The 115,343-nt window shown below is 33.6% G+C and carries 65 protein-coding genes, 2 tRNA genes, 3 rRNA genes and 1 pseudogene (2 of these 71 cut by a window edge); 13 read left to right on the top strand and 58 right to left on the bottom strand.

Going from position 1 to position 115,343, the window contains the following annotated elements:
• Positions 1-641: the beginning of a DNA gyrase subunit A gene (locus tag EHE19_RS06990; RefSeq protein WP_137696675.1), read on the bottom strand. Its footprint begins 1,552 nt before the window's first position; the window shows 641 of its 2,193 coding nt (coding positions 1-641); it begins with the start codon at positions 639-641; its stop codon lies beyond the left edge, outside the window.
• Between the two features lie 295 nt (positions 642-936).
• Positions 937-2,919, bottom strand: coding sequence for a DNA gyrase/topoisomerase IV subunit B (locus tag EHE19_RS06985; protein ID WP_137696616.1), 1,983 nt, complete (start codon positions 2,917-2,919; stop codon positions 937-939).
• A 662-nt stretch (positions 2,920-3,581) separates the two neighbouring features.
• Here EHE19_RS06985 and EHE19_RS06980 point away from each other — a divergent pair.
• Complete coding sequence (locus tag EHE19_RS06980; RefSeq protein WP_137696617.1) at positions 3,582-4,229, top strand: hypothetical protein; 648 nt, start codon at positions 3,582-3,584, stop codon at positions 4,227-4,229.
• A 239-nt stretch (positions 4,230-4,468) separates the two neighbouring features.
• Here EHE19_RS06980 and EHE19_RS06975 read toward each other — a convergent pair whose 3' ends face one another.
• From EHE19_RS06975 to EHE19_RS06935, 9 genes are all read right to left on the bottom strand, one after another.
• Positions 4,469-5,347, bottom strand: a complete 879-nt coding sequence (locus tag EHE19_RS06975) for a DUF4097 family beta strand repeat-containing protein (RefSeq protein WP_137696618.1) — start codon at positions 5,345-5,347, stop codon at positions 4,469-4,471.
• 663 nt (positions 5,348-6,010) lie between these two features.
• A complete protein-coding gene (locus EHE19_RS06970; RefSeq protein ID WP_137696619.1) occupies positions 6,011-7,987 on the bottom strand; it encodes an S-layer homology domain-containing protein in 1,977 nt (658 codons plus the stop codon).
• A 174-nt stretch (positions 7,988-8,161) separates the two neighbouring features.
• Entirely contained in the window at positions 8,162-9,340 is a 1,179-nt protein-coding gene (locus EHE19_RS06965; RefSeq protein ID WP_137696620.1) for an ABC transporter permease, read from the bottom strand.
• Entirely contained in the window at positions 9,341-10,018 is a 678-nt protein-coding gene (locus tag EHE19_RS06960; protein WP_137696676.1) for an ABC transporter ATP-binding protein, read from the bottom strand. It abuts the gene before it with no gap.
• Between the two features lie 171 nt (positions 10,019-10,189).
• Positions 10,190-12,847 (bottom strand): RND family efflux transporter, encoded by a 2,658-nt coding sequence (locus EHE19_RS19710; RefSeq protein WP_244648353.1) that lies wholly within the window; start codon positions 12,845-12,847, stop codon positions 10,190-10,192.
• 350 nt (positions 12,848-13,197) lie between these two features.
• Positions 13,198-14,439 (bottom strand): phenylacetate--CoA ligase family protein, encoded by a 1,242-nt coding sequence (locus EHE19_RS06950; RefSeq protein ID WP_137696621.1) that lies wholly within the window; start codon positions 14,437-14,439, stop codon positions 13,198-13,200.
• A 409-nt stretch (positions 14,440-14,848) separates the two neighbouring features.
• Positions 14,849-15,457, bottom strand: coding sequence for an indolepyruvate oxidoreductase subunit beta (locus tag EHE19_RS06945; RefSeq protein WP_137696622.1), 609 nt, complete (start codon positions 15,455-15,457; stop codon positions 14,849-14,851).
• Positions 15,454-17,241, bottom strand: coding sequence for an indolepyruvate ferredoxin oxidoreductase subunit alpha (iorA, locus tag EHE19_RS06940; RefSeq protein ID WP_137696623.1), 1,788 nt, complete (start codon positions 17,239-17,241; stop codon positions 15,454-15,456). Before iorA ends, EHE19_RS06945 begins: the two co-directional genes overlap by 4 nt.
• Before the next feature lie 698 nt (positions 17,242-17,939).
• Positions 17,940-19,496: an ABC-F family ATP-binding cassette domain-containing protein gene (locus EHE19_RS06935; RefSeq protein ID WP_137696624.1), complete on the bottom strand. Its 1,557-nt coding sequence runs from the start codon at positions 19,494-19,496 to the stop codon at positions 17,940-17,942.
• A 445-nt stretch (positions 19,497-19,941) separates the two neighbouring features.
• Here EHE19_RS06935 and EHE19_RS06930 point away from each other — a divergent pair, with 445 nt between their 5' ends.
• From EHE19_RS06930 to EHE19_RS06915, 4 genes are all read left to right on the top strand, one after another.
• Positions 19,942-20,124: a hypothetical protein gene (locus tag EHE19_RS06930; protein WP_137696625.1), complete on the top strand. Its 183-nt coding sequence runs from the start codon at positions 19,942-19,944 to the stop codon at positions 20,122-20,124.
• Positions 20,125-20,369: 245 nt separating this feature from the next.
• Positions 20,370-21,092, top strand: coding sequence for an ABC transporter ATP-binding protein (locus tag EHE19_RS06925; RefSeq protein ID WP_137696626.1), 723 nt, complete (start codon positions 20,370-20,372; stop codon positions 21,090-21,092).
• Positions 21,093-21,343: 251 nt separating this feature from the next.
• The gene (locus EHE19_RS06920; protein WP_137696627.1) at positions 21,344-23,731 is read left to right on the top strand and encodes a COG1361 S-layer family protein; all 2,388 of its coding nucleotides are present in this window, start codon (positions 21,344-21,346) and stop codon (positions 23,729-23,731) included.
• On the top strand, positions 23,718-25,094 hold the full coding sequence (locus tag EHE19_RS06915) for an ABC transporter permease (protein ID WP_137696628.1): 1,377 nt from the start codon (positions 23,718-23,720) through the stop codon (positions 25,092-25,094). Before EHE19_RS06920 ends, EHE19_RS06915 begins: the two co-directional genes overlap by 14 nt.
• A 307-nt stretch (positions 25,095-25,401) precedes the next feature.
• On the opposite strand, the gene EHE19_RS06910 is transcribed toward EHE19_RS06915, so the two are convergent.
• The 4 genes from EHE19_RS06910 to EHE19_RS06895 all read right to left on the bottom strand — a co-directional run bounded on the left by EHE19_RS06910 (position 25,402) and on the right by EHE19_RS06895 (position 35,997).
• Complete coding sequence (locus EHE19_RS06910) at positions 25,402-26,853, bottom strand: flotillin family protein (RefSeq protein WP_425314299.1); 1,452 nt, start codon at positions 26,851-26,853, stop codon at positions 25,402-25,404.
• Between the two features lie 74 nt (positions 26,854-26,927).
• A complete protein-coding gene (locus EHE19_RS06905) occupies positions 26,928-27,611 on the bottom strand; it encodes an NfeD family protein (RefSeq protein ID WP_137696629.1) in 684 nt (227 codons plus the stop codon).
• A 1,019-nt stretch (positions 27,612-28,630) separates the two neighbouring features.
• Positions 28,631-30,664, bottom strand: coding sequence for a methyl-accepting chemotaxis protein (locus EHE19_RS06900; RefSeq protein ID WP_137696630.1), 2,034 nt, complete (start codon positions 30,662-30,664; stop codon positions 28,631-28,633).
• Positions 30,665-31,701: 1,037 nt separating this feature from the next.
• Entirely contained in the window at positions 31,702-35,997 is a 4,296-nt protein-coding gene (locus EHE19_RS06895; protein ID WP_137696678.1) for a 2-hydroxyacyl-CoA dehydratase, read from the bottom strand.
• A 1,421-nt stretch (positions 35,998-37,418) separates the two neighbouring features.
• On the opposite strand from EHE19_RS06895, the gene EHE19_RS06890 reads away from it, so the two are divergent.
• Entirely contained in the window at positions 37,419-37,631 is a 213-nt protein-coding gene (locus EHE19_RS06890) for a hypothetical protein (protein WP_137696631.1), read from the top strand.
• Between the two features lie 70 nt (positions 37,632-37,701).
• Here the strand turns inward: EHE19_RS06890 and EHE19_RS06885 are convergent, their stop codons facing one another.
• Positions 37,702-38,379, bottom strand: a complete 678-nt coding sequence (locus EHE19_RS06885; protein ID WP_137696679.1) for a SanA/YdcF family protein — start codon at positions 38,377-38,379, stop codon at positions 37,702-37,704.
• Positions 38,380-38,667: 288 nt separating this feature from the next.
• On the opposite strand from EHE19_RS06885, the gene metF reads away from it, so the two are divergent.
• Positions 38,668-39,531: a methylenetetrahydrofolate reductase [NAD(P)H] gene (gene metF / locus EHE19_RS06880; protein ID WP_137696632.1), complete on the top strand. Its 864-nt coding sequence runs from the start codon at positions 38,668-38,670 to the stop codon at positions 39,529-39,531.
• A 710-nt stretch (positions 39,532-40,241) separates the two neighbouring features.
• Here metF and EHE19_RS06875 read toward each other — a convergent pair.
• The 7 genes from EHE19_RS06875 to EHE19_RS06845 all read right to left on the bottom strand — a co-directional run bounded on the left by EHE19_RS06875 (position 40,242) and on the right by EHE19_RS06845 (position 51,507).
• A complete protein-coding gene (locus tag EHE19_RS06875) occupies positions 40,242-42,176 on the bottom strand; it encodes a right-handed parallel beta-helix repeat-containing protein (protein WP_137696633.1) in 1,935 nt (644 codons plus the stop codon).
• 285 nt (positions 42,177-42,461) lie between these two features.
• Positions 42,462-43,658, bottom strand: a complete 1,197-nt coding sequence (locus tag EHE19_RS06870; RefSeq protein WP_137696634.1) for a hypothetical protein — start codon at positions 43,656-43,658, stop codon at positions 42,462-42,464.
• On the bottom strand, positions 43,636-46,170 hold the full coding sequence (locus EHE19_RS06865; protein WP_137696635.1) for a DUF2339 domain-containing protein: 2,535 nt from the start codon (positions 46,168-46,170) through the stop codon (positions 43,636-43,638). Before EHE19_RS06865 ends, EHE19_RS06870 begins: the two co-directional genes overlap by 23 nt.
• 318 nt (positions 46,171-46,488) lie before the next feature.
• Positions 46,489-47,997 carry a C2 domain-containing protein gene (locus tag EHE19_RS06860; RefSeq protein WP_137696636.1) on the bottom strand — a complete coding sequence of 503 codons (1,509 nt, stop codon included), beginning with the start codon at positions 47,995-47,997 and terminating at the stop codon, positions 46,489-46,491.
• A gap of 76 nt (positions 47,998-48,073) precedes the next feature.
• Complete coding sequence (locus EHE19_RS06855; RefSeq protein WP_190530496.1) at positions 48,074-50,188, bottom strand: S-layer homology domain-containing protein; 2,115 nt, start codon at positions 50,186-50,188, stop codon at positions 48,074-48,076.
• A 497-nt stretch (positions 50,189-50,685) separates the two neighbouring features.
• Positions 50,686-51,048 (bottom strand): YccF domain-containing protein, encoded by a 363-nt coding sequence (locus tag EHE19_RS06850; RefSeq protein WP_137698855.1) that lies wholly within the window; start codon positions 51,046-51,048, stop codon positions 50,686-50,688.
• A 162-nt stretch (positions 51,049-51,210) separates the two neighbouring features.
• A complete protein-coding gene (locus tag EHE19_RS06845; protein WP_137698856.1) occupies positions 51,211-51,507 on the bottom strand; it encodes a hypothetical protein in 297 nt (98 codons plus the stop codon).
• Between the two features lie 795 nt (positions 51,508-52,302).
• On the opposite strand from EHE19_RS06845, the gene EHE19_RS06840 reads away from it, so the two are divergent.
• Positions 52,303-53,934, top strand: a complete 1,632-nt coding sequence (locus EHE19_RS06840) for an S-layer homology domain-containing protein (protein WP_137698857.1) — start codon at positions 52,303-52,305, stop codon at positions 53,932-53,934.
• Between the two features lie 328 nt (positions 53,935-54,262).
• Here EHE19_RS06840 and EHE19_RS06835 read toward each other — a convergent pair whose 3' ends face one another.
• The 6 genes from EHE19_RS06835 to EHE19_RS06810 all read right to left on the bottom strand — a co-directional run bounded on the left by EHE19_RS06835 (position 54,263) and on the right by EHE19_RS06810 (position 67,460).
• Positions 54,263-55,270, bottom strand: a complete 1,008-nt coding sequence (locus EHE19_RS06835) for an aldo/keto reductase (protein WP_137698858.1) — start codon at positions 55,268-55,270, stop codon at positions 54,263-54,265.
• 144 nt (positions 55,271-55,414) lie between these two features.
• Complete coding sequence (locus tag EHE19_RS06830) at positions 55,415-56,071, bottom strand: hypothetical protein (RefSeq protein ID WP_137698859.1); 657 nt, start codon at positions 56,069-56,071, stop codon at positions 55,415-55,417.
• Positions 56,072-56,510: 439 nt separating this feature from the next.
• Entirely contained in the window at positions 56,511-59,414 is a 2,904-nt protein-coding gene (locus EHE19_RS06825) for a glycoside hydrolase family 9 protein (protein ID WP_171003636.1), read from the bottom strand.
• A 523-nt stretch (positions 59,415-59,937) separates the two neighbouring features.
• Complete coding sequence (locus EHE19_RS06820; protein WP_137698860.1) at positions 59,938-62,808, bottom strand: glycoside hydrolase family 9 protein; 2,871 nt, start codon at positions 62,806-62,808, stop codon at positions 59,938-59,940.
• 195 nt (positions 62,809-63,003) lie between these two features.
• Positions 63,004-65,106 (bottom strand): glycoside hydrolase family 9 protein, encoded by a 2,103-nt coding sequence (locus EHE19_RS06815; RefSeq protein ID WP_137698861.1) that lies wholly within the window; start codon positions 65,104-65,106, stop codon positions 63,004-63,006.
• Between the two features lie 320 nt (positions 65,107-65,426).
• Complete coding sequence (locus EHE19_RS06810) at positions 65,427-67,460, bottom strand: tetratricopeptide repeat protein (RefSeq protein WP_137698862.1); 2,034 nt, start codon at positions 67,458-67,460, stop codon at positions 65,427-65,429.
• Positions 67,461-67,935: 475 nt separating this feature from the next.
• Here EHE19_RS06810 and EHE19_RS06805 point away from each other — a divergent pair, with 475 nt between their 5' ends.
• Positions 67,936-68,550: a class I SAM-dependent methyltransferase gene (locus EHE19_RS06805; protein ID WP_137698863.1), complete on the top strand. Its 615-nt coding sequence runs from the start codon at positions 67,936-67,938 to the stop codon at positions 68,548-68,550.
• A gap of 249 nt (positions 68,551-68,799) precedes the next feature.
• Here the strand turns inward: EHE19_RS06805 and EHE19_RS06800 are convergent, their stop codons facing one another.
• The 4 genes from EHE19_RS06800 to EHE19_RS06785 all read right to left on the bottom strand — a co-directional run bounded on the left by EHE19_RS06800 (position 68,800) and on the right by EHE19_RS06785 (position 76,207).
• Positions 68,800-69,843 carry a zinc-dependent alcohol dehydrogenase gene (locus tag EHE19_RS06800; protein WP_137698864.1) on the bottom strand — a complete coding sequence of 348 codons (1,044 nt, stop codon included), beginning with the start codon at positions 69,841-69,843 and terminating at the stop codon, positions 68,800-68,802.
• Positions 69,844-70,268: 425 nt separating this feature from the next.
• Entirely contained in the window at positions 70,269-71,279 is a 1,011-nt protein-coding gene (locus EHE19_RS06795) for a 3-oxoacyl-ACP synthase III family protein (protein ID WP_171003637.1), read from the bottom strand.
• Positions 71,280-71,839: 560 nt separating this feature from the next.
• Positions 71,840-75,028 (bottom strand): EAL domain-containing protein, encoded by a 3,189-nt coding sequence (locus EHE19_RS06790; RefSeq protein WP_171003638.1) that lies wholly within the window; start codon positions 75,026-75,028, stop codon positions 71,840-71,842.
• Positions 75,029-75,607: 579 nt separating this feature from the next.
• Complete coding sequence (locus EHE19_RS06785; RefSeq protein WP_137698867.1) at positions 75,608-76,207, bottom strand: TetR/AcrR family transcriptional regulator; 600 nt, start codon at positions 76,205-76,207, stop codon at positions 75,608-75,610.
• Between the two features lie 392 nt (positions 76,208-76,599).
• Here EHE19_RS06785 and EHE19_RS06780 point away from each other — a divergent pair, with 392 nt between their 5' ends.
• The 3 genes from EHE19_RS06780 to EHE19_RS06770 all read left to right on the top strand — a co-directional run bounded on the left by EHE19_RS06780 (position 76,600) and on the right by EHE19_RS06770 (position 80,248).
• Complete coding sequence (locus EHE19_RS06780) at positions 76,600-78,672, top strand: efflux RND transporter permease subunit (protein WP_137698868.1); 2,073 nt, start codon at positions 76,600-76,602, stop codon at positions 78,670-78,672.
• A 5-nt stretch (positions 78,673-78,677) separates the two neighbouring features.
• Entirely contained in the window at positions 78,678-80,003 is a 1,326-nt protein-coding gene (locus tag EHE19_RS06775) for a hypothetical protein (protein WP_137698869.1), read from the top strand.
• Positions 80,004-80,092: 89 nt separating this feature from the next.
• Positions 80,093-80,248, top strand: coding sequence for a hypothetical protein (locus tag EHE19_RS06770; RefSeq protein WP_171003639.1), 156 nt, complete (start codon positions 80,093-80,095; stop codon positions 80,246-80,248).
• Between the two features lie 89 nt (positions 80,249-80,337).
• On the opposite strand, the gene putP is transcribed toward EHE19_RS06770, so the two are convergent.
• From putP to EHE19_RS06750, 4 genes and pseudogenes are all read right to left on the bottom strand, one after another.
• Positions 80,338-81,864 carry a sodium/proline symporter PutP gene (gene putP, locus EHE19_RS06765; protein WP_280513967.1) on the bottom strand — a complete coding sequence of 509 codons (1,527 nt, stop codon included), beginning with the start codon at positions 81,862-81,864 and terminating at the stop codon, positions 80,338-80,340.
• A gap of 770 nt (positions 81,865-82,634) precedes the next feature.
• The gene (locus EHE19_RS06760; RefSeq protein WP_137698870.1) at positions 82,635-83,624 is read right to left on the bottom strand and encodes a DUF4885 family protein; all 990 of its coding nucleotides are present in this window, start codon (positions 83,622-83,624) and stop codon (positions 82,635-82,637) included.
• A 20-nt stretch (positions 83,625-83,644) separates the two neighbouring features.
• Positions 83,645-84,547, bottom strand: a complete 903-nt coding sequence (locus EHE19_RS06755; RefSeq protein WP_244648351.1) for a hypothetical protein — start codon at positions 84,545-84,547, stop codon at positions 83,645-83,647.
• 453 nt (positions 84,548-85,000) lie between these two features.
• Positions 85,001-85,339, bottom strand: a pseudogene (locus EHE19_RS06750) (calcium-binding protein); the annotation flags it as partial.
• Positions 85,340-85,429: 90 nt separating this feature from the next.
• On the opposite strand from EHE19_RS06750, the gene EHE19_RS06740 reads away from it, so the two are divergent.
• On the top strand, positions 85,430-85,618 hold the full coding sequence (locus EHE19_RS06740; protein WP_137698872.1) for a hypothetical protein: 189 nt from the start codon (positions 85,430-85,432) through the stop codon (positions 85,616-85,618).
• A 52-nt stretch (positions 85,619-85,670) separates the two neighbouring features.
• On the opposite strand, the gene EHE19_RS06735 is transcribed toward EHE19_RS06740, so the two are convergent.
• The 21 genes from EHE19_RS06735 to EHE19_RS06635 form a co-directional block, all read right to left on the bottom strand.
• Entirely contained in the window at positions 85,671-86,894 is a 1,224-nt protein-coding gene (locus EHE19_RS06735) for an arginine deiminase (RefSeq protein WP_137698873.1), read from the bottom strand.
• Positions 86,895-87,093: 199 nt separating this feature from the next.
• Positions 87,094-87,384: a hypothetical protein gene (locus EHE19_RS06730; protein WP_137698874.1), complete on the bottom strand. Its 291-nt coding sequence runs from the start codon at positions 87,382-87,384 to the stop codon at positions 87,094-87,096.
• Positions 87,385-87,864: 480 nt separating this feature from the next.
• Positions 87,865-90,279: a vitamin B12-dependent ribonucleotide reductase gene (locus EHE19_RS06725; RefSeq protein WP_137698875.1), complete on the bottom strand. Its 2,415-nt coding sequence runs from the start codon at positions 90,277-90,279 to the stop codon at positions 87,865-87,867.
• Positions 90,280-90,820: 541 nt separating this feature from the next.
• Positions 90,821-92,164, bottom strand: coding sequence for a putative glycoside hydrolase (locus tag EHE19_RS06720; RefSeq protein WP_137698876.1), 1,344 nt, complete (start codon positions 92,162-92,164; stop codon positions 90,821-90,823).
• A gap of 559 nt (positions 92,165-92,723) precedes the next feature.
• Positions 92,724-95,447, bottom strand: coding sequence for a cellulose binding domain-containing protein (locus EHE19_RS06715; protein WP_137698877.1), 2,724 nt, complete (start codon positions 95,445-95,447; stop codon positions 92,724-92,726).
• Between the two features lie 484 nt (positions 95,448-95,931).
• Entirely contained in the window at positions 95,932-98,391 is a 2,460-nt protein-coding gene (locus EHE19_RS06710; protein ID WP_137698878.1) for a pilus assembly PilX family protein, read from the bottom strand.
• A 12-nt stretch (positions 98,392-98,403) separates the two neighbouring features.
• The gene (locus EHE19_RS06705; RefSeq protein ID WP_137698879.1) at positions 98,404-99,315 is read right to left on the bottom strand and encodes a type II secretion system protein; all 912 of its coding nucleotides are present in this window, start codon (positions 99,313-99,315) and stop codon (positions 98,404-98,406) included.
• Positions 99,305-100,675, bottom strand: a complete 1,371-nt coding sequence (locus EHE19_RS06700; protein WP_137698880.1) for a hypothetical protein — start codon at positions 100,673-100,675, stop codon at positions 99,305-99,307. The genes EHE19_RS06705 and EHE19_RS06700 overlap by 11 nt, the downstream gene beginning before the upstream one ends.
• A 19-nt stretch (positions 100,676-100,694) precedes the next feature.
• Complete coding sequence (locus tag EHE19_RS06695) at positions 100,695-101,684, bottom strand: PilN domain-containing protein (RefSeq protein WP_137698881.1); 990 nt, start codon at positions 101,682-101,684, stop codon at positions 100,695-100,697.
• 36 nt (positions 101,685-101,720) lie between these two features.
• Positions 101,721-102,329, bottom strand: coding sequence for a PilW family protein (locus EHE19_RS06690; RefSeq protein ID WP_137698882.1), 609 nt, complete (start codon positions 102,327-102,329; stop codon positions 101,721-101,723).
• A gap of 45 nt (positions 102,330-102,374) precedes the next feature.
• A complete protein-coding gene (gene pilM, locus EHE19_RS06685; protein WP_137698883.1) occupies positions 102,375-103,442 on the bottom strand; it encodes a type IV pilus assembly protein PilM in 1,068 nt (355 codons plus the stop codon).
• 476 nt (positions 103,443-103,918) lie between these two features.
• Positions 103,919-104,716, bottom strand: a complete 798-nt coding sequence (locus tag EHE19_RS06680) for a prepilin peptidase (protein ID WP_137698892.1) — start codon at positions 104,714-104,716, stop codon at positions 103,919-103,921.
• Between the two features lie 7 nt (positions 104,717-104,723).
• Entirely contained in the window at positions 104,724-105,167 is a 444-nt protein-coding gene (locus EHE19_RS06675) for a type II secretion system protein (protein WP_137698884.1), read from the bottom strand.
• Positions 105,168-105,198: 31 nt separating this feature from the next.
• On the bottom strand, positions 105,199-106,416 hold the full coding sequence (locus EHE19_RS06670; RefSeq protein ID WP_137698885.1) for a type II secretion system F family protein: 1,218 nt from the start codon (positions 106,414-106,416) through the stop codon (positions 105,199-105,201).
• Positions 106,417-106,421: 5 nt separating this feature from the next.
• Positions 106,422-107,474, bottom strand: a complete 1,053-nt coding sequence (locus EHE19_RS06665) for a type IV pilus twitching motility protein PilT (RefSeq protein ID WP_137698886.1) — start codon at positions 107,472-107,474, stop codon at positions 106,422-106,424.
• A 279-nt stretch (positions 107,475-107,753) separates the two neighbouring features.
• Positions 107,754-109,445, bottom strand: a complete 1,692-nt coding sequence (locus EHE19_RS06660) for a GspE/PulE family protein (RefSeq protein ID WP_137698887.1) — start codon at positions 109,443-109,445, stop codon at positions 107,754-107,756.
• Positions 109,446-110,933: 1,488 nt separating this feature from the next.
• Positions 110,934-111,009, bottom strand: a tRNA-Asn gene (locus tag EHE19_RS06655).
• Between the two features lie 6 nt (positions 111,010-111,015).
• Positions 111,016-111,132 (bottom strand): 5S ribosomal RNA (gene rrf / locus EHE19_RS06650).
• Between the two features lie 237 nt (positions 111,133-111,369).
• Positions 111,370-114,415, bottom strand: a 23S ribosomal RNA gene (locus EHE19_RS06645).
• Between the two features lie 440 nt (positions 114,416-114,855).
• Positions 114,856-114,931, bottom strand: a tRNA-Ala gene (locus tag EHE19_RS06640).
• Positions 114,932-115,257: 326 nt separating this feature from the next.
• A 16S ribosomal RNA gene (locus EHE19_RS06635) occupies positions 115,258-115,343 on the bottom strand (it continues 1,436 nt past the right edge of the window).
• Together the 16S, 23S and 5S rRNA genes with 2 tRNA genes alongside form the textbook arrangement of a ribosomal RNA operon.

Raw genomic sequence — 115,343 nt, 5'->3', positions numbered from 1 at the left:
AAATCAGGCGCCTTTAAATACTCTGTAATATCAATATTCTCATTATCAATAAGAGCAGAAGTTGTTTCGCATATTTCCTTCAAATTGAAGCTGCAAATATTACTAGCCATGCCAACTGCTATTCCTTGATTTGCGTTTACTAAAATATTGGGATATGTAGTTGGTAATAAAACTGGTTCCTTCATGGTACTATCATAATTATCCATAAAGTCAACAGGATTTTTATCTATATCTTTGAATATTTCTTCACATATCTTATCCAGCTTAGCCTCAGTATATCGAGGAGCGGCAAACTTCATATCTCTTGAAAACTGTTTTCCAAAATTTCCTTTTGAATCAATAAAGGGATGAAGCAGAGCATTATTCCCCCTTGTTAATCGCACCATAGTTTCATATATTGCCAAATCCCCGTGGGGATTTAGCTTCATAGTTTGACCTACAATATTTGAGGATTTAGTTCTTTGCCCAGTCAGCAGTGACATCTTGTACATGGTATAGAGAAGCTTTCTATGCGAAGGCTTAAATCCATCAATTTCAGGAATAGCTCTTGATACAATAACACTCATAGCATATGGCATATAGTTTGATTCAAGAGTCTCTATTATATTTTGTTCTTCAACTATTATTTTTTTAGGAGTCATGCTTGCCCTCTCTTCTTTCTTAATCAAGTTAATTACTCAACTTTCCATATAAAATCTACCGATATTTAACTGGAAAATCTGAGTTAACACTAAAAAGCTAAAATAATCTATATTTCTATATTTATAATACGCTTATTTCTAAACTTATTTTCTGTTAACATTTACCATATTACAATATACATCAAATACTTTGATAAATTAAAAACTATATATTTCCTTCCAGCTTGATACTAGGCAGTCTGGTTAAAATCACATAAGTTAAAATCATATAAATTAGCGGATAAAATTCTTTATGTCAGCTTACATCAATCATATCTAAATATTTGCTTCCATTTTCCTCAATAAATTGTTTTCTTCCAAGTAAATTATCACCCAACAATACATCAAACATTTGACTGGTAGCTTCAACATCTGCTGGCATAACCTTTATTAATCTCCTTGTTTCAGGGTTCATGGTTGTAAGCCACATCATCTCCGGCTCATTTTCACCAAGTCCTTTTGACCGCTGTATTGTATATTTATTTCCTTCAAGTTTGGCTAAAATATCAGCCTTTTCTTTTTCCGAATATGCAAAATATGATTTCCCCTTGCACGTAATTTCAAACAATGGAGATTCAGCAATATAGACCTTTCCCTCTTTTAATAGTGTAGGTGCCACTCTATATATCATAGTTAATATAAGTGTTCTTATCTGAAAACCATCAACATCTGCATCTGTACATATAATAATTTTGCTCCATCTAAGGTTGTCCATATCAAATGTATTTAAGTCCTTGTTATGCTTTGATTTTATTTCAACACCGCAGCCAAGAACCTTTAGCAAATCTGTGATAATTTCACTTTTAAATATTCCATCGTAATCGGCTTTCAAACAATTGAGAATTTTACCCCTAACAGGCATAATAGCTTGAAATTCTGCATCACGACCTAGCTTACAAGAGCCTAACGCAGAGTCTCCCTCTACTATATATATTTCACGTTTAGATACATCCTTTGTTCTGCAATCAACAAACTTCTTTACTCTATTTGATATATCTATATTGCCGCTAAGCTTCTTCTTAATGTTTATTCGAGTTTTTTCAGCTGTTTCACGGCTTCTTTTGTTTACAAGCACCTGTTCAATTATCTTATCACTTTCCACTCTATTTTCAATAAAATAAATCTCCAGCTGCTCTTTTAAGAAGCTTGTCATTGATTCTTGAATAAATTTATTTGTAATTGATTTTTTAGTTTGATTCTCATAGCTTGTAATTGTTGAAAATGAATTGACCACGAGAATTAAACTGTCTTCAATATCAGCAAAAATTATTTTCGCCTCATCTTTATTATATTTTCCTCTTTCTTTTATGCATTTATCAATGGCGTATACCAAAGCATTCTTCACAGCCTTATCGGGTGCACCGCCATATTCCAAAAAGCTTGAATTATGATAATATTCAAGAAGATTTGTTTTATTATTAAAGCAAAAAGCTATTTGCATTTTTACCTTATATTCTGGCTTATCTGCTCTATCTCTGCCTTTGGTAGCAGTTTCATAGAACTGAATTTCTGTGAAGCCATCTTCATTTGAAATCTCTTTAATATAATCAACAATACCATTTTCATAGCTATATACAAAGGACTCTCCCGATTCCTCATCCTTGAGAATAAAACGAAGTCCGGCATTAACAACAGCCTGCTTTTTCAATACTGTTTGAAAATACTCAAGAGGAATATCTATATCTGTAAAGACCTCTAAATCAGGCTTCCATTTCTGTATAGTGGTAGTTTGCTCATATTTGCATTTTTCTTTTTTGAGATCCCCTATATTCTGTCCCTTTTCAAAATGCAATTCATATTTGTATCCATCACGAAACACGGTAACATCAAAGTATTCTGAGCTGTATTGAGTAGCACATGCACCTAATCCATTTAGTCCCAAACTATATTCATAGTTCTCGCCTGAATTGTTTTTATATTTTCCACCTGCATAAAGCTCACAATAGACTAATTCCCAATTGTATCTTTCTTCATTTACATTATAATCCAGAGGGATACCTCTTCCCCAGTCCTGAACCATAATTGATTTATCAGCAAATCTAGTAACCTCTATAACCTTACCATGACCTTCTCGTGCTTCATCAATTGAGTTTGACAAAATTTCGAAGAAAGAATGCTGGCAGCCCTCAAGCCCATCTGATCCAAATATAACACCTGGGCGCAATCTAACTCTATCTGCTCCCTTAAGTGACGAAATACTTTCATTTCCATACTCAGTCTTTCTAGTATCTTTTGTCATTAATTACTCCTCCAAAAATTATTAAAACAAACAACATAATATTACCAAACTAATGTTCGGTTTACAAGACTTTTACCCAACTTTCCCAATGAAAAGTCTATAAATATCTGATTAATCAATAGTTTATTGCATGTATTCAACTTATTTTATTCAAATACTTAACCTATAACACATATATTTAAGTAAAAATAAAATAAAATTAACAACAAAAAATAAACAACATATGTGCTATTATAAGAAATCAATCAGTGCCATTCAATATATTACTACAAAAAGCGCAAATCAACCAGTACCCTTAAGTATTTTCTTTTAAAAAGCAAGTGCTTGACATTTGTAAGTATAATACTATTTCTATTTAAAATATTAGCAATATTTCATATTATGAACTGGCTGCACTAAAAAAACAGGCTGTTTTTAGCCTGCTTTTGATTAATTGGTTTATCATGTAATTAACATAATATTTTTAGGTTCATTGCTTTATCATTGGGTTGTTAATTTATTTCAAGGTGATAATCTGTTTTTCAATTTCCTACAGAATGACTCATCCTTATAGAAAAATCATATGACAACATGTGGAATTTATAATATAATATTTATGCAGCTGGACAACTTGAATTTTATTTATTATGTTCAGCGTAATAACAGTTATGGAGGGTAGCCACATGAAGTTAATGATAACTCAAAAGCAATTAGATGAATTGAGTTCAGAGCAAAAGCAAAACCTTTGTGATTTATGGATTCCAAATTTATACGATGTTGCAGTAGCAACTGTTTGTGTTGACGCTGCTGAAGAAAAGTATGGTCAGATAACTTTTGTAATTGGTGGAATTACAATTTTGAAAAACTATAATCTGCTTCTCCACGATTTAAAATATTTACCAGATCAAAAAATAAGAATATTACAAGATGATAACTCAGAAAGCGATGATTCAGAAAATATAGATGAAAATAGTAACGTTGAAAACGAAGAAAACGATGAAATAAATATAGGAATAAATGTGAATGAAGAAGAGGAAGAAGAGAATATTGACGAAGATTTCTCTTTTGATGAGGATTTTAGTTTTGAATTCCAAAGGCCAGAATCCTTTTTAAAGCATGACTGTTTACCTTTACTTAATATAGGACAAATGATAGACATTCTTTCAAGGAAAAATTATGGTCAATGTAACTTTTCTCTTTCTGTTGCTATTGATGAGGACTACATAGATATTGGGAAAGAGAATTTTGTACAGGACAGCACCTTACTAGAAAACAGCGAAAACGTTGAACTATGCGATGTTTTGTGGAAGGCAGTTAAGGCGTTACTATGACTAGGGTTCGTTTAGAATTTTGTGTAATTATGGTTAACAATAATTTAGCATAAACCACATGCTAACCAATGAATTAAAAAAACACAAATTTATCAAGGTGGGATTATATCAGTTATATATAACCTTGATGGATTTGTGTTTTTAAATTCTCTAAAAAAGTGGGTTATGTTAATTAAACACAGAAAATGAAACATTCTCTGAGCAACTTTTTTAACTAACTAATGCAATTAGTTCAATTTTTATCTTTCGTCAACTTCAACATTCCCAACTCCGCTTTTTAACTCTACTTTTGGGCCGCCACCATTGATATCTTCATCAAAACTTAATTTAATATTGCTGTTTTTCTTTATAAAGCTGCCAGATAAAACACCAATACCCGTATTGGCCTTAAGTGACATCCTAGTGTCCTCTGGAACCTTAAACTGTATATTTCCTGCACCTGTTGAAACCTTAAATGATTCTATATCATATATATTACCATCAAATCTTATATTTCCAGCACCTGTACTAATTTCATTTTTTCCAAGGCTAATAACTTCATCAATATCTATATTTCCAGCTCCCGTATTTAGCTTAAGTTCTGTTGATAAATCGTCGACTTCCACATTTCCTGCACCAGTACTTATATCAACAGCTTTTATTCCTTCTGGCAATGATATAGTATAGTCTATTGTAGCTTGAAATGCTTTATATTCATCCTTGAGCCAATCCCAGAAATCTTTTTTGTTATTTGTTTCAGCAACAATTTTAATCACATTGCCATCTCGTTCTATGACAATATTCATGTTTTCTAAAACTGTATTCTTATCATTTTGAGATGCTCCTCTTGCCTTTTTATCTGCTTCTATTTTTATCTGAGAATCTTCCGACTTTTTAACAATAATATTTCCAGCATCATTATGCAGTACTATTTTTTCTGCATTCTCCCTATCTACTGAAGCAGCAAATTCATCTGATGCTTGGCTGCCTATTTCACTAATAAGATTTGATTTATCTTTTCCTCCAGCAGAAAAAAATTCATACTCCCTTCCATTAATTCTCACACCGCAGCCAGCAGTAAGGCTCAGCATTGCTAAAAGCAACGTTATAGCTAAAATTGACCTATATAACTTTCTCAAAATATTCAACCTCCATTTTATTTTAATAACCTTTACATACATGCATACTTACTAAATGCACTGCAAATCTTTTGTTACTATTTATATACCTATATACTGTAAAAAGTGCATCTTAACTAATTATTCTACAATACTTTTATACGTAAATAATTATAAAATGTCTTACATAATGGAAGTTTATTTATAGAAGTTTTTTAATAATATAGAAGTCTCTTTATAATATAGAAGTATATATATAATTGTACTTATTAAAATCTCAAAAGTTAAAATGCCCAAGTAAACTGCTTAAATAGTACTCCCGAACAATTCATATTTACTGCTCGTCCACAAAATTGACGCTGAAATAATTACGGTGAAGAACAAGCACTTTCGCCGAAAGTATTACCAAAGAATCCTGTCTCAGGTTAATACTCACAGCTGCTAACTTCGGCTGTGTCGGCGGGAGTACTTATTCTTCACCTATTGTTTCTAGCATCAATTTCTAATCAATCTTTGCAATTAGATATATATTACTAATTAGTACTATATCTCGCCATAAGTCATTGGTATACAGAAAATGTTGTTTTAACAGTTCCTAATACACTATGAATCATGGATGTTGAATATGGAAAGTAAGCAATTAATGAACTCAAAAACTCATTTAAGAGATTTCAAGTTCTGTTTTTAATTATTCCCAATAACTATTATCTGTACCTTACCTCCATCGTTTATTGGTCTGTCAAAATACAACTTTATTGATGGATAGTCAGTATTTATTTCAATATCAGAATATTTTTTAGCTGTTAAGCTTCCCTTATAGTCCTTAACATATATTGCTACATTTGAATCAAACAAATATACCATGTTATTTATTTTAATACGCTTGCTGTCAATGGCTTGAACACGTATACCAGCTAAATCATGAGTTACGACATTTGAGAAGGTGCTTACCTTATTGTTGTACAGCTTCATTTTCAATACAGAACCAACAATTACTCCAGATATGGGAGTTGCGGTCTTAGATATATATGTATAATTATCAGAGCCAGATACAAGATTATATTGATAGTATGCTGAATTTTCATCAGCTAGATTTTTATTACTTGGCTCAATAATGCTTTTAACAACATAATTTCTATATTGCTTATTGAAAATATCATTTGTCAGAATAACACACACATCATCAAAGTCACCTGTAGTTGCTAGATATTTTACTTTGCCTGCTGCCTGTACTCCGTCAGGTATGTCGTTCCACTTAATTAAATTAACGGTTTCATCAGTATAATTAAATATTTTTACATTGTCTGTAATATAGTTATGTCCTATTTTTCGTTGATATCTGTCCACTAAAATTTCAGCATCATTCCTATAAGCTAACTTTAATAGTGCAACTGTTTCGTCATCTACATATGAATACTTAACTAATCTCCATTTATATCCACTTGCATTCTCTGCAATTTTATATGTTTTTGTTGTTCCGTCAACATGCATAAGACTTACTGTATAATATACTTTTCCATAATCAGCAGCCGCTTCAGATACCTTAGTAGCGCAGTCAACAACAAATGCATATTCCTTATTATTATCGTCTTCTACATAGTATGCATCAACTACCTTGCCGTCATAGCCTAATACAACAGACACATGGTCATCAACACCAAATGAACCATTTGAAGAATTGAATTTATCTATTTTTGCAGTTTCACCCAAATCATATTTTACATTGTTTATTTGAATTGCTGTTGGAGCATATTTATTTGGAAGAATGCTAGTAATTTTCCCTTCAATTTTATTGTCAATTACCAAATAATATATTAAAACATTCAGCTTGTTATACACTTCATATACAACATCTTTATCTTTTATATCGTCCAAAGTAATTTTTTCACCAATTACACTTGTAGCAGGTGATACACTATTATCAATTGTATTTCTCAAAATAGGGATATTAGCTTTAAATGCGATATTTCCAAGCTTTTTTGTATCAGGATTAAAATCAAACGCAACCTCCGGCTCACTATATACCCAATTAGCTTGATCATTTGTAAGTCCAGCTGATTCCTTAAGAGTTATGCCAGCATCCTGTGTATTATTTTTTTTAATATTAGTATTAAGCATTCTGCCAATCATAATAATAACGCTGCTGGTTGGCACCTCATCATTTGTATTGTAATTAAAACCAGTAGTAAGTCCCAAGCTTTTAGCTTTATCAATATGCCCCTTCGGCCATATTCCAACAATATCATTGCTAGTATATCCAAGAGCATTTACCATAGCAGTACATAATTGAGCAAAGGTAACATTATTTTTAGGCTTAAATTTTCCGTCTGCATATGCTGTTAAATACCCTTTATTTACAGCAGCATTTATGTATCCGCACAAATCAGATGTTTTAGCTACATCTGCAAAAGTAGTAACTTCTCTTAAGGACTGTGCTAATTCGTAATTTCCAGTTGAATTTATTATTATTTTAGAAAACACATCTCTAGTCATCTTACTAGTTGTGTTTAATTCTGATTCTTCTATAATACCCATGGTTTCAAGCTTTGTAAGTGTATCCCTCCAAGCAGCCTGAGTCTGTGTACCGTTAGCTGCATATGAAAATGTTGTTGAAATACACAAAATAGCAATCATTGTAAGGGTAATTATTTTCTTTAGCATTGTTTATCCTCCTCGTTAACTATTATTTATTTAACTTTCTCTAAACTGGCAAAAAGCACTTCATTCTTTTAACTAGTTAATGCACTTTGTTTGCATAATCTCTACACTTGCTAAAAACGCTTGCGTTTTTGCTACCCGAAAAGGCACCATGTATAAGCAAACTATCCTTTCGGGTTATTCAAATCTAAGTGCCTCAATAGGATTTAAGCGTGCTGCCTTATATGCAGGGAAAATTCCAAAAAGAATTCCTTCTGCTAAAGATATACTAAATGATAGTATCATCCAAAATGGCGAATACACCACTGTTGTTATTTTTAGTCCACCAATTACAAAGTGGATGATGCAAACTCCAACCAATATTCCAACAAGTCCTCCTAGACCAGTCAGCATTACAGCTTCAATTAAGAACTGAACCAAAATGCTTCTTCGTTTAGCTCCAATAGCCTTCCTTATTCCTATTTCCCTTGTTCTCTCTGTTACTGAAACCAACATTATATTCATTATACCTATACCGCCGACAACAAGCGAAATGGCTGAGATTCCTGCAAGCACAACTGTCAGAGTATCTGTTATGGAATTTAATGTATCTAATATTTCTGCCTGATTCATAACATTGTACAAGCTCTCATCACCATATACAGAATATAAATATGCTTTAATGCTGTTCATTGCAAGTTCAACTTTATTGGCATCGGCTGCTTGAGCGGTAAAGTTTCTTATAACTGCATTTCTGCTGATTCGCTGTGCAACTGTAACAGGTATAATGACCTGATCATCTTCACTGGAGTCCTGGCTGCCAGCTGTTTCCTGTAAAAGGCCAACTACCTTAAATTCATTTCCATTGATTTTAATTGTCTGTCCTACTGGATTTAAGCCTGCAAACAAATCATTTGCAACAGTGGTACCTATAACTGCTGTTTTTAGTTTATTTTCATTGTCAAAAGCTGTTATAAACCTTCCCTCAGAAACATGCTTGTTTTTTATGTATTCATATTCCTCACTTGTTCCTATAACTGTTGTATTTACACTTTGTGTTCCTGCTTTCAAAGTCATATTATTAGTTACAGTAGGTGCAAGCAAGCTAATAATATCACTGTTCTTGTCTGCATACTCCTTCAATTGCTCATATGTAATTTGCCTATTACTGCCTCTTCCCGTTATGCTTATATTAATCAGATTACTGCCCAGACCTTTAATTGAGTCGGTTATACTAGCTGTGCTTCCTTGTGCAAAGGCTACTGCTGTTATAACAGCACCAACACCTATAATTACACCAAGCATAGTAAGAAAGGAGCGACCTTTGTTACTTTTTATACTTTTTATTGCCATTTTGAAGGCTTGAAAAAAGCCCATCTACACCGCCTCCTTGTCCTCAATAATCTGACCATCCTGAATTTTGATAATTCGTTGAGCTTGGGCGGCTATACTATTATCATGTGTTATCAGCACAATTGTATTTCCTTTTTGGTGCAACAATTTTAAGGTTTTTATAACTTCCGCACCTGACTTAGTGTCAAGATTTCCTGTTGGCTCATCTGCCAATATTAACGGAGGATTGCTTACAAGCGCACGTGCTATCGCTACTCTCTGCTGCTGACCTCCTGATAATTCATTTGGAGTATGGTAAACTCTTTCTCCAAGCCCAACCATCTCAAGGGCTTCAATACTTCTTCGGATTCTTTCCTTATGTTTAACTCCCTGATAAATAAGCGGTAATTCAACATTTTCAACCGCTGTAAGTTTTTTTAGAAGATTAAAACCTTGAAAAATAAAGCCTATTTTATAGTTTCTAATTTCAGCAAGCTGATTGTCTCTCAGCTTGCTGACTTCCTTTCCATCCAAATAATATTTTCCTGATGTTGGTACATCCAAGCATCCCAGTATATTCATCAACGTAGATTTACCAGAGCCAGAAGGACCAATAATTGATACAAATTCGTGCTCTCTGACATGCAATGACACATTATTTAATGCATATACAGAGTTATCGCCCATATTATAAATCTTACACATATTTTCTATTCTTATCATAATCATATCCACACCCATATCTGGGCAAATAACATAGAAATGGCATGGACTTGGCACCTCCTTTGGTTAAATTAATAGCTTTGAATTAAGTTTTTCATCAAAACTAAGAAATCCGATAATTTAACATTAACCAGTTTTAATACATTCCATATACTTTGTTAATGCAATTAATTATCTATTTCTGTTGCCACCGAAAGTCATACCTCCGCCACTTGGCATTCTGCTGCCCATACCACCTGAAGGCATTCCTCCAGGCATTCCTCCGCCCATACCAGGCATTCCGCCTGTAGGCATTCTACCACTCATGCCGCCCATGCCTCCCATGTTAAAGCCGCCAGAAGTTCTCGCATTTCCTCTTTCTCCGTTGCTTGCCTCAGCAAGTGGTGGAAGTATAACTTCATCACCTTCCGATAATCCACTCTTTATTTCGATATATGTATCACTTGCTAAACCAACCTCAACAAATACCATAGTTGCATTCGCGTAATACTCTTGATTTTGTGTAAACACAGTTGGCATCCTTATATTTTTATTTGAAGCAGAAAATTCATCTTGCTCATTACCATTATTTCCCTGATTGTTATCAGATTTTTGAACATTTTCTGTTGTGTTAGCAGAAGACTCCATATTTTCAGGAGGGGTTTTCCCTTCTCCTCCAGTTTGAACTTGCTCATTTTCACCTTCTGATTTACCAGCAGAAGCATCCCTATTTGCAGGCGGGGTTCTTCCTTCTTTTCCAAATTCAGCTTGCTGATTGCCACCACCTGCTTTACCAGCTGAAGCATCCCAATTTGCAGGAAAAGTTCTTCCTTCTCTTCTAGGAATAGCTTGCTGATTTGCACCTTCTGTTTTACCAGCTGAAAAATCCCAATTTGCTGGTGGAGTTCTTCCTTCTTTTCCAGACTCAGTTTGCTGATTTGCACCTTCTGTTTTACCAGCTGAAAAATCCCAATTTGCTGGTGGAGTTTTTCCTTCTCTTTCAGGCATTGCTTGCTGATTGTCTCCTTCTAATTTACCAGCAGAAGCATCTTTATTTACAGAAGGAATTCTCTCAGGCTGAGTTTGCTTATTGTCTCCATCTGATGTGCTGGTAGAAACACCCCTGCTTACAGGAGCAGTTCTTCCTTCTCTTACAAGCGGAGTTCGCTGATTAACACCTTCTAGTTTACCAGCAGAAGCATCCCTATTTACAGGAGGGGTTCCTCCCTCTCTTCCTGGCTCTGCTTGCTGATTCTCACCTTCTGATTTATCAGCAGAAGCATCCCTATTTACAGGAGGAGTTCTTCCTTCTTTTCCTGGCTCAGTTTGCTTATTGTCACCTTCTGATTTACCAGCAGAAGCATCTCTATTTACAGGAGGAGTTCCTCCTTCTCTTCCTGGCTCGACTTGCTGATTGTCACCATCCGATGAACCTTTTACCCAGACAAAAGCTCTATTTCCTATTTTAGTTACCGCCTCAATAGGCAGCAATAAAGCATTCTCTGCTTTATCTATTATAATTCTCGCATTCGCATTCATTCCAGCAAGCAGATTTTCCGTCTCATTTATTTTAATAGTAACATCATATGTAGCTACACCATTAGAAGAAGTACCTTCCATAGCTTTGTATATAACTTTACCGCTGCGAGGCTTTGTTAATGTTTCCGATAATGCATCTACAGTTACCGAAACATCTTGTCCAACCTTTACCTTTGAAATATCAAGTTCATCAACTGATATTGTAAATTGCATTTGGTTAAAATCTCTTATACTAAGAAGAGCAGCACCTCTTTGTAAGCTGTCTCCCTGTTCAGCAGAAACAGAAGAAATTGTTCCGTCAAATGGAGCATATACTTTGTAGTCTTCTAGGTTCTTCTTAGCTGCAGCTAATTGATTTTGTAAATCCTGCATTTTTAACTCATTTGTTTTTGAGGTAATTTGCAAATCATCGTTGTTAATTGTAATTAACACATCACCTTTGTTAACATATTGGTTTTCTTTAATGTTAACAGCAGAAAACTCTCCAGATATTCCAGCTTGAACAGTCTTCTTATTTTCATATGCAAATTTTCCAATATCCTGACTTACTATTTCTGTCCCATTACTATTAATCAAACTTACGCTTGCTGTTGATGAATCAGTTAATGTACCCGGATTAGTTACCCTAACCACTACATTTTGAACCATTCCACCATTTGAAGAATTATATGTATTATCATCAATTTCAGTGATAACCCCATCAATTGTGTCATATTGCTCTTGCAAATTAACCTGTACCTTTTGACCAACTCTTATATTTTTTATATCCGCAATACTGAAAGGTACTGAAATTATCAAATTTGTTGTATCAGTTATTGTAAATAGGCTCTTACCATTGTTAACGCTTTCACCTTCTTCTGCTTGAACGCCCGTAACTTTTCCGCTAAAAGGTGCTGTAATCACGAGATTATCGTAATTTTTCTCACTAGAACTTGCATTTAACATTGCCTGACTTATTGAATTCTCTATTTTTTGGATGTTTAGCTGTGCATCATTATCATCTATTTCATACAGTAAGTCCCCTTCTTTTACTGTATCCCCCTCTTTAAAATAGGCTTTAATGATTTTGCCCTCAACATTTGACATTAAATCAGCTGTATTTGCTGATGTAATAGTTCCAGAACCTGTTATGCTAACCTCAATGTTTCCTCTTGTAACCTTAGCAGTTCTTTGAACTGTAGTTGAAGCGCTTTTTGAAGCATTGTTTTTTGCTAAAATAAATCCACCTGCAGCAATTGCAATAACTATTGCACCTACTATGGAACATATAATAACTTTTTTACGGCTCCATTTGATTTTCTTACTCCCCATATGCATGATTTCACCTCTTAAATTAGTTTTTCATTAACTTTTCTAATTCATATGAATTAATTTTATTATACAAATATTAAAAAAATATGATTAAAATGTGAATACTATGTGATTATTATCTGAACAAAATGAAAATAAAGTAGTATACAAAATTTGTTGTATTTTGTAAGTAAGTTTTTCTCATTAATTAATTGACCCGATTATTTTAAACATAACTTTAAAATTAAAAGAAGAGCAATAAATAAAAAAACAAGGCATACACATAGCATACGCCTATTTGCATCCTTGTTTTTTAATAAATAATTTCATTTAATTAATTTTTGGTAAGAAAATAATATTAATTTCCTGCATTAGCAGTGACGGTAGTCTATAATCCTTTTACTCTTCTTTTCACTTCTAGGAAGACTTCCAATTCCACTGGCCTCAGCAATAATTTGTATTCCAATTTTCTTTTTGAAAATATCTACAATACTATCTTCTAAATCTGAGCGGTCAGTATCACCGTCTGAATTATACTCAACCTTGAGTGTCATAACATCCTTGCCATTTATGTGGTCAATTATTATTTGATATTCACTGCTAACCCCTTCAACTTCTCGAAGAACTTCATCTATTTGACCAGGATAGATGTTTACACCTTTTACCTTTACCATGTCATCTGTTCTGCCGATTATTCTGTCTATACGAGGATATGTACGTCCACACTTACATTTTCCAGGAATTATTCTAGTTAAATCTCTGGTTCTGTATCTTAAAAGAGGTGCACCCTCTTTCCTCAATGTAGTAATAACAAGTTCACCTGTCTCACCTTCAGGAAGAACTTCTCCTGTTTGTGAATCAATAATCTCAAAGTATAGGTAATCGTCATAGTAATGCATTCCATCATGATAGTCACAATCAATTCCTATGCCAGGTCCATAAATCTCTGTAAGTCCATATATATCATAAATTTCGATATTTAACTCATTCCTAATACGCTGTCTCATTTTTTCTCCCCAGCGTTCAGAACCTATTACACCTTTTCTCAAATTAATCTGTGAACGGATTCCTCTTTTTGCAACCTCTTCAGCAAGCACTAATGCATATGACGAGGTTCCAATTATAACTGTTGACTTCAAATCCATCATCATTTGCAGCTGTTTATCAGTGTTTCCAGGGCCCATTGGCACAGCCATTGCACCTAGTTTTTCCACTCCAGCTTGAAAACCAATTCCTGCTGTCCACAAGCCGTATCCAGGTGTAATTTGAACTCTGTCTAAAGGAGTAACACCAGCAATCTCAAAACTCCTTGCCATCATTATAGCCCAATCCTCTACATCCTGCGCTGTATAAGGAATTATTATCGGCTTTCCTGTAGTTCCTGATGAAGAATGTATTCTAACAACCTTTTCATCGGGAACTGCCTGTAATCCAAGGGGATATACGTCTCTTAACTCTTCCTTTGTAGTAAATGGCAGTTTTTTAATATCTTCCAGACATTTTATTTCTTCAATATTAACTCCGCTCTTATTGAACTTTTCCTTATAGAATGGACTATTTTGACTTACATTAACAAGTAATTTTTTTAACAACTCGAACTGAACCGTACTCATCGTTACTCATCTCTTCTCTTCATATTATATTTTAATTATTAAATTTCGCACTAAAATCTGTCGTGCGAGGAATTTATCAACTAAAAGTTGAATTAATTTCTTTTATTATTATACAAAATACCACATAAAAAGTCTATCCTTATGCTGTTAATAGTTCTCATTAAAATACTGCTAAAATACTGCTTTTAGGTCACATTTCTAATTAATTATTCAACTTTCTCACCGCAAAAATCTTTCTGTGTTTAAGCTTATCAATGGCTTGTTGACGAAATAACCCGAAAGAACTAATTCATGCAATTATTTCTAATCCAACTTTCCATTGATAAGTTTAACGCCTACGATTTTCAACTGAGAAGGTTGAACTAATTAGTGTCTACGAAAAATTAACTGTACATGGCTAATTTACTAATTATTTTGACTGCGTTGTTGAAATGAAATCATACCCCATCACAAAAGCCTTCTCATTTAATTCTCTGAACTTCTGAGGTACATTTTCAACAATTGCTTCAAGCATAACTTCTTTGCTAAAGGGCATCTTACCTACAGCTGTTGCAGCACCTAAAAGCACAACGTTTACAGCTTTGACTGAACCTGCCTCTTTAGCTATATCATAGCCATCAATAAAATAAATTTCTTTTGAATTATCCTCTATGTATTTTGTAATTCCTTCAATGTCATACTGGGATGCTCCTAAAGAAGCAGATACAGGTTTTATCACCTGAGTATTAATTATGCAGCAGCCTTCCTTTGAAAGCCTTTGCATATTTCTCGCAACTTCTGCCAGTTCAAAGCCAATTAGCATGTCTGCAGTGTTAAAAGGTATTATTGAACCGGACTTTTCGCTATTTATTCTTACATGGCTAACTACACAACCGCCTCTTTGAGACATTCCAATAGTTTCAGAAGTTCTTGCAAAGCTTCCCTGTTTTATAGCAGCAGCTGCAATAAGTCTTGATGCAAGCACAGTTCCCTGTCCGCCAACACCAGCTATTAAGATGTCATATTTAGAATTAATCATTTTTCACACCTCCTAATGGCATTAAATGGACAGACATTTGTACACAAACCACAGCCATAACAAAGGGAAGGCTCTATTTTAACCTCTCCATCCATAATAGAAATTGCTGGACATCCAATGGTATTAATACACCTTTTACAGTTTTTACAATTTTCATTAACCTCGTATAATTCGGTGGGTTTAAACAATGCAATACAAGGAGCCTCAAATATAACTACAGAAGGGCCATTAAACTCTACCGCCTGCTTTATAAGTTCAACAGCATTTTTAAAATCTAATGGATTGCCCTTGGTTATATGTCCAACTCCACAGGCTTTTACAACACTATAAATATCAATTTTGTTTGAAATACTGTTCATCATAGTTTTACCAATGCCGGGATGAGGCTGATGCCCAGTCATTGCGGTAGTGCTGTTATCAAGTATAATTACTGTAATATCGGTATTATTGTAAACAGCATTTATTATGCCAGGTATTCCAGTGTGGAAAAAGGTTGAATCTCCAACAAAGGCAACATTCTTTGTATCAGGCTGTGTTCTATGAATTCCCTGCGCCACAGTAATACCTGCTCCCATACACAAGCAAGTGTCCACCATATCTAATGGCTTTGCATTTCCAAGGGTATAGCAGCCAATATCCCCTGAGAATACAGCTTTTTGTCCCTTTAAGGCCACTTTTGTTGCATAGAAAGATGCTCTGTGAGGACATCCAGCACAAAGTACAGGTGCTCTAGTTGGAAGTGCTGGTATTTCAGCTTTTTCACCTTCAGCTATTTCAACACCTATGAATTTTGCTAAAGCAGAATAAACCAATTCAAAGGTATATTCTCCTGCACATGGCAGATGATGAGTTTTCTTTCCTAATATATTTACATTTTTCTTGTTAGCTGCACAGTATAAAGTCAATTCTTCTTCAAGAACAGGGTCAAGTTCTTCAAATACAAGTACTTCGTCTAATCCAGAAAGGAACTCTTCTGCTTTATCCTTTGGCAGTGGATAAGGAGTTCCAGCCTTAAATACCTTTATATCAGCCTTTAATTTCTCAACTGCTTCGGTCACATATGTATAGGCTACTCCAGATACAGCAACTCCAAGCCTGCCTTTTCCATAAACTTGATTAAACTTGAGTTTTGAGAAAATATCGCTTAATTCATCTTGAAGCTTCTCAATATGAATATGTTTTCTATATGATAGATTTGGAAATATAACCCAATTAAGGTCTTTAACAAAACCTTCTGGCTTATTACTAATTCTTCCATCATCTACATCAATTGTAGCACATGCATGACATACTCTAGTTGTTGGTCTTAAAAACACTGGTAATTTAACCAGTTCCGATAGTTCAAAAGCATATTGAACCATTTCGTAAGCCTCTTCAGGGGTAGAAGGGTCTAATACAGGAAGATTTGAAAATTTAGCAAAATGTCTGGTATCCTGCTCTGTTTGCGATGAAAAAGGGCCTGGATCATCTGCAACTAATATTACCATTCCGCCCTTAACACCTATATAAGCTAAAGTCATTAGGGGGTCAGCTGCCACATTTAGTCCAACCTGTTTCATTGTAACCATTGTTCTAGCTCCGCTGTAAGCTGCTCCAGCTGCAATTTCCATTGCAGACTTTTCATTTACAGACCACTCTACATATAAATCTCCCGGATTATTATGCGCTATGGTCTCAAGTACTTCAGTAGAAGGCGTTCCGGGATAGCCTGTTACCACATTAACTCCGGCTCTTATAGCACCAAATGCTATTGCCTCGTTACCCATAAGTAATTTTTTACTCATTTTACCTCCAATTGCCCACTGAGCATAAAATATTAAATCTATCGGTTGGCAGCCTCTGCTTTGCAAAGGCTCATTACCCAAATTTGCCCAAAGGCTAAGTATCAAATTAATATAATAAATTCTTAAAAATCGCTCTCTTTTTATATTAAATCAAATATCAATATAAAGCAAATGTTGATGATAAAATGTGATGCTTTGAAGATAAAAAGTAAAAATAGAAAAGCAAATTATAGTAATGAGTTTTTTATTATTATCTTAAATTTATATCAAAAAAAGGCTTTTGCAATACAACAAATTCTGTATACCATTGACTTATTGCTAAAATAGTACGCGAGTGCAATATATATCTTATTGCGAAGCTCGGTTAGAAATTGATGATAGAAATAGTAGGTGAAGAACAAGTATTGTAGCCGACACAGCGGAAGTCAGTAGCTGTGAGTATTAACCCGAGACAAGGAGGTCGAGTGTAATACGGTCGGCGGAAGTGCTTGTTCTTCACCACAAATATTTCAGCATCAATTTCGTGAGCGAGCCATAGATATATATTGCATGGGAGTACTATTTAAGCAATTTACCATTGATATATCAAATTTTCTGTTCTGCAACAGTCCCTTTTTGTTTCATACTTTTATATAATGTCAATTAATTATTTCTTCAGCAAACTTATTATCTTAAAGTTGATTGTGAGTCTAATTTCGCTACACAATCTTCGTCGTCCAATTCTCTACGTTCCAAACATCAGTCACCCAATCTTCATAAAATTCAGGCTCATGGCAAACTAATAGTACAGAGCCCTTGAATTCTTTGATTGCTCTTTTGAGTTCATCCTTTGCATCTACATCTAAGTGGTTTGTAGGCTCGTCGAGAATCAAGCAATTAACATCCTTGAGCATAAGCTTGCATAGACGTACTTTTGCATTTTCACCACCACTAAGCACCATCATCTGGCTGGTAATATGCTCAGTAGTCAAACCACATTTAGCAAGAGCCCCTCTTACCTCTGCATTAGTCATTCCGGGGTAGTCGTTCCAAACCTCTTCTAGTGCTGTTTTGGTATTGTATCGCTCACCTTCCTGTTCAAAATAGCCGGGATATAAATAGTCATCCAAAATAACCTCTCCTGCAAATGGCTTTTGAATTCCCAGCAGGGTTTTAAGCAAGGTTGACTTACCTAATCCGTTAACACCTTTTATAGCTACCTTTTGCCCACGCTCCAATGCTATGTTCAAAGGACCTGTTAGGGCAGATTCGTATCCGATAATAAGGTTATTGGTTTTAAATATATATCTTCCTGGTGCACGTGCTTCTCTGAACTTAAATATTGGCTTAGCCTTTTCTTGCACTTTGTTGATAATTTCCATTTTGTCAAGCTTCTTTTGCCTGCTCTTAGCCATATTTGCAGTAGCTGCTCTGGCTTTGTTTCTGGCCACAAACTCTTCCAGCTTTTCAATTTCCTTTTGCTGCTTTTCATATGCCTGCTGAATTTGCTGCTTTGAAAGCTGGTACATCCTTTGAAATTCATCATAATTTCCTGCATATCTTGTCAGCACAGCATTTTCCACATGGTAAATTACATTAACAACATCATTTAAAAAAGGAATGTCATGTGAAACTAAAATAAAAGCATTTTCATAGTTCTTTAAATAATTTTTCAGCCATACAATATGGTTTTCATCAAGAAAGTTTGTAGGTTCGTCCAATATCAATATCATTGGACTTTGAAGCAAAAGCTTTGTAAGTAATACCTTTGTCCTCTGTCCTCCGCTCAAATTAGAAACGTCAGTATCTAGACCAATATCACCTAACCCCAAACCATTTGCAACTTCCTCTATTTTTGAATCTATAATGTAAAAGCCGCTAATCTCTAGTTCACTTTGAATTTCACCAACATCCTCCATCATTGCGGCTAATTCACTCTCTGTGGCATCTCCCATTTTTTCATATATAGAAAGCATTTCCTGTTCAAGGTCAAACATATGCTGGAAAGCCTCTCTCAAGGTTTCACGAATTGTTTTGCCTGGAGTTAAAACAGTATGCTGATCCAAATATCCGGTTGTTATTCTGTTGCACCATTCCACCTTGCCTTCATCTGGCATCAGTTTTCCGGTAATTATATTTAAAAATGTTGATTTTCCCTCTCCGTTTGCTCCTACAAGCCCAACATGCTCACCCTTAAGTAATCTGAATGAGGCGTTATCTAATATAGTTCTAGCACCAAAACCATGACTTACGTTTTCTACAGTTAATATACTCAACTTCATTTCCTCCGACTTTAAAATCAATATTACTACGTATAGGTTCAAACTAAAAATTTTACGATTTTAGAAGAATTTATACAACGTCAAAAACCAAATGTAATTTTTGTAGTTCAAAAATGAACCTTGTTCATACATACTTTTTTCGAACAATTACATAAGCGGCATTTCATCGAGGCTGGAGATATTTTCACGTCTTATAGCAAAAACCATACTGCGGGGCGCGTAGTAATAGTAGTACGGCCGTCGCATATATTCACGTCTTATAGCAAAACCATACCCACCATTTATAGTTGTGGGAGAGATTTTTATAGCCTCGATATAATTATACTAATAAATAAATTATAGTAAAGAAAAATTGTATAAAACACAGTATTAAATAAATGTTTGTAGTTGGATAATGCAGGTGAATTGTCAGTTCTGTGAAGAATGGATGGGAATTCTGATGTTGCTTTTGTCTTATCTTCCACATGCTGGACCATCAGCATCAAAAATAAAAGCTTATAATTCTGGATGTCATGATATAGTAGACCTTTTAAATGAAAAGTCAAATAATTTTCCCGTGTTAATAAGAAGGTGCAACATTTTCTTGGCCAAAATTGCTATTCCTGCACAACGTCTACATTGAATTTGTGAAAGTTGATTAAACATTCAGAGCGAGTAAAAAATTTAAATGAGCAAGAACATTTTAATTTATTATATTTATTTTATTCCTCACAAAGAAATTTTTGGAAAAGGTTACATTTTTGTTACTTTTAAATTGGCTAGAAGTTATATAATATCTTGTGAAAGTAATATTGTTTTTTTGGAACTATACATTTTAAATTGCGTCTAAATTTTTGATAAACTTTTTTTTACAAGGAGGTTAAATATTTGGGTAGTTTGATTGAACTTAAAGGAGTAAGAAAGGTATACAGGGTAGGCAACGAAAAAGTTGTTGCTCTGCAAAATATCGACCTTACTATCCAAAAGGGTGAAATATGTTGTCTCTTAGGAACTTCAGGCTCCGGCAAATCCACTCTTTTAAACCTTTTGGCTGGTCTTGAGAAACCCACCAGAGGTGAAATAATCATTAAAGATATACATATCGAAAAGCTTAATGAGCAGAAGCTTGTTTTGTTCCGCCAAAAATATATTGGTTTTGTTTTTCAGTCTTATAATCTACTGCCTAGCTTGACAGCTCTAGAAAATGTCGGCTTACCTTTAGCTTTCAAAGGCATACCCCGCAAAATAAGAGATAAGAAAGCTCAGCAAATGCTAAAAGCCGTCGGGCTCACCTCCCACAACAACAGAAAGCCATCCCAAATGAGTGGCGGTCAGCAGCAAAGAGTAGGTATTGCAAGGGCCTTCGTGGGAAATCCTCAAATTATTTTTGCAGACGAGCCCACTGGAAATCTAGATTCAAAAACAACCACTGATGTTATGAATCTCATTACAGGAATGGCAAGAAAGAACTCTCAAACCTTGATAATAGTTACGCATGACGTTAGTATCGCAAGTTATGCGGATAAAGTAATTCATATTCTCGATGGAAACATTGAAAAAATAGTAACTCAAACCCCGTCGGCTAATGTACTGGCGGAAGAAATACAATAATTTGATTTATCAACATAAATGCAAATTATTCAAACACCGCACATAAAATCTATTGGTACATTAAAATTATCAATGGTTTATTGCCAAAATAATTGCTAGAGTCATAAATGATTCATACAATTATTTTGAAGCCAGCTTTTGATTGAAAGTAGAGCAATTCTCAATATCATCATTGGCCTATTGTGCAAAGTTTGATTAAATTTAGTATAAAATTTTTATTTAGTCCAGAAAGGCTTTGGAGGTTAATACATATGAAAACTTTAAAGAAAATAGCAGCTATTAGTTTAATTTTTTTAATTTTATTATCACAATTATTTACAGTGACAGTACCAGTAACTGCCGCGCAAGAGGTAGATCTTGTAGGCTATTTCGTTAATAAGGCCACCATTAAACAAGGTGATACTTTTACTATGTCTTTTAAAGTAAAACATAGTGCCGATGCTTCGAATATATACATAGAAATTGATAGCAGTTCCTTTTCAATGAAAAATTCCAATCCATATTTTATTCCTGTAGATGAAGTTGTCGACGATTCTACAGTTATGACCAAGGGAAACGATTTCAGATATAATGGTGGTTCAAATAGACTCCAGGTAACTATTCAATACACAACACCTTCAGGAACTAAATCAATAACGGATTCTATCAATATATCTGAAGCTATAATTGAGGATAGAGATACTAATGACAATCCTCCAGCAGATACAGCAAAATATGCGCCTAAGATTCAAATAGTAGAGAATTCAGCCATACCCTCCGGAAAAGCTGGCGCTGAAATAACATATACTCTTCCGCTGAAAAACAACAGTTTATATTATGCAAGAAATATTGTGGTTTCTCCAGTGTTAGACGACTCTACGCCAATTACAATTGAAGCAATGAATCCATCTCAGACGATAGACTCTCTGCAGGCCAAAGAAAGCAAGAACGTTAAATTCACCTTTAAAATATCCAATGGCGCAACGCCTAAAACCTATCCAATAAAGTTTAACCTACAGTACTATAATTCTGCAGGAGATTATTTTAGCAATACGGAAACAGGTTATTTAAAAACCTTAGAAGGCAGCCAACTTCCAAGGCTAGATTTAAAAGCAGTCTCAACCAATCCTTCACCTGTTATCCCTGGAAAGAATTTTAAGCTAGATATAACTCTTGAAAATAACGGTGCTTTATCAGCAAAAAATATAAAAGTAACCTTACTTGGATTAAAAAATGACGGTGCTAGTATAATCGGCAATACAAACAAAAAAACTCAGTCACTTATTTATTCTGGTAGTTCGGCTGTATTTTCATTTGATCTGTTTGCTTCCTCCAAAATTGAAACAGGAGCAAACAGCCTTAAAGTAAAAGTTGATTATTTGGATAATTCAGGCTCAGAATATTCCGACGAGATAGAGTTTTTTTATAACGTAGTATCGGAAAATTCAAATACTAACATAGAAATAAAGAACATTGTATCACCTGAAAGCACTCTTTCACCTGGTGACAATGCACCAATATCTTTTGATATAGCAAATACAGGTTCAGCTGACGCTCGTAATATAAAAGTTACAATATCAGCCGACAAGGAATTGATACCAAGAACTCAAAATACAATATTAATTCCTCTGCTAAAAAAAGGCGAGTCAAAGAATGTACTATTTCAGCTTTACGTTTCAGATGAAGCAACATCAAAGAATTATGCCGTTTCACTGAATGTTGAATATGATGCCACTGTTGACGGAACTGTGAACAAACAAGCAGTCATGCAGTATGTTGGACTGAATATTGAAAATTCCACTGGTAAATCCGTTCCAAGACTCATTATTGACAAGTACAGTGTTAATCCAGAAATTGTTAATGCAGGACAGCCCTTTACGTTGAATCTATCAATAATGAATACCAGCAAAGCTTCCAACATTAGTAATGTAAAAGTGACCCTTTCCTCCGATGATGGAACCTTTACAACTGTTAATTCAAACTCCTTTTACATTGACAGCATTGCCCCTAAAGGAACGGTTCAAAAACAGGTCAGCTTCACTTCAAAATCAGATGCTGCTCCAAAGCAGTATATGATTAGTATAAATTATGAGTATGAGGATGAAAAAGGAAATCCTTATTCGACTAAGGACGTTGTAGGAGTTTCCCTTCAACAGACACCACGTTTGGTAGTGGGAGACCTCAACTTCCCTCCAGAAGCCTTTTTAGGTTCTCCAATGCCCATTAATGTAAGCTTCTATAATATGGGTAAATCAACATTATATAATTTGCTTGTAAAACTGGAAGGTGATTTCAGAGTTGAGGGAACGAGCTATTATGTTGGTAATTTTGAACCCGGAAAAACCGATTCCTTTGATGGTGTAGTTATTCCAGAAGCAGCAGGCCCTGTGAATGGTTTCCTTGTTTTTTCCTTTGAAGATGCTGATGGAAACAAGCAGGAGGTAAAAAAAGAGATATCTTTTAATGCCATAGAAATGCCTATGGAAGCTCCTATTGATAGTGAAGGAATGTTTCCTCCAGAGGAAACAGATAAAAAAATTCCACTATGGGCTTTTATTGCTGGAGGGGCAGTTCTCCTTGTAATAATAGTTATTACTGTATTATTTGTTCGTAAGAAAATAAAAGCTAGAAAGGAATTTATGATAGATGAGGAGCTTTGATATATTTTTAATGGGTTTAAAGAATCTATTCAGAAGAAAAACAAGAACCATTCTAACCGTTCTTGGCGTAGTCATAGGAACTGCAGCCATTGTTGTCATGGTTTCTCTTGGAATCGGTATGAATGAGAGTTTTGAAGCCCAATTAAAGCAAATGGGTAACCTTAATATAATTAATGTTACCAAATACAGAAATACTCCCGATAACTCTAGCGGTCCACCTAAGGAAATAGTTCTTGATGATGCTGCAATTGCAAAAATAAGCAAAATTGAAGGCATTCGAGGAGTAACTCCAGTTATTGAAGGAAGCATGAAGCTTATCTCAGGTAAGTATATGGCCTATGTTCAAGTTATGGGAATTGACGTGAAATCAATGCCAGATTTTGATTATCCAGTTGCCCAAGGCCGTTTACTTCAAGAAGGAGATACTGACAAAATAGTAGTGGGAGCTTATATCCCTCAATATTTTTACAATCCAAAGAACTACTATGGTTCAATAGACGGAAAACCACTTGTTGATGTGATGACAGATAAAATAGAGGCAACCTTCGACATGAGTTACGGAGAAAAACATCAGCAGGGCACAGGAGGTTCTGACACTTCCGCAAAAGCTCCTAAGCTCTACAAATTGAAACCTGTAGGTATCCTAGAAATAACAAATGATTGGCAAAAAGATGGTTACATTTTCATGGATTATCTCAATCTTCAAAAGCTGATGAAAGATGCTTCCAAAGGTCAAGGCGGGCAAAATATGATGTTTGATATTAGCAGTACCAGCAAAGGCTATGAACGCCTAATGGTTATGGTAGATAAAATCAAGGATGTTGACCGAATTCAGGCAGAAATTGATGATATGGGCTATGGAACTAACAGCCTTGCAGATATACGCAAGTCCATGCAAAAGCAGTCTCAGACTGTTCAGCTGGTGCTTGGGGCCATTGGAGCCATATCCCTAATCATTTCTGCCCTTGGTATAACAAATACTATGATTATGTCTATATATGAAAGAACTCGTGAGATAGGCGTAATGAAGGTTTTAGGCTGTAAAATGAAAAATATAAGGCAACTGTTTCTGTTAGAGGCTGGTATCATCGGATTATTAGGAGGGTGTATAGGTGTTATTTTGAGTTATCTTACTTCCTATGCAATAAACACCATTGGCAGAAGCTACTTAAATTCCGGAAGGGGCGGTATGTTCGGTATTGGAATGGGTATGGGCGATGCTGAAAGCAGAATATCCTCGATACCTCCTTGGCTGGCACTTCTCTCCATTGCTTTTGCTATTCTAATCGGACTTATTTCTGGCTTTTCACCTGCTAGAAGAGCTATGAAACTCAGTGCGCTGGAGGCAATTAAGACTGAGTAGTTTTACAGTATTTTAATATAAAAAGCAAGCATCTAGCTATCTGAAAAATGAATCACATAACAAAGTTAGACTTTAATAGCGAGACAGTTTTGACTGCCTCGCTATTTTAGTTGTTCATTATAATATTATTCTACTATTATGCAATTTATTTAAACTACTAAAAAGACCTCATAAATAATTTTAACAAAGAAAGCACGAAAAGCTTTACAACCACTACGGTGTAACTCTTTTCGTGCTAATGTACGAAACTTAACAAAAATTATTTAGTTTTAAAGAACAACTTAATTTAATTCTGTAAGCTACAAATTTATTTTGTTTCCTCGTTATTTACTTCGTTAGTTACTTCCCCTGCTTTATTATTACCGCTTTTTTTCAATAAATCTAATACATTTAATCCAGTAATTGCTTCAACACTCTCTGGAAGCTGAGAAATTATATCAGTTACATATCCTGTAACCTTTGCTGCGCCTTTTGCTTCTCCACCATTGGCATTGTCAACAATAACAATTTTCTCAGTTTTAGCAAGCGGGCTAGCTATTGCACTTGCAATGTCAGGAAGTTTTTCAATAATCATTTGAGTAACGGCTGCATCATTGTAAAGTTTGAAGGCTTCTGCTTTCTTAGCCATAGCTGATGCTTCAGCTTCACCTTTTGCTTTGATAATTTCTACCTCAGCCATACCTTCTGCTCTCTTTGCTTTTGCCTTAGCTTCACCTTCCATCTCAATAGCACGAGCTCTTGCCTCAGCAGCTGCAAACTCTCTATATTTATTTGCATCAGCAAGCTTTGTAGCTTGGTAATTGTCTGCATCAGCTTGCTTCTTAATAGTTGCTTCTAATTCCTTTTCTTTTCTGAGTGCTTCCTGCTCTGCAAGTTCAATTTCTTTCTGCTTCTTTGTTATTTCAACCTGCATTGCAGTCTCAGCAACTTCTTTTCTAACGATATTTGCTTGAATTTCGTAAGCAAGGTCTGCATCTGCCTTTGCAGTCTGTTGATCTTTGTTGTAGGATTGAACTTTAAGTTCCTTATTCTTAATTTCTTCTGCAATCTTTGTTTCAGACTGTATTCTAGCAGCTTCTCCTTCTCTGTTTGCTTCAGCAGTTCTTATTTTTGTTTCCTTTGTTGCTTCTGCCTCTGCAATCTGAGCGTCTCTCTTAACTTCCGCAATTCTAGGTTTTCCAAGTGCCTCTAAGTAACCATTCTTATCAGATATGTCTTTGATTGTTAATACCTTTAATTCAAGACCCATGCCTTGAAGTTCAGTTGCTGCAACACCTTGTACGTGTGATGCAAATGTCTCTCTATCCTTGTAAATCTCCTCAACAGTCATTTTTGATACAATTTCACGAAGCTTACCTTCCAGCACCTGTTGAGTTGTTTTTGAAATAACAGCCAACATATAGTCTAAGCCTTTTGATGTATTAAACTGCTCTGCCGCTGACAAAATAGATTCCTTATCAGACTTAACCTTAACAACAGCCACACCATCTGCAACAATTCCAACACCTTGAGAGGTAAGTGCACCGTCAATTCTAATGTCTATCTGCATATTTTCTAAAGATATGACATCAATTCTTTCAAGCATAGGTATGACAATGCCGCCTCCGCCAGTTATAACCCTTCTGCCTCTAAAACCTGTAACTACTAAAGCTTTGTCCTGCGGTACCTTCTTGTACATGTTAAATAAGCAAATTATTAAGATAAATAGTACCACAACAATAATAGCTGGTATTACGTAAATTGAATATTCACCCATCATTTCAAATTCTCCTTTTCGTATTTTTATTTTATTTTAACTTACAACTTAATTTATAAACGCTTTTTCTAGGGGATTTAAATACCAGATATCTCGCTTATGTAAAATATATTGTCTTCTATTTTACATATCACTACCTTTTGGCCTTGCTTAACAGCTTTACCCTCAATATGCTTTGAAGGTGCATTAAACCTTAACGAATTTACTGTGTAAGAAATAGTTCCAAAGCCATCCGCAAGAATATCTGTGGTAACCTCTGCAGCAGTTCCTATTAACATTTCTCTTGAAACATTCGAAGTATTCTCACTCCTGTAAATAGGTTTAGCTACAAAATTATATAACAATGATGAACAAAGTATTCCTGATACAGCTGCAAAAGCTAAAGTAGCAATACTATCCCACTTAAAGTAACTCTCCCCTAATATACCCATTCCACCAAAAACAGTTAAAAGGGATACTGCAACTATTGGATTTAATAATACTGCAAACCAGGATATTATATTCTGTGAAAATCCTGAACCTTCACCGACAGAATGTCCCTGTTGTCCATCAACACTTACAGCCTGGCTCCCATCAGCAGAACTTATTGTATGACCAGCATCTGCTTGAACATGCCCGCTATCTATATTTCCGTGATGTCCTCCTATGTCAGCTCCAAAATCACCATGAGAATGAAGCGCTCCTGTAATTCCATTAATAATCAATGAAATAACAGTATAAAATACACCTACTAAAAATACAACTACATAAAAATCAGACATGTCTTTACCTCCTTTCTGATAACCCTGTGAAAATGACTGTAATTACAAGTATTTAACACATGCACACATTATAATCTATCCTTAGACGTTCTACAAGAACTGCTTTGACTTGATTCTATTCTAATTATACCATAAATTGTTACTAAATTCACAAGAAATATTAGGTTATTACGTAAGTGCTATTATCTTCGATTATCTTCGTTTTTCGCCCTAGTCCATTTAGAATAAACAGTAGTCCACTTAGTATGAACATATATATTAAAAATATTAATAACTAGTTATTTTTCAATTACTAATAAATCTATAATAACTCTGTCATTAATAAAACTCACGAACAATTATTTTATATTATTTGTTTCAACTGAGTTTGATACATCAGCTTAATAAGACGTTTCAATATTTTATTATACGCTTGATTAAAAAGGGCAATTCAGTAATATCAATTGATAATTATAAACATTTAAAATATCAGCTGGTAACTTTGAATAATTTATAAAAATTCGCTTATTTACCTTAGCTTCAAATTATGATATTTAAACATACTTGTCAAACTTCACTATAAAAGAAAAGAAACAATATTCTGCCGCTAATAGACTAAAATATTAATTGACATAAATAAACCTCTATACTATTAACTATTGTATCATTGTACCCCGTTGCCTGTAAATAACTTGAATTCAAATCTTGCAATCCCAATTTAAATATCTCAATCCCAATTTTCAGCTATAAGAAATACAATTTAAGGAACTTAACTAAAATATACATTTAGATACTAGATGTAGTGAAAAATAACTGAATAAAAATAGAAGGAATAAAATATAAATAAAGGTTAGATATTTTTTATATTTATTTCTTAAATTAATAACAGCTTGTTTACCAATATTTTACATAAAAACCTTAACTAATTCACCGTATCTAACTATCATTAACTTGAAAGCATCCATATCATGTAACTAAAAAAGACCATGGACCAAAAATAGCCCATAGTCTTCAGTATTATACCGTTTATAAATAAGCAACTATATTTTAAAGTTTTTAATTAGATTTGATAATTCTTCAGACATATCTGCCATTGCTTTTGAAGAAGATACTATTTCCTCTGTTAAAGCTATTTGTTCTTCACTAGCAGCCGATACTCCTTCTGCATTAGAAGCAAACTCATGGCTTGTCTCATTTATCTCCTGCATTGTACGTTCAAAATCACTGCTGTTTTCAGTCATAATTTTAACACTATTAATAACATTTGATACTATATCCTTAAGTCGTTCAGCCTGTTCATTAATCACATTGAAAGTTTCACCGTTCTTTTGAATAGCTTTCACACTTGAGTTTACAGACTTCATGCTGTCATCCATCTTACTAACGGCTGTGTCAACACCGCTTCTTATTTCTACAATAAGCTTTGCTATCCTTCCACTAGCATCGGCAGACTCTTCAGCCAATTTCCTAATTTCATCAGCAACCACACTGAACCCTCTTCCTGCCTCACCTGCTCTTGCAGCCTCAATAGCTGCGTTCAATGCAAGTAAGTTTGTCTGTTCAGCTATGCCACTGATTAATTCAATAATCTGTCCTATTTGATTAGAAGTATTACCTAAATTCGAAATAACTCCGGAAACTCCTTCTGTATCAGCTTTTAGATTATTTATAGTTTCAATGGATTCAGCAGCAGTCTTAGCCCCTATAGCAATATCATCTATCATATGAACAGTAGTCTGTTGCATATTGTACGTATTATTATTAACTTCATTGATTTGGCTAATTAAATCTGTCAAGTTCGAAAGTGCCATCTCAATCTTTTTAGATTGATCTTCCGCACCTGAGGAAATTTCGAGGATTGTGTTAGCCACTTCCTCAGCGGCTTTTCCAACCTGTTCACCAGACTCGTACAATTCCTGTCCAGATATAGCCACCTCGCTCGATGTTATTGTTATCTGTGTTATTATTTCTTTTAAATTCTGAACCATAGTAGAAAAAGAATTTGCTAACCTACCAAGTTCATCCTTTCTATTAAGAGAATTTTCTATAGTATTTACTGTCAAATCTCTATTTGCCAATTGTTCTGCTTGGGCTACAGCTGCAAGTATCGGTTTGGTTATTTTTCTAGAAGAGAAATAAATAACAATTGATGCTAATAAAATACTTAGTAAAATAACCCCAATTAATACCAACCCCATATTCTTTATTAGCTTCGTGTAAGCTGAAACAGGCTTGTAGGATACTATATGCATTCCATATTTACTGCTGCTAGTGTAAGCAGCAATATATTCAATACCATCTAGTTTAAAGAAATCAATACCAGTTTCTTTAGATTTTATTGTATTATAAAAATCCTGCAATCCACTTTTTTCATCCTGAAAATTCAGAGTTAAAACAATATCTTTATCTATTGATGAAATTACAAGCCCTTCTGAATTCAAAATAAGTGTCTTGAAATCGCTGTTTGAATTACTATTAATAATATTTTCTGATAAACTGTTTAATTCTATAGCCATTGCCACTGAGCCTAGTTGTTTGTCATTGTTTTTTACAGGTGCTACAATAGTAATAACAGGCCGACCAGTAGTAGGTGATACTCTTGCTGCACGTACTAGTAAATCCGTAACGCTTCCCATGGCTTCATTTTCCCATCCAACAGATTTACCCCCTATGCCATCTGCTATATCAATATTCTTATACATTAAGAACACATTCTCAAAAAGACCTTTTGCCAGGTTAAAATTATACTCTAAATTATTTGAAATCTTCTGCAAGTCTCTGCTGCTTGGATTAGCAGAATTGGCAGAAGCCTCACTGAGAGTATCAACAATAAAAGGTTGCATTGCAATTGACTGAGCCTGCTTTTCAATGTTTGACAAGGCTACTTCAATTTGACTCCTCTTTTCAGCAACAATGTTCAATAAAGCATCACTTGCTGAGTTCTCCAAATACTTTTGTGAAATATAACCAGACGTAAAAAGACTTACCAGCATAGGTATTAGCATGCATAGAACAGATACCAAAAAAATCCTCCAACTTAATCCTCTAAATCTGCTATATCCCTTTTTTTTCATATGTTACCCCCTGTTTATTGAAGAATATTATATATTTTGTGCTTGCATTGCAACCTTGGATAGAGATTTTTATGTTCCTGTAATATTTAATCCTCTTTAGGTCTTTATACATTTGAATGCTTGTATAAAGTATAGATTTTTTCTTACATTAAGACAGAAATGGCTTCATTACATAAAACATCAAATTTGGGCTGCTTTTTCAATTTTAATGAAGAATGTTTAACATATAAATCCCATATTATTAAAATTCGTTACTCATTCATATAAATCCTTCATTGCTTTGCAAATTATTGTATAAAAAAGTAGTTCTATTGCTAGTAAATTTTATAGAATACGTTTAAACATAAATTTTTTGTATACTAAAACATAATTACTATTTTTTAGTAAAATTCAAAAATTCACCAACTATTTCATACATTTATTTTCAAATTTTTAATAAAGTTTTCCCATGCTTAATTGTACAAATATTTGTTGTCCAAGTAAACAAACAATATTTTAGTAATAAGTATATTACTTATAAATTTTTACATCTACAGCTTTTAATTAGGAATATAGTATTAATTTGCTTATTGATATATAGTTGATATTTATTGATTTATAGGTGTAAATAATATTAAATTATAATTTTAATAAGGAACTGATAAAACAACATTTTATGTATACCAATGTCTTATTGCAAAAAATAGTATGAAGTAGCAATATATATCTAATTGCGAAGTTCAGTGAGAATTATGCTAGAAATAACAGATGAAGAACAATTATTGTATCCGAAACAGCTGAAGTCAGTAGCTGTAAGTATTGACCCGAGACAAGATGTCTTGGTCATACGGTAGACGGAAGTGTTTGTTTCTCCACCGCAATTATTTCGGTGTCAATTTCGTGAGCGAGCAATAGATATATATTACACGGTAGTACTATTTATGCAGTTTTCTATTGATATATATATTATTTTTTGTTTCTTAACAGTTCCTAGCACACTATGCACCATGGAGGCTATTCAATTATTAGGATTATTGTTATAGGACACCAAATAGAACTCACACAATATCCTTACTTTTCTTTAATTGTTTCGCTAAATACATATCAGATTTTTCCTTACGTTTATTAACCTCATTCATATTTTCAAATGCTGTAGAAATCATCAGTTTAATTCTATTTAGCTGATTAACTTCACTAGCACCTGGATCATAGTCGATAGCTACTATGTTAGTTCCAGGATAAACTCGTTTGAGTTCCTTCATCATACCCTTTCCTGTAACATGATTTGGAAGACATGCAAATGGCTGCATACAAATAATATTTTTTACTCCGCTGTTTATCAGTTCAATCATTTCACCAGTTAAGAACCAGCCCTCACCAGTCTGATTACCTAAAGACAGAACTTCTGCTGCACCCTTTGCCAATTCCTGTATTGTTTCAGGCCCATGGAATCTTTTACTATTATTTAATTCCTTAACCATTGGACGTCTGTAAACTTCTATTGCTTTTATAACTGCATTTCCTACAGTTTGAGCCATTTTACTGCCTGACAAATATTTGTATTTAAAATCCTGATTATAGGCGCAGTACAATATAAAGTCTATTAGTCCAGGCATTACAGCTTCTCCACCTTCTGCCTCTACTATATCTACTACATTGTTGTTTGCCGTTGGATGGAATTTAACTAGTATTTCTCCAACCAATCCTACTCTTGGCTTTACCTCATCATTTATTTCTAATTCATCAAATTCCTTAACTATATTTCTGATAATTTTCTTAAATTCACTTCTTCTTGCTGCTTTAAGGGAATTAATACAAACTTTTGTCCATTTTTCATATAACGCATTTGCCGACCCCTTAACCTTTTCGTAAGGTCTGACCCTATATAGGACATTCATGAACAAATCCCCGTATACTAGGGCCATCATTGCCTTATTCAGCAAACCCGGTGTAAACTTAAATCCTGGGTTTTTCTCTAATCCTATTGCATTTAATGATATTACAGGAACTTTTTCAAGTCCAGCATCTTTTAGTGCCTTCTTCAAAAATCCAATATAGTTTGTAGCTCTACAACCTCCTCCAGTTTGAGAAATCATAACTGAAGTATTATCCAAATCATATTCACCCGATAGCAAAGCCTCCATAAGCTGACCAATAGCTATTATTGCTGGATAGCAGGCATCATTGTTTACATATTTCAGTCCCACATCTGTAGCCTTATTGTCAATTGACGGAAGAACTACTAAGTTGTAGCCTGACAGCCTGAACGCCTCCTGCAAGAATTGGAAGTGCATTGGCGACATTTGCGGTGCCAAAATGGTATGATTTTTTCTCATATTTTTAGTAAACGGTACTCTTTTATATCTATTATCCACTTTTTTTAGCTTAAATCCGCTTTTCTCTCTTTCAGTAATTGTAGCTTTCAGAGAACGAAGTCTTATTCTTGCTGCTCCTAAATTGTTTCCTTCATCTATTTTTAGTGTAGTATAAATTTTCGAATTTCCAGCTAATATTTCTTGAACCTGGTCGGTAGTTACCGCATCTAAACCACATCCAAAGGAATTAAGCTGCACTAGTTCTAAGTTTTGCTGTTCTTTAACAAAACTTGCTGCAGCATAAAGCCTTGAGTGGTAAGCCCATTGGTCAACTACTCTGAGAGGCCTTTCAACCTTTCCCAAATGTGCTACTGAATCCTCGGTTAATACCGCCATTCCCAGTGAGGTTATCATTTCTGGAATACCATGATTTATCTGTGGGTCAATGTGGTAAGGTCTTCCTGCAAGAACTATTCCTTTAATTCCACTTTTCTCTATGATTCTTAAAGCACTCTCTCCTGCCTGTCTAATATCATTTTTAAAGTTTTCTTGTTCAGAATATGCTTTAATTACACTTTTTCTTATTTCATCTTCTCCAATATTAAAGTCCTTAAGTTCATCAAATAGTCTTTTTACCATTTTACTTTCATTGTCAAAAGGCAAGAATGGCTTCATAAATAATATATTCTCTTCTCTTAGAACATCCATATTGTTTTTGATAACCTCAGGATAAGAAGCCACTATAGGACAATTAAAGTGATTATCGGCTTCTTCCTGCTCTTGCTTCTCGTGTGTTATAGAAGGGTAAAAAATAAATTTGACACCTTTTTCAACGAGATTTGCAATATGACCATGCACAAGCTTTCCAGGGTAACAAACCGACTCTGATGGTATTGTTTCAATTCCTTTTTCGTAAAGCTTATTGGATGACCTATCTGATAATTCAACCCTAAAGCCAAGTTCAGTAAAGAATGTAAACCAGAAAGGATAATTCTCATACATGTTCAGTACTCTTGGAATACCGACAATACCTCTCTTTGCAGCTGACTTCTCTAAAGGTTTATAATTAAAAGTCCTATTATATTTATACTTAAATATATTTGGAAGTAGATTTTGTTCTCTTCCTTTGCCAGCGCCTTTTTCACACCTATTGCCAGATATGAATTTTTCTCCATTAGCAAATCTGTTAATTGTCAGCAAACAGTTATTTGAGCATAAACCACATCTTGAAACCTTTGTATCAAATTTAAAATCATTCAATTGATTTTCATTTAAAAAATTAGAAATTGTACCCTCTTCATAGCGCTCTCTAGCAATTAAAGCAGCACCAAATGCTCCCATTATCCCTGCAATATCAGGTCTGACAGCCTCTCTTCCTGACAGCTTTTCAAAGCTTCTGAGAACTGCATCATTATAAAAAGTACCGCCCTGTACTACTATTTTTTCTCCCATATCCTTAGGGCTCTTTACTTTAATTACTTTAAACAGAGCATTTTTAATAACTGAATATGATAAGCCTGCTGATATTTCTCCTACAGTTGCACCTTCCTTTTGTGACTGCTTAACTCTTGAATTCATAAATACAGTACACCTTGAGCCAAGGTCAACAGGGTTTTGCGCCTTAATTGCTTGGGCAGCGAAATCTTGAATGCTCATCCCCAAGGAACTTGCAAACGTGTCCAAAAATGAGCCGCAGCCTGAAGAACAAGCCTCATTTAGAAGAATGCTCTCAATATTTCCATCCTTTATTTTTAAGCATTTCATGTCCTGTCCGCCGATATCCAGTATAAAATCAACCCCTGGGCAGAAAAATTCTGCTGCCTTGTAGTGGGCAATTGTCTCTATTTCACCGATATCTATATTCAGCGCTGACTTGAGCAAGCCTTCTCCGTAGCCTGTAACAGTTGAATTTACTATTTGGGCTTTCTCAGGTAAAACGCTATATAACTCCTTTAGCACCTTTATAGTTGAATTAAGAGGACTTCCCTCATTACTTCCATAATATGAATAGAGGATTGCACCCTCTTCATCTATAAGTGTGGCTTTTGTTGTAGTTGAACCAGCATCAATTCCTAAAAAGCACTTTCCCTCAAAGGTAGAAATATCTCTTCTCTTTACGGTGCTTTTTTGATGTCTGCTGATAAATTCTTCATATTCTCTTTCATTTGTAAATAATGGCTCAAGTCTAGTTGATTCAGCTGCATGTACTTCACTTAGCCTGTCTAAATTATTTAAGAGTTCTTTAAATTTTACAGGCTTTTCATTAACAGACGTTAATGCGGCTCCAATTGCAACAAATATCTGTGAATTTTCAGGGAAAATTACTTGGCTGTCTTCCAGCTTTAATGTATCTATAAACCTATTTCTTAACTCTGAAAGAAAATATAATGGCCCTCCCAGAAATGCAACATTACCCTTAATTGGTCTTCCGCACGCCAAACCGCTTATAGTTTGAATAACAACAGCTTGAAGTACTGATACGGCAATATCTTCCTTTGCAACACCTTCATTTAAAAGAGGCTGCACATCTGTCTTTGCAAATACTCCACATCTTGCTGCTATTGGATAAATTGTGTTATAATCTTTAGCTAATTCATTCAAGCCTGATGCATCTACTCTCAGCAATGTAGCCATCTGATCAATAAAAGAACCTGTCCCGCCTGCACAGGTACCATTCATTCTCTGTTCAACGCCACCATTAAAATAAGTTATCTTTGCATCCTCACCGCCCAATTCAATTGCTACATCTGTCTGAGGATAAAAGGTTTTGATGGCCTTTGTTGAGGCAATAACCTCCTGAGTAAAGGATACTCCCATGCTTTCAGCAAGGCTGATTCCCCCAGAACCTGTAACAACTACTGTTAATTCTGCATTGTTTACAAATTTATTTGCATCGAGAAGCAATTCCTTTAGTTTATTTTTAATATCAGAAAAATGCCTTTCATACCTGCTATATACTAGTTTGTTTTCATTATTTAGAATTACTAACTTAACTGTAGTTGAACCTATATCAATTCCCACATGAAACAAACCATTAATATAACCCATTCGATTGTCCTCCTCGACATTAATAATAGTCATACAATCAAAACTAAACATCACAAAAAACAAAATCTTATACAGGTAACTTATGTTAATATTCATCCAATACTTCTAACACTTTTTATGTCAACAAATAAAAATCACTTCATATAAAAAAATTCATATAAAAATCAAGTCACTTTTTACTACAAACGTTTATTTTCAGCAAACCTTTAACCCCATAGCCCTACCCTAATGTCATAGTGTTACCTGAGGGCAAAAACAAATATAACAACTATAGATAATCTATAGAATAAAAAGATGTATTACTTAATCTGAATAGTTCCAACGAAATTAGAACAGTAACTTAATATCTATGGTGTCAACTCCGCTTTCCCTAAATTATATAAGGATATTAACTGTGTAAGAAGTCAGTTAATATTTTAGAATCTTTGTTCCCAACTAACAACATATATGTATATTATAATAGTTTTATCAATCTAAGCAATAAGTAAATATTGTAAAATATTTAATATAATTTACACCTTCCTCTAACTTGTCTATAAATTTAATATATATATCAATAGTATATGATTTTCTGTTAGATATGAGAACATAATAACAGCATTTGAGTTTTTGAATTAGATATGAACATAACAACAGCATTTGAATTTTTGAATTAGATATGAACATAACAACAGCATTTGAGTTTTTGAATTAGATATAAACATAACAACAGCATTTGAGTTTTTGATTTAGATATGAACATAACAACAGCATTTGAGTTTTTGATTTAGATATGAACATAACAACAGCATTTGAATTTTTGAATTAGATATGAACATAACAACAGCATTTGAGTTTTTGATTTAGATATGAACATAACAACAGCATTTGAGTTTTTGATTTAGATATGAACATAACAACAGCATTTGAGTTTTTGATTTAGATATGAACATAACAACAGCATTTGAATTTTTGAATTAGATATGAACATAACAACAGCATTTGAGTTTTTGAATTAGATATGAGAGCATAATTACAGCATTTGAGTTTTTGAATTAGATATGAGAGCATAATTACAGCATTTGAATTTTTGAATTAGATATGAACATAACAACAGCATTTGAGTTTTTGAATTAGATATAAACATAACAACAGCATTTGAGTTCTTCTAATTACAAAGTGATTGCTGAAACAGTCAATTCACCAGAAATTCAGCAAACACTATATTTTGTAAGTTTACTATGCTTATTTAATTATTTTCCTTTATAAGTATAATTTTCGATAGCTTTTTGTGTCAAAATAAGATAATTATTTATTGGCTAAATACTATGTACAGAAATGTATTTTTTTTCATTGAATTTATTTATTATATTTACACAAATTTATATAAGATATTATTTTATCTAAATTGGACTTATGAAAGGATTGATAAAATGCAGAATCGTAAAAAGAATGATAATATTTCTGTAGATATAATTGGTGAAAATGAAATTAAATTTGAAAGACCCGGTGGAAATGCGGGTAAGGATCCTTTTTGTGTTTATGACCATAAAAGGCATGCAGTGGGCTCAAAAATAATAAATGATGACGGCACAGAATCAATATGTACGGCAGACGGTACTTGGAAAAACAGTAAAAATACTTGAGATTAATTACTATCGGCTAAATATCCAATGATATCAGCCGATAGTTTAATTTTATGTGCTTATTCTGCTGCTAATCATTTGTTAAATCGCCACTACCTTTTATAGATATTCTTTCTCCTAAAAAAGTGGGTTCAGGCTTGATAATTACATTGAAAAAGTCCTTTACTCTGGCTAATACTTCTCTGGAACTCATTCTTGTTTGCCCTGCATATCTCCTTGGATTAGAAGCAACACCATATGCCTCTATTCCTAGCTTGTCAGCAATATACAGCGCCCTATACAAATGATATTTCTGCGTTACAATAATAATTTTTTTAGCTTCAAAAATATCTCTGGCACGATATAAACTCTCATATGTAGAAAAGCCTGCATGATCCATAAAAACATGCTCGGAGGCTATACCTCTATCAATGGAATATTGCTTCATGACATTAACCTCATCGTATTCTTTTCGGCCATGATCGCCACTCATAAGTAATCTGTCAGAAGCTCCATTTTTGTATAATTTAATACCTTGCAAAAGTCTATCCTCAAGCATAGTACTTGGATATCCATTATTCCATACACCAGCACCTAGTACAAGAATACAGTCAGCATCTATGGAAGCTGCTTCATCTTCAGTAATAATCTTATCACTGACATATGTCTTAACATATAAATTAATAAAAAATGTGGATGCTATAACCAATATTCCAGCAGCTATCAATAATAATAGGCTGAATAAAAGCCTTTTCTTTATTTTCTTCATGCTGCTTTTTGATTCTATTTCTTCTTTGTTCTTTTTATTAAGTTTATTCTTCATCATAGTTTTATCCTTATAGTTTCATTCTTGTATTAGCTTCAAGAAAAATATAATCACAAATATACGCTGCTATGTCTAACAATAAGTACATTAATTATATAATATTTTAATAACATTTACATCTTTTGGACTTATAATAATCTTCAAAAATATAATATAGACTTATTTTTCCAAAATTTATGATATAATTAATTATTGAAATCAATCAGTGACACGTACAGATAGGAGTTTACAATGATTAAGGATATTTATAGTTCAAAAAAAAATGTGTTTTCTTTAGAGGTATTTCCACCTAAAAAAGATGATGACTTTCCAGTGCTTTTTAATGCTCTGGATGAAATTAAAAAGCTGAAACTTGACTTTATTAGTATTACATATGGAGCGGGAGGTAGTACAAGTAAAAGAACTCTGGATATTGCTTCCTATGTTCAAAACAAATGTAATATTGAAGCTCTTGCTCATTTAACCTGTGTTTCCTTAGATGAGTGCTCATTTTGCAAATATTTCGGTGAGTTAAAAGCAAATCAAATCAACAATGTATTAGCACTCAGAGGTGATCGTCCAAAGGACATGACGGATGAAGCTTTTTTTAATAGACCCTATAAATATGCCCTAGACCTTGTTAACCTCATAAAGCAAAAATCAGACACATGCATTGGCGGTGCTTGTTACCCAGAAGTACACCCTGAGTCCTGCAATCAAGAAGAAGATTTATATTTCTTGAAATCTAAGGTAGACGCTGGTATAGAATTTCTTCTTACACAGCTATTCTTTGATAATACAAAATTCTATAATTTCTATGAACAAGCCAGAAATCATGGGATATCAGTTCCAATTTCAGCTGGAATAATGCCTATTACAGCTCCAAGCCAAATACATACAATAGTAGAATTGTCCGGCGCATCAATACCAGAAGAGTTAAAAGCAATATTTACAAAATACGAAAATAATGCTGATGACTTTAAAAAGGCGGGCATAGAATATGCTACCAAACAAATTAGTAAGCTGCTTGAATATGGTGTTCAGGGCATACACCTTTACACACTGAACAAAGCTGATGTTAGTAAGGCTATATTTGAGAATTTGGGGTTGAGGTAGGTATCTACGATAGCTTATAATTCCCAAAATTCAAATGAAATTTTCGATTGTAAAAAACATCATTACAACATCGGAGTTTCATCGAGGCGGGAGATATTCTCACCTCCTGATAGCCATAGTGATACCTGCCGCTTATAGAAATGGGGTCATTTTCTTGTCTCGTTATATATCGACTTTTGCACATAAAAATCTATGGGTGATGGAAACTTTTCAACTCCTAAAGTTGCGTAAATTAAATATTTTAAGGCACAGTTTTGTACTGTGCCTTTTTTGAGTTTTTCATATTTATAAAAAATTTTGAATGTTGATTGGAACTAGGTTGGATGTCTGGTTTTAAACAGTAAACTGCTTAAATAGTACTCCCGTGCAGTATATATCTATTGCTCACTCACGAAATTAACGCTGAAATAATTGCGGTTCTGAACAAGCACTTCCGCCGACAGTATAACACAAAGGCATCCTGTCTCGAGTCAATACTCACAGCTACTTACTTCCGCTATGTCGGCTGCAATACTTGTTCTTCACCTATTTTTTCTAGCATCAATTTCTAACCGAACTTCGCAAATAGATATATATGCTACTTAGTACTATTTCTTGCAAAAAGACATGGGTATACAGAAAATGTTGCGTTGTAACAACCTCATGTTCTACAACATATCAACAACCAAAATATATAACCAGTTGATATTATTTCTTGACTTATAATTTCCCTACCCCCATACCTTAATGCGGTTAAAGCCTTCTTTCAGTTCTTGGAAAGGCCCTACTACAGCCTTTTCTGTTCTGGCAGCTCCAGTGTAATCGGTATCTATTACAATGGGATTACCATTAGGGTCATCAAATATGGCATCAACTATACGCACTGTACCAAGTGTTTCAGTGGAAACGATTTTTGACGGTATGTCTAGCAATTCTTTATTCACATTCAACTCAATATATACTTCATTACCCTCCTCAATGATTTTCACATTGGGATTAAAGGATTTATTAGTATAGCTGTTCTTTTCACACTTATAGCCTTCAGCCCCGTTCAGATAAGCATTTGCAGCAATATATACCGGCTGTTCAACCTTATTAAATACTTCATGATCCCCTACTCCAAGACTTAGCACCTGAGCAATATACTCCTCATATGAGGCTGGATTAGCATTAAAGCCTGCAGTTCCACAGTTCTCTATACCTTCTCCGCCAACAAAAATGTTGTTGTAAAAGCGGTCATCACCACCATACACTATTGCTGCTCCTGCTACTTCAGTGGTATGAGGGAAATGATAAGGTGTAGCTCTGTCCAGTACCTTAGTTAAATACATCTTTCCGCAGGATAGGTTGTTGACATATGCTCCTCCCTGTGAAAAATTATCAAAGGAATAGTCTGAAGCAAAAATGTTGTTATCCACTAAATATGGGCCATGGCTAACCTCTACCATCAAATCTCGGTCATTATTATAGTAGAGATTGTTGCTGACACGAACACCCTGTGCCTGCCAATCAAGCCAAGTACCTAGCGTACAGTTGTGAATGCGATTGTGATGTATCTTCACGTCAATAGGTGCATGAAGCTTTATGCCTGCTATTTCATAACCGAAAAACTCATGCTTAACTGCAATATTATAAATATGGTTGTTGTAAATTTCACTGAAGGCACAACCCATATGTCCTACAATACCATTTTGTCCGCAGTCATAAATTACATTATTTCTAATAATGTGAGAACCAATTTTTTCTTTGCTCCAGCCAATCTTTAGGGCACGGAATACAGCTTCCATCTGATATTGATATCCTGGCTTCTGATGCCTTCTTGAACTTAGATTGTGTCCTGTAGACGCTTCTTTACCAATACTAATTGCACTGCATTTTGCATCGTGTATGATATTATTTTCAATAATCCAGCCTTTACTCCAATTTGCACCTAAAAGCCCCGGCTGGTCTGCTGTTGGAGGTGTCCATGGGCATGCAGCATGAGCCATTTCAAACCCTCTTACAGTAATGTAATTCATACCTGTTTTTACTGGATAAAAGCAGCACTTTCTAACATTTATTTCTACTAGTTCTTTATTTGGGTCAGCTCCATGGAAGTTTGCATAAATAGTTGTATTCTCGTTATCCACTTCACAATACCACTGATATATAGTTTGCTCAGGCTGCAGAATTTTTTCAAACTTTCCAGTCCACGGAATTACAACTACACCTGTACGCTTAGTTGGATTTTTAACCTCTTCTAAAGAATGAGCTTCATAAAAAGAAACTCCATTTAAGTACACTTCTCCAAGATGGAGGTAAATACCTGGCGTATAAATAAGCCAGTCACCTGTCAATATCTCTTTATAAGGATTAAAATCACCAAAGAAGGAATTTGACAGAACCACTTTCCATACCGTTCCCCCTACATTTTCCCAGTTCTGAATTCTCTCCGAGCCCTTAATAACAACCTTTTCGCCTTCGGCTGCTTCATAAGTAATCCTGCTGAGATTACTGTAGCCACTGTGATTAGGCTTTACCCATTCGCGATATTCACCTTCATGAACTATGACCTTGTCCCCTGTCTCTGCCACTTCAGCTGCTCTAGAAATAGTTCTAAATGGATGTTCTTTGGTACCTTCTGCAAAATCGCATCCTGTAACCGCCACATGATATTCCTTATTCATATGCACTCCTCCACATAATTCGTAATTTTGGTAATTTGAAACCAATGGATATTGTTTAAAATAAATTTTATCCGTCGACGTCTGTTATATTTGAATTTTAGCACATATCATTTTATAATACTTGTCAGATATTATTATTTTTTAGGCAAATATTGCGTTAAGAAAGATAAGCAAACGTGAGGTATTCGTTGCACAAGAAAAGACACAGCACCTTATTATGGTTTCTGTGTCTAACTTTCATAATTCACTTATTATCTCATTCCCTATATTTTTCCTATATTATTCCTATTTTTTTAACTTTCTGATTATTATTATTCCCAATACTACTGCAATTGCACAAAGGACAATATTAAAAATTAGCTTCAGGTCAAGCTGCTGTTCATTATTATCATTAGAGTTTTCCTTCTTAATTTCCTTAATGCTTAAAACATCATAGCCTTCCTTTAAAATTTGTTCCTTATAGTTTGAAATATCATAGTTCTTCGGCTCTTTGCTTTCGCTATTTCCATATTTTAATATATATTCATCCGCTGCCGAGCCATCAAATACCAATTCATCAACTAGATATTTGACTTCAATTCCTAATATTTCTAAAGGCTTATCATCTTGATTAGATATAATAATTTCTGCTGTATCTTCAGTAACTCTGTACTGTCCCAATGGAATGGTCAAATCCTTGTACTTTGTATTTTCAAACTCCAAATTATAGAGCATTTTAGACTCAAAGCCATTAAAGGTGACCAACCTTTTAAACCTGCTATCTGTTTTAAGGGTAATGCTGCTTAGCTTTAGATTTTTAAGATTACTTATCTTTACAACAGTTTTACTATCACTTTCCTCAGTTGTAAACTTCGGTTCAATTGTATTTGAAAAGTATTCTTGCTCTTGAATAACATTATTATGTTCTAGTGTAACCTTAGTAAAGGAAATCTTCTCTAAATTATTTGATATTTTAAATCTATAATGAGTGTATTTTTTTATACCATCAAAAGCTATTTCTAATTTCCTATTCCCATCAACATTATAAATAATATCTTCTTGAACCTTTTCCCATTTAACATTGTCATAGCTTCCGAAAATTTCAACTTCCTTTGCAAAATTTTTATTTTCGGTTTCCACCTTTATTGATGAAGCTGTAACATCCTCATCTTGAGGCATCTTTAGGGTATAATCAAAATAAAAATAATTGTCTTTGACATAGGAGTTAATTTCATTCATTTCGTAGATAGCATTAATTATAGAGTCACTTTCCTCTGAACTATTTATAAAGTACGGTATTGGTTCATTTTCTTTACTATACAGTTCTAAGTCTGCCATGTTCCCCTGTATATTGTTATATATTTCAGAAGTAAGCCGTATTGCTTTATATTTCTTATTTCCACTGTTCTCAATACTAGCACTATACGAAAAATCAATTGCATATATACCTGTAAAACTTAACATAAGCAAAATCACTGCACTAGCTATTATCCTTTTTATCATCAGAAATTACCCCACTTATAGTATCTATTTTTTTATTAAAATATTGGTAAACAAAGGATATGGCAATTAAGGTCACACCAAACACAAAATATGATACTATCCTATAGCCTTGTGACAGGAAGGAAAGATCAATAATAAACAGTTTTGCCACTGCCAATATACACATACCAAGTCCAAATCTACGTATTAATACATATCTCTTTAAAAATCCAAATGTAATCCATGCAAGAGCAGTTATCAAGTATATTATACTTATTGCAGCATTATTCATTTCAAGCCTAAATTGAGTTATCAAATTTTGTGTTAAAATCACTACAAAATAGAAGGATATAATGAGTGGATACCACTCTATTCCAAGCCTTTTTTCTGTAACGAGGGTTAAAACCAAATCTTTTACCACAAATATTGACAGTAAAGCTATAACTGCTAATTCTATTGTACCAATTATGCTTATTGTCAAAGGCACTTCATTTAAGTAGCCTATTACAGGAGAATTGAAGTTTAATGCAAATAGTATTATTAAACCTACCACATAAATTATTACAGACAGCACCTTCATAACCCTGTCTAAAAGAACTTTAATTTTTGGAATGATATATGCCAGTACAAAACTAACTAAAACAACAGCAGCAGTAATTAAATAATCAATGTCAAAGCCGCTTCTTACTAGGAATTCCGATAAAAGCTTATTTAATTTTGCTTCTATTATATATATTGCAAAAAACCATATATTTAGAGTAACAGCATACTTAAATAACTTTATTTGCTTTCCAATTAGGTCCTTTTTATATATCAAGGCACCCATAACAGCAATACTTCCAATAGTAATAGCCAAATACTTATAAACAAACAATGAGCTGCTAATATTGGTTAAATCAAATATGACAAAAGCCAATAGACATAACAATGATACAATAGCACCAGTACGCTTAAATGCTTTTATTTCTTTGTAAATTCCATAAGAAAGAATTGCAACGCCTTCAACTAACCATCCAAGTGACAGCCATACTCGTCCAAACTGGAATGGTATTATGAGAACTACAAATGTCAGTCCTGTAATAAAAAATAGTGCCCTTGCTTTCTTTTCATTGGGCATAAGCTTCTCAACAAATCTTCCCAATGCCATATAAACAGCTGCAAAAGCAACAGCCAGCACACCAGTATAATCCGATAAATTAACAGCATAAAATACAAGATATAGAAGCACTGCACTTATTATTGTATTTAGTGCTAACAATACAATATCTGAGGTTTTAAAGGCCAGTTTTTTCTTAAGGGTTCCAACAACTGGAATAAGTGTATATATAGCAAATGCAAAAGTAATATACAGAATTGTCATCAGGTCATCTATCAAAACAGGACCACGATAGCTTCTTTCTTCCATCATAATAATTGTAATATAAAATGAGCCAAAAACATTCAACCAAAACCCAATATAAGCTGTAATACTCCACTTCTTATTTATTGATATACTAAGTGCCAAAACATTTAGTATAACGAAATATATCATTGCACCATAAATCATTGATTTGCTGCCAGTAATTGAAAAAATGGGCAGATATCCCCCTACCATTGCAAAAGCTGAAATGGTTTGAGAATTATACCTCTGAGACAAGACAAAGGCTCCTGCTGTTATAAGAACACACAGCCCTAAAGCAGGGTACTTTTCAATTACCTCAAATCTAAAGAAGCTTAGTGCTAATGCTACATATAATATTGCTATACCGCCGCTTGTAATACCAAGCGAAAAGACATTTGGTTTTTTGCGGTTGAGAATTTCTCCTGCTACAAGGAGAAGTCCTCCTATCAAAAATGCGAAAACGCACTTTAGTACATCTGGCAATTTAAAATATGTAAATTGTGATGCAGTAATTACACCAATTATTAATAACAAAATACCCAGCTTATTAATGATATTTAGTCCAATAAAAGATTCAATATTGTTTTGTTTAACACGTTCCTTTATTTCGTGCTCTGTAACCTGCTCATTTCTCAGCTTTTCAAATTCAGCAAATCTAGCCTCCTCAAAGGTTTTAGCATTCCTTTGAAGTTCCTCTCTAGCAGCTGTTACTTTGGCATTAAGCAACTTTTGAAGTTCTTCAAGCCTTTTGTATATATCGTCTGAAATATCTACTCTATTTTGTCTTAATATGCCAGCCATTTCATCAATTCTCTTTTTAACTGAATTTTCATATCTGATTAACCGGTTTAGTTCACCTTGAATATTAGAGCTATAGTATGCCTCTAGTTTTTTGTTAGTGGAATTTAATATCTGAATTTTCTCATTATAAAGCTGCTCATATATAGCATTTCTTAAATTTTTATTTTCTTCTGATAGTTTTAAATTGTAGTCTTTTTCTTTTTTTAATGAGTCTTGACATTGTAAAAGTTCTGTTTTTAAACTTTTATTTTCAGTTACCAAATCACTTGCTTCAATACGAGAAATTTCATTCTGTAATTCAGTTAGAGTCTCTTTTTGTCTGGCTAAAATGTCTTTTAAATTATCAACCATTAATATTTATTCTCCTCAAATATTTCTCTTACTGTATACTATACTGTAGGCAAATCCCCTTAACGTTATTTAATAAACACTAATATCTACATTTCAACAATACAGTATCATTGCTGTTCATTCATATAATATTGTTTTTCATTTTTTCAGATAGTTTATGTAAATATGCCTATAATTTTACTTAATAGCTATATTATATAATAAAAATTATTTTTATGATACAGAAATCTGAGTAAATTGCTCTCAAGTATACTACCTTACCACATTAGAAGTCCATGGTCGAATCAATTTTTACAATTAAATGCTATGAAAATTGACTTATGCCTGCTCTTTTTTGCGTATTTTTATTACTAATGCCACTGTAATTCCTAATAAAAAAATACCCATTAGCATTCCAATAAAAATTCTTATGTAAATTCCAGTTTGGTTTTCTGTATTGGACTTATTTGAAGTATCTGAGCTGATATCAGTGTCATCGTTTAAAGCAACATTTTCTATATCATTTGATGAACTATAAATGGGAGGCCCACCAGGCTGTATATCTAATCTTTCTATCTCATTTGATTCTATTGCAGAAATATCAGAAGGCTGAGCATTATTTTCGCTTAATGCCTCTTCCTGTTCTGGAACTTTAAATTTTATGGTTTTCTGCTTTTCTCTATCCAGCCAATCTATTAATTTACATGTAATAGTATACTCAGTACCAGGTACAAAATATCTATAATAATAAGAATAAGAATGCATTAATGATTCCGAAAAGTCTTCAATTGTATTTCCATTTTCTGTATGACTAATAGTGAGTTGAGTGTGTAACGGTTCTTCTCCAATGATATTACATTCTATAGCGTAGTAGTCATTCATTTTTCGAACAACTATATTATCAATATTAGTATCTTCTTTCACTATTTTATTATCTGGAAGAAAGCTTGCAATATATAAAGCCAAGATTGAATTATATTCATGTACAGCCTTATTATATAATGAAATCAATTCATCAGTATCATTTTTTCTTGCTAGTTGCTCAACTATGTCATAGCTGTTCTTTTTTAAATAAGCTTCTCTTTTTGTTGTTTCATCAGAACTTAAATAAAAGTCAGGACTATATCGATAGGTATTATATGTGACTTGAAGATTATATTTAGGCTCAAAATCCTTTCGCTCCCATACCAAGGTATTGCCTTCAAATCTAAAACCTCCTATATTGAGTTTTTCAATCTGATAAGGTTTTATGTTTCCAAGCTTGAAGATAACCTTCGCAGAACCTATAGTGCCCTTCCACATAGCGCCAGTTTCCAGTACATATCCACTATACACATTACCAATTGAATCATAAGTTGGCATAAAGTTATAAGTGTTGCGTATTGTAATCCTCTCATCTGCTTCAAAAGGTACTGTGAAGGTAAAAAACTCATTATAGTCTTGCATATTTAAACGTTCTAAAGTATCTTTTTTAATGCTCTTTTCATGAGTAACAGGTACTTCTTTCCCTTTTATATAAGTTTTAAAATTTCTAATCTTTAGATCTACTGCATTTATGTTTTCATACTTTAAACCTAATTGTCCTGGAAAACCCATGTATACGTTTTTTTTCTTACCTGTATTATGAAATACAAATATACACTCAACACTATTTTTCTCTAAATCCACAGTTATTTCTTCAGCTTCCATTATCACATCATTTTCCTGCAAAGGGAAAACTCCATCCGGAGTTCTCCCGAGATTAGTGTCATCAGCGTAAATAAGTGTACAGTTAAGCACAGTCAATACGACTATTATAACTAACGCTGTAACTAATTTTAAGCAACCTCTTACTCTCAAACTATGCATATAACCTCCCATGCCGAATTAGGCTCATAATTATCTCTTGTCTTCTTAATATATTTAAGCTTTTGGTTTTGCATCATCACTTTGTTCTAACTAAAAAATAAATCTTATATGTCATTGTGGTTTTTCCGTCTTCCGCTGTTACAACAACAGTTGCGTTTCCTGGCAATTTATCAGCCTGCGTAATAGTTACCTTTGCTTTTGAAGCATTTGCTTTGGCTGTTACCTTAGGGATATTCTTTGTGCCTTCTGGCAGCACCACATTGTATACGCTTACATTCTTTTGAAATCCCTGCACATTATTACCATCATATTTCAAGCTGCTTAGGGTAGCATCATCATTTGCTTTTACCTGAAAATAAATCTTATATGTCATTGTGGTTTTTCCGTCTTCTGCTGTTACAACAACAGTTGCGTTTCCTGGCAATTTATCAGCCTGAGTAATAGTTACCTTTGCTTTTGTATCATTTGCTTTGGCTGTTACCTTAGGTATATTCTTTGTGCCTTCTGGCAGCATCACATTGTATACGCTTACATTCTTTTGAAATCCCTGCACATTATTACCATCATATTTCAAGCTGCTTAGGGTAGCATCATCATTTGCTTTTACCTGAAAATAAATCTTATATGTCATTGTGGTTTTTCCGTCTTCTGCTGTTACAACAACAGTTGCATTTCCCGGCAATTTATCAGCCTGCGTAATAGTTACCTTTGCTTTTGTATCATTTGCTTTGGCTGTTACCTTAGGTATATTCTTTGTGCCTACTGGCAGCATAACATTGTACACGCTTACATTCTTTTGAAATCCCTGCACATTATTACCATCATATTTCAAGCTGCTTAGGGTAGCATCATCATTTGCTTTTACCTGAAAATAAATCTTATATGTCATTGTGGTTTTTCCGTCTTCTGCTGTTACAACAACAGTTGCATTTCCCGGCAATTTATCAGCCTGCGTAATAGTTACCTTTGCTTTTGTATCATTTGCTTTGGCTGTTACCTTAGGTATATTCTTTGTGCCTACTGGCAGCACCACATTGTACACGCTTACATTCTTTTGAAATCCCTGCACATTATTACCATCATATTTCAAGCCGCTTAGGGTAGCATCATTACTTTTACTGTAAGCATCGCTTACCACTACCTTATCAACCTTTTCTGAGTTGTCCACAACTACCTTTTCAGTTCTCTCAATTATCTTAAATAATAGTGAAGCAGCCTCCGCTCTCGTCAATGAGCCTTGAGCATTAAATTTTCCGTTTGAACCCACCATAATATTGTTAATATATGCAGTATAAACATAACTTCTCAAATTCTTTGAAATACTATCGTAATCAGAAAATGTGCTTTTAAGCTTGCTATCATTACTTACCACCGATAAACCTAGTGCCTTTACTAGTGCAACTGCCATATCTTCACGCACTGAACTCTTATTACCATAGAAATACATTTTTCCATCTGCAGATTTATAGCCTGTAAGATATATCTTTGCTGCCTCAACCGCCTTATAATCCCAATTTGTTACTGGTACATCTTCAAAGGTTTGATTAGTACTTGTAGTAGTCAAATTTAGAGTCTTAGTCAGCATTGAAGCAAACTGTGAGCGAGTAATACTTTCATTTGGTTTATAGGAATTATCAGAAAATCCAGAAATAATTCCTCGTTTACTGAGTTCTATTATAGCATTATATGCCCAATGATTTTTGTCAACATCTGTAAATCTGCTATTATTATCTTTACCAGTAGTAAAAGATACACTAAAAGCTTTTATAGTAATACCTTTACTATCCTTCAAATTGTTTACGTATAGCTTGTAAAAAGTATTTTCTTTTAATGTGGTTTTAGGTTTTATTACAAGCTTATTGCTGTCACTAGTTTTTATATCAATATCTATTTTTCTATTTAAGTTGTCAATAATATAAATTTGTGTTTCCTGCTGTGATGATTTGAATAAAATATCTCCAGAAAATTTAAGTGTAATAGATGTATCAGTACTAACTGAAGTTTGGCCTTCCTTAGGTGAACTAGCCGATAAAGCAACATTTGAGTATATTGGGCTGCTTTGCTGCCAGTTATTGTTGTAATAATTTCCGTATACGGTCATAACTGATGCTGCATATACTCCAAAAATGCATATAAGTACTATTGGAAATACCGTTACCAATGAGAAAATCTTAATTACTTTTCTTTTCAATTTAATCATCCTTTCCAAAATGTTGTTTAGGTCACACATCCATATTATTCCATTTCTTGTAAAAAAACCATTTCAGAACCATTTCAAGTTTGTAACAACATTTTGTAAATTAGATGACATATAAGACAAATAATTAATTCAACTAACAGTTGAAAATTCCGGGTATTAAAGCTTATCAAATGAAAACAACATTATATTTATAAATAATGATGTCATTATGCAAGAAATAGTACTAAGTAGCAATAAATATCTACTGGCGAAACTCGAATAGAAATTGATGCTAGAAATAATAGGTGAAGAACAAGTAATGTACCGAAACAGCGGAAGTCAGTAGCTGTGAGTATTAACCCAAGACAAGATGCCTTTGTGTTATATATCAAGAGGAAGTGCTTGTTTCTCCACCGTAATTATTTAAGCGTTAATTTCGTGAGCAAGCAATAGATATATGTTGCACGTGAGTACTATTTTTGCAGTTTACTGTTGATTATATTTTTCCTCTAACGTATCTCTGCTCCAAATGGAATAAGCCCTAGCTTTGCAAATTTAAAATGCTGAAGCCCAAAAGGTATTCCTATAATAGTGATGCAGAATATTGCACCAATTACTAAGTGGGTAATAGCAAACTCCCATCCAAATACAATTATCCAGATAATATTAAACAGTAACCCTCCAACTCCAAAATTACCAATTTCAATTTTCCTTCCAAAGGGCCATAAAACAAACATTGAAATTTTAAAGCACTGTATGCCAAAGGGTATGCCTATTATCGTCACACACAAAAGTAGGCCTGCTACAAACCATAAAATAGCAGAAATAATCCCACCAAATATCAACCAAATTAAATTACCTACTAAATTCATAATATCTCCTCTTTTTATATTTAATATTACCTGTACACGAATACTAGGATTAAAGCAGGCTTGTGCAAAAATTAGAAATTTTAAACTGTTTGTCCACAATTAATCACCCCTTTCCCACAAAAATGAAAAGTAGGCTAGGGCTTCATTGCATTTAAACTATCGTTAATCATCTTTCTTAGAGCGTTTATTTCTAGATAAGGATAAGCTGCCAAAACCGCTGATAATTGCAATATAAAAACCGAAATCATACCACCAGCCAGTATTTACAGCTTCATATACTCTTATGTTCTTATCAAACAATCCTATAATAAGCGATACTGGTGATATCCACCCATGCCAGATACCCCATAAAAATCCTGCCGGCTTATCTGCTGTATATGTTCCATCCCCTGGAATACAGCCTGTCAGTGTAAATATAAGTAAAGCAATAACAATTATCAATAATATTCTTTTCTTCATCATAATCCCCCTCTTAAATAGTAAGTTTAATAATTTTATATAATTTAATTTAGAGATATTACTATAGTATGCTTCTCATATTTGCAATGAGATAGTGTCTATTACGGTACGAATAAACTTATAATAATTAATCAACTTTCCCATATAAAATCATAATGATGCTAAATCTTTCAATATGTTCTGCAGCAATTAATACTGTTTTTTATAACCCAACTACAGATGAAAAGCAATTTAAAAAGCAATTCATGTTCAAAATTATCTTCTTTCCAGAGTATTCTTTTTCTTGATACATCTAAACGAAAAGCAATCCATGTTCATAAATTATTAAAAGTTTTTTACAAAAAAACAACTAAATTCTTAGCTATTATATTACTTTTCATTTGTTTATGTTGAACAACTTAAATTTTAGCTGAAAATGTTAAGTAATTATTTAATTAATAATACGCTTTAAATAAAATATTGTCTGAAAATCCCAGAATCAGCAACCCAAACTAAAGAAAAATTCTCAACTTCGAAATTGCTTGATGAAATTAGGAGTATTGCTACATAATTTATCTTTTCTAAACCAAATCAACTTTTATCCAAATTTTTATAGAATATATAATTTACACTTAATCATAATAAAACTAATGAGTAAAAAATATATTGACGTGGAATTTACGATTTAGAACCGTGGGAATAGTAAAACTAATAATTTTAAAAAAGTGAATTACCTATTAAATAATTATTGGGAGGTGCCAAGTCCATTCCATATTTTTTATTGTGTTAAATAAGAAGTAATGGCATGGATATAATATGGGCTTAAAAAAATGCATATTAATACTCACAATTTTGTTTGGATTTCAGTCTAATACTTATGCTTATGAGAGTATAGCCTATTTATTTGCAGGCAATACAACAACATATATAAAAAATGTGGAGCGTACAGGCGCAAATATAAAAACAGTCTGCCCTGATTATTTTGAAATAAACAGTGATGGTACTTTAAAAAATACAATTAAGGTGGATCCTTTATTTGTACAGACTATGCACGCTAAAAATATTAAGGTAACACCTTATTTAAGTAATAATTGGGATAGAACTCTAGGCAGAGCAGCAGTTGCAAACCGTACAAAATTTGTGACACAGCTTGCAAAAAAAGTCATAGATCTTCAATGCGATGGTGTTAATATCGACATTCAAAACCTTACTGAAATAGACAGGGATAATTTCACTGATTTTATGAGGCTATTAAGAGCTGCTCTGCCTTCATCTAAAATAATTTCAGTATGTGTTGCACCAAACCCATGGGGAAGTAAAACTGGTTGGCAGGGTTCTTATGATTATGCTGCATTAGGCAGCTTAAGTGATCAGGTTTTTATTATGGCTTATGATGAACACTATTCGGGCGGTGCCGCAGGTGCAGTTGCCAGTTTACCTTTTGTTGAAAAATCTGTTGCATTTGCGCTCAAACATATTCCACCCTCAAAAATTATACTTGGAATACCTTTCTACGGTCGCTATTGGAAGCAAGGCTCACAAACTGGCGGTTATGGGATTACAGTTGCAGATGTAGAAAGGCTGGTATCAACTTATAAAGCCAAAACGTGGTATGATGAATCAGCACAGTGTGCCCGTGCTACACTTACTATTTCAAATACAGACAATGCTATAATTTGGGGAAGTAATAAGCTTTCAGCTGGAGTCTACGATATTTGGTATGAAAATGAGACATCTATTGAGAAAAAGTTATCACTGGTTTCAAAATATGGACTATTAGGAGCCGGTAGTTGGGCATTAGGACAGGAACCAGACCATTTTTGGAAAAACTATAGTGTGTGGTTAATAGGAAAACCTTTTATTGATATTGAAGATAACTGGGCACAAAGTTTCATTTTAGAAATTTATGAAAAAAAGATAATAAGCGGTCTTCCTGGCAATCGTTTTGATCCAAATGGAAATTTGACAAGGGCTCAAGCAGCAGTAATGCTGGTAAAAATGCTGGAGTTAGAAAACCAGTCAATCGCTGGTATTAAGCCATTTTCCGACACTGTAGGTCATTGGGGTGAAAAATATATAACTATTGCAAAAAAATATGGTATTTTTCAAGGCTATGGAGATAATTTATTTTATCCCAACAAAAAGATAACAAGAGAAGAGTTTTCTGTAATTTGTGATAAGGTGCTGTTTAATCCTGATACTGTAGATTTTTCTCAAAAAATTTATAGTGATGTAAGCCATGAGAATAACATTTGGTCAAACAAATCTATCATAGTACTATCCATGAATAATATTTTGTCAGGCTATCCTGATGGTACCTTCAGGCCAAAAAATACAATAACTAGGGCTGAAACAGTTAGAGTAATTTCCGCTATGTTGGACTATCCAGGTGGTTTTACAATAAGCCCTACAAATGTTCAAAGTCCAACACCTGTAGAGCCCAGATAGAATACAGCCATTCCCTTACTGAAAAAATTTACTGCAAATTCTGTTTGGAGGATAATTTAATTGAAAATCAATCTAAAAAAAACAAGCATATAAAGAATATACACACAATTTAGTTATTAAAAATGGTTGGAGTGAATAAGATTATACTTGTCTAGTAAAAATACTATTTTTGATTTTCATTTAATTATCCTCCATACTGCTATGTATGCAGTTCCCAGTGTTACATTTTTTCACGGTATTACCTCTATATCTAACTCTATACTACAATGTATACAAATCCTAGGCAATACCAGTTCTTTTCTCGACAGGAGACTACATTAACATAAACTTAAATAAACTGCTTATAATCCTTCCAATTCCTTTTCAGAATCTTTGGAGTATCTAATCCGTATGGGCAATGATTCTTGCAATGATTGCAATTTATGCATTCATCTATTCTTTTCATTTTCTCCTGCCATTCTTCATTTAAATATATTGATGTGGGAGCTCTTCTTATCATAAGTGACATTCTTGCTGAATTTGGAATATCAATGTTTGCAGGACATGGCATACAATAGCCGCAGCCTCTGCAGAAGTCTGCACAAAGTTCCTTTTTATCAAGTTCAATAATTTCTGAAAGTTCTTTATTTAAAACAGGGGGATTTTTGACATAGGATATGAATTCATCAAGTTCTTTTTCCTTTTGTATACCCCAAATAGGCAAAACATTGTCATACTGTGCCAAATATGCATATGCTGCTGCTGAATTAGATATAAGTCCTCCTGATAAAGCCTTCATAGCAATAAACCCAATTCCATACTCTTTACATTTGTTTACCAGTTCTATTTCTTCATTTGATGCTAAGTAGCTGAAAGGAAATTGAATAGTCTCGTATAAACCCGATTCTGCTGCTTCTAAAGCAATTTTGATTCTATGGTTTGTGATTCCAATATGACGAATCATTCCCTTATCTTTAGCTTCAAGCATGGCTTCATACAATCCTGTACCATCATTAGGCTTAGGACAAAAACTTGGATTGTGAAATTGATAAATATCTAAGTAATCAGTCTTAAGTAAACTTAGGGAGGTATTCAATTGTTCCCAAAAGCCCTTTACATTATCAGCCATTGTCTTTGATGCAATATATATTTTTTCACGAACATGGCTGAGAGCATATCCTATTTTTTCTTCACTATCTGTATAAAATCTTGCAGTATCATAAAAATTAATACCGTTGTCATATGCTTTTGTCAGCAATAGCTTTGCCTCTTCCTTGCTGATACGCTGAATGGGAAGTGCCCCGAAGCCATTTTTATTAACACATATTCCTGTCTTTCCTAATATTATTTGTGACATAATATTTGTCCTTTCTCAATGCTTATTTTAATATAATAACCAAATAATACAATAATCAAATTGTGCTCACATGCATTAACAAAGTTCCATTTTAAAGCTTTTTTTATATCTAATATATTCATCCTATTTCGAATAAAATAGCTTTTATCCAACTATTAAGTTTGAAGTTATTTTACTTTTCACACCTTCAAACTCCCATACATTTCCACATCTCCAATACCTAAGTGTCCACGTTTCATTTTCAGAATACACCATTACATCAATTCCCCAAGGAAAAGGAAATCCCATATTTGTTTCGCCATTCTTTATTTTTTGTATATCCTCAAGTAAAACTCTTGGCATACCTCCATTTGAAGTAGTTTCCTCAAGCAAAACCATCTTAGGGTCATCTGAGTCAGCAATTTTGCTTATAATATATTTATGATAATCTAAAACACTTGGACCATTCATATTTATATCTGTCAAAATCAGCGAAAATGCTACCAATGTTAATACAATTAGTGAAAGTAACGTTCTAAGTGGTATACCTATAACTATTTTGGAATTTAGTTTATTAATAAATTTATTTTTATGTAAAAAATCAAGCTTTTTAAACCTCCTAAAAAGTTTACTTTTAAATGAATCCTCCTCGGTATCTCTATGGTATTGTTCGTTATTGTCATCAAAAGTTATTTCATTAATCAGTGTCAATAATGCTATGACTAAAGATATAGTTATAGCACCCCATATTAAAAGTATTCCCTCAGAAAATACCCCAAATTCGATTATAGATGAACCTATTATAAAACTTACGAGTATCATCAATGTTAAACGCCCTGAAAAATCAGACTTGTAATTCATTTTCATAGTTATATAATTCATTCTTAAGCAAATATATGTAAGGTAATGAAAATAAAAATCCCATTGATATTTCACTCAACATTAAAATAGTATTGTTCATTTGATCTCCTCTATTTAGTATAAAAATAAGTGCAAATGCCTAGCCATTTTAAAGTGGTTAAACATTTGCACTATTATTGTATCAATAAATTACTATAAACGCTAGTTTGTTTGTCTTGATAAATCAAAGTTAGTTTACTAGCTTTTCATCAAAAACTTGTATATCTAAAAATTAAAGATATGTGTTAATAATATCGAATAATGTTTTGCTACAGCCCCCTGAATCCAATATTGCAGTTTTTTAAAGTGTATGCAGTCAATTTGTAACATTATAACATATTTGCTTCTGAGTTAACAGCTACTACTCAAAATCACTAATTGTTCCGAGCAAATACATCTTCAATATTGCATAGTCTAATGCATTAACTTCTTTGTCTTTATTAACATCAGCTCTAATAAAACTTTCTGAATCTAATTCTGCTACCCCTAGCAAGTACTTTTTCAAAACAGCAAAATCAATTGCATCAATACTTCCGCTATTGTCTATGTCACCCAATTTAGAACCAGATTCAACTATAACAGCTTCTTTTCCATACACAAGTTGTCCCTTGATATAAGCAGTAATTTTATCATTATCTCCTAAATTACTTTCCATTTTGGTATTACATGAATAATCATTTGTAATGTCATAATCGGACGAACCATCTATCCTAAAAGGTATATCTCCTGTACTTGCACCTGGAGCAAGTTTTCCAGCAGCCTCTGTAAATGTTATTTCACAATAAGTGTCAGCATTCTCAGCAGCATTTTCTATTTTGAAGCAATTTCCCAATACATTTTCAGTTCCGCAAGGTGCATATTCACAAGTAAATCTATTTTGCTCACTGCCATCACATGTAAAGTAATAGCGAAGCTTTACATCAGATAAATTTACTGGAACTGTTCCATTATTCACTATATTTACAGTAGCTCTTATTGTATTTTTAAGGTTATGAGCCGCTCCATATTTATATAAAACTTTAACTGAAGGAGGCGTTGTATCTGGATCTTCATTAGGATCTATAGGGCCAAGCTTTGGAGCTTCTTCCCCATATACCAGAACCCCATTCCTATATACAGGAATGTTTTTAGTCAATATATAATCATTTGTAAGACCTTGTCTGCTCCAGTCATTAGTTGGATCCCAGTGAGTCATATAGTTTGAATCTTGCTTTGCTGTTAATATAATTGCAAGTTCTCTGTCACCATATATTTCTCTGCCGCTCCAATCATACTCATAATAGTAGGTTCCACCCTCATCCCACTTTATAGGGCCTCTAAAGGTAATAGGCTCCTGCTGCAGTGAAATCTGTTCATCATAAGCAATGGTCATTTCTACATCATCAATAGTCTGTCCGCACGCCAATAATTCGCTTATATTAAAGAAGTATCTTGCCTTCAAGCCTGTTTCGTAATGAGGAGGCTGACTTGACTCATTATGTAATTTTATAACAATCTGAGAACTTTCCTTTATCTCTCTTTCAACACGCGCTTCACAATAATAATCATCAGTTCTTGGCTCTGGATGTGGGAAATTAGGTATTACTTCCTGCCCTTCACCGTAAAATTTGTATAATCCTGCACAAGCACCTACAAATGCAGCATTATAGTCAACAGCAACCTCATTGTAAACGAAGTCAGTTGTTACATCCTGATGGTAGTCCTGCTTATCTGGTCCGCCTGCTAGAGCTCCCCACAATATATGCCTGTGTTCTACTGGATCCAACATACTTAATGTTTTAGAGCCATGAGCTGCTCTGTGATGAGGATGCTTTACTGAAGGCAAGCCTTGTTCGTAACCATAGCCTACTATATACGAATATCCCATAGGATTTCTTCCCATTATATATTCCATCTGATTCTTAGCCCATGCTCCAAAATCAGTTCTTTCAGGGTGATGCTTCATATACACAAGTGCACATAATTGAGCAGCTGTGTTATAACGAGCAGAACCCCATCCATTTATCATTGTATATCCTGCTGGAGATGTTGATGTATAACCATTGTCGTTTGGCTCCTTATGCTTTGCCATACCGCCTGAGTGGTATTCTACATTCCAACGAGCGATATAATCATATAACTCATTTTCTGGGAATAATGTATTGAGCACTATAAATACTCCGCCCCATACAGCATCCCAGCAATGAACCCATGTATTGAACCACATATTTGTGTTAAAGGTATCAGGTATTATTTTTCCCATGTATCCTGTATAATATCTGCCGTCCTCAGAAAGGGACATAATATCATCTATGTAATCCATGTTACCAGTACAAGCATACAACCAAGTAGCAGCCCAAGCCATTTCATCATCGTCATATGCTGAAGTATAGTAACCGTCTCCCTTTGACATTCCTCTGTTTTCTTTTGCAAATTTATACATAGCCTTTGCAACAGTTAAACAACGCTCTGCATATTCAGGGTCCTCATCTTTAAAGTTCAAATATGAGGTAGCAAGTGCAGCTGCTGTACTACCGCAAACATCACTACCTGGAGATTCAACTGTAGCAAAGTCTGCAGGCCTTGGAATATCATCAGGATATAATTCAGGTGGTCCCCAGTAGGAATGATCCAAATCCCCTTCGCCTACCATATAACAAAATGCTATTAATTCTCCATTTTCATCCAAGAATGAACAGCGTAAAAAAGTATCTGTAAAGTACCTTAAAATCTCGATCATGTGCTCTTCCTGCCCTGATTCCTGAAAGGCATCTCTGAATTCATAGAATCCCCAGCCAAGAGTACCTGCAGTATAACTCTGAGGCAATCCAAACCTTACATGATCTCCAGCATCATGGAAGCCGCCATGTACATCTACAGTCCCGTCTCCATCGGGGTCCAATATATGTTTATACTTTTTAATGAATTCCTCAGAAAGTGAAGTGTTTTCAAGAGGGATATTACAATCTCCCACATGACAATCACCTCTCCATTCTAGCCTTCCTCCTGTAATACCAGGTCCGCATTTATTAGCATCATAAAAATAGATTGATTTTTGCAATGCCTCAGCAAAATTAAAGTAGTTATAATCCTCCCAGCCCTCAGCCGGAGTAAAATTAGAATTCCAAGCTGTATTAGAATTCTCAGGCGAAGATAAAGCTTCTCTTGCCAAAACATTTCCAGATATTAATAATTGTACAGCAATAAATGCAAAAACCAAAAATATAGATATCATTGATTTAAATTTCTTGCTGTTTCTCATTGATTTTACTTGCATAGAATGCATTTTTATTCCTCCTTGTAGCATCAATATAAATTTGTATTATAAATTTGTTTTCATAAATTAACTTATTGTGATAAATTATTTTGAACCTTGCAGTGTATATTACTGTTTTATTGGTACTTCCGTACTAACTTATCTAAATGGGTTACTCACAAGATATTTGTTGAATTTGTATTGGCTCATCATAGTTAATTATACCGTCGCTTACATTCAGCATCCTTGCTTCAATGTTGCGCTAAAACCTACGTCCTGTAGGTTTTACGGTATAATCAACTATTTTTCACCTACAAATTCAGACAAATATCTTTAACCAAGTATCCCATTTATCTAAGTTGTACTCGCGTACCAATATAACTAGTTTGTAGCTCACCTGCAACCACTTTAAAATAAAATCATACAACACGTTAAATTTATCTAATGTAATTCAAAAAAACCGTACCCTATCCTGTATTAATTTGATTCGAATAAGAGTACGGTTTTATTGTTTTGTATATTTACTCATTCATAAAAGAATGAGCGTACTGGATTAGTTTATTGGTCCACCAAGCAGAGCCTTTTTAAATAACGCAAAGTCAATTGCATCAACAGAATGATCTCCATTGAAGTCTGCGTTAACTAAACCTTGAGGCTGCAATTGAGCCATTCCTAATAAATACATTTTCATCAATGCAAAATCCAATGAATCAATTCTTCCGTTACAGTCTAAGTCACCAAGTGAAACTTGGTTTTCAACTTTAACAGGTTCAATTCCATATTTGAGTTCACCCTTAATATAAGCAGTTATTTTTTCATTCTCACCAAGAGTAGTCATTTTGGAATTATAGGAATAGTCATTTGTTTTGTCGTAATCTGATGTTCCTTCAATTCTGAAAGGAATATCTCCTGTACTTCCACCTGCTGCAAGTACACCTGCTCCTTCAGCAAATGTAATTTCACAATAGGTATCAGCATTTGCTACAGGATTATCGATAGTATAGCAATTTCCTATTACATTTTCAGTTCCACAAACAGCATAATCACATACAAATGTATTTTGCGCACTGCCATCATTTGTAAACCAATAACGAACTTTTATGTCTGATAATTTAACAGGTATAGTACCATTATTCTTTATGTTGATTGTAGATCTTAATGTATTCTTTGTTAAATCCACTTCTCCAGTCTTATATAGTAATTGAATTGAAGGTGGAGTATTATCTGGTTCTTCTTCACCTGGATCTTTTGGATCAAGTTTTGGTGGCTCTTTTCCGAAAACTAATTTTCCATCCAGATAAACTGGTACCTTCTCAGTTACTGCATAAGTTTCTGTAAGACCTTCTTTACTGTAATCATTTGATGAATCCCAGTGAGTCAAGTAATTTTTATCCTGTTTAACTCTGAAGGAAATCTGTAACTCTCTGTCTCCATAAATTTTGCTTCCGCTCCAGTCAAATTCATAATAGTATGTTCCTGCATCATCCCATTTAAAAGGTCCTCTTAACTTTATAGGATCCTGCTGCATAGAAATTTGCTCATCATACTCAATAGAGAATATTACATCCTCAATAGATTGTTCGTATTTAAATAGTTCATCAATATTAAAGAAGTATTTTGCCATCATTCCTGTTTCATAATGAGGAGGCTGGCTGGACTCGTTATGAATCCTTAATACCACCTGTGTACTATCAGCAGTTTCTCTTGCTACTTTTGCTTCACAGTAGTAGTCATCTGTTCTTGGCTCCAATGGAGGGAAATTTGGTATAGGCTCATGTCCCTGACCATAGTAATGATACAATCCAGCTAAAGCACCAACAAATGCAGCATTGTAGTCAATTGTCACTTCGTTATATGCATACTCAGTGGTTGAATCAATATGATAATCATTTAAGTCTGGTCCACCAGCAAGAGCTCCCCATAATATATGTCTGTGCTCCTCAGGGTCGTTCATACTATTTGTCTTTGATCCGTGAGCTGCTCTGTGATGTGGATGTTTTGCAAAAGGAAGTCCCTTCTCATATCCGTAACCTACTATATATGAATATCCCATAGGATTTCTTCCCATAAGGTATTCCATAGCACCCTTTGCCCATTCTCCAAAATCTGTTCTATCAGGATTGTTTTTCATATAAACAAGTGCGGATAGTTGAGCTGCCGTATTATAGCGAGCAGAACCCCAACCGTTTATCATTGTATATCCTGCTGGAGATGTTTTATAATAGTTTTTATCAGTTGGATCTTCATGTGGACATTTACCACCTGATAAATATTCAACATTCCATCTTGCAATAAAGTCGAACAGTTCATTTTCTGGGAATAATTGATTCAGCTTTAGGAATGTTCCTCCCCAAACTGCGTCCCAGCAATGAACCCATGAATTGTACCATACATTTTGTTTGAAAGTTTCAGGAATTATTCTCTTCATATATCCTACATAGTTTCCTGTCTCATCAACTGCAACTATATCGTTTATATAGTCCATGTTACCAGTACATTCATATAACCATGCAGCCGCCCAAGCTAGCTCGTCCTCATCATAATCTGAAGTATAGTAACCGTCACCTTTGTGCTTTCCTCTGTATTGAACTGCAAAATCATACATTGCTTCTGCAACAGTCAAGCAACGCTCAGCATATTCAGGATCTTCATCCTTGAAGTTCATATAAGATGTAGCAAGTGCGGTAGCTGTACTTGCACAAACATCACTACCAGGTGAATCATATGTTGCAAAATCAGCAGGTCTAGTTCTTTGATATTCTTCTGGATATAACTCAGGTGGTCCCCAATAACAATGGTCAACATCACCTTCACCTACCATGTAGCAAAACGCAATTAATTTACCATCTTCATCTAAAAAAGAGCAACGTAAAAATGTATCAGTAAAGTATCTTAAAATTTCTATCATATGCTCTTCTTCACCAATTGCTTTGAAAGCGTCTCTGAATTCATTAAAGCCCCAGCCTAATGTAGCTGCACTATAACTCTGAGGCAACCCAAATCTTACATGGTCTCCTGCATCGTGAAAACCGCCATGTACATCTACAGTTCCATCTCCATCTGGATCAATAATGTGTCTATACTTGGATAAGAATTCTTCAGATAGTGAAGTATATTCAAGCGGAATTGCTGCATCCCCTTCATGGCAGGAACCTCTCCACTCAAGTCTTCCACCCTTGTCATAGCCAGCCAATTCACCACATTTCTCTGCATCATAAAAATAAAGTGATTTTTGTAGTGCTTCTGCAAAATTGAAATAGTCATATGCTTCCCAATTTTCAGCTGGTTCAAAAGTTGCTGGTGGTGCATCTGCTATTGCATCGGCAGATACAAAAAACTGTCCTGCAACAACAGCAGCAGCTAAGAATACTGATAGTATTCTTTTTCTTATACTACGCTTTATCCCTTTCTGAACACTATGCATTTTTTTAACCTCCCCAAAAAAATATATTAAGTTAGTATTTAAAATTAAGTTCATATTTTGACTGCCGCATACGCGGCTACGTTTGGGCAATTCCCTCAAATATTCTTCAATAAAACAATTAAGTAGTAAAAACTCTTGTCTGCTAAAGCAACAAGTGAACTATTAGCAGACAAGAATTATTATAGATTAATATAATTAATTAGAACCCACAGGCAGTGTTATTGTACCAAGCAAATAAAGCTTTAAATTTGCAAAATCTATTGCATTTATTTCTCCGTCCTTATTTACATCTGCATTCTTTAATGATATTCCCTCTTGTTCGTTATTTAGCAGATATTTCTTTAATAAAGCAAAGTCTATTGAATCTACTTGCTTATCATTATTTAAATCTCCATAAAGGATATCGTCCCCTGATCCTCCACCAGGCTCATTTCCATATACTTTAACTCCATTTTTATATACTGCAATATTCTCTGTTTTAATATATTTATCTGTTAAATCTGCTGTGGAAAGGTCATTTGATGAATCCCAAAGCTTACTTTCGTAATTATAAATACAGAATTGCACATAAGTTCTTGCATATAAAGAATCACCCGGGAAAGTTATCTCAACATAATAGATATTCTTCTCTTTATCATATGGCTGAATTGAAGATATCGTAGCTTTTGCAGGAGAATAATATACTTTTGTTGTAAACTTATCAGGATTAATTCCTTCATCAGCAAATTCTGATAAGTCAACGAAGAACTTAACAGATAAGTCTTTCTCAAATTGTGGAGGTGATGTTACTATATTGTATAAATTAAGGTCAACAGTTACACCCTCATTATTTGATTTATAAAGCTGAGCTTCTGTATAGTAGAGTGTAGGCTCTCCTTCAATACCAGGAGTAGGTTCAGGAAGCATATCCTTACCAAAGTACTTTGACATACCTGCCAATGCTCCAACAAGACCAGCGTTATAATCTAAGCCTGTTTCAGAATAAACGTACTCATTTACATTGTCATGATATTCATCCTGCATATCGGCTCCGCCTACAAGGGCACCATATAAAATATGTCTTTGAGGCAATTCCTTCTTTTCATCTGCAGGAGGTCCTTCAAGAACTCCACTAGCTGCTCTGTGATGAGGCCATTTGGGATAATTATCACCAAAGCCAACCATATAAGACATATTATTAGGATTGTCACCTAAAATATAGTCTATTTGATTCTTTGCAAAATCAAGGCACTTCTGATCACCAAAATATTTATAATATACAAGCTGAACCATACTCTCTGCAGCAGGATATTTACAAACACCCCAGCTATCAAGATATTTTAATCCACCTGGTGTAGTCTGTAATCTGTTCTGCCAATAATCAATGTGGTCATCAGCAATTTCTTTGTATAATGGATTAGTTGAAAGTGTTGCAAGCTTTGTAAATACTCCTGTCATAACATAATCCCAGCACTGTGTCCAATTATCATTAAAGGAATTACCATTAGCTATTCCTTTTTCAGCCATTAACTTATCTACATCATCCATATACTTACTATCATTTGTAGCTACATAAAGCCAAATTGCTCCCCACATAAGTTCATCAAGATATGTTCTTGGCAAATAATAGCTTTGTCCTTTACTGTTTCCTCTGTATTTCATACCGAAATCATAAAGATCCTTTGCATAAGTTAAGCATTTCTGTGAATATTCAGGATCCCTATCATTGTAATTCAAATACATAAGTGCTAATGCAGCTGCTGCGTCACCAGCTACATCGGAGCCAGGATTTTCAGGTGTTGCGACATAGTATGCAGGTCTGTCATATGTCTGGAGCTCTGGTGGTCCCCAATATTGGTGATCCACATCTCCATCTCCTAGCTGATAGTAAAAGGTAGTTTTGTTAGGGAAGCATTTTATAAAGTAATCACAAAAATGCTTTAAAATATTCAGCATATACCCATCTTGGCCTTTTTCTATGAAAACATCTGAGAATTCATAGTAAGCCCATGCAAGTGTAGACGCTGATGCACATTGAGGCAGACCAAACTTTACATGATCTCCACAGTCATGGAAGCCTCCTGTCAAGTCAAGTCCTACATCTTTACCATCTTCAATATGGCATGGTCCACGCCATTTAATTCGGTTGTTACCAGCATCAGGTCCGCACCAATTTGCTTCGTAAAACAAAATTGATTTAGCAAATGCATCAACATAGTTAAAATTGTTTTCCTTAGCAGCAGCTATGGCTGGCATAGGAAACATACTTGCCATAAAAGCAGCAAGCAGAACAAAAACATAAATCCTTTTTCCTTTCATTTTTTTACCCCCTAAAAAATTTTTAGCTAGTATGCCTTATAGCTAATTTTATTACTTATTACATATTAGAAAATTATGTTTGAATTTCCTTACTTTTTACTTAATTTTGTGGTTATATTATAAACATCTTATCATTTGCTATAAGTACTCCACTAACCTATAGGTAATTTGGTTATACATACTTCTTGTTTTACAACAACAAGTCCTATGTACTACCAAATTAAAATGCTCTCAACTTATAAACCTTTTTTTATAAAGCTTAGCAATTGAGAGCATTCCCCATTATAATATATTCGTTATTATTTCTTTATTTCTGTCGGTTAATTTAATTTTGAATTCTTGTCCATAATAGCTATAAATTCTTTTTTCATGTCAAATAAGTAATAAACAAATGGAACTAACCTTTTTATCTGGCTATTTTCAGATTGTTCATCTGATATTAATGCCACAACCTGCTCTTGGAATTCCTTGTATACTTCAGAGCCATAAGATTTACTTTTAGCTAATCCTGAAATAAGTATAATCTTTAAAACAACATTTTCAGGTGCCGAAAGAGCTAAATTTAAATACCAGTTTAGTATATTTCTTTCACCCCATAGATTTTCAAACTTTACAACCTTATTATCAACCAAGGATTGCATTAATGATTGTCCTAATGCACCTAAGTAGTTGTAGACTATGTCTTCATTTGGTACATTATAATAATCAGCTTCTACAGGTTGAATATCGCTAATTTCCGCAATTTTAGAAATAATGTTATTGAGAGAATTAATAAATTCTGTATTGTTCCCTTCTTTGAGTAATTTCATATCAAAGGCTTGAATTGATTTATTTTTACTTTCAAACAAAATCACCTTTATTTCATACTCATTTCCATTTTCTGTTATGCTTCCAGTTACCAATAAATCTAAATCGTTAGTTCTGGCTGCATCTGAAAGGGATTTGATATCATACTCTGCCTTAATTACAGCAGGACCTATGTCTTTTGCAATTGGAAGGAGAAATCTTGTTTCTTTATTATAATTAAAAAACATTATTTCCTGTAAAAGTAACGGTAAACTCCTAGTCATTCTTCCAGAATCATCTTCAGGCTGCAATTCTGTTACTTTTTCCGTTTTATTTGTTAAGTCAACAAAGGTTAAAAAGCCTATATTTCCCTTTTCCAATTCATTAGGCAAAAGCCATTCTGGAGACTTCAAGCCATAATACCATACTGGTTTGTCAGTTATGACAATTTCATATTCTATTTTTTCAGAAACATTATCTTTTTTGGGTTGTCCTTTTTTCATCAATTCAAAATCATTTGAAAGCTTGGACAGAAAAGCTCTAACATCAGCTCTTTCAATTTTCATAAGTTTGTTTATTAACTTTTGACCTTCTACATGATTTCCTGTTTGAAGGTATGCATGAAGTATATTAATGCCTGCCATAATATCATGCTTTTCTGGGTCATATAGCGGAGCAATTATGTCGATAATTTCGTTAATATATCCGTTGTTGCCCAAATCTCCAGAAATAATGAATAATACAGGCAATTCATCCAGTGCTGAATTTAGAACATATTCATACAGAGGCTTTGCACTTTCTAAATCCTTTTGTTCAAGATAGTACCTTGCTAAATACAGTTGTGGAAGCCAGCTGCCTTTTATTGCTGTAGCTCTTTTAAGTAAATCGATGTAGTTATATTTACCTCCAATCTCTTTATCTAAAAGCATCCACCATTGAAGAGTATATTCCTGATTAGGATCTAGGCACATACTCTCCCATACTAATTCTAGAGCACCTTCTTTGTCATCTCTCGAATAATGAACTCTTGCAAGATTTGTCAATATTAGTGCTGATTTACCAAATAAATTAATATATTCATTTAATGTTTTTTCAGCTTCACCATGTAGTTCATTAGCCATAAAAGCTATTGCAAGAGTAGTATACCCTCGCTCCTTAATTTCATCTATATGTACAAGGTGTTTCGCAGCATCAAGAGCCTCTTTGTTAAATTCATCCTTTAATGCTAAAAGGATGTCATTATACAATGCATCAGCTGTATTCCAATGATTTTTAAACTGATTTGGAAGGACTGTTTTTATCATTTCCTCTCTTGGTATTAATACCTTTTTCCCTTGTTCATCATAGCACTCAATAAAATCATTGCCTTTTGGTTGTTTTTCCTCAGACTGATTTTCTATAGTCTGATTTTCTTCAGATTTATTCTCTTTTGTCTCACTTTCTTCAGACTGATTCTCTTTTATCTGATTCTCTTTTATCCTCTCCAACTCAGATTTTTCTGTCTCCTCTTTTTTGTCATTCTTTAGATTATTTCTGTTTTTAGATAAAAATTCATTAAAAAACCCCATTGCTACTACCCCCTGTTTTCATTTTAAGAAAAAAACTCTTATCTTACATTATTTTACCATAATTAAGTATATCTCGTCATTAAGTATTAAAATAAAATAAAAACAGACAGACTTTTTTTAATTTACTATTCAGCCTCTTAGAATAGATTGTTAAATCAGGCTATGAGTGTTCAAATTTATTTATGTAGAAACCAAGTTTATTAATGAATATTAATGAATTGTATTGAACTTAGCTAAAATATCACAATATATGATGTTGGATTGAATGCTAGATTGAATATATTACGAAAATGTATTTTTGAATTTACAATATTCCTGTTATAATTTTATTCGTTGACTATTTTATTTTAAACAAAATCTGCATAAAAACTCCTTATTTGTTTGCTGGTACGCGAGTAAAACTTAGATAAACGGTTTACTTGGTTAAAGATATTTGTTTAACTTAATTTCAATTGAAAAATCAGAGGTACAAGATATGGATGAACAATATTATGAAAAACTTTTAAAAATCAAAACTACAGGAGAGCAAAAAATTTTCAATGATTCAATTCACTATCATAGATATGAACCAACTTCCTATGCCGCATTAGAAGCATTATCTAGTGCATATAAATTTTCATCGGAGGATAGCATAGTTGACTTTGGCTGCGGAAAGGGAAGGTTAAACTTCTACATAAATCACTTTTTTGATTCTTTTGTTACAGGTATAGAAATGAATAAATTCTTCTATAAGCAGGCTGTTGAAAACAAGAAAAGTTATCTTCAAATATATAAAAATAGAAAAGACAAAATTGTATTTTCAAACTGCCTTGCTGAAAGATATAATATAGATTTAAAGGATAATAAATTTTATTTTTTTAATCCCTTCTCTATTCAAATATTTTCAAAAGTAATTAAAAACATAATGGCTTCAGTTGAAGAAAATAAAAGAACAATAGATATAATTCTTTATTACCCTTCAAATGACTATATTTATTTTTTGGATACTAACTCCAGCTTTGTACTTATTAATGAGATAAAAGTTCAGTATTTATATGATAATGACCCTCGTCATAAGTTCTTAGTGTATAGGGTAGAACATTATAAGTAAAATAAATCCACAAACTAACTTCTATTATATCAATTTATTTCAATTCAGTTAAATTTATATCAAATTATATCAATGCAGTTTTATAATGCAGTTCTATTTTATGTGTTATTCTGCCCCACTGTTTATTTTGGTCAATATAATTTCAGTTTTAATATTACTTTTTAAATATTACTTTAACCTATATGTTAAAAGGTCAGATGGAAATTACGAAATTCACTACCATCTGACCCTTACATATTTAGTTTGCTTCTATGGTTTAATAACAACCTTGACTACATTTTCACTACGCTTTTCAAATAGTTCTACAGCTTCTACTACATCATCCAATCTCATTCTATGAGTTATTAAAGAACTTAAATCAATATGACCTGATAGAACAAGATTAATTAATCTTTGCATATACCCTTCATGTGCAAGTCCCATATTTATATTAACATTTCTCATAAATATTTGAGATAATGGCAATGTAATATCTGTGCCAGTAATTCCAACAAGGGACACATTTCCATTTATCTTTACACATCTTACTGCTTGCTGAATAGCAGATTCAGAGCCTGATGCATCAATTGCGACATCAGCCCCTCTTCCATTTGTCAGTTTCATTATCTCTTCTAAAACATCATCTTCTATTGAGCTTAAAATATGAGTAGCACCTAATTTTGCTGCCATATCCATTCTGAATTTATCTTTTCTTCCAACCACAATAATTTGTAATGGATTAAATAGCTTGGCTGCTACAACAGCACATAAACCAACAGGTCCAGCACCAAAAACAACAACTGAATCGCCAGGATTAACTTTTCCACGAACAACTGCAGTATATCCTGTAGATAAAATGTCTGATATAAAAATTACTTGTTCGTCTTCTAGTATATCAGGAACATGCACTAAACAGGTATCAGCAAAAGGAACTCTAATGTATTCTGCATGAGTTCCTGGTAAATTACCCATTTCTATACCAGTACCATGAATTCCACCATTTATACAATGGGAAAAATCTCCATCGATACAGTTTTCACAAGTGCCACAAAATGGAGAAGGTGGTCCAATTACTCTGTCACCAGGCTTAAAATTCTTTACCGCACTACCTGTCTGTTCAACTATCCCAACATACTCATGTCCTAAAACATAACCAGGAGTTGTTGGAATCATGCCATGTATTAAGTGTAAGTCACTTCCGCAAATAGTTGTAAGAGTAATTTTTACAATAACATCAGTATCCTTTAGCAAACATGGTTTTTCTACATTTCTCAATTCATACTTGTGTAATTGTGGGAAATATAACCCTTTCATGCTACTCACATCCTCACCTAAAGATTAATTGCGAAATAAGTCCGCGTTGGCTCATTCGCCAAATTATTACTTATTACGTCAATTTTAGTATTATTCTACCATGTTTTTACTATTTTTTCAATCATTATTTAAATTTAAACTTAATTATATAATTAATGCACTTATGTCAGAAAATACTTATACTATATAGAAGTGAAAATGCACACTGCTTTCATTGGGATAATACCACTTTAGTTTTCAATTGGTGAGGATATATTCAGTCATACGTACACGCAACTGATATTAATGAAATTTCCCTAAAATCGAATAATTTCATTTTGAATCAAAGCGTTATAATCACAAAATAAAGCCTACTGTTAATAATAATTATAACGGCAGGCTTTATCAATATTTATAATAATATAACATTGTAGATTATGTAGTATTTATCTTCCCCACTTGATGATTGCTGCTATATGGTTTTCTCCCGCTCCTGATGATGCAATAAGGAGATTGCTTCCATCCATCAACAATCCTTTATTTACTGCTTCAGAAAGGTTAACTGGAATTGTTGCAGAAGCAATATTGCCATACTTACTAAATGTCTGGTAAGAATTTTCTGGCTTAATGCCCACGGAATCCCTCCATGCACCATGAGCCCAGTGACATGGCTGATGAGATAGAAACAAGTCTATATCCTCTGCACTTAATTGGGACTTTTCAAATACTCTATCCAATACAAATTTCATATGCTCAACTGACCCTTTTCCAATTTCTCTTATCAAATCTTTATCAAAAGTCAATAATATTTTTTCAAGAGATGGCATATAGTGTTTACGGTCATATAATGCTGGTTGTCTTAATTGCAATGTGAATCCCTTATGATATTCACCATGTGAATTGCAGAAAGATGCTATGTAACCCTTATCATCTGAAACAGGGCCCATAACTATTGCTCCTGCTGCATCCCCTACATAACAGCCTTGATAATCACTAAAGTCAATCATAGGTGAGTTAAATGCTGAGGTTATTATTAGAATTTTTTTAAATTCTCCTGTTGCTATTAAGTTTGAAGCCATAACCACCATCGTCACAAAGCTTGAACAGCAAGTATCTATTGTCCATGCTCCAGCTTTTTTTAAGCCTAACTTATGTTGTACTATACATGCATTACCTGGCAGAATTTCGTCTTGCATCATAGATTGAACCATAACTAAATCAATTTCATCCGCTGATACACCTGCAACTTCCATTGCTTTTTTACCTGCTTCAGCTTCCGCGTCAGACGGGAGCATTCCTTCTGGGAAAACTCTTCTCTCTTCGATGTTTTCAAAAGGATTTTTGCCTTCTTTTAGATCCAAAAACTTAATGTTGTTCCAAAAATCATTTTTTCTAACCTCCTGAGGTATAACCGAAGCCACCCCTAGTATCCCTGCTGATAATAATGATTTGTTCATCATGACCTCCTAACATAACATTTTTTGTTAAATTTTATTATTTACAGGCTAATATACATTTTTTATTGTTTTATCAATGTTAAGTATATTATGTCATAATTATACAATTGCTTCTTATTTTTTACAAGCACTTTGTTAAATTTTGTCGTTTGCTATACATATAAATCATAATATGGATTTATAAATAAAATACTTATACTGAAAGTTTCACAGATGCAGAAAACACCTTAAAAACAGAGAGCCATCATCTGTTAAGCAATTGGCCCTCAAATAAAGCTTAAGTTTGTAATTCTATTCTAACCATTGACATAGAAACTAAATTTCAGTTTGCAGTTCTATCCCAACCAGTGAAATAGAACCTAAATTTCAGTTTACAGTTCTGCCACAACTATTGATATTGAAACAAAAAATATGCTCCCCTGATAGTGACAACTTTTATCATTTCTACTGTCTACTACAAGGGGAACATATTAGTAAAAAACAATTAGCCATATAATAAAATTTTTCAATATTCTGTTCTACCCAAACTATTAATAATAAACCTAAAATATAACCCAATCTTAAGACTCTGAATTATTGGTATAAACTTCAACATACTCAATAAACTGATTAACCGATAAAGGCTTAGAATATATAAAGCCCTGTACTACATCACACCCTATCTCTCTTAAAAAGTTTACTTTTTCACTGTCTTCAATACCTTCAGCAACAATCTTCATTCCTAAGCCCTTAGCCATCGTAACCACACTTTTAATTACAGAATTATCACGTTGTTTGTTATTTGATTCTTTAAAAAACAGTCTGTCCATCTTAATTACATCTACAGGTAATTCTTTAAGCAGGTTAAGTGATGAACTCCCAGCACCAAAATCGTCTAAGGCACATGAGAAACCGCTTTTCTGGAGTCTTTCCATAATATTTTTAAAGGTGTCATAATCTTCAAAGACAGCACTTTCGGTAAATTCAATTTCAATTGCTCCATCAGGAATGTTATATTTGTTCTTAATAGATATATAATATTCAATAAAATCTTCATATTCTAAATCTATTTTCGAAACATTAACAGCAATTCTTATATTTTTGCACCAATCTTCCTCTATATGCTTACTTATAAATCTACAAGTAAGTTCCATAATATGACGATCCAATTTAGCAATAAATCCATTTTTCTCAAAAGCCGGAATAAATGTTCCTGGGTAAATAATTGTTCCGTCTGATTTTATCCATCTCACAAGGGCTTCTGCACTTAATACTCTATCCTTCATCTGTATATAGTGCTGTGGCTGCAAATATATCTGAAATTCATTTTTTTCAATTGCTTCCTCAAAGGATCGAATAATTTCTGTTTCTTCAATGAATTTGTCACGCATTTTTTCATCATAGATAACAAGCCTTTTTGCATCGTCTAAACCTGTTTGAAGTGCAAAATTTGCTCTTTCAATCATATCTTTAACAGAATATTTATTTTGATCCTTACATAAATAAATACCACAACTAATTTTCATTGAATAATCTGACTTTATCCTAAGTTCATATTCATCAATAGCCATATTAAATTTTAAAACCCAATTTTCAATATCGCTAATTTGTGAATATGTAAAAAATACTACATATTGTCTGTCAGAATATTTGGTAACTATACTGTCTTTAGGCAAATGAATATCAATAAGTTCTCCCAAGTGCTTAATAATATCATTTCCCTTTTGACGTCCATATATATTTAAATACAATTCATAATTCTGTATTTGAATACTAATAAATGCATATTTATCACATGCGTTATTTTTAAATTTTTTATCAACTTCTGTTTCAAAATATGTCTTGTTCAATATTTTAGTTAGTACTTTATTTTTGTTTAAGCTTCTAAACAAGAACTTTTGACTATACATCTGCTTATCTGCATCTGCTATAATTTCGCTAAGGGTTCTATTTTCAGTAGGCAATGCCAAGGTACCTCCAAGACTAACAGAGATATTTATTGGCATATCATATAAATCCTTTGCCGTTTCAACATAGTCATTAATCTCGTTTATCAAATCATTTATATGGTTATTCTCATAATCCCCTGCTAATAAAAGAGTAAATTCATCTCCGCCAGTACGAAATGCCATTCCCTTAAGCTTTTTTATATTAATCTGATTTTCCAAAGCATCTGCTAGAATACGAAGAGCCTTGTCACCCCATTCATGTCCATAACAGTCATTAATTGTTTTTAAATTGTTAATATCACCAACTATACAAATTAAATTTTGACCTGAGTTCTTAGCATTCTCATAAACACTCAGAGCATACAACTCGAAGCCATTTCTGCTATAAATACCAGTAAGTAAATCCTTTACAGCATAACGCTCTAATTTTACATACATTTCGTGTAAAGCATGTTCCTGTCTTTGAGCCTGCAGTGCACTATCTAAAATATGAACCCAATGGCGATAATTACGATTTAAAAACTCTGGCTGGCCCTCAAAGCAAATTACAGTATATCCAAAAACTATTCCATAAAAATGCAGCGGCATAAAATAGTAAATCATTGTTTTTTCTCTTTGCCTGTTTATATATGGAAGCATCTGCAACTTGGAAAAACTCTTTACTGTTGGATAATTATCAGCTTTGTTTTTGCGTTCCTCAACTAATATAATATTGTCCGAATATATATCTTCTTCATCCTGTTTGTCCAACCAATTTTCATTAAGGCAAATATATAAGTCACTATAATTGCCTAAATTCCATAAATAAGCTTTACATCTCTCAAAGCAATCCTCAGGATTATCTAAAGAGAGCAAGTCTTCCATCATAAAATTATATTTTATAAAATGATTTTCAAAGGAGTTGATTTCTGCATTTTTCCAAACATCATAAGTTAGAGGAATATTTATCTCCTGGTGAGGAGTTTCACATCCACATGTATTCCATATAACAAGTTTTGAATACTCATCCTTTTGTTCAGGAAGTGCAGCGTTGTATAATATATTGTATATTTTACGGACTGCTGTTTCTCCAAGGGCTCTTCCCGAACGCAAGGTGGAAGTTATGTAGAAATTTTCTTTTACATTGCGGTCGGTTGCATCATATCCAGTCACTATAATATCTTGGGGTATGCGGATTCCTCTTTTGGTTAATTCCTCATAAACATCAACTGCCATTAACTGGTTTGCACAAGCAATTGCCTGTGGAAGCTTTTCTCTTTTTAGGAGTTCTTCAACCATAACTCCTGTACAGTTATAGTAATAAGTACCTTCAAAAATAAGAGACTCATCTATCTCAATTTGCCGCTCCTCTAAAACTTCCTTGTATGCTTTAAGCCTATTAATGGAATGTTCGTGATATAAAGGCCCTGATATAAATGCAATAGAAGTTAAGCCATGTACATCTGTCAAATGATACAACATTTGTTTCATAAGAGTTTTGTCATCAAATTTGAGAGTGGGAAAATAGTCGCTATCATAATCAAGACATATTACTGGTCCATTAAATTCATTGCGGACTCTATCCTCAATTTGCCTAGCAACTCCTGGTATGCACAAAGATTCAGGAACCATTAATATTGCATCAAGTTCCTTGAAATTGATTAGGTCGTAAATTGCGCCCTCACCTTTAATATACCTAAATTGACCCATTGTTTGGTTAAAATTTGTAAACACAAACAAATCAAAATCTAATTTTTTAGCCTCATTCGCAATACCAGTTAACAAAGTCATACAATGAGGTGCTTCTGCCTCTCCAATTAATACACCAATTCGTTTTCTCATAGGTTTATCCATGTCTAGTACTTAATGTTTAAAAAAGTACTAGTATGAAATCAAATCCCCCTTTTTATTCAACATATAGCTTCTTAATCACTTTTATACAGCAATTTGCATTGTTTCATCTATTAAAGTTGGTCCTAACAGCTTGCATTGAATATATTTAAAAATACATTCAAAACTAATTAAATGTGGTTACTTTATTCAACCCTTTAAATAAAGCATTGCGAATGAGACTTATATAAGTCTTATGCAATAAATTACCACATATTTCAAAATATTGTAAAATATCTCTAAATTACTGTAAATTTTACTTATATTTAAATTTTATCACAAATAGTAAAAATATCATATAGACATTTTATACCACCATTTTTATTGAACTAACTTAACTTTCGTTTTATTTTTACAAAGCTTAACTTAATTTTTTAAAGTAGTGCAATAATTATTCAATATATTATAAAAAACTGTATATAATTAAGTTATTATTCTTCTTTTATGTTGTATTTATTTTAATTTTATCATAAAACATCTTACTTTTCTTCACTATATTTTTTAAATAATACTTTTTACTTTTCTAAACTTTCAATTCAGCTTATTTTCTTCTTTTAGCAAACTCATCATTCCAACTGTAAGATTTATAATAATTTCTGCCATAAAATAAGGGGGTTTTTTCAAATCATCATCAAGCCATTTCTGTACTATACCAACACAGCCTGTAATAGTAAATGAATATATATATTCTGCATCTTCCTTAGAAATCTTAGTGTTATCAGTTAACTCGGAAATAATTAAATCATATACAAGCATCATTAATTTTTTCTGAAAACTAAAGTCTCCACGTTCACTCAGCAACAATTTACACAGTTTTGCATTTTCTTTTATGTATTCAAAGGTTTTTTCAGCCAAAAGAATAGCATTCATCTCACTATTTTTTTGACCAAATGCCATAATATGCTCGTTTATATTATTTAGCAACTCATCCTCTATTTTTCGAAGTAAATCATATTGATCGTTGTAATGAGAATAAAATGTGGCACGATTTATATCCGCAACCTCACAAATTTCTTTGATAGATATTTGTGATATGTCTTTTTGTTCAAGAAGGTTTATCAAGCTTTCTTTTAATACCATCTTTGTGTATTTTACTCTTCTATCGACTTTTCCGTTATTCATTTTGTTCATACCCTTCCTCTCTTGAAAAATACTTCGTTTGTACCTATAGTTACTTGTCTAATAAATTCACAAAAATCTGCTCATAGCTTATTATGTGTAAAAAATTTAAAAATTGTATATTTTTTACTATTTAGGATATGAGCTGTATAAAACAATACATTATTTTTATTGAATTACATATTATTAAAATCAGATTATATAAGCTTTTTTAGAAAAACCAAAACTTAATGATAATAAATTTAATTTTATAAGTTAATTACTAAACACTTTTATAAAAAATGTTTAACAACTAACATTTTAAAAATATTTGTATGTTGAATTCCAATCACAACGTTATTAAACTATACATATGACATTTTGTCAACACAGTGTATAATAAACAAAAACAAGGAGGATATGTAGTGGTTAATTTTTCTCATGCAATTATCAGATACAAGAAAACCATTCTATTAGTGTTTTTGTGCGTCGCATTATTAAGTGCACTTATATCACTCAATGTTTCTGTCAACTACGATATGGTAGATTATCTACCAAAAGATGCGCAGTCTACAAGCGCAATAAAAATAATGCAGGAAGAGTTTGGTGGTGAAACAGCAAATGCAAGAGTTATGCTTACAAATGTGTCAATACAGGAAGCACTTCAATACAAGCAGAAAATTTCCGAAATTGAAGGAGTTACATCTGTAAGCTGGCTTGACAATATAGTAGGTTTAGATACGCTGCAAACTACGCCACTTGAATTTTTAGACTCATCCATTGTTAAAAACTATTATAAGGACAAAAATGCCTTGCTTACTCTGTCTATTGAATCCGGCAAGGAATCAGTTGCAGTAAATGCTATATATGAACTAATAGGAGAAAATAATGCTGCTGCGGGAGACGCCGTAAATGCAGCTGAAACCCAAGCTATGTCAGTGTCTGAAGTAATGAATGCGATGTTTATATTACTTCCGATAATTATAATTATTCTAATAATTTCAACAACCTCATGGATTGAGCCATTACTGTTTTTGTTTACTATAGGTATAGCAATAGTTATCAATATGGGAACAAATATTATATTTGGTGAAATATCCTTTATAACACAGACTGTGAGTCCTATTCTGCAACTGGCAGTTTCCTTGGATTATGCAATTTTTCTGCTTCACAGCTTTAGACATCATCGTATGTCACATGAACCACAACAAGCCATGCTATTTGCCATAAAAGAGTCTATACCCACTGTTGCAGCAAGCGCAGCTACAACAGTAGTAGGTTTTGCTGCACTAATTTTTATGCGCTTTGGTATAGGTGCAGATTTAGGAATTAACTTGCTAAAGGGTATTATTTTAAGCTTTATTTCCGTTATGGTATTTCTGCCTGCTTTAACTATGATTTCTTATAAAGCTATAGATAAAACCAGTCACCGCAAACTAATTCCAGAATTTAAGAAACCAGGCAATTTGTTAATAAAAGTAAGAATACCATTTTTAGTACTTGCACTATTTGTAGTGATACCTAGTTTTCTAGCTCAATCTCAAACTGAATTTATATATGGAATGAGTAGTATTACTAGTGCATCTCGTGTTGGAAAGGATACCGCTTTTATAGAAGAAAAGTTCGGAAAGGAAAATGTACTTGTAATACTTGTTCCAAAAGAAAATGCAGGTAAACAATCCGAGTTTTGCAATGTACTTTCAGAAATTCCTCATGTAACAAGTGTTGTTTCCTTTGTTACAGCTGTCGGTTCAGAAGTGCCACCTGAATTTGTCCCAAAGGAAGTTGTAAAAGAATTCTATTCAGAGAATTACGCCAGAATTATTCTATACACAGACACAGCTGAGGAAGGAGAAACTACTTTTGACTTGGTTCAAACTGTTCTTGATAAGGCTGCAATGCATTATGATACTTATTTCCTAGCAGGACAGAGTACTACCTTGTTTGATATGAAGAGTATTGTTTCTACAGATACAAAGGTAACTAACCTTGTGGCAATACTAGGTATAGTTCTGGTATTACTAGTAACCTTCCGTTCGACCATTTTACCCTTGCTATTACTTTTCACAATCGAAACAGCTATTTGGATAAATTTATCTTTTCCTTATTTCACAGATAAACCCCTAAGCTTTATTGGATACTTAATAATAAGTACTGTACAGCTAGGAGCAACGGTGGACTATGCCATTTTGCTCACTAACGCATATATGAATAATAGAAAAATCCTTTCTAAGAAGGATGCAATGCAAACAACATTAACCAATAATTTGGCAGCCATACTTACATCTGCTGTAATCCTTGCATCTGCAGGATTTACATTAGCATTTACTACAAGCAATCCAATTATATCCGAACTAGGAACACTTCTAGGTAGAGGTACTCTGCTTTCAGTAACAATGGTAGCATGTGTATTACCTGCTCTACTAATCTTATTAGATAAGTTTTTCCGCAAAAAACAAACACAATACAATAAAGAATTAAAATTACTAGGAGAGTGATTAACTTGAAAAATAAATTAGTAGAAAAAACAATATTTAAAAAAATATTATCCCTTATGTTAGCATTTTCATTACTCTTTATGTCAGTTATGCCAGCATCAGCAATAGATACTCCATCACTAAAAGAAGAAGTAGTCTATGGTATCCTTGGCTTAGATGGAAACATTAAAGACCTCTATGTTGTTAATATATTTAATGGCGGCGCTATAACTGATTATGGCAATTATTCTGACATTCGCAATTTGACTACCTCTGAAAAAATAAATCAAAATGGAAGTCAAATAACTGTAAATACCACAGCTAAAAAATTCTACTATCAGGGAACTCTAGAAAATAAAGAGTTGCCTTGGAATATAGCACTAAAATATTTTTTAGATGGGAATGAAATTTCCGGCGCTTCACTTGCTGGAAAGAGCGGTAAGTTAACAATTTCAATGTCAGTAAAACCAAATAATAAAATAAATAGTACCTTCTTTAATAACTATGCGCTTCAAATTGCCCTTTTGCTTGATAACAAGTTATGCTCCAATATTCAAGCAGATAATGCCACCTTTGCTGAAGCAGCGGGTAAAAAGCAGCTTACTTATACAGTTTTACCAGGTAATGATATTGATATTAAAGTAACAGCAGATGTTAAGGATTTTGAAATGGATGCTATTTCAATTAACGGAATAAAAATGAATCTAGATATGACATTTGACAGTTCAGAGTTTACTGGACAGATTTCAGAACTTACTGCTGCAATTAAAGGTCTTGACAGCGGTGCTGCCGAATTGCTGGACGGGCTAAATCAATTATCTAGCGGAATGCAAAAATACACCGATGGAATGAAAGCCTTTACAGGCGGACTCGGGCAACTTTCAAGCGGAGCAGATAAGCTGAATACAGGTACAGCAGCACTAAAAAATGGTTTGAATGAAATAACAAAACAAAATGATTTATTACTTAATGGTGCTCTGGTAATACAAAAGGCAACCTTTGACTCAGTAAATGAGCAGCTTAGCGGAATGAAGCTAGGTCTTCCTACACTTACACCAGAAAATTACAGCGCTGTATTATCCTCCATTCCCAATCTTGAAGCTGTTAAAAAGCAGCTTGACGGCACGGTACAGTTTACACAGGGCTTAAAGGGTTATTTAGACGGTGTTGCACAGTTAAGTGCTGGTGCATCAGATTTAGCAAAGGGTACCTCTGAATTTAAAGGTTCCGCTTCCCTAATAGCAACCTCGGCAAATGAACTTTATACATCTGTTGCAGAACTAAATAAAGCCATTAAAAAATACGAGATGGTCTTACTTCATATAAAGCTGGAACACAAAAGCTTAAAGTAAGCACTTCAGGCATAGGCTCAGAAATAGATAAAAGGGTTGACGAATTAATCAGCGGTATTTCTGGTAATGGCGATAAGGTAGTATCCTTTGTGTCAGATAAAAATACCAATGTTTCAGCAGTACAGTTTGTTCTGAAAACAGAATCAATATCTATAACAGAGCCTTCTAAGTCAGTAGAAGTCAAACCTGTAAAGTTGAACTTTTGGCAAAAGCTATTAGCACTGTTTGGACTTTATAAAAGCTAATTCTCAGGTCTTTTCTAAGTAAAACAAATCCAGAAACACCTGTAATACGGTATTTCTGGATTTATTTTTATACTAGATTAGCTATAAATTTATATATCTACTTTCATATATTCATCAAATTCCTTTTTAATTTCAGCTGAAGGTTCTCTGGTTAATAAACTCACTACAAAAATCACTACCGCAGATATTATAAATGCAGGTAATAACTCATATAGATTAATGTATGATTTAATAAATGTTCTCCATACTATTACTGCTATTCCTCCAGATAAAATTCCGGCAATAGCTCCTTGCCAATTCATCCTCTTCCAATACAGTGACATTAATATTGCTGGTCCAAAAGCAGCTCCAAATCCAGCCCATGCATATGCAACCAAGTCAAAAACTGAACTGTCAGGATCACTGGCAATAACAAATGCTATAATAGCAACAACTAAAACACTAAATCTGCTTATCCAAGTCATTTGTTTTTCACTTATATTCTTAAAAATATTCTTGCAAATATCCTCAGATATAGCTGATGATGTTACTAGAAGCTGGGAATCTGCGGTACTCATTATTGCAGCTAAAACTGCTGTTAAGAGTAATCCAGCAATAATAGCAAGCCCCGGACCCTTTAATAAATGCTGAACCATATATATAAATATTTTTTCAGCATCCAATCCAGCTGCTTCTTGAGGTGAAACAACAGTAGAAATATATGCTCTGCCAATTACACCCAATAATACTGCTGCACCAAGAGAACAAACTACCCATACAATGGCAATCCTTCTAGCAGGTTTAATATCTTTTGAGTGTTTAATACCCATAAATCTAGTTAGAATGTGTGGCTGACCAAAATAGCCTAGTCCCCATGCAGCAATGGATAATATACCTAAAAGTCCAAAACCTTCAAATCCTGTCCATTCAGCCAATCCAAATCCTTCTGGAACTTTAGCAATTGAAGCCGCCAACTCAAAAGTCGCATCACTTCCACCCATTTTAATAACAGCAATAATTGGTAATGCAATAATAGCAAAAAACATCAGTATACCTTGAATTAAATCAGTCCAGCACACTGCCAAAAATCCACCCATGAATGTATATGATACTATTACAAACGCACCTATCAGAAGCGCCCATATGTAATCCAATCCAAAAACAGTATTAAAAAGTTTAGCTCCTGCAGAAAATTGAGCTGCTGTATATATTAAAAAGAATACAACTATAAAAACTGCAGAAATCATTTTTATTATATGTGTTTTATCCTTAAAGCGATTTTCCAAATATGTAGGTATAGTTATAGAATTATTACTATACTCAGAATATTTTCTCAATCTCTTAGCTAATATAAGCCAATTTAGATACGTTCCTACAGCTAACCCCAAAGCAGTCCAAAAAGCCTCTGCCATTCCATAATTCTTTGTAAGCAGAAAAGCTGTTCCAGGCAAACCCATAAGCAGCCAACCACTCATGTCAGAAGCTTGGGCACTCATAGAAGTTACCCAAACATTTAAATTTCTTCCCCCCAAAAAATAATCAGTTTGACTCTTATTTTTTTTGTAAAAATAAATACCCACTCCAAGCATACACATTAAGTAAATAAATAGAACTACAGCATGAATTATTACTTCCAAAATTTTTACACTCCTTTACATTAATTATTTTTTGCTAATTAATAATGGTGTAACCGTTGATAATATTACATTCAAGATATATAACTTTACATTTTGTCCTCAAACCCGAATAATGTCATTCAAAAATTTGTATCTATAAAAGTTATCCACATTTATGTAAAATTCATTCTGCAATAATCATATCCATGCCTTTCATAAGGGCAAAAACTCAAATTAAGTAACGGCATGAGGCCGGTTCCCCATTACTTCACTGCTTTGCTCTTTTTTGTATATGAATAATTATACATGAATGTCTATAATTTTACTACTATGTATTTTATTTAATTAATTACAAATCAACTGAAAAACCGATACAATCATAAAAATTCAGAATTTAGGCTAAAGTCTATTTTTATAGCAATTAGAAATAAAGCTGCATTTTTAACCAACTTAAAGAATATTTCATCTAAGGAAGATATATTAACACAGGAGATTTCTTAACAAAGTATATATTATAACAAAGAAGATATTTTAACAAAAAAGATATTAATTTTGCAAAAGAGATGAACCAAAAAAGCAGGGCTAAATTAATGTACTAATCTCCAAGTTAGATTATAGTCTAACTTTTTGGTTGGGTACAGATACATCAATTTACCCTGCTTTTCACTAATATCTCATTATACTATAGTTTCAGCTGCTATCACATTACCATTTTTATAGCTGCTACGCTTGCATCTTATCTTTTATTTTATCTTTTATGTTTTGTCCATACTTATACTAAATAAAATAACTTATACCGAAACATTAAAAGTTTCTATTTGTACATTTTCATTAGAAATATCATAAAGTACACCATTCTTATATCCAATGCTCAAATTTAAATCCGGAATTTCTGAAAAGTTTACCTTTGATAACTTCTGTAACAAACTATTAAAATATAAGTAGGCACTACCTTTAAATTCGTTTGGTACCGCTTTAGTTGTTTTAAGAGATTCCTTATATATGTCTAAAGCATTAATACCTTCCTTATTAATAAATTTATTGTCAACTTGTATAAAATTCCTCAAATCTAATCCCGTTACATTCTGAAAATCTTTTAATGCACGATACTTTGTTCTCACATTATCAGATATATTGGTTGAACAATTATGTAAAATATGAAAAAATAACTGTCTAGAATTATCACCATTATTAAGAGCCTCTTCTAACTGTCGTATAAGTTCTTCGTCTTCTATCCCTAACACCTTTAACTGATACTCAAATGGGTCGATTGTTAAATATAAATTGTCAGATGGAGCAAGGCTTATGCCAAATTTAGAAAGAATGTTTTGAAACTGTAAATTTACCATCTGACGGTTATAGCTTTTCATATCTGATTCTGAGGGTTCGCTAACTGCACCTGATAAATGCGGATCATTTAAATTTCCGCCTCCAGATAAACACCCATACAAAGTCATTTCCAATTCATTTTCATACATAGCTCGTCTTTGCGAATAAGAATAATCTTTGTATGTAGAACTGAAAAGATATTTTTGACCTAATGCATTGCTTAGTTCATCAACACTCTTATATTTTGAACGGTTAGACACTGAAGCCGAATAATAAATCTCTTCCAGTTTGCAATAAGCCTTATATACATCACTATTTTGACTATAATTTTTACTTTTAATTTCATCAGTAGTAACTTCATACTTCTTTTTCCATGCTGGAGTTTGTGGTGTTTCTGTTGTATATATGCCTTTTATATTATAATAATTAGTGTATGTAGTATTTATTCCCATCTATCAATCACCTCAGTTACTTAATTTGTGAATATCTGGTAACCTGTATCATGCAAATCATATTGCCATTTTAATGTTATTTTTACATTTTTCATTGTGGACTTAGCACTTGCCAATGCATTATATCTAAAAGACCATATTTGCTTTGCTGCAAAATTATTATTTATTGAAATGGAATAAGATCCACTTGTTGCACTCGAAACGGTTGAAGTATACCATGTCGTTGTGCTATTAGGTCTTATTTTATGATGTACATTTCCTTGGCTTGGTGACTGTGTTCCTGATGTACTTACATTAGTAACAATTGCATTATTCGGAATTGTGGAACTATTGGATAAATCTAAAGTAAGTATGGTAGAATCTACACCATTAGCATTATATGGTGAATTACCATTATTAGATGCTGTACCTGAAAAACTAAAAGTACCAGAACCTGTTCTTATTCTGTCATATGCTGAAATACTAAAATACATAGCCGATTGATAACTATTTCCCCTACTAACTACAACATAGAATGTTTGTGTTGATGATGAATCATTATCAACGTCTATATATAAAGCAGGAGTTACTCCAGTTGTATCTATTATATTAATAGGATTACTTCTACTGCTTCCTACATTTACACCAATTCCATTTTTAATTTGAACACTCATGCCTACATATGCTCTGTCAGATGATACTCTGAGGTAAATGTGCTCTTTTGCACCAACAGTAAATTTAAACCAAGATTCATCAGCATCATTTGCCATAATCGCTGTTCCTGATGAATTAATGTAACTCCAAGAGCCAAAATTATAGGCTGTAGCTTGTGTATAATTGTCAGTAATATTCGTAGCTGCAGTTACCTGCGTTTGAGGAACTAAACTTAATATAAATGCTAAAGCTAACATTAATACACGTATCTTCTTTACTACTGTTTTCATAAAACATCCACCCTTCATTTAAAAATTTTTTTATTTCTTTAAAAATCTCAATCTAAAATTAAGACTAGTGTTTTAATTTTAAATAAATAACATATAATTACACGCTAATGATTATATCGTCATCATTATGGATAATATTAACTATTTTTATAATTATTAATAAAATTTATAATCATGTCCAAACGTAGAATGGAGTGAACCCCTTTCGTTACACAAAAAACAATACATAGAAATTAATCTATGTATTGTTTTTGGTAAAAATTAATATTAGATTCAGTATCTAATAATTATATGTATAATAAAGTTTTGCGCAATGAATATTAAGTTCAAACTTTCTTTAAAAAACTATTACTCATTTTAGGTTCTGTATATCCATGATAAACCTTGATATATCAATGAAGTAGTATAATTCAAAATCAGCAGACTAATGCATATTATCTTTTAGAACTCCTTTTATTCTGATTGACGCACCCAAAACTGTGATAAAATATCCTGAACATCCTGTGGCTTGTCTTGAATAGCTTGACTCCATGACATACCATTATCTTGAGTAAAGCCCGCCATCGCCTGTATAAGCTGTTCAACCTGCGTATTAGACAATGTACTGGTGTCTTTATTGCCACTAGCTGTGTCATACTCACATATTTTGTCCTGACCGTCTCCTAGATTGAATATATATGTGTCGTTTCCATAGCCTCCTTCCAATGTGTCATTTCCTGCTCCTCCAACTATTACATCATTTCCATTCTCTCCATATATGATGTCGTTTCCTTCTCCTCCTAGAAGAATGTCATCTCCATTTGAATTACTGTTTGATTATGGATTGGTAATCAAAGAATTAGGTTATGAAAAATTGATTGATGTAAATGGATTTATTCAATATTGAAAGAGTATGGAAGCAATAGAGATGCTGTGAGTATTGCAAGCTATCTAATACAAAATTCTAACTGTGTGAATTTATTTGAAGTAGAATCTAAAGCGTTAAGTGTTGGTACAGCTAATGGTGATTTTATTATAGGAAGCATAGAATCTGACAAAATATATGGTGATGTTTTAATAGCAAATTTTTAACCCCATGACCTGCATGGGGTTATTCATAAAGTATAAATCAAATATAAAATTCTCAGATTTTTTCTCTAATAATCGGCATACTCATACATCTTGGACCTCCACGTCCTCTAGACAGTTCATATGATTCAATTTCCATAACCTCTATGTTATTTTTGCGTAAAGCATTATTTGTTATTTTATTTCTATCGTAGCAAATGACCTTTCCAGGTGAAACTGCAAGAACATTACAGCCGCAACTCCGTTGTTCTCTGCTAGCAGCGACGGAATCACCATCCCCACATTTAATTAGATTTACCGAATATAAATTAAGGTATTTCTTCAATATACTCGTTAAATTCATATTCTCATATTTTATGTTAAGTTCATTATTTTTTCCCTTGGTAATACAATAAACATTCAATGATTCCTCAATACCTGGATATATGATAAACTTGTCATAATCAGTCATTGTAACTACAGTGTCTAAGTGCATGTAAGCCCTAGTTTTTGGAATATCAAATACAAGGACAGAATCAAAACCTGCTTCTGAATTTAAAAGATTTTGAGCAACTATCTCCACAGCCATTGGACTTGTCCTCTCACTAATTCCAATAACTACAACTTTATTTGATAGAACTAAAATATCTCCTCCCTCTATGGGATGTATTTTGTCTCTGTCATACCATTTAGCTATATTTTTAAACCTAGGATGATAGTTAAAAATATACTTTGCAAAAATTGTTTCTCTGTTCCTAGTCTCATTTGACATAACATTTATTGAAATACCCTTACCTATTGATGCAAAGGGATCTCTTTGAAAATATAAATCTGGTATAGGATCAAGAAAGAAGGGATATGGGTTCTTTACCATTTCTCCAAGAGATTTGGGTATAATGTGATTTAAATCTTCTTTCCTGATTCCTGCAATGCATTTTAATACCAGTTCTTCTGGAGAGTAAGTGCTAAAGATCTCCTTTATAGCTTCTTGAAGGCTTTGGCTAACTATGTTTCCCTCAATCAAAAAATCATTTAAAAATTCTTCTTTAACTGTTGGGTCGTTTAAAATTTCAGCCATTAAACCAGTAAGATATAATACTTCTACTCCTTCACTTTGAAGAATGTCAGCAAACTGATTATGCTCTCTTCTAGCCTGATCCAAAAATAAAATTTCATCAAATGTTGGCCTTCTTACATGATTGGGGACAATATTTTCTACTTCAGCACCAGGACAATGAAGCAAAACCGATTTTAACTTACCAATTTCACTATAAACCGAAATACTTTCATCTAAAGGCATATATACCTCCACCAAAATGAATATTTTAAAATGAGATATAATCTATGACAATACTTTCATTGATATTTCTAATTTATAATTCCCTTTTTATTTTTGATTATTACTAATTTGATACTCATTAAGAAAAGCCCCAAATTGAAAAAACAGGATAGAAGTAAGAGAGTGAATATTTGTTTGCACCTACTCCTTCGATAATCCCTTATGAAGCCATATTTTCAATATATTTTTGATAAGCCTCAAAGCCTTTTAAATCAGCAAAAGATACTTTGTTTTCCTTAACATAGTACTTGCTGAAATGAGTAGTGTAAAAAGTCACCATTTTAGTATCAGAATTATAAACTCCCTGCATATTTTCAAGCGTTCCATCATTTCCAATAAAGTAAACTGTTATATTATTACCGTTTTCTCCATCTTTTAGTGTGTAAGGAATTGAAAATTTTATAGGTGTCTTTGGATTACTCCATGATGCTTGTGTTCCATTTATAGTCAAAGAAATATCTATAATAGGCGCATTTCCTACTATTTCTGCAGCTTTCGCAATTCCTTGTCATTCTCAAAAGTTATTCTCATCGTATACCACCTAATTAAAAAAATTTATTTATATCTCCACTTTTACCATAATGCATCCATTTGTCTATTCGTTTATGTAAATAATAACCTTAATACTTTTGGTTATGTTATTAAATTTGAAATCAACTTCTAATCCTAAATAATCTACGTAAATATATCACCTATGAGCACCAGTAAGATTAATACGTTCAATTCAACATAAATCAATGTGCAAAAAGACTCCCTTTATAAGGAAGTCTTTAATTATTAAGTCTTTAAAGCTTTGTATAATTTATTTTGCACTATCTAAGTAAATCAAATTTAACTTGATTTATTTCTTGCCTATTAAAATTATTTCCCAGTTAATCTTGTTAAATTCCGCTTGTATAAGCACTTACAACGTTTATAATATCAGAAAGAATTACCCACACTTACTAAACCCACAATATCTGCATATCACACAGCCACCTTCATGTTCAACGGGTTTGCCACATTCAGGGCATGCTCCTACAGAATCTATTGCGGCAATATTTTTGTCTGGATTTGAACATTCCGCCTGCATTGTGCATACAGAACATTCAACTCCGCATTCAAGCTCTTCCTCTTCATCTGATACTGTTCTTGCCGTTGGTCTTTGCAGAAGACTGTATTCTGTTAAAACCTCTTCTGTAATTGCCTCTTCATCCTTTCCGTTTTGAATTTTGGCAACCTTCTCAATTAATCTGCCTATTGCATCAGGACAAGACAGTACTTTTAAACCTTTTTGCCTAATTGTAGACGGACATCTGATTCCCTTTAGCTGTTCAACTATAGACATTACATCCATTCCTGAACGAAGTGCAACAGAAATTAATCTACTTGTTGCTTCTGACTGTGAAGGACATCCTCCTGCACGACCAGTGTTAGTAAACACCTCGCAAATACCATTATCATCATAATTAACAGTAATATATAAATTTCCGCAGCCAATTTTAACCTTTTCGGTAAAGCCAGTTGTAATATCAGGTCTTGGTCTTGGTTCAATTCCATAACTATTTGCGATTAATGCTCCTTTATTGTTTTCTTTACATGAATCGCAATAAACATTCTCACCTGCTGGCAATGGCTTATTTGCTTCATTCTCTTTACCCTTAACCTTACCGATATTCAGCACCTGCAAATCACGGCTGCCGTCCCTATAAATAGTTACGCCCTTGCAATGGGTTTTATAGGCAAGAACAAATACTTCTCTAACATCATCAGTTGTAGCATCATGTCCCAAATTTACTGTCTTTGAAACAGCATTATCAGTATGCCTTTGGAATGCTGCCTGCATTTTGACATGCCATTCCGGTAAAATATCATGAGCAGTAACAAATATATTCTGAACCTTTTCCGGAACCTCTGCCAACCCCTTAACAGTACCAGCTTTAGCTATTTTTTTCATCAATTCATCAGAGTAGAATTTTTCTCTTATTGCAGTATCCTTGAATACTCTATTTACCTCTATCAATTCGTTATTGTCCATAACATTTCTGATATATGATATTGCAAAATTTGGTTCAATTCCGCTTGAAACTCCAGCAATCAAACTCAGAGTTCCTGTAGGGGCAATAGTTGTAACAGTCGCATTTCTCAGCTTTATGCCCTTTTCTGCGTAAATGCTATCCTCATAATATGGGAATACACCCTTTTGTTCAGCTAATTCCTGAGAAGCCTTTTGTGCGTTCTCCTGAATAAAGCCCATAACCTTATCTGCTAAGTCAATTGCTTTTTGTGAATTATATGGAATTCCTAATGAACAGAGCATATCAGCCCAGCCCATTACTCCCAAGCCAATTTTCCTTGTACCCCTTGTCATTTTATCTATTTCTGGTAAAGGATATTTGTTAACATCAATAACATTGTCAAGGAAATGCACTGCTTTCTTCACTGTGGCTGCTAGTTTATCATAATCCAACTGTTTTCCATCCTCAGTCAGCATATTATATAAATTAATTGAACCCAAATTACATGCTTCATATGGCAGCAGCGGCTGTTCACCGCATGGATTAGTACTTTCTATTTCGCCCAGTTTTGGTACAACATTATCTATATTTAATCTATCTAGAAAAATAATACCAGGTTCACCATTCTTCCATGCCATTTCAACAATGGTATTAAATACGCTTTTAGCATTTAATTTGCCTGCAGTCTCTTTAGTCTTTGGATCCACAAGTTCATAATCCAAATTATATTCAACTGCCTTCATGAAATCTTCAGTAATTCCAACACTAATATTAAAATTAGTAATCTCAGAATTATCTTTTTTACAGGAAATAAAATCAAGTATATCAGGGTGGTCAATTCTAAGAATGCCCATGTTAGCACCACGACGAGTTCCGCCTTGCTTAACTGCTTCAGTAGCAGCATTAAAAACCTTCATAAAGCTAATAGGTCCACTAGCAACTCCACCTGTGGAATTTACTGTTGCACCTTTTGGTCTTAACCTTGAAAAGCTAAAACCTGTACCGCCTCCGCTTTTATGTATTAGTGCAGCATTTTTTATTGTTTCAAAAATACCCTCCATAGTATCTTCTATAGGTAATACAAAACACGCACTTAGTTGTCCTAAAGGCCTTCCGGCATTCATAAGTGTTGGTGAATTAGGTAGAAACTCCAAATCTGACATCATATCAAAAAATTCTTGTTCAATTTGAGCCAGCCCATCTTCGTCAGTATAATTTGCATCAGCTAATGCAATAGCCTTAGCAACTCGTCTGAACATACCCTCACAGTCCTCAAGTAAATTGCCATCCTCATCCTTAGATAAATATCTTTTTTCCAACACTTTAATGGCATTTTCAGAAAGCTTCATTTACATATCTCCTCTCACATAACTTTTGTTTTTAGTTCTTTCTCTTCTATAGTGTATTTATTATAACGCCTAGATTTAAAATAAATTCTCTTAGCTTCAGAAAAATTTCATCAATCAGAAGCATATAAACGGGGCTGGAAATATTCTCACCACTAAAAAGCAAAGCACTACCTTTCACTTATAGAAGCGGGCAACATTCTATTGCCTTATTATATGTAACATCGTATAAATTATTTAATTACAAATTTCAATGGTTTTTTACATCATAAAACAGTAATTGCCTTGTTTCTATAATCAAAAAAATTACAATATTTAGTATTGTTTTTGTACTCCAGCACAATATATTGTATCACTTATTCAATTTACAATCAATATATATAAAATATTTAGCCACCTATCTAACATATACAAGTGAAAAATCAACCATTTAATATGAATTATTGCCTCATTCTCCAATAAGAATCTTTCCCGAAAAAAAGGATAACATTTTAGTAAATGCTATCCTCATTCTTATTATATTAAACTACATATTGTTAATATTTTATTTCTTCTCAAAATATGCTTCTTGGTACTTATTTCCCGAATCCCAAAGTATCCATTCATCATAACCAGCATCATATACTGCTGAAATTTGCTCACGTATCTGCTTTGGTCCATAGGTCTGATAATACCCTTTTGGCAGATATTTGGCTGTAAAAGCTTGAATATATGGTCTTACCTTTGCTTTATAATCAGGTACCTCTGCTATCTTTTTCTTACCTGCTATTAACGCATTATACATGACCTTATATGGCTCTAAATCAGGTTTTGCAAAGGGTATTCCATTGATGGTCTGTCCAACCCCATTGCCCATTACACCATTTGATGCATTGGCATAATGAGATGGATAAATCATTGGGCTAATACAATATATATCCTTACCTACTTCCTCTATTATCTGCCCTATATTATTTCCATCACTTTTACTTTCAATTATAATTGCAAAAACATCGGCAGAAACAGGTACTCCCAATTCTTGATGAATTTCTTTTTCAGCTTTTGCAAGAAACCCGTTTATAGCCTGTGACTTTGCAGGTACATTTGTTCCATAATCAAAATCATTCTTCCTTCCAGTAGGGAATCTAACATAGTCAAATTGAATCTCATCAAAACCCTTTGAGACAGCCTCTTTTGCAATAGCTATATTATAGTCCCAAACTTCTTCAAAATATGGATTAGTCCAAGGATCTTTTCCATTTTCCAGCCATAGAGTTCCTTTTGGAGTCTTAATACCTAAATCAGCTCTTTTTTTAGCTAATGTTTTATCTCTGAATGTAACAATACGTCCAATAACGTAAATTCCGTTATCATGGAATTTCTTTACAAGTTCTTCAGGATTATAATACTTAGTTTCTGCTCCATATTTTTTTACAACATCTAAATTTGATTGATAATTGAGAGAACCATCTTCTTTAATATCAAGTACAACAGTATTTATTTCAGTTGTCTTTGCCAATTCTATAATCTTATCAACCTTAGCAGTTGAGCCACCAGAAGGCCCCGTTAAGTAAACCGCCTTAACCTTAATGTCTTTTATACTTGGCGATAGTTGTAAACCATTTGTTTGCTGTGGTTTTTGACTTTCTATTGTAGTATTTTCAGCTTGACCTGTAGAACTTGCTGCCTCCGAATCAGTATTTGATTTATCTGCAGGTGTTATAGCAGAATTTTCAGCTACTGACTTTGAGTCATCAGTATCTTTTGTCTGTGTTTGGTCAGATGGTCTTGTGTTTATATCAACAGCCTCGCCAGTTTTGTTGCCATTCAAAGATGATGAACATGCTGATAAAAATAAAATAGAAAAGATAGTTACAGCTATAATAGCAATTTTTGGTTTATTATTCATAAGTACCCCATCCTAAAATAATTTTGATATTCATTAGTATAAGACTGAACTTCAAATATATGTACATTTAAAACATGTCATTATAACCAATACAGGCAATATAATCATATAGTCATACAATAGTGTATTATACATAATGAATACTAAAAAATCAATGACATAAAATTGTAAAAAGGCTCATATCAGCTTATAACGCCTAGATTCAAAATGAAATTTTTCGATTGTAGATAAATTTCATTTTGAATCTAGGCGTTTCAACGATGAGGAAGAGATTCTTACCTACTAAAAACCAAATCGGTACTCGCCACTTTTATAAGTGGGATTATTTCTTCCTCTTTATAATGCTGAAATGAGCCTTTTGATTATTTTTATTAACTATAAATTTCAGTTTGCCATTATACTAACCATTGACACAAAATCTATATTTATACAAATAAAGTTTTAATCAACTGCATTTAAATGTAGAAAATATGCACTAAAAATCTTTTTGCACAATATTCCTAATTTTAAACTACGTATCCAGCAATAAGCGCTTTCCAATTATACAATTACAAAATAACTATTGCAACTTATTTGGTTTTAGAATTTTTATGTTCAACATATCTCCTGATGAGTTAACAGCTTCATGAATAATTGGTTTATTAGGGTCATCTGGATTGTCTTTCTTAATTATAAATTTCATGTTATATATATCTCCATAATACCTATTAATACCATCTGTAATTACTTGATTATCTGCTGACGTCTTTATAACAAATTGAACAGTTATTTCATCATCTTTTCTAAAGTTTCTATCTATTAATATTTGGTTCTTGCTAGATATAGTAACATAAGAATTTATATCAATAGCATTAATATCTTTTCTATTTTTACTCTTATCTGAATATTCTTTTAGCTTAGAACTAATAAGCTTTGGCTTTATACCATTTTTAGAATCCTTTTCAGAAACTATATCTGTCTTAAGCCTATACGTATTATCATTTGCAACATCAATATGAGTAATTAAATCCTTATCCAAAGAAATAGTTAGCGGCCCAGAGTCTTTATTTAACGTTATTTTAAACCAAACAGGTATATAAGTTCCTAAAACAAAATCCGCAGATCTACTGGTAGTATTGATAACTCCACATTCCCAACTCCAGTCTTCATTATTCCCTCCAATATGCATTGTTATCATTACACTTACAGTATCAGATGCATCACTTGTATCATCTTTATCATAAGCAGCAACCATTCTGTAATAAAAATTTTTACCAACACTATCACTAACTGGTGGAATAGTATCATCCAAGAATGATGTCACCGGTTCACCATTATCATTAAATGCAGCAATAGGCTCATCTGTTATACTTTCAAACTTATCATCTCTATCTGGATATTCACTTCTATATATGATATAGTATCTTGCTCCTTCGGAAGGACTCCAATTCAACAATGCTTTTGTACCTTCATAATTTTCAGCCTCAAAATTTTCTGGAGGCTCCAATTTCTTTCTTGGCATCCTTACAGAAGCACTTTTTGATTTATCACTATAAATATCAGAACCATCGATATTATATTTAGCAGATATCTTATAGTAATAATTTTTAAAGTTATGTACTAAATTAATAGAATTATCCACAAAGGTATTACCATCTGAAACTGTGCCTATATCTATGTAAATACCATACTCACTGTCACTTCTATAAACAATATATTCTACTGCACCTATAGTAGTATCCCATTCTAGCTTGACATCCTTACTATTAACCAACGTGGCAGTTAAATTACTAGGAACTGGAAGATTGATTATTGAAGCTGATGCAAAATTTGAGAATTCACTCTCTATCGTTTTTCCGTTATTCTCAATAACAGCCTTAACCTTGTAATAATAGGTTTTCTTAAGGCCCTGTGGCTCAGCATTATAATCTATAAAATTAGTTTCGATGACATCAGATTTTATTTTTGAGTAATAGCCATTCTCGCTTTCACTTCTATAAACATTATATTTCGCTGCACCTAAAGATTCATTCCACTCCAGCTTAACATTTTTCCCTATAACATATGCAGTCAAATTAGTAGGAGCCTTTAATTCAGAAACCTCCACTTCTGCAATATTAGAATCATCACTATATAATTTATCATATTTTGCAACAACCTTATAGTAATATTTCTTATTAACAGACTGATTTGGCAACTCAACATCAGTATCAGTATAATTAGTTTTATCAAAAGTTACACCAATTCTCTTATATTCACCATCTCTGCTTTCACTTCTATATACAATATAACTAGTAGCTCCGGGACAATCATCCCAAACCAATTCAACTTTGTAATTTATGTATTCTCCTTTTAAGTTTTTAGGAGCTCTAATTGTAGGATCAATTCCCCAAATTTTTACACCATCATAATAAACTGCAATATTTTGATTGTTATTAAAAGAAAAATCATTTAATAAATTGTAATGCCTTATTGATCCATATTCTGGATTTGTCATGTTTTTCTTATCAAAAGCCGGCTGAAGTCTTAAGAAATAAGCAGTATTTATTTTTTCTGTTGTCTGTTCAAAATATGTTTCGCATATATAGTCAGCCACAATTGTATTATTCTCGTCTGTCACATCAAAAGGAATCTTGAGAAAGTTCATTCTAATTGAATCCTTGGCCTGTATATTATTTCTTCCAACTGGATATTCGTAGTATGGTTCCATAGGATTTAATTTTCCGTCAGACTCTTCTGCCTTTTGCTGACCATTATTGGGAAATGTATCTTCCACTATACTTGGCTCTCCATCTATAGTGTAGAAATATCGAATCAATAATTTACTGAGTTCTAAGTCAGTAGTTCCAAGATTCTTTATATTTACCCAATTATAAATCCTTGGTACAGAACTATAATTAAAATTAGGATCTTGATTAAAGTTATAGGTGTTTATAAAATCCAACCATATAACAGGCTTTCCTGTTCCTTTAACATAAAGACTTTGTTCTGTCTTTGCAAGTAAGATATCTGACCATAGAAAGTACCCATATATACTAACCTCATATTTAAAGGTACCCTCTTCAGTTTCTGTAAAAATAAGGTTTCCGCTATAAGGAACATTTAATGTATAACTTTTAAAGGTTTCACCTGACCTAGTAATTCTCAATTCTTTTATTCCTTGAGATACACTCCAATCTATCTGCACTTTTCCATCATCATTGACATAACATCTTACCCAATTATTATTATCAGCATATGTAGGAACTGCCGTAGATATAATTATCAAACATATTAGTATAATAGAAACAACTTTTTTCAACATGTACATCATCCCCCAAATAAATCAAATAAACCCCAATTATATAAAAATTCTTAAGTAATGTAATATGTTTTAAGTAATGAAACGTGTAATAGTAACCTTCACGTGTAATAGTAACCTTCATAGGTATGTATTCTTGATTGCATAGGTCAATAAATTCAGCTAAAAAACTACTTTGTAAATACTTATTTCATTCTAAAACCTCGTTATATATAAACCAGTTACCCAAATCGTATGAGGTATTTTAATTACATTTTAGAATATAACCCTAATAGCATTATTTAATCATTATCACATAATGTAAAGAGCTGCTAATTAATCTAACTTTACCTATAATTTAATTATATTGCAAAGTGTGCAGGAAATCAATTAATATAGGTTAAAACACCATATTTAAGTACTCTTATATTATAAAAAGTATGCTTTACTTATGATTGTAATATTTTATACAAAAATATACTTAATTTAGTGTAGTCTGAGTATATAACTACTTATCTGTTTCTTTCCAGCTAATTACTTTTATATATTTCATATCTTTCATGTTAATCGTTTGGATTATTGCATTATCATCATTCATTATAATATCAGTGGCAGAATACTTAAAAAATCTTCCTATATTGGGGTTTCCATCTGTTATTAATTCACCAACAACATTTTCATCATATGTTATAGTAGCATCCCCAAAAAACACAATATTTCCCTCAGCTATCAATATTCCATCAAAAGTAGTACCATCCTTAACATAAATATCACCTTTAGCATATACTATCCCTTTACCATACCCCTTACCAATATCAATATTTTTTTTATTAGTTCCATCAGTTATACTGTTATTTGATAATACTACATTACCAGCACTGTAATACATGAATTTATTTATATCATTAGAATCCTCATAAAAGGTACTTTTAGTAAATACAGTATTATTAATACTATCAGAAAGCTTTTTCAGTTTTAATGATGAATCAGTTGTATTAGGATTTCTTAATAAATCATCCGAACTAGGAGTTTCAATAAATAAATCCATATGTTTACTATACAGTGAATTTCCATCTCTCGCATTATCTATAAAATCACCATCACCTTCTGAAAAACCAGTAGCAGGGCTGTAGAAAGTGTCATTTGCTGCTACCCCACCGTAGCAGTAACCTACTATTTTACCATTTAAATCAACACTTATTTCAATATCTCCTGTATTAAAATAGGCGGCATATTCAATATCATCCTTCCAGTAATCCCAAATCTTTTTGAAATGCATTGCTCTTTCAAAAAAGTTAAATGGATCTAGACTAACTATAGTACTATACATCATTTCTTTATTTTTTCCATATGAATTTACATAATAATCTTTCCAAGTAATATAATTTTCTGGCAATGATATGTAATCATTAATTGTTTTATTATATAAGTAAAAAACATTATCCTTATTATAAATAGGATTACCATCCTTTTCAAAGGCTGCTGCAGGTCTATCATCTGATTTTTGTATAGATATTCCAGGAACAAACATTTCCCCACCGGCAACATAATCACTATAAAGTGAACTTCCTCCTACATAAACACTACCATAAACTTCTAAGTTTGAGTCACCTGCTACAATAACAGCACTTGATATTATATCATTTCCAGAATTTCTATTTGGAGTAAGTCCAAACAGCAATCCATATATATTTTTATCTTTATCTCCTATATATACATTAGCATTGTTACCATTAATCTTTAAATCATCATATGTGAAAAGATTTTTAAATTTAGCCTCCGAATAGTTTGCCTGACTTTCAACTACTACGCTCCTGGCAAAAGTATTTCCACTAATATTTATATCTGATTCACCATATAAAGAATGTAAGTAAGATAGAGTGCCTGCATCGCCATTTATATTAAAAGAACCTTTATGATTAGAATATTTTAAAGTGTTGATATTTATCCCAAGTTCAGAAGCAAGTTCATTACTTTTTGCCTCTAAATTTTCTATAATTTTCTCTCCTAGATCTTGATCACTCCAAAAATCGTGTATAGATGTATTTCCTGAAGAAACTAAGCCTGCTAAAATTCCGCCAAATGCATAGCTATCTCTACTATAATTAATGTATTGATTATGGTTTCCATAGGTTGGCATTGTACCGCAGTTTACAACATTTCCAGTTATATTTACTGCTCCAAGAGATATAATATTCTTCTCTGCGATAAGTGCTTTACCAGATAGCATTGGAGGTTTATCACCTAGCTTATTTACCTTTACCTTAGTCATATATCCAATTTGCTTTGGAATTTCTTCTACTAGAATTTGAAATTCTGCTTCTATGCTCCTCTTGTATGTTGATGTGTTTGCAGTTGATTTGTATTCTCCTGTTGATTTAATTTTTATTGATTTACTTGGATTAAATGTATTTTGTGGATTTAGTATTCGAATTTGTGAATTACTACTACGCTCAACTTCAAAAATACTATAAGTAAATTTACCTTTATCAAAATCCACTGTATCTGAACTAGAGGTATTAAACAACTCATCCATCTTACTTTCAAATTTATATTTATATTCATTTTCGTAAATTTTTCTTAGTTCATCTTGATCTATTATTTTAATTTCATTAACATCCGAATTGTCTATTAGCCCATAAAATGGAGGATCTACAGGCACAGGATTACCCTCTTCATCTTTGTTTTTAAATTGATCTATTCTGCTTTGAATCTCTTCAAAGGATTCTTTAAGTGCGTTTTCATGTGCTTGAGCTACTTTTCCATCAATAATCTGTGCAGCTTTTTCAGCACCCGCCTGTGCATACTGCAAAGCTTTACTTCTGTCAGAAGTCATTACACTCATGCTTAATTCAGAACCCGTTAAGGCAATAACAGCAATTGCCATAACCGATAACATAAACAACATAAATAGAACTATAGTAAGCGCTGAGCCTTGATTTTTTTTTAAATTAATTACTCTCCTCATACTTATCACCCGTTATTTTCTTACATATGATGATACGCTATATATTACCTCTTTATCAGTTGCTCTTTTAATAATAACTGTAATTTCAAAAAGATGATTTATAACATTATTGTTCTCAAATGCATCGCTTGCAATATATGCTAGAATAAAACTATCTTTATTACCTATGGGAATAAACTTAATGTCAAGTTTATCATTTGAACTATCAACTAAATAAATAGTTAAGCTGTCATCTTCAGCTGTATCATCAAGTAATTCTATTTTCAGGAGCTTACCAGGTGATACTGCTTTGCCTTCATAAGTCACCTTAATTGAAATATTATTTTTTGTGCCAGTCTTCTGAGGTGAAAAATCACCGAAAACGCTATTGTGACCTTTGCATGCTAAGCTAAACTTATAATCCGACCCAAAACTACCTACATATAGCCTTAGTATACTTCCAATATCTATTTCAGAAATAGTTCCGATTTCATTACCTTTACAGTCATTAACAGTAATATCAACTAAGCCATCATTATCAACTTTATCTTGATTTACAACAAACTCTAAATCAAATTTTTTATTAACCTCATTGCCGTAGTTATAATTGACTCTAGTATCCTTACTAACCTCTGCTTTGCCTTTTTCTTTAACGATATAATGAGTCTCTAATTTGTCATTTGTCAAATCAACATATATAGCAGACGACGTTGTAGTAAGATTGGCTAAAGACATAAGATTGGTTTGAGCCTTAATATTACCCATAGCCATTTCAGCCAATGCAATTGCTTCCGTCTTTTCTTTGGCTGTGGCATTATTTTTAACTGATGCTATAACCGTGCTAAGCAGAGGCACAGCAATAATAACCAATATTGCCACTGCCAGCATGATTTCAACAAAGGTTGCTCCCTTTTCAGTTTTAAATATTCTTAGTTTATTTTTCATTTCTTACACTTCCAGTAGTCTTTCCTATTTTAACTCTTGGAGACTTTTCATCATCATACTTTATCAAATAATTTAAGGTTCTCTTTGTATTATTAATTATATTTAAGTTTATTCCTGACTTATCATTATCACCGTTTCTAGCAGATGAGAAAACAACAAGTCTTAAATCTTTTCCAATTGGAACAAATTCGAAGGTCTGCGAGTAATCATTATCAGGATATGCTTCATGGTCTGTTTTGAACTTGCAGTAATATTTTCCTGCCTTTTCCTCAATAAATATCTCGGCATTTTCAATGCCCTTATTATCACCATAAACAATTGGTGTTAAATAAGTTGTATTTTCTTTTGGATTTTTACAAGTAATAGACACACTTGGTGCAAGTCCTCCGCCATACGGAGAAGCAACAACAGAAAAATCATATGTACCAAGTTCAGAATTCGTATCATTTTTAGCAGCACTATCAAGTGAAGCCTCACCATTGCTTACAGAGTCAAAACCACTGTACTCTTTAAAGAGATTTGTTTTATTATCTGCTGGTGGTATAGGTGACCACTTTCCATCATGAAGTAAATAATAACCAGCTGCAGCTTTATCCATTATACCATAGAAGGTAATGGTGGCCGAAAACTTTAGTTTACCGTCTGTATCCTCACTCTTACCACTTGCAGCACCAGCAATATTGACTGAGTTACAGTATGCCTTTGTTCCCAAATTATTAAGATTTGTAAAGAATGCTTTTATTTGCTCAATTGTTCCCTCAGCCTCTACTTTTGCAGAAACACTATAAGGCTTTCCATTTGGAACTTCAATTTCATCTTTACTCATAGTACCTTGAGAATCCAATCCCCATAAGTAGAAGTAGTTTTTTATTTTAGCACTAGCTGCACTATTTGCCTCAGACTGAGCATCAAGCTGACTATTTGAACCAGCAGCAATAGCTGTCTCCTGATTTCCTGCTTCATTAGCAGTTCCTGCTGAGGATGCAGTTGCAGAACCTGAACTTTCTCCATTAGTAACAGGCTTGTAATTATCAAAGTTAATTGACTTAAATTCTAATTCTGAATCCTTACTAAGATTTTTAATAGTAATTATCAACTCAGAAATATCAATCTTTGGTGGATAAACCGACCTTAAATCTGTAAGCTTCGCTGACAATATTTTTATATCACTGTCGATTTTTTCTGCTCTAGCCTTATATGATGCATTGACAGTATATGTATTGTTTAATGTATTAATCTCTTCATTTATAGCCTTAATACTAGATATCTTCGGCAAAAATAAAAACCTGACAAATACAACAACAAATATAAAAATTCCTAATCCAATTAACAACTTCTTATCGCGTTCCGTCATTTTCATAAAATCACATCCTAGACCTTTAATTGATATTGAAAGATTTTATAATTCTATTTATAATCTGTTCTGTATTTGTAAAGCTAACCGAATCACATTTATATGTAACAATATAGCACTTGCCATCCTTAACAACACAAAGTTCTGAACATGTATATTTTATATTGTTATCCTCATAACTATAAACACTCTTAATTGCATCTAGTTTAGAATTTCTAGTTTGAGATGAATATTCAAGCTTATAATTTTTTAATAATCTCCTTAGTCCGCTTTGTCTCTCATCTGCAAAAGCCTTAACCTGAAGTTCTGTGTTCTCTCTCAAAATCTCTAATGAAGCTGGCTCTGCATTTGTCAGAGAATTCTTCGCAGATAAAAGAACTCTGTTATCCTTTTCTTCACTTATAACCCAATCAGGTATATAGCCAATGCTAATGGTTTGATCCCATCCATAATATTTAGTCAAATTATCATTATTTACGCCTTCTAATACAAGATCAAAAGCTCTTCCATTATTCTCTTGATTTTTTGTAATGGTTGACATCCCAATTTTTTTAAAGTACGCATCATCTTTTATGTTTTTAATAAAGTATGCTATTGTTTCCTCATTTTCTGCAATACAGCTTAGTGAAACCTTTACATTTGATTCAGAATCACCTGATATATCCATTTTTTGAACAAATACTTTTTCAGGCGAAGCGTTCTCAATTGCATTCATTATTTCTAGCGAACTAAACTGCCTTTGAGCAAGTGATATTCCCTCTTTTTCTCTAGCTTCAACTGCTTGCTTTAAAGTATTAAATTCTTTTACTTCAGTAACATAAATATTTGTTTTTGCAACTTCGTCAATCAGCACAGCTTTCTCATTTTTAAGATTATTCTCATATAATGTTGGAAATATATATGCTGATACAAATACAATTGCTATAAGAACTATTAAAATAGAAAGCAATGCTTTTTTGTGCTTACTCTTTTTTTCAAATACATAATTGGCAGGTATTAGATTTAAGTCCTTCAATATACATCTCCACCTTAATTAGAAATTAGTACTGCTTTATTCTATCGGAATTCTATAACTGCTTTCCAGAGCAATTTTACCGCTTTTACCACATTCGACCTCTACATAGACTATTATTAAATCACTATCAATATAATTATTTGTGATTGGGTCTATATATTTTCCCTTTATTTTCTTTTCAACAACAAAATCCAGAACTTTGACTTCTTTTTTATTTGAAGTGACATTCTCAAAATAGCTTTCTCGAACAGGGTCACCTTTATCATCTAAATATATATAATCAAGGCTTGTTCCATTGAATATATAAGTCTGTATTGGTAAATTATTTTCATCTAAAATTGAAATACTTTTTCCTCTATTAGAGTCTCCATTGATATTTTCCCCAATTTGTATTTTGTTGCTCCCCACATTACTTCTCTGTAAATCCCCCATAACACCATACGAAATCAAACCGTTGCCATACAATCCCTTTCCATACAAAACCGCTCTAGCACTTTTTTGCGCTATCGATTTGTCAGATTCCGTTATAAAGTTACTGTATGCAGTAGTGAATATGAGTGAAATAGGTATCATAATAGCTGCCATGATTGCTACTGTTGCTATAACCTCAACTAGCGTCATGCCTTTTTTACTTTTTATATTCATTTACCCTCACTCCAATAATAACTATCTGCGTTCTAAGTTTTTTGCCTACTTCCTAACCAAACCGCCTATTACATTTACTAGTCTGATATAGTCTTTCTCAAACAGCTCTTTGCCCTTTTTTCCCCTATAAATAAGCTCATTCCCCATAGGAAGCAATTCAACTGGCAAATTAAAGTAGTTTGTAAAATACTCTGAGATTCCGGCAAGTTTACTTCCTCCGCCACAAATAAAAATCCTTTGAACACGATTTGAACTATCTCTTGAATTCGAAAAATCAATAAACCTGCTAATATCTGCAACGATATTCCCCATACCTCTTTCAATTACTGGAGTTATTTCTGATTGCCTTACAGCTGCTACTTCTGTTTGAGTATCCGAAGCAGCTCGATATGATATTTTAAGTTGTTCAGCCTTATCCTCCTCAATACTAAATTCAGCTGAAATATTTCTGTCAATTTCAGAACTCCCATTTAACAGAATTCTATTAAATTTCAAATAATTATTTCTAAAAATACAAACTAATGATGTAGAATAACCTATATCAACTAATGCAAACTCCTCTTGTGAATTAAAAACCTGCTCTGTTTTATATGAAAACCCCTTTATAACGCAATTTGCAGGTATATCTATTGCTATTAATTGCTGTTTTAAAAGCTTTGATAATTGAATATAACCTTCTATCTGTTTATTTGGAACGGCAACAATTAAAACACGAGAATGTGATCCTTCACTATCTGTTACATTCTCTAACAGCTTATAATCAGTGGTATAATTCTGCAAATCAACAGGAAAATACTGCTGTGCTTCAAACTCAAGTATTTGACCTATTTCCTTGTCTGTAGATAAAGGAATTTGGATTTCTCTAGTAATAACTCCTGTTCCTGTTACACTAAGAACAAGACCAGCTTTTTTGATTTTATTATTTTTAAATGACTCAATTATTGTTTGTGCAAGTAATTCAGCATTTAAAATAATACCATCATTTATGCAATCCTTTGGTGTCTCAATAATATCATATTCATCCACAATAATATTCTTTTTATTGGTACTTCCATAAGCAATTTTAGTGGTTTTATTGCCTATGTCCAAAGAAATTAGCTTCTTTTCAAACATAATAACCTCCGTCCGCTTTAGGTATAAAATTAAAGTGAAATGCCAGATTAATTTTGCAATACACTGCATCTCACATTACTTAAAGCAAATCTCAATACTTGCAAAAAACACTTGTGGTTTTTGTTGCTCGAAAATGCACTATGTTTGCACTAACTATATTTTCGAGTTTACAATGTTTTGTCATAAAATATATTGTAATTATCGTGGTGAACCTTTTCTTTTTGAAAATCTTGCATATTAACTCAGCTTATACTGGCAAAATCTACTTGCAGTTTTTGTTACTCGAAAATGCACCATGTTCACACTAATTACATTTTCGAGTTATCTTGCGGTTTTTGTGACTTGGAAATAAATTATCTCGCCCAAACTTTTTTCTAATGAATGTATGTACTCAATTTTCCTTGCAAAAACCGCATATAGCTCTGTCTCACAAAAAACCAATGTTCGCTCAAACTTTGTTTTAAGATTAACTTAACTTATACTGGTATAAATCCCATATAAAACTCAATAATATTCCAGCCATACAGCATTGCTACAAATGTGCCTATTGCAATAAATGGCCCAAATGGAACTTCTGACTTACCATTTAACTTTCTTAATAAAATAAGAGCACAACTAAATATAGCTGCTAATAATACTGATAACAACAATGCAACCAAGGTCAGCCTCCAGCCAAGAAACAGTCCGACAACTGCCAATAGCTTGACATCTCCCATCCCCATTGCATCATTTTTATAAACCAATGAACCAATAACTGCTACTAAGAGCAGGGTCCCAGCCCCACAAACAATCCCTATAATTGGATTGTACCAAACTCTATCACCATACATATCTACTTGATAAAACAAATTGTATGCAAATAGAGCCGCACCACTGAGCATACCTGCAATAATAAATTCATTTGGTATAATCTTTAAATCAAAATCAATAAAAGCAACACATATCAGTATGATAGACAAAATTATTGCTGCTAAAAACTCAACTGATATAGAAAATCTGAAATACAATAACACAAATATTAATGAAGTCAAGCCCTCAACTATGGGGTATCTGGCGGAGACTCTCGCACCACAGTAGCGGCATTTTCCTCTTAATAATAACCAACTGAAAACAGGTATCAAATCCCAAGCCTTCAGCCTAGTATCGCAGCCCGTACAATGAGACGGCGGACTAATAATTGACTGCTTTGATGGTATTCGGTAAATACATACATTCAAAAAACTACCAATTATAAGACCAAAAGCTGCGATGTAGAGTGTGATGAGTGTTTGCATGTTAATCTTATTTACCGTGCTGATCATCACTAGCATCATCATTTAATTTATAAGGATTAGTCATACCTGAACCATCATAACCAACTTTTAATGTTGCTGGATCAAACCACCAATTAGCTGCTTTATTTGGATCTTTGCTATTTACAGGATATTTGTGACCAACAAGCTTTTGCTTTATTGTGTTCTCAATAGTTCCGCTAGCAGGTGTAAGTACCTTAACTCCACCAGTTTCAACATAATATAGCGAACCATCTGCCAAGCACAATTGTACTGCTGTTTCGATATTTTGAATTTGTGCTTTCATCCCTGCATCTTGTGCATCCTTAACTGAATTCATAATCATTGGAACAGCAATTACCGCCAACACACCCAAAATTGCCACAACAACAATCAATTCTGTAAGAGTATAACCCTTCTTATTTTTCTTAAACTTACTAAAAAACCCTTTCACAAGAACTCCCCCTTAAAATTATTTATATATATTACTGGCCAATACCCTGATTCATGGTAAATGTAGGCATTATCATGGCTATAACCATAAAACCCACGATAACTGCAAGTACCATCATCATAAGTGGTTCCAACATCGCTAAAAGCTTGCTTATTGATGTCTCCACTTCTTCATCATAGAAATCCGCCACCTTTTCCATGATTGCATCAAGAGAACCGGCTTCCTCGCCTACACTAATCATCTGTGTAACCATAAGCGGGAAAATTCCCATTCTCTCAAGGGGTGCTGCCAGATTTGAACCGCTCTTGATATCATCACTAACCTGTATAAGTCCTCTAGAAACCACCTGATTGTTAACAACTCTGTCTACAACCTCAAGTGATTGTATTAGTGAAACTCCAGAACTGAGCAGAGTGCTCATTGTCCTTGTAAAGCTTGCTGCCAATATCTTTTTTACATTTGGTCCAACAAGAGGCATTTTGTAAATAATTTTGTCAATAATATATTTACCTCCCTCAGTGCTTTTAAATTTCTTAAAGCCAACCCTCAGAAGTATTATTGCTGTAATTAAACCAACTATAAAAATTGGGTTTGTAAAAAGTCCGCTGATGTATAACAAAATCTTTGTGGGTGTCGGTAATTCTCCACCAGTGGAATTTATAATGCCCACAAATGTAGGAACAATAAATATAAGCATAAAGGTTACCATTACTAAAGCTATACATCCTATTACTGCAGGATAAACCATTGCTGTCGATACCTTTGATTTTATCTTACTATCCTTTTCGTACTGTATTGCCAGCCTCTCTAGTACCGCTTCAAGAGTACCGCCCACCTCTCCAACCTCAACCATACTTACCATAAGTGGTGGAAAAACCTTGGGAAGTGCCTTCATAGCTTCTGATAATGTACTTCCCTTCTGAACTTCATCATAAACTGATGATATAGCCTCTTTGAGTGTTTTATTTTCCGTTTGTTGCCTTAGCATGTCCAAACACCCAATAACAGTAACACCAGCATTCAGCATTGTATGAAATTGGCGGCAAAGCACAGCAAATTCCTTTGGCTTAATCTTCTTATTGAATTTAAAGTTTATTTCTACACCTTTTTCATTTTTTGCTTCAATGGAAAGTGGATAATATCCTTTTTCTTTTATTAATTCAACTACCATATTTTTGTCGGCGGCTTCAAAGCTACCTGTGACAGTTGTACCTGCAGCTGTCTTTGCCTTATAGTTATATGTAGCCAATCATATCACCCCATAAATCGCATCAGATTTTCTTGATCAGTTGCATGTATTAATGCTTCTTCCTGGCTTATAACACCTTTTTTGTATAAATTCGCAATGCTGCTGTCCATTGTCTGCATGCCAAACCTTGAACCCATCTGTATTTGTGAATTAATTTGATGGGTTTTACCTTCTCGAATCAGGTTTCTAATTGCTGGATTGGCAACCATTATTTCAACTGCTGCAGCTCTACCTGCAACATCCTTACGTGGGATGAGCTGCTGTGATATAACACCTTGAATAACTGAGGAAAGTTGTACACGAATCTGCTGTTGCTGATGAGGCGGAAATACGTCAATTATTCTGTCAATTGTATTAGCAGCCCCTATGGTATGCAGTGTTGAAAGTACAAGATGCCCTGTTTCAGCAGCTGTGACAGCTATTGCAATTGTCTCAATATCTCTCATCTCACCTACTAAAATAACATCCGGATCTTCTCTTAATGCAGCTCTTAGCGCTGCTGCATATGAATGAGAATCATTTCCTATTTCCCTCTGGTTAACAATTGATTTATTATGTCGATGAAGATACTCTATAGGATCCTCCAAAGTTAGAATATGACAATCTCTTTCTTTATTTATCATATCTATTATGGAAGCCAATGTTGTTGATTTTCCGCTGCCTGTTGGCCCTGTTACCAATATCAAACCTTTTGTTTTTTTACTCAGTTCCTTTACAATGTCAGGTATTCCAAGTTCATCAAAAGACGGTATTGTTAAATTTACTATTCTTATTGCAGCACAACAGGTACCTCTTTGTTTGTAAACATTTGCCCTGAACCTTGCCATTCCCTGTAAAGAAAATGATAAGTCCAGTTCCCCATTTTCTTCATATACCCTCCACTGTTCATCATTTAGCATATTTCGCACTAACTCTTTAGTATCAGCTGGGAGTAATCTATAGTCATCAAATGTAATAAGCCTTCCATTTTGTCTGTATGTAGGTGGGACTCCAACTGTAATATGTAAATCAGAAGCTCCAATCTCTCTAGCCTTTTTTAGCAAATCTTCCAGTAACATTTTTCCCCCGTTAAGTACATAATAACATATTAATAATAACATATTTTTTCAATTTAAAGTATTTCCTATTAAACTTTAATTAAAATTGTCAAATATTTTTTTAATTATCTTCAAACTAAAACACCATTATTCTTTATACATTCTTTTGTTAAGTAAATAAATATTCTTCGATGAAAAAATTGATTTCCAATATGTATAATAATATATTTCCCTTTATAACCATTGATATTATTGTATATTTAAGCAGTTTTACATCTATACCTTCAAATTAATACAACATCAATCATTTGAATATGCGGTTCTTAGCAATTCACTAACAGTGGTTACACCAGCAAGAACCTTTTTTAACAAATTTTCTCTCAAAGTCTGCATTCCATTTTTAATAGAATAATCTTTCAGTTCTGCTTCAGAACACCTGTTATTTATCATTTCCTTGTGCTTTCTAGAAACCGTAATAACTTCATATACACCCTGTCGACCTCTGTAGCCTGTGAAGGTACACATTGGACAGCCTCTTCCTCTATATAATGTAGGTCTTTCCCCTTTTAGCTGTAAAACTTCCATCTCCTCATCTGTTGCTGTATAGCTTTCCATACAGTTAGGACAAATTCTCCTAACCAATCTTTGTGCTATAACTCCTACCATTGCAGAGGAAACCATATACGGCTCAATTCCCATATCTATTAATCTTAAAACAGAACTAGGAGCATCATTTGTATGTATTGTACTAAGTACTAAGTGTCCTGTTATAGCAGCTCTAACAGCTATTTCCGCAGTTTCAGTATCTCTGATTTCACCTATCATAATAACATCTGGATCCTGTCTCAAAATAGACCGCAAACTTGTAGCAAATGTCATTCCAGTTTTTGTATTAACCTGTACCTGATTAACTCCCTCAATTAAACATTCAACAGGATCTTCGACTGTAACAATATTTATGTCCTGCCTGTTAATCTCGCTAATTGCACTATATAGTGTAGTTGACTTACCACTTCCAGTTGGTCCTGTAACTAATATAATGCCATGAGGATTTTGCAACATATTTGTAAACTGCTTAATTTCATATTCATTAAAACCAAGTTCTTCTTTTGACAAGATAAAGGCATTTTTATCTGCTATACGAATAACAATTTTTTCTCCATATATTGTTGGCAGTATAGATACTCGAAGATCATATTCTCTGCCGTCAACCTCAATACTGATACGACCATCCTGTGGAAGACGCTTTTCTGCAATATTCATTCCACCTATTATTTTTATACGTGCCGATATTGCAGGCATAATGTCAATATCAGGTCTCATAATCACACTTAGCTGACCATCTATTCTGTATCGTATATTTATATATGTCTCGAAAGGTTCTATATGTATATCACTTGCTCTGCTTCTAACAGCCTGTTCTATAATGGAATTTATAGCTTTAACAGCAGGTGAATTATTTACTTCATCTTCACTTTGATCATTAACAACTTCTGAATTAATTTTTAAAGTAGAGTGTTCTTTTTTAAACTCCTCAACTGCCCTCATTGCTTTATCAGCGCCATAGTATTTGTCAATTGCTTTAATTACAGAAGCATTATTTGCAATTACTGGTTGAACTTCCAATCCTGAATATATTCTTACATCATCTATTGCAAATACATTCAAAGGGTCACTCATTGCAACAGTCAGAATGCCCTTATCTTTCTTAATAGGAATAAGTCCATATCGTCTGGCAATACTCTCTGGTATAGACGAACATGCCAGCTTTTCAATATTATATTTTTCTAGCTTAACATGTGGGATTCCAAGCTGAAATTCAAGTACTTGTATAATATCATCTTCGGTTGCATAACCAAGCTTTGTAATTGCATTTCCTAATTTCTCACCAGTCTTCTTTTGAAATTCAATTGCTGCATCAAGTTGTTCCTGCGTTATCATTCCAACTTCTAGAAGCAAATCACCAAGACGCTTTCTAGGTTTTTTCATCAATAGTATTCACATCCAATTATCTTATTTTTGCGAGTATATATTTGGTAAAATTATGTATTATTAAAATCTATATTATAATTATTATTTATATACCGTTTTTTTCTGTCATGCATTTTATATTCTACGTTTTATCAAAAAATCCTTTAAATCAAATATATTGCGAAGCAACAAATTATAATTTATAATTACATTATATTATTAAATTATTATTACTTCAACAAAAATATACATTTCAAGGAATAAATTTGCATTTCCATTTGTCTTGTTATATCTATTTATAGTATATATTGTTATTATTTTACATTATATTTTTTCAAGAAGACTAATCTTTTAATACAATAGTATTTCAATTTTTTACAGACTACTTAATATATTAATTTTTATACAATAATGATGATTTTATATACCACAAGAATTTTAACCTATAATCTTTATTTTTCATTTCGATTCATATCTAAGAATCCAATTTTTCTTTCTACTTATTAAGTGGAATTATAAGTAAATAAAACAACTAGAAACATAAATATATGCTAAATAATAGAATTATTTTAGTAATTACTAGAATTAGCACCTACTCATTCGCATCGATTGATTTTACTCCTACATCCACATTTCATTGCTAAAATTTTTGAAATATCGCTTGTAAATTATATGTTCTGTTAATTAAAAAACTAATCTAAATAATAGAATTATTTTAGTAATTACTAGAATCAGCACCTACTCATTCGCATCGATTGATTTTGCCTCTATATCCACATTTCATTGCTAAAATTTTTTGAAATATCGCATGTAAATTTATATGTTCTGTTAATTAAAAAACTAATCTAAATAATAGAATTATTTTAGTAATTACTAGAATTAGCACTGCTTATTCTCACGATTGATTTTACTCCTACATTCACATTTCATTGCTAAAATTTTTTGAAATATCGCATGTAAATTTATATGTTCTGTTAATTAAAAAACTAATCTAAATAATAGAATTATTTTAGTAATTACTAGAATTAGCACTGCTTATTCTCACGATTGATTTTACTCCTACATTCACATTTCATTGCTAAAATTTTCTGAAATATCGCTTATAAATTTATATATTATGTTATTAAAAAAACTAATCTAAATAATAGAATTATTTTAGTAATTACTAGAATTAGTACTGCTCATTCTCATCAATTTTCCGCTACATCCATAGTTCTTAGCTAAATTTTTATTGGAAATATCGTATACAAATTTATATGTTCTGTTAATTAAAAAACTAATCTAAATAATAGAATTATTTTAGTAATTACTAGAATTAGCACTGCTCATTCGCATCGATTGATTTTGCCTCTATATCCACATTTCATTGCTAAAATTTTTTGAAATATCGCATGTAAATTTATATGTTCTGTTTAAAAGAAATGTATAAATCATAAATCCATTTTTATATCATATATAAAAACTAATTTACATAATAAAATCCAACTAATCTTATGACTAGTTGGATTTTGGCTCCCCCTGTTGGACTTGAACCAACGACATCGTGATTAACAGTCACGCGCTCTACCGACTGAGCTAAGGAGGAATATAATTCTGGCAGAGACTTACTTTCCCAGGCCGTCGCCAGCCAAGTATTATCAGCACTGAGATGCTTAACTTCCGTGTTCGGTATGGGAACGGGTGTGTCCATCTCGTCATATCCACCAGAAACTTTATCTCTTCTTAAAGTTTTACTCCTCGAAGAGTTTTTGACTTAATTTTTTACTGCTATTCATTAAATGTACCTTTACTGCTTTTGTATGTTAATACATTTCATATACTCTGTCAAGCATATTTTGTACATTCAGAACTAAATAATGTTATCGATTGAAGATGTACTTTCCTCATTTCTAGATTAAAACGACCTACTCTTGAATACCTGTTGGAAACTTTTGTTCCTCTTCTTTGGGTCAAACCCTCGACCTATTAGTATCAATCAGCTAAATACATTACTGTACTTACACTCTTGACCTATCAACCATGTAGTCTACATGGGGTCTTACCTATTGCTAGTGGGATATCTCATCTTGAGGTGGGTTTCACGCTTAGATGCCTTCAGCGTTTATCCCTTCCGAACTTGGCTACCCAGCTGTGCCATTGGTATGACAACTGGTGCACTAGAGGTTCGTCCATCCCGGTCCTCTCGTACTAAGGACAGATCCTCTCAAATATCCTGCGCCCGCGGCAGATAGGGACCGAACTGTCTCACGACGTTCTGAACCCAGCTCGCGTACCGCTTTAATTGGCGAACAGCCAAACCCTTGGAACCTGCTACAGCTCCAGGATGCGATGAGCCGACATCGAGGTGCCAAACCTCCCCGTCGATGTGGACTCTTGGGGGAGATAAGCCTGTTATCCCCAGGGTAGCTTTTATCCGTTGAGCGATGGCAATTCCACTTTCATACCACCGGATCACTAAGTCCTACTTTCGTATCTGCTCGAGTTGTAGCTCTCGCAGTCAGGCTACCTTATGCCTTTGCACTCGATGCGCGATTTCCAACCGCGCTGAGGTAACCTTTGAACGCCTCCGTTACTCTTTAGGAGGCGACCGCCCCAGTCAAACTGCCCACCTGACAGTGTCCCAGTACCAGTTTATGGTACCTGGTTAGAGTTCCAGTACTTTTAGAGTGGTATCCCAACGTCGACTCCATAATGGCTGGCGCCACTACTTCTCAGTCTCCCACCTATCCTGTACAAAAAATACCGAAACCCAATATCAAGCTACAGTGAAGCTCCATGGGGTCTTTCCGTCTAGCCGCGGGTAACTTGCATCTTCACAAGTACTACAATTTCGCCGGGTACGTTGTTGAGACAGTGCCCAAGTCATTACGCCATTCGTGCGGGTCAGAACTTACCTGACAAGGAATTTCGCTACCTTAGGACCGTTATAGTTACGGCCGCCGTTTACTGGGGCTTAAGTTCATGCCTTCGCTTGCGCTAAGCAATTCCCGTAACCTTCCAGCACCGGGCAGGCGTCAGCCCCTATACTTCATCTTTCGATTTAGCAGAGACCTGTGTTTTTGATAAACAGTTGCTTGGGCCTATTCTCTGCGACCACTATCTCTAGTGGCACCCCTTATCGCTAACTTACGGGGTCAATTTGCCGAGTTCCTTAACAACGCTTCTCCCGCTCGTCTTAGGATTCTCTCCTCACCTACCTGTGTCGGTTTGCGGTACTGGTACCTTTATTCTGGATAGTGGATTTTCTCGTCAGTGTGGAATCGGTCACTTCGGTACTTATTTTCCCTCCGCATCACGCCTTCGAAACATCTAGCGGATTTGCCTACTAGACTATCTACCTCGCTTGCGCATACTTTTCCAGCTGTATGCTTGACTTATCCTCCTGCGTCCCCACCTCTCTCATAACGAATAACGGTAGTACAGGAATTTCAACCTGTTGTCCATCACTTACGCCTTTCGGCCTCAGCTTAGGTCCAGACTTACCCTGGGCGGACGAACCTTCCCCAGGAAACCTTAGGCTTTCGACGGTAAAGATTCTCACTTTACTCTCGCTACTTATTCCGGCATTCTCACTACTGCTTCGTCCACACGTCCTTCCGGTCGTGCTTCAACCTACAACAGTAAGCTCCCCTACCACCCTCGTGTGCTCCATGCTATACCCGGTATACACTTTAGCCTTAAAACCATTTTACGAAAACCTCTGAATTATTCTTAATGGTCGGTTTTCGTGAAATGTTTTTAATCCATTTCTTCTGGGTATACCATGGAACACACGCTGATCCATAGCTTCGGTATACAGTTTAGCCCCGGACATTTTCGGCGCAGGCTCACTCGACTAGTGAGCTATTACGCACTCTTTGAATGAGTGGCTGCTTCTAAGCCAACATCCTAGTTGTCTTAGCAAACCCACATCCTTTTCCACTTAACTGTAATTTGGGGACCTTAGCTGATGGTCTGGGCTGTTTCCCTTTTGACCACGGGACTTATCTCTCGTAGTCTGACTCCCAAGTAACATCATTACGGCATTCGGAGTTTGATAGGGTTCGGTAACCTGGTAAGGCCCCTAGCCCATTCAGTGCTCTACCTCCGTATGACTCTAACTTGAGGCTAGCCCTAAAGCTATTTCGGGGAGAACCAGCTATCTCCGAGTTCGATTGGAATTTCTCCGCCACCCACAGCTCATCCCAGACCTTTTCAACGGTCATGTGGTTCGGTCCTCCACGAGATTTTACTCCCGCTTCAACCTGTCCATGGGTAGGTCACCCGGTTTCGGGTCTATAGCATGTAACTTTGTCGCCCTATTAAGACTCGGTTTCCCTTCGGCTCCGTACTTTACGTACTTAACCTCGCTACATACAATAACTCGCCGGACCGTTCTACAAAAAGTACGCTGTCGAGCTTTAACGCTCTTCAACTGCTTGTAAACATAGGGTTTCAGGTTCTCTTTCACTCCCCTCCCGGGGTTCTTTTCACCTTTCCCTCACGGTACTGCTCCACTATCGGTCACCAGTTAGTATTTAGCCTTGGATGGTGGTCCACCCTGCTTCCCACGAGGTTTCACGTGCCTCGTGGTACTCTGGATACTAGCCTGTCTCTTCACATTTCGCATACGGGACTTTTACCCTCTATGGTCTCAGCTTTCCAGCTGCTCATTCTGCTATGCTCTGAGAATCATTATGCTAGTCCTCAACCCCAAGAAATATTGCTATTTCTTGGTTTGGGCTAATCCGCTTTCGCTCGCCACTACTTACGGAATCTCTTTTGATTTCTTTTCCTGTTGGTACTTAGATGTTTCAGTTCCCAACGTCTGCCCTCGTTACACTATTTATTCATGTAACGATGACCAAATGTTTAGTTTGGCCGGGTTCCCCCATTCGGATATCTACGGGTCAATGGCTATTTGCGCCTCTCCGTAGCTTTTCGCAGCTTGTCACGTCCTTCATCGCCTTCTGGTGCCTAGGCATTCACCCTACGCTCTTAGTAGCTTGACCTCTTTTCGAATTATCTTCGATAATTTGGATTCTCAAGTATATCAATTGCTTCTCACAATTGATTGTGATTGTCTTAACCTATCAATGAGTTCTTTCCTAAGAGTCACGTGTACCTTTCTTTTGCAAAAATTGTACATATTACCCTTATTATTTGTCGCGTAAATATTATTCACAATGTAAATTATATCTACGTTTTCTCATCTTCATTAAAACTTGTTTCTATGAAACTTTAATTCCATAAAGAAATTTAAATTTCATAAAAAACGCATTTATCGATACATTATTTAGTTCTCAATGTACAATACGAACCTCGGTTCGTTTACTATGCTTTCCATAGTTAATCCATGTATTAAATCTTTCAATTCTCAACACGGACTTTTATTATACCAGCTTTCATTAATATGTCAACTGGTTTTTTACCGGAATCTTTTATTCCGATATGGTGGAGATAATGAGAATCGAACTCATGACCCCCTGCTTGCAAGGCAGGTGCTCTCCCAGCTGAGCTATACCCCCACGGTAAATGTTAGATATAACTTTTGCCTTTTAGAGCAATCGTTCGTCTCTAACTGCAATATCCATATTTCAAAACCCTAACACTTTTAACTAAAAACCAATTACGAACATTTGTTCTTTAACTTGATTTCTATGTATTAAAATATCTTGGGCTTTGAAAACTAAACAGTGACTAAAGGATTTACTTCGTAAATCCTCATGCAAAGTACTCTAAGATAATGTTTTACCAGACTTCGCGAGCTCTGCTCAAGCTAATTCTGACACTATCTTCGACCTAAAGATTCTGGATAATCACAACTTACGCTGCATCATCCCTGTCTCCTTAGAAAGGAGGTGATCCAGCCGCACCTTCCGATACGGCTACCTTGTTACGACTTCACCCCAATCATCGGCCCCACCTTCGGCGACGTCC

The organism is Ruminiclostridium herbifermentans, assembly GCF_005473905.2.
GTDB classification, from domain to species: Bacteria; Bacillota; Clostridia; order Acetivibrionales; family DSM-1351; genus Ruminiclostridium; species Ruminiclostridium herbifermentans.
This window is presented reverse-complemented; position numbering and strand designations above follow the sequence as displayed.

Coding starts and splice junctions, on each gene's coding strand:
- EHE19_RS06830 (WP_137698859.1), bottom strand. CDS start 56,071: ATGATACTCGTAAGTTTTATAATAGGTTCATCTATAATCGAATTTGGG.
- EHE19_RS06845 (WP_137698856.1), bottom strand. CDS start 51,507: ATGAAGAAAAGAATATTATTGATAATTGTTATTGCTTTACTTATATTT.
- EHE19_RS06810 (WP_137698862.1), bottom strand. CDS start 67,460: ATGGGGTTTTTTAATGAATTTTTATCTAAAAACAGAAATAATCTAAAG.
- EHE19_RS06800 (WP_137698864.1), bottom strand. CDS start 69,843: ATGAAAGGGTTATATTTCCCACAATTACACAAGTATGAATTGAGAAAT.
- EHE19_RS06910 (WP_425314299.1), bottom strand. CDS start 26,853: ATGATGGGTGAATATTCAATTTACGTAATACCAGCTATTATTGTTGTG.
- EHE19_RS06905 (WP_137696629.1), bottom strand. CDS start 27,611: ATGTCTGATTTTTATGTAGTTGTATTTTTAGTAGGTGTATTTTATACT.
- EHE19_RS06705 (WP_137698879.1), bottom strand. CDS start 99,315: ATGAAAAATAAACTAAGAATATTTAAAACTGAAAAGGGAGCAACCTTT.
- metF (WP_137696632.1), top strand. CDS start 38,668: ATGATTAAGGATATTTATAGTTCAAAAAAAAATGTGTTTTCTTTAGAG.
- EHE19_RS06970 (WP_137696619.1), bottom strand. CDS start 7,987: ATGCTAAAGAAAATAATTACCCTTACAATGATTGCTATTTTGTGTATT.
- EHE19_RS06875 (WP_137696633.1), bottom strand. CDS start 42,176: ATGAATAAGGAATATCATGTGGCGGTTACAGGATGCGATTTTGCAGAA.
- EHE19_RS06900 (WP_137696630.1), bottom strand. CDS start 30,664: ATGAAAAAAAAGGGATATAGCAGATTTAGAGGATTAAGTTGGAGGATT.
- EHE19_RS06825 (WP_171003636.1), bottom strand. CDS start 59,414: ATGCATTCTATGCAAGTAAAATCAATGAGAAACAGCAAGAAATTTAAA.
- EHE19_RS06785 (WP_137698867.1), bottom strand. CDS start 76,207: ATGAACAAAATGAATAACGGAAAAGTCGATAGAAGAGTAAAATACACA.
- EHE19_RS06950 (WP_137696621.1), bottom strand. CDS start 14,439: ATGAGTACGGTTCAGTTCGAGTTGTTAAAAAAATTACTTGTTAATGTA.
- EHE19_RS06960 (WP_137696676.1), bottom strand. CDS start 10,018: ATGATAAGAATAGAAAATATGTGTAAGATTTATAATATGGGCGATAAC.
- EHE19_RS19710 (WP_244648353.1), bottom strand. CDS start 12,847: ATGGGGAGTAAGAAAATCAAATGGAGCCGTAAAAAAGTTATTATATGT.
- pilM (WP_137698883.1), bottom strand. CDS start 103,442: ATGTTTGAAAAGAAGCTAATTTCTTTGGACATAGGCAATAAAACCACT.
- EHE19_RS06930 (WP_137696625.1), top strand. CDS start 19,942: ATGTTGCTTTTGTCTTATCTTCCACATGCTGGACCATCAGCATCAAAA.
- EHE19_RS06725 (WP_137698875.1), bottom strand. CDS start 90,279: ATGAAGCTTTCTGAAAATGCCATTAAAGTGTTGGAAAAAAGATATTTA.
- EHE19_RS06690 (WP_137698882.1), bottom strand. CDS start 102,329: ATGAATATAAAAAGTAAAAAAGGCATGACGCTAGTTGAGGTTATAGCA.
- EHE19_RS06920 (WP_137696627.1), top strand. CDS start 21,344: ATGAAAACTTTAAAGAAAATAGCAGCTATTAGTTTAATTTTTTTAATT.
- EHE19_RS06680 (WP_137698892.1), bottom strand. CDS start 104,716: ATGCAAACACTCATCACACTCTACATCGCAGCTTTTGGTCTTATAATT.
- EHE19_RS06755 (WP_244648351.1), bottom strand. CDS start 84,547: ATGAAAACAGTAGTAAAGAAGATACGTGTATTAATGTTAGCTTTAGCA.
- iorA (WP_137696623.1), bottom strand. CDS start 17,241: ATGAGTAAAAAATTACTTATGGGTAACGAGGCAATAGCATTTGGTGCT.
- EHE19_RS06980 (WP_137696617.1), top strand. CDS start 3,582: ATGAAGTTAATGATAACTCAAAAGCAATTAGATGAATTGAGTTCAGAG.
- EHE19_RS06850 (WP_137698855.1), bottom strand. CDS start 51,048: ATGAATTTAGTAGGTAATTTAATTTGGTTGATATTTGGTGGGATTATT.
- EHE19_RS06965 (WP_137696620.1), bottom strand. CDS start 9,340: ATGGGCTTTTTTCAAGCCTTCAAAATGGCAATAAAAAGTATAAAAAGT.
- EHE19_RS06835 (WP_137698858.1), bottom strand. CDS start 55,270: ATGTCACAAATAATATTAGGAAAGACAGGAATATGTGTTAATAAAAAT.
- EHE19_RS06710 (WP_137698878.1), bottom strand. CDS start 98,391: ATGAGGAGAGTAATTAATTTAAAAAAAAATCAAGGCTCAGCGCTTACT.
- EHE19_RS06795 (WP_171003637.1), bottom strand. CDS start 71,279: ATGAACAAATCATTATTATCAGCAGGGATACTAGGGGTGGCTTCGGTT.
- EHE19_RS06815 (WP_137698861.1), bottom strand. CDS start 65,106: ATGAAAGGAAAAAGGATTTATGTTTTTGTTCTGCTTGCTGCTTTTATG.
- EHE19_RS06860 (WP_137696636.1), bottom strand. CDS start 47,997: ATGCATAGTTTGAGAGTAAGAGGTTGCTTAAAATTAGTTACAGCGTTA.
- EHE19_RS06700 (WP_137698880.1), bottom strand. CDS start 100,675: ATGAAAATGACGGAACGCGATAAGAAGTTGTTAATTGGATTAGGAATT.
- EHE19_RS06870 (WP_137696634.1), bottom strand. CDS start 43,658: ATGATAAAAAGGATAATAGCTAGTGCAGTGATTTTGCTTATGTTAAGT.
- EHE19_RS06720 (WP_137698876.1), bottom strand. CDS start 92,164: ATGAATAATAAACCAAAAATTGCTATTATAGCTGTAACTATCTTTTCT.
- EHE19_RS06735 (WP_137698873.1), bottom strand. CDS start 86,894: ATGCCTTTAGATGAAAGTATTTCGGTTTATAGTGAAATTGGTAAGTTA.
- EHE19_RS06915 (WP_137696628.1), top strand. CDS start 23,718: ATGAGGAGCTTTGATATATTTTTAATGGGTTTAAAGAATCTATTCAGA.
- EHE19_RS06885 (WP_137696679.1), bottom strand. CDS start 38,379: ATGAAGAAAATAAAGAAAAGGCTTTTATTCAGCCTATTATTATTGATA.
- EHE19_RS06760 (WP_137698870.1), bottom strand. CDS start 83,624: ATGGGAATAAATACTACATACACTAATTATTATAATATAAAAGGCATA.
- EHE19_RS06665 (WP_137698886.1), bottom strand. CDS start 107,474: ATGTTACTGGAAGATTTGCTAAAAAAGGCTAGAGAGATTGGAGCTTCT.
- EHE19_RS06890 (WP_137696631.1), top strand. CDS start 37,419: ATGCAGAATCGTAAAAAGAATGATAATATTTCTGTAGATATAATTGGT.
- EHE19_RS06945 (WP_137696622.1), bottom strand. CDS start 15,457: ATGATTAATTCTAAATATGACATCTTAATAGCTGGTGTTGGCGGACAG.
- EHE19_RS06840 (WP_137698857.1), top strand. CDS start 52,303: ATGGGCTTAAAAAAATGCATATTAATACTCACAATTTTGTTTGGATTT.
- EHE19_RS06805 (WP_137698863.1), top strand. CDS start 67,936: ATGGATGAACAATATTATGAAAAACTTTTAAAAATCAAAACTACAGGA.
- EHE19_RS06715 (WP_137698877.1), bottom strand. CDS start 95,447: ATGTTGAAAAAAGTTGTTTCTATTATACTAATATGTTTGATAATTATA.
- EHE19_RS06820 (WP_137698860.1), bottom strand. CDS start 62,808: ATGCATAGTGTTCAGAAAGGGATAAAGCGTAGTATAAGAAAAAGAATA.
- EHE19_RS06985 (WP_137696616.1), bottom strand. CDS start 2,919: ATGACAAAAGATACTAGAAAGACTGAGTATGGAAATGAAAGTATTTCG.
- EHE19_RS06790 (WP_171003638.1), bottom strand. CDS start 75,028: ATGAGAAAACGAATTGGTGTATTAATTGGAGAGGCAGAAGCACCTCAT.
- EHE19_RS06865 (WP_137696635.1), bottom strand. CDS start 46,170: ATGGTTGATAATTTAAAAGACATTTTAGCCAGACAAAAAGAGACTCTA.